Below are 115343 nucleotides of genomic sequence, written 5' to 3'. Positions count from 1 at the left end.
AATCTCGCTGTCCTGGCAGTAGCCGTTATTATTGCCCTGCTGCGAACGACCAAACTCATCGCCGGCCAGCAGCATCGGCGTACCGTGGGAGAAAAATAACGTTGCCAGAAAATTACGCTTCTGGCGTTCACGGACGGCAATAATATCCTGATTTTCCGTTGGGCCTTCTTCGCCATAGTTGCAGGAACGATTATCGTTGTGCCCGTCGTTATTGTCCTCACCGTTGGCTTCATTATGCTTCTCGTTATATGAAACCAGATCGTTCAACGTAAAGCCGTCATGGGCGGTAATAAAATTGACGCTGGACCACGGACGACGACCGCGTAAATCGTACAGATCGCCCGAGCCCAGTAAGCGGGCGGCAAAGTCGTTGGAGACGTTATCTCCCTTCCAGTATTCCCGCACCGTATCACGATATTTGTCGTTCCACTCGCCCCAGCCAGGCGGGAAACCGCCGACCTGATAGCCGCCGGGGCCAATATCCCACGGCTCACCAATCAGTTTAAGCTTCGATAAAACCGGATCCTGGGTTACCGCATCGAAAAAACCGCCTCGCGGATCGAAGCCTTCTGGCTCGCGTCCAAGAATAGTCCCGAGGTCGAAACGAAAGCCGTCAACGTGCATCGATTGCGCCCAGTACCGTAGCGAATCCATAACCATCTGCAGCACCCGGGGATGCGATGTATTCACCGTATTTCCGGTCCCGGTATCATTAATGTAATAACGATGCTGATCCGGCATCGTCCGGTAATAAGAGAAGTTATCGATACCTTTAAATGAGAGCGTCGGGCCCAGCTCATTGCCTTCCGCGGTGTGGTTATACACCACGTCAAGGATCACTTCGATACCGGCATCATGAAAAGCGCGCACCATGTTGCGAAAGCCCGCTATACCTTCAGGGCCATAATAGCGGGAAGCGGGAGCAAAGAAGCCTAGCGTATTGTAACCCCAGAAGTTTTTCAGTCCCCGTTCGAGCAGATGCTGGTCATCGGGAAACCAGTGTACGGGGAGCAGTTCGACGGAAGTAATGCCCAGACTTTTAATATAATCGACGGAAGCCTGATGCCCAAGCCCCTCAAATGTGCCGCGCAGCTCCTGAGGAAGCGCCGGATTAAGCCGGGTAAAACCTTTGACATGGGTTTCGTAGATAACCGTCTTCGGCCAGGGTACATTGGGACGGTTTTCCCCCTGCCAGTCGAAGGCATCCGGGTCGATAACCTTACATTTTGGCGTATAGGGCGCGCTATCGCGACTATCAAAGCTCAGGTCGCTCTCCTCATGGCCCAACTCGTAGCCGAAATGCGCATCGTTCCACTCAACATCGCCTTCCAGCTCCCGCGCGTAGGGATCGATAAGCAATTTATTGGGATTAAAGCGATGACCGTTTTCCGGATCGTAAGGTCCGTAAACCCGATAACCGTACAATGCGCCGGGCTGCAGATCGGGTACATAGCCGTGCCAGATCTCATCTGTATATTCAGGCAGTTCAAGCCGGGCTATTTCGGTTTTACCGGAAGGATCGAATAAGCACAGCTCAACGCGTTCAGCATGCGCTGAAAACAGTGCGAAGTTCACCCCCTTCCCGTCGAAATTAGCCCCCAACTGCTGGCCGTGGCCTGGCCGTATGATAAAAGCATTTTCCTTTGACATTGTTATTCCCCACGTTCCTTTTCACTAATAAGTGTCAATAACCACCCGGTTGCTGACGCCAGATCGAGCGTCTCTTCTACCAGACGGCTTTCACCGGTTAATGCATCGCAATAACGCCTTCCGGCCAGATCTTCCGGGAGCGATACTGCCGTCTCGCCCCACAGTTGCGCCGATGACTCGACCAACCCGTGCGCCGCCACGTCAAACACCAGCCGAGGAACCACCACGATGAGGGCTTCCTCGTCTTTGATACGCGCGTAGGCGATAAAATTATCTGCTCTTTCACCCGCGACTTTTAATGGTACCCAGTCACCATAATGAAAGAGCGCGGAATGCTGCTGCCTTAATCTGAGAAACGAAGCGGTGACGTATTGCTTCAACCGTCCGTCTCGCCATGCGCTTTCATGATGAAACAGTTCCGCGCTTCCGCTATCAAGATGTTGTGCCAGGGCGGCGAAGTCAGGTTCACGGCGGTTATCCGGATCGACGAGGCTAAAGTTCAGCGCCTCGCTCCCCTGATAAATATCCGGTACCCCGGGCGCAGTCAGTTTGATGACCGTCTGGCTAAGGCTGTTCACCAGACCGGCACGGACAAAAGGCTGCAGGGAGGTGTGAAAATCATTGAGAAACAGCGCGTTATCAGCAGAAAACAGCTGTTGAACGTAGTTCAGTACGACGCTTTCATAGCTTTCATTGCTGTCGATCCAGTCGGTTCTTTGCTTAGCCTCGCGCAGCGCTTTTTCCATAAAAGCGAGAAAACGTTCTTCGAGGGCTTTCAGCCCTGCGCTATCGTCAGGCAGCAACGTTGCAGGCCACACGCCGGCGAGCGCCTGATAGATCATCCACGTATCTGCCGCGTTCGGCGCCGTACCGTCGTTCAAAAAACGCACCAGGGTTTGATTCATCTGACGCCAGCGCGCAAGATTGGTCGCCCACAGCTGCGGAGCTTCCGTTAAGGTATACAGACGGGCGCGCGCATCCTCCCCGCGTTTAGTGTCGTGCGTCGACGTTCCCAGCAGCGCGTCGGGCTGGCGAGCAAGGCGAATACGCATCTCCTGATGGAAACGAGAAAGCGAGAAAGCGCGCGGCGTGGGATCCGCGCCGACTTCATTCAGCGCCAGATCGAGGTTATGGCGGAAGAACAGCGTATCCTCGACCGATTTAGCCATTAACGGCCCAGTCAGCTGTTGAAAACGGGTCCTGAAAAGCGAGGCGGCATCGAGGCTACTTGTTTGTAAATTGCCGGTCAGGATAGCGATAATGACCTCAAGGGCCCTGGGTTCGGGGCGGTTTTCCCGAGCGTTAACCCGATCGACGACCCGGTTTAATAGCGTAATATCCTCGGCGCTCATTCCCTCAGCGGTACCGTAGGTGCGATATACCGGAAAGGCCAGCAACAGTTCACGTAATGCGTGGCGCAGCGCTTCGCTTTCAACCTCCATGCTATTACGCTGCGCCAGTTCGATGGCCAGCCTCAACAAAGTGGTAAATTCGCCCTCAAAGTTGCGATCCGCCATCAGCCCTTTCGCCTCACGCAGCGCCTGGTGACGATCTACCGCGCCGCCGAGCGCTTCGTCATGCACCTGCTGCAGCTGGTCGAGATTATTGTCATCCACCAGCACTTCAGCCAGCGAAGCGATAAACTCATATCCGGTGGTGCCGGAGACGGGCCAATCAGCGGGAAGCTGCTCGCCTTTCGCAAGAATTTTTTCCACCGTAATGTAGCATTCTGGCCCGGCGGCCTGGCGCAGACGCTGCAAATACCCTAATGGGTCGGCAAGCCCATCGATATGATCGATGCGCAGACCATCGACGATACCGGCATGTACCAGTTCAAGAATAAGACGGTGGGTATCGTCGAATACCGCCTGTTCTTCGACCCTGACGCCAATCAGGCCCGTAATTTCGAAAAAGCGCCGCCAGGAGAGCTGTCTGGGCGCTTCCCGCCACGACATCAGCCGCCAGCTTTGCGCCTCGTGCAGCGCCACAATCGCGTCGCGATCCGGCGAAGTTAGTAGTTGCTCACATGTTGCCAGACTTTCAGGATTCAGCGGCCAGGCCTGGTCGTAATAGACGAACGCCGGTTTCCCCGTTTCAGGATCGCGCTTAAGCTCAAGCGCCCCGCTCTCCAGCTCTGCCTCAAAGGTATCCCCCAGAAACGGCAGCGTAACGGGACGCGTCCAGTCAATATCGAAATAATTGGCCCAGGCGCTGTGCTTACCCTGTTCAATGACGTCCCGCCACCAGCGATTCTCCAGAGAGGTCGCCATATGGTTGGGGACAATATCCAGAATCAGGCCAATTTGTGCGCTCCGCAGCGCCTTTACCAGCCGGTCAAACCCTTCGCGCCCGCCAATAGCCGGGTCGATTTCGTTTGGATCGGTAATATCATAGCCATGGGTGGAGCCGGTGGTCGCCGTAAATATCGGCGACGCGTAAAGATGGCTAATACCCAGCGCTTTCAGATACGGGGCCAGCGCCGCCGCGCGATCGAAGGTCATACCATTACGGAATTGAATACGGTAGGTTGCGGAAGGGATCATGATGAAGCTTCTCCATGTGCAAAACGGACAACAATGCTGTTTGGCGTTAACGCTTCCTGCCGCTCCGGCCAGCTAAAAATGACCTCTCCCGGTATCTCCGGCATCGTCACGGGGTCCGCGCCGATATTCAGCGCCACGGAGAGCGTCCCGTCGGGGAAGCGCCAGCTCACCGCCAGCGCATGCGCCGCCGCGTGCAGGATCCTGCCTTCCACGGTGCCCCCTGCCGCGAGCAGCGGGACGATATAGCGATGGCGCAGTAAGATAAGGTTGCGGGTAAAGCGCAGCCAGGATTTCCCCTCCTCGCTTGCCGCCTTCTGCCAGTCGAGCTTAGAGCGGATAAAGGTTTGAGCATCGTTCGGATCCGGAACGGAGGCATCATGCCCTGCGTGTCCGGCAAACTCTTTTGCCCGCCCTTCTCTTACCGCTTTGGCGAGAGCACCCTGAAAATCGGTAAAAAATAGAAAAGGATGGGTTTCACCATACTCTTCGCCCATAAACAGTAAGGGAATGTGGGGAGAGAGAAGCAATGCGGCAAGCAGCACGCGCGTTTTCTCAGCGCCGGCCAGGGAAATAAGCCTTTCGCCATGGGCTCGGTTCCCGGTCTGATCGTGATTCTGAATAAAGTCGACAAAGAACTGCGGTGGCTGAACGGCGCAGGAGACGCCGCGAGGTTGCCCGGTTTGTGGAGAGACCTCCCCCTGATAGACAAATCCTTCCGCCAGCGCCCGAGCGACATTCTTTGCCGGCTGATGCGCAAAATCCTGATAATACGCATGGGTTTCACCGGTCGCGAAAACGTGCGCGGCATTATGGAAGTCATCATTCCATTCAGCGGTAAACAGCGGTGTGTGCCCGTTTTCATCGCGCGGGTGAAGGAAAATCACGTTACGGCTATCTTCCGTCGTCAGGTGAATATGGCGGTCGGGTATAGCCGCGCGGATATTCTCGGCTATTTCTATCAGCACGTGCCGGGCGGAGCGATCTTCAATCTGGTCAATAGCATCAAAGCGCAGCCCATCAAGTTGATACTCGGTAAGCCAGAACAGCGGCGCATCGGTAATATACTGACGCACGGCCTCGTTTTCATAGGCAATGGCATTACCCCAGGGGGTCATTCGGTCCTGATGAAAAAAGCCCGGCGACAGCAAAGAGAGATAGTTGCCTTCCGGACCAAAATGGTTCAGCACGATATCGAGAACCACCGAAAGCCCTAACCCGTGAGCGGCATCGATGAAGGCGTGAAAATCCGCCGGGGTACCATAAGCTGAGTGCGGGGCATAAAGTAGTACCCCGTCGTAGCCCCAGCCGCGCGAACCACCAAACTGAGACACCGGCATAACCTCTATCTGGGTGATCCCCAACTCTGCCAGCCAGGGAAGCTTTTCGATAGCGGCGACAAAGGTGCCTTCTGGCGTAAAGGTGCCCGGATGAAGTTCATATATCACGGTTTCTTCCCAGGGACGCCCTTTCCAGTCACGGTTAACCGGTTGATAGCGTCGGGGATCGATCACTACTGAGGGGCCATTGACATCATCGCGCTGCGCGCGGGTGGCCGGGTCGGGAATGAGGCGGCCGTCGGCTAAACGAAGCTGATATTCATCCCCGTGCTTAACGCCAGGGACATCGATCTGGAACCAGCCATTTCCCACGGCTTCCATCGCAATATCCCGGTCTTTCAGGCTAAGCGTCATCGACTTTTGACCTTCGGCCCAGACGCGAAAGCGGACAATATCCGCGGAAATGAATTCCGCCCCCCAATGCTTTTTAAACGATATGGATTCCATTCAATGTCCTCAAACGACCTGCAGGAAATGCAGCATGAAATATAAGATTAGCCCAGGTTTGGACGAATGCGCTGTTGATGACCTGACTGTTATTTTTAACGACGTTGTCTATCATTAATAAATCGCTAAAAAATAAGGAATGCTATGCAGATTCGTAAAGGATTAAATTCTGACCTTGCTCGCCTTGAATATTGTGATTTTTCCTTCACGGTCAGCCAGGTTGCCAGAGGCCCTTTCATCAATAATGATCTGAAAATTGAGACACTTCCCTGCGCTTATAATAAAACCTATGAGCTGGATATCCAGACGCTGGAAAACCACTGTATTAATCCGGATGCAATATTCCTGATTGCCGAAACCGAAGCGGGACAGGTGGCCGGTTTTATCACCGCATCCCTGAGCTGGAACAGGTTTATTTCCGTCGATTATATTGCCATTGAAAGCTCACATCGCAGAGCCGGCGCGGCCAACAAGCTCATGGCCGCCGCCCATATCTGGGCGCGCAGTATGAACGCTGCTGGATTAAATCTTGAGACGCAGAACGTTAACGTGCCCGCCTGCCTCTTCTATCGAAATTATGGTTTTACTCTTGGAGGATACGATCGATATCTCTACAACGCTTTAGCGGAAAAAGATGAAATTGCGCTGTTCTGGTATTACATGTTGAACTAATTGTCAGGTAAATAATTCCTGGTTTTACAAAGTTAATTATTCCTGGTTTACGCTTTTTGCTCGCTCAATCACAACGATTGGCTAATCTTAAATTTCATTTATCAGGAGGCCGGTATGACAACAGGAAATAATTCATCGCTACATTATCCTCTTCCGCCGTTTGTTGAGCAGCCGCAGCAGGCTCCGGGGCTGGCATCTGAAATGAAGCCCCTTCCCGACCACGGTGAGACCAGCTATATCGGCTCCGGGAAGCTCGCGGGAAAAAAAGCGCTTATTACCGGCGGTGATTCAGGTATTGGCCGCGCTGTCGCTATCGCCTATGCGCGTGAAGGCGCGGATGTCGCCATCGGCTACCTGCCGGAAGAAGAGTCGGACGCGGCTGCCGTTATCGCGCTGATTCAGGCCGAGGGACGAAAAGCCGTCGCCATTCCCGGCGATATTCGGGTTGAATCTTTTTGCGACACCCTGGTTGAAAAAGCGGTAGCCGAGCTGGGCGGGCTGGATATTCTGGTGAACAATGCCGGCAGACAGCAGTATTGCGAATCCATTGAACAGCTGAGCACCGCTGCGTTTGATGCCACCTTTAAAACCAACGTCTATGCGCCGTTCTGGATAACCAAAGCCGCCCTCCGTCACCTGTCTGCGGGGGCGGTTATCATCAATACCTCTTCCGTCCAGGCATTTAAACCCAGCGAGATTCTGCTGGATTACGCCCAGACCAAAGCCTGCAACGTGGCGTTTACTAAATCCCTGGCGCAGCAGCTTGGCCCGCGCGGTATTCGCGTTAACGCCGTTGCCCCTGGCCCTTACTGGACACCGTTGCAGTCGAGCGGCGGCCAGCCGCAGGAGAAGGTGCAAAAATTTGGTGAGGATACGCCGCTTGGCCGACCGGGACAGCCGGTTGAGATTGCGCCGCTTTACGTCCTTCTGGCTTCCGACGCCTGCTCCTACGCTTCGGGTCAGGTCTGGTGCTCAGATGGCGGTACCGGCGTAGCCTAAAAGAGCTGGCGCGCAACTCCTCCGGATACGTGCCTGGTCAGCAAAAGAGCCGCGGTAGCGGCTCTCTTTTCACCTGCCAGCGCTAGCCTAAAAGAAAGGTGACCATCATTATCAGCAAATACCCGCCACAGGCGAATTGCAAGAGTCGCCATCCCCAACGCAAGTAGCGCCATTGATAGCGCTCCGCAGCGTTTGCCTGCGCAATAAGGGGATCGGGGTTCTGCTTTTTCTTTTTTCTTTTCAGAATATCCCAACCCCACCAAACCATCAGAAAGATGGCGATGACCTTTTGAAGAACGATGTTGTCCATGTAACCCCGCCGTCAATATCTTATCCCCTGGACGGGCAGTCTAGCGCAATTTACCCCACCCGGCAGGCTATCATTGCGCGTAATTCCCCCTCTTCCGTACAAATTTTCCACTGAGCTTTGAAGAACATAATTTAAGCAATAACCTGGAATAATCCCATATAGATATCTGGCATAAATTAGCGCTTTGAAATTTATTAAATATGTAGTATTTGAAACTCAGAAAAGTTAGCAGGCTTATGATTTAAAAAGCTAAAATTTGCAAAAATACCGTCAGCCACTAAAATAGTATTAAGTTAGCTAACAACACAGGGAGATATTATGGGTTTCTGGCGAATTGTCTTAACGATTATTCTACCCCCGCTGGGAGTATTGCTGGGAAAAGGGTTTGGCTGGGCGTTTATTCTCAATATTATTTTGACGATCCTCGGCTACATTCCAGGGCTCATTCACGCTTTTTGGGTACAGACCAAAAACAGCTAAGCATCTGAAAGCGCCTTTTGAGATTTTTCTCATCACTCAGTAATATGTCGGGAGCCCACGCTCCCGACCGTCATATCAGAAAGTCACGCCAGCGCCTAAGTAAGCGCCATCAATGATGGTATGTCCCGGGCGGCCATCTTTTCCATCAACGCTCGCGTGACGATAGCCAGCCTTGATAGTCAGCGGCGTCAGCGGCGTCCAGCTAATTCCGCCATTCGCTTCGACGTAATTTTTAACGCTGTTAGTTAACCCTTCCGGCGCGGAATATCCTTCGCCGTACAGATGGATACTGTCAGTCAGCGCCAGATCGATGCCGCCGCCAATCGGGAAGGCGACGCCGTTGTCCCCTTTCTTCGGCCCGAGATATACGGCTTTTGTGCCAATATTCGCCGTGAGCGGACCCAGCGCAAGATTGTAGCCAACGCCGACGCCGCCAAGCTGACTTCCGTCCTGAGTATTTTTAATCCAGTTACTTTCCGCATACAGGCCGGAAGAACTCTTACCGATTTCCATATTAAGATTGGTAAAGTTTTTCCCCTGCTCAGCGGTAAAACCCATTGCCAGGGCAGAGCCTGAAGCCATAATTAAAGAACACGCGATAATGAATTGAGTCTTTTTCATCATACCCTCCTGAAAAGTGGCGCGAACTTTAACAAGCGCGATGCCGGCGATCAAATTTTCTTTTGTGAAATGACACCGTCAATAATTTACCGAAAAATAACAGCAGAATAGTCTGGATTCTATTATACGTTAGCGGTCAAGCGAATAAGCACAGTGATTGAGCCATTATTGACGCGTTATCTTAATGGTGATTCAACCAACGGCACGAAAATGTTGAATAAAAGCTCGCGATAGTAATAATCACTGCCGGTTTTATATGCTTTATAAGTAATTCGCATTCTATAGTGACATTCTTTTTTACAAAACCATAAGAAATGAAATCACCACTTTCCGACCATTTGCGGAATATAGAGAAGCCAGCTGAGCAAATTTGCATTCACCGCCAACCAGAGCCATGATTAACAGGCGTTAAACGGAATCGGAAAGATCACAGGAGTATTATTATGCTTAAAATGTTAACCGCGCTGGCTATTCTGGCGACGTCAGCAAACGCTATGGCACAGGACGATATTACGCTGAACAGCCTCGCCAAAAAGGAGCCCGCCGCGTTTAATCAGATGCTCAAAGGACATCACCTGCCCGGTTGGGTCAGTTCAGGCGGCACGACCACGCCCGCGCGTACGGTAAAGCTTGGCGAGGATGTTTATCAGGTGCTCAGCGTCTGCAAACCTCACGATTGCGCTGCGGAGCGTCTCGCGGTGCTGTGGTCGGAAAAATCCAGACAGATGTCCGGAGTTTTTTCCACCGTTGACGACAAGACATCCCAGGAAAAGCTGACCTGGCTTAACGTTAGCGATCCATTATCCATCGATGGGAAAACGGTACTCTTTGCAGCCCTGAGCGGCAGCCTGGAAAACCATCCAGAGGCTTTCAACTACCCCTGAAATCCGCCAGCAAGCCCGGTGCGATGAACCCGCGACGCGCGTTCATCGCCCGCCAGCGCCCTCTTCTGCCGTGCGCGCCCAAAGGTGTACGGCAGAATTTCGGTAAAACGTCGTCAGGCCAGACGCACTCTCTCATGGTTCCCGACTTCTGTTTACAGGGAAATACCGGCGAACGACATAAAGCCCAGCGACATGAGTCCGGCGGTAATGAACACGCTGCCTAATCCGCGTAACCCTTTCGGCATATTGGCATATTTCAGCTTTTCGCGAATGCCAGCCAGCGCCACAATCGCCAGCGTCCAGCCAATACCGCATCCGGTGCCATAAGTCAGCGACTCAAGGAAGCTGTATTCACGCTGCACCATAAATATGGTCGCGCCAAAAATGGCGCAGTGGATGGTCAACAGCGGCAGAAACGGCCCTAAAGCATGGTTTAACGCATGGAAATATTTGTCGATCACCATCTCCAGGATCTGCACCAGCGCCGCAAGGACGCCGATAAACGTGATGAAATCGAGAAAACTGAGATCCACGCCTTCAATCAGAGCATTTTCTTTCAGTAGGTGATGATAAATCAGGTTGTTAATCGGCGTCGCAATGGCTAGCAGCGCCGTCACGGTGATCCCGAGCCGAAATGCGACATCGATCTTTTTGGAAATAGCGAGAAAAGTACACATGCCAAGGAAAAAATTGAGCGCCATATTTTCAACGAAAACCGCGCGGATAAAAATATTCAGGTGAGATTCGAACAAGACAACCTCCGTGTTGTTGAGTTGTTCCTCAATGATGACAAATTTTCAGGTGAAACAGGAAATTACGATTCGGTTTTGCCGAGTCGATCACCTTTTAATTTCCTGTTTGTGATCGAACAAACCAGCCCTTTCATGACTAGCGAAATGAACGTGGCAGCATTTTGATAAACTCGCCAACCGGCACCGGTTGTGAGAAGTAGTAGCCCTGGTAAATAGCGATGCCCATATTCCTGAGCATTGTAAGCTGCTCCTTATCCTCCACGCCTTCGGCGATAATCTGACAGTTAAACTTCTTCGCCAGATTCACCATATTCTTGACCACCAGCGCGGAAGCATTATTGGTGACGATATTGAAGGTAAACACCTTATCGATTTTTATAATCTCAGGATTAAATTGCTGGATGTAGCTGTAGTTTGCGTAACCGGTACCGAAATCATCCAGCGAAAACTGAATCCCGATGCGCCGCAGCTTATCCGTCACCTCCGAGGTTTGCAGCGTATTTTCAATCGACTCCCGCTCGGTTATCTCAAGGACGAGCCGAACTTCCGCCTCTTTCAGCTCCTGGATAAACGTCTGGCAGAGTTGGACTATCTCGTCATCCTGAAAGTTAACCGAGCTGGTGTTAAAGCAAATAAAGAGTCCTTTAGGGAGCAGGGACTGCTGGCGACGGAGCTGTCGGCTTACTTCCGCAAAGCAAATCGCCGTCACGTCTTTAATCAAACCGGTCTGTTCCGCAACGGAGATAAATTTATCCGGCGCAATAAATCCCTGTTTGGGATGTTCCCAGCGTACCAGCACCTCGCCGCCGATAATGGCGCCGTCCTCATCGTTAATTATCGGCTGAATATACGGTTTGAGCTGCTTCAGCTCGATCGCCTTCCTCAGCTGGTACTCAATCGTCTGCCGATAGCGGAGATAGTTTCTGAACAAAAAGGCGAGCAGCAAGGAGGCGAGAAGAATGGCGATGAGGGTATGCTGTTCATAGCGGATAAATGCGACTGCGCCGGAGGCAAAGCCGCGATCGGCAATGACCGAATAATTAAATTGCTCAGAGGTCAGACGCACGGGAATTTTGATCTTCGGCGTCGTGGTGACTTCCCCTTTGCGGTTCATTACCCGATTACCAACCTGAAGATACAGATGAGCATCGCCATCCAGAACGGATAAAATATTGTATAAATAATAGCCATCAATACCTATCAGCGTGGTATTCCCCCGGTCGTCCTGTTCGCTATACACCATTAACGGATGAGACGGCGTAATATCGTTCCCCTGGAATAACTGCAACGACCCTTGGGTATATTGAGTCCTATCAAACTGAAATTTGCGTCCGCCAAAAACCGAAGTGCAGTAGATCTCGTTATCCCGCCCTAAATTTACCGAGCGCACGTCGGGAATGGTCGCCACCAGCGTGCGCAGCTCCGTCAGGACGTTCTCATTGCAATTTTTTCCCATAAATGGTTCCGCCAGGTCGGCGGCCTGTTCGGCGTGGGAAACGGTCACATCAAGGCTGGCTATCGCCTGCTGCAGCCGCGACTGGATATCCTTATCCACCTTTTTTTGCATCTGCCAGTAGCAAAGACCGGTGCCAAGGCTGATTAATGCCATGAGAAATAGGATTATCCACAGACGATGGCGTGACGATGAGTAGTTCATTATGCTAATCCAGTTAGACTCGCCATCGGGGGCTGGCGGTCAATTGTTTGGCCAGATTTTAACAAATCCTTTTTAAACTCGCCCTGAACCGATCAAGTTTTAATGCATATCAATGATATATCATGGCCAGCCGTTGCGTGGTGGCGCAGACGACTGGCCGCGAAATTTGCTGAGGCAAAAGCGGCGCTGTCTATGGCTAAATTATTGACTTAAAGTAGAATAATACGAAAATGACTTCTTTGTGCGCTGACCAGAAATGCTGGCAAATATGACGATTCACTCCCGTAATAGCATCCTGAAAAAAGTAAAAGCATCCGCCGTAGCTATCGCTGCAGCGCTGCTGCTGTCGCACTGCGGCAGTAAACCGCCCGTTTCTCTTGTCACGCCGCTGCCGCCCGCGACAAAGCAGCCGACGTTACCCAAAAGCCACGAGCCGGTGCGCGGCGTCTGGCTGACTACCGTCTCGCGCCTCGACTGGCCGCCGCTGGAATCCGTGAACGGCGGCATTACCGCCGATCGCCGCATCGCCCTGCAGCAGCAGGCGCTGATTGCCAAGCTGGATAATTTAAAAAGCCTCGGTATCAATACCGTTTTTTTCCAGGTGAAACCTGATGGCACCGCGCTCTGGCCGTCGAAGATCCTGCCGTGGTCCGATATGCTGACCGGTAAAATCGGCGAGGACCCGGGCTACGATCCGTTAAAGTTTATGCTGGATGAAGCCCATAAGCGCGGCATGCGCGTTCATGCATGGTTCAACCCCTATCGCGTCTCGGTCAATACTCGCCCCAAAACCGTCACCGAGCTTAACGGTACCCTTTCGCAGTTTCCCGCCAGCGTCTATGTCCTGCATCCGGAGTGGATCCGTACCTCCGGAGACCGTTTCGTTCTCGACCCGGGGATCCCGGAAGTGCGCGACTGGATCACCAGCATCGTAGCAGAGGTCGTAGAGCGCTATCCGGTAGACGGCGTCCAGTTCGATGATTACTTCTATACCGAAACGCCGGGGTCGAAGCTGAACGACAATCGGACGTTCCAGCAGTATGGCCAGGGCTTTGCTGCCAAAGCGGACTGGCGGCGGCACAATACCCAGCTGCTGATTGAGCAGGTTTCCCGCACTATCAAGCAGCTGAACCCCGCCGTAGAATTCGGCGTCAGCCCGGCGGGCGTCTGGCGCAATCGCTCTCACGATCCGTCCGGGTCCGATACCCGCGGCGCGGCGGCCTACGATGAGTCTTACGCGGATACCCGCCTGTGGGTTCAGCAGGGATGGCTGGACTATATCGCGCCGCAAATTTACTGGCCCTTCGCCCGCGACGCCGCGCGCTACGATGTGCTGGCAAAGTGGTGGGCTGAGGTGGTGAAGCCTACCCACACCCGGCTTTATATCGGCGTGGCGCTGTACAAAGTTGGCGAACCGTCAAAGAGCGAGCCTGACTGGATGATTAGCGGCGGCGTGCCGGAGCTGAAAAAGCAGCTTGATCTGAATGAATCCATGCCGCAAATTCAGGGCACTATTCTGTTCAGAGAGAATTACCTTAATCAGCCGCAGACCCAGCAGGCCGTTAACTACCTCAAAGGCCGCTGGGGAGGTTGATTCCCCCTGACAGGCCAGATGCCCGTTACTACAATCACCGCCGGAGGATGTATGTTGAAAAAATCGCTCATCGCCTTTTCCCTGTTTTGCGCCCTGTCGCCCGCTGTTTTTGCGGGCAACAGTGAAAGCGAACAGCTGAATAAGAAGAACGTCATTGATTTTTATAACAAAGCGTTAAATGACAAGGACTTTGCCGCCGCCAGGCCCTATCTCGGAGACCGCTACATACAGCATAACCCGATGGCGAAAGACGGCGTTGAAGGCTTTCAGCAGTTTATCGCCTTCCTGAAGAGTCAATATCCCGACTCGCGCAGCGTTATCAAGCAGGCCTTTGTCGACGGCGATCATGTGATCCTCCATGTGGAGGTAACCGGTCGCGAGCCGGGAGTGACGCGGGCGATTATCGATATCTTCCGCGTTGATGAACAGCATAAAATCGTTGAGCACTGGGACGTGACCCAGAACGTTCCGCAGAAAACCGCCAGCGGCAACGGCATGTTCTGAGCCTGAGCAGAGCTCCTCTGCTCATCATTCCCTCCGCTTTACCCATTTTCGCTTCGTACAGATGGGCACTTGTTTAAACAGTTTATTTACTTTACTGTAAAGTAAACAAACTGACGGGGTAAGGCGGATGTTCAACGAAGGAAAATGGGCAAAGCTGTTTTGTTTCATTGGATTATCATTTCTTCCCTGCGTAGCGAAGGCCTCACTGCTGAGTCTGGCTACGCAGGATCAGCAGATTCAGGCGGCATGTTCACGTGTAGATGAACCGGCTCAGGCCAGGCTATGTCACGCCCTGCTCGTTAGCCAGCAGGCGGAGCAGCGCCAACGCTATCTGCATTTTTTACTGCAGCAGAATATTTTCAGCATTCAGACCTATGACTTTCTATGGGGTGAATACCAGCGTACGACTGCATGTTCTGAAATCAGCCGCTTTTTTCTGTCGAGGGCGCTGGATGCGGCGCTACCGGCTCCACCCACGCCGGTATTTCCCCCATCTTCCGGGCTAAGCGAACCGCCGGCCGTGTTTGCGCTACAAGAATCCCTCAACTGACCGTAGGTGCATAACGATGCTGGCTCGCTTTTTTGTGTTTCGCCCGGTTTTTGCCGCCGTCATCGCCATCTGTATTATGGCGACCGGCGCTTTCGCCCTGCTGACCCTGCCCGTTGAACAATATCCGGATATTGCTCCTCCCGGCGTCAACGTCACCGCCAACTACCCCGGCGCCTCGGCTGAAACCGTTGAAGACAGCGTGACCCAGGTGCTGGAGCAGCAGATTAAAGGCATCGACGGCCTGCTCTATTTTTCCTCCAGCAGCAGTTCAGCAGGCCAGGCGCGTATTAGTCTCAGTTTCGATCAACGCATTGATCCTGATATGGCGCAGGTGCAGGTACAAAATGCCGTTAATCAGGCCATTACGCGTTTGCCTCAAGAGGTGCAGCAGCAAGGCCTTACGGTAACCAAGTCACAGGGTGACAGCCTGATGGTGGTGGCCCTGTACGATCAAACTCGAACGCTAACCAGCCTTGATATCAGCGACTTTCTCGTTAGCTCCCTGCAGGAGCCGCTGAGCCGGGTGGAAGGCGTGGGGGAAACGACCGTTTTCGGCGCCCAGTACGCGATGCGCATCTGGCTCAATCCGCTGCAGCTGAACGGCTACGGTTTGATGCCCTCCGACGTGCAGGCCGCCGTCGAGGCGCAAAATTCTCAGGTCACCAGCGGCGAAATTGGTTCACTGCCTACGCTGGAGGGGCAGTATCTGAACGCGACGGTCACCGCGCAGTCCCGCCTTGAGCATCCCGAACAGTTTGAAAACATTATTCTGCGCACCAACAGCGACGGCTCGGTGGTCTATCTGCGCGATGTCGCCCGGGTGGAGATCGGCGCGGAAAACTATCAAAACCAAACCACGCTCAACGGTTTCCCCTCAGCCGGAATCTCAATTCAGCTGGCCTCCGGGGCCAACGCGCTGGAGACGGCGGAGAAGATCCGGACAGAAGTCGAACGCCTGACGCCCCGCTTTCCGCAGGGCGTTGTCGCCGCTTATCCGCGCGACAGCACGCCGTTCGTGACGGTCTCTATCGAAAGCGTAGTGCGCACGCTGATTGAGGCGATTCTTTTTGTGGTGGCGGTCATGTATCTCTTTCTCCAGAGCTGGCGGGCAACGCTGATCCCGACCCTCACGGTGCCGGTCGTCCTGCTCGGTACCTTCGGCATCCTTAGCCTGCTGGGCTACAGCATCAATACGCTCACCCTCTTCGCGATGGTTCTGGCAATCGGTCTGCTGGTTGATGACGCTATCGTGGTGGTGGAGAACGTTGAACGCCTGATGGTGGAAGAGGATCTTACCCCGCTTGAAGCCACGCTGCGCTCAATGAATGAGATAACCGGCGCGCTGATTGGCATCGCGCTGGTACTCTCGGCGGTTTTTATCCCGATGGCGTTTTTCGGCGGCTCGGTGGGGATTATCTACCGGCAGTTCAGCGTGACCATCGTTTCGGCGATGGTGCTTTCCGCGCTGGTCGCACTGACCCTGACGCCGACGCTGTGCGCCCATCTGCTCAAACCCGGCCATCTTAAAAAAGGGCCGTTCTTCTCCGGTTTCAACCGCGGCGTCGCCGCCACTCAGAATCGTTACCTGGCGATTCTCCGGCGGATAGCGGTCCGCCCCTTCCGCTTTGTATTGCTGGCTCTGGCGCTGACGTTTTTGATGCTCTGGCAGTATCAGAAACTGGCTGGCGGCTTTCTGCCGGAAGAGGATCAGGGCGCGGTGATGGTTCAGTTTACGCTTCCCTCCGGCTCGCCGATGTCGATGACCGAAGAGGTCGGCGCGGAAATTAGCCGCTATTTCATGAGCGAGGAAGAGAATAACCTCAACGTCATCTTTATGGTTACCGGCAGAAATAACGCCGGCAGCGGGCAGAACGTCGGCATGGCCTTCGCCGAACTCAAGCACTGGGATGCGCGTCCCGGAGAACAGAACAGCGCTCAGGCGATCATTGCCCGGGCGAACCAGTACTTTGTTAAAACCTCCCGGCTGGCCAGCATCAGCGTGATGTCGCCACCCACCGTGCGCGGGCTCGGGCAGTCGAGCGGCTTTGAACTCTGGCTACAGGATAGCGCGCAAAACGGCAGCCCGTCGCTCATCGAGGCGCAAAACACCCTGCTCGCTGCCGCCAGACAACAGCCAGAACTGGATGCGGTGCGCATTAACAGCCTGGAGGAGAAGGCGCAGCTGCAGGTCGATGTTGACAGACAGAAAGCGCAGGCCCAGGGGTTGGATCAGGCCGCGATAAACAGCACTCTCTCTGCGGCCTGGGGCGGCGTGTACATTAACGACTTTATCGATCGCGGGCGCGTCAAGCGCGTGTACATGCAGGGAGACGCAGCCTGGCGTTCGACGCCGGAAAACTTATCCGCCTGGTTTGTCCGCGGCGACAGCAACAACATGGCCTCCTTCGACAGCTTCTCATCCTGGCGCTGGACCACCGGGCCGCAGATGCTTCAGCGTTTTAACGGACTGTCAGCCGTGCAGTTCCAGGGCAATGCGGCATCGGGCGTCAGCTCCGGTTCGGCGATGGCGGAAATGGCCGAACTGGTGGGCACGCTGAGCGGGTTTGATCTGCAATGGAGCGGTTTGTCCTGGCAGGAGCAGGCCTCTTCAGTGCAAACGCTATGGGTATATCTGGCGTCGCTGGCCTTTATGTTTTTGTGTCTGGCCGCCTTGTATGAAAGCTGGTCGATTCCGGTCGCCGTACTGCTGATCGTGCCGTTGGGGATTCTGGGGGCCGTGAGCGCGTCGCTGCTCGCCGGATATGAAAACGATATCTACTTCCAGGTCGGTATGCTGACGACCATGGGGCTTTCCGCCAAAAATGCGATTCTGATCGTTGAATTCGCGCTGGCGCAGTTTCAGCAAGGAAAAACCTTATCCGACGCGGCGCTGGAGGGCGCTCGTCTGCGCTTACGCCCCATCATTATGACCTCACTTGCATTTGTTGTCGGCGTTATCCCTCTGGTACTCTCTACCGGTGCCGGCGCTTCCAGCCAACGGGAGATTGGCACCGCGGTGATCGGCGGTATGCTCACCGGGACGCTGCTGACCTTGCTCTTCGTTCCACTCTTTTTCCTGCTGGTACAGCAAGGAATGATGCGCCTTAAAGGGCGCAAACGGTAAGGACTCAATTGATGGGAAATCAACGCGGGCGGCCAATGAAAGCCCGCCCACGCATTTTACAAACCGCCCGCGAGCTGTTTCTCAGGCACGGGCTTGATGTGTCGCTGGATACGATTGCCGCCGAAGCGGGAACCTCGCGGCCGACGCTCTACAGTCATTTCCCCGGCGGTAAAGACGCGCTGCTGCTGGAGACATTTGCGTTTCTCAATGACACTATGCAGCCGCCTCTGCGCCAGCTTTTGCAGGAGCGTCAGCAGGATTTTCCCGCGCTGCTGCGCGGGTTTGCGAAAGTGGTGCAAGCGCACTTTTATGCGCCGGAGAATATTCACTTTCAACGCCTGCTGATCCAGGTGCTGGTGCAAAAGCCCGAACTCTACGTCACGCTCGAACAGCGCCCCTCAGGGCGCGTTTTGCAGGCACTGAGCGAGATACTGGCGCAGAAAAAAAACGAAGGTTTGCTGACCATCAGCGATCCGGAGCTCGAAGCAACGGCGTTTCTCGGCGCGATTATGGGCTATCCGCTGCCGGGGGCCTTAATTGCGCAAAAAGCGGTTGAGCCGGAGAAGCTGGAACAGCTCGCGGAATGCGCGATTACCGTCTTTCTCAAGGCCTGGGGCTACGGGCCATAATCCAGGTTTACGCAGCCACTTTCAGGCCTGTCGCCGCCCTTATTCTGCTAAGCGGATAAAGACCAGGTCTTCGGCCCCGCGCCAGAGGCCGAAGAAAGACTAATCGGCGAGCAGATCGTCATACAGCGCGCGCAAGCGGGTTCGCAGGTAAAGTACCGCTTTATGCTTACGCGACAGCAGCGCCTGCTCGCTTGCGCCGGTCTCTTCGGCCAGCTCCCGATAGCTGTAGCCCTGCAGTTCGGTTTTCTCGAATGCTTCGCGCTGGGCGGGCGGCAGTTCCGCGAGCGCCTGGTTTACTGCCTCCCAGAGCAGCGTTTTCAGATACGCCTCCTCCGGCGTTTGCGCAACGCCAAACAGCGTCTCGGCCAGCTCATCCTCGGGAAAGCCACCCTCTTCTTCCTCGCTGAAATCGCCAGCCAGCGGCAGCTCACGCTTTTTTCTCGCCCTGTCGGTCATCTCGTTTCGCGCGGCCCGGAACAGCCAGGCGGCAATATTCTCCACCGGTTGCTCGACGCGGATCAGCTGATAAGTCACTTCCTGCAGGATATCGTCCGCCTCATCCCTTTGCGGGATCCGGGCGCGAATAAACGCCTTCAGCTTCGTCCGGCAGGCGTCGAGAGCGGAAATCAGCCGCGATGGCGTCGCGATGCCGTTTTTCATTGCGCTCACTCGGGATCCGTATTTTTCACCGCAGGCTCCTGCTGCGGCGCATTTTCACTACGACGATCGCGCCAGCCGCAGTGGCCACGATGCCCGCGATGACCAAAGCGCTGTACAAACTCATCGCGCTGCTCGGGACTCATCTTCATCCAGCGTTCATGCATTCGACGCCGCGCCTGTCCCATACCGAACATTCCCGGGCGAAAACCGAGACCGCCAAACAGGATCCGCGACAGCGCCAGAAGACCTATCGCCTGCCAGAAGCCGATGCTCTTTACCCCAAGGATAGCGGGCAGTAGCGCATTCCATAGCGACATGACCAGCAGCCCGAGAACGATGATTAACGCCGCGCCGATGAGAAGCGGTTTTGCCATTCTGTGGTCACCAAAACGGTGCTGATGGCGCTGCTCGCGCCTGTCGAAATCTCTCATGCTTTGTATACCTCATAACGCTTGTGAATAGTAACCTGTGCAGAGGTAGACGAATGAGCGGACAAAATATTGCTAACAATATTTAAAAATCGACACACTTTATTTGTACGACAAATGTTATTGTGTGATCTTCATCACCTTTCGGTGCGGGCGGCGGCGGTAACGTTACCCGGTGATTCATCGAAAAAAGAGGAACTTATGAAGGCAGTAAAATCATTAAAAGCAGACTGGGCAATTATTACGCTGCTGATTGTTGTCGCGGTCGTTATGTATGGCTATCTGATCCCCAAATACTGGTAATCGACGTCATACCTGCGCTGAACCGCCCCATCGCTCAGGGCGGCTCATCGACCCTCGCCATTACCGCTTATCGTTGAGCGTCTTAATCAAAAACGGCACCGAGTCGCGCAATGACGGGTTAACCGTTCCGCTATGATCCAGCCCCTCATAAATATGCACGTCCGCCCGGGTTCCCGCGCTTTTGACCGCATCCGCAAAGCGTTTTTGCATCGCCGTCGGTACGTTGATATCGACGCTGCCTATACCGATAAATACCGGATGATCGATTTTTAGCGTCGGGTAGAGCATGGTTTTTACGCTGGCGTTTAACAGCGAATCCACTCCCGGCTTGAGGGCATTCGCCGCATTGAGACCGGCCTTCATCACCTCATCGTTAAGCGGCGTAATGCATAAATGGTTCGCCTCTTTCAGCAGCGGTAGCGCTTTGTCCTGGAAATAGTCGGCGGGATTGAGCTGCGGGTTGCTGTCGGCAGCTGAAAGATAAATATAGAAAATATAAGGAATTTTCGGATCGCCGCCGCTCGGCGCTTTGCCGCCTGCCGGCGGAAGAATGTCGGCTGCGGTGGTCCCTTTTTCAAAATAAGGCGTACCGGTCAGCACCGTTGCGCGAATATTAAGCTCGGGTGCATATTGCGGCTGATAGCCGGCGCTGGCGAAGGCGGCATGCGCCCCCTGCGACTGTCCTACCAGAATAAGTTCATTTTTGAGCGGAAACTGTTTCAGGGCGGCGCGAACGCTGTCAAGTACGCTCCACGCTTCGCCGCGGGCGTTCAGATAGTGGTGCAGCCCGGACGAGCCCAGACCGGCATAATCCGGCGCGACCACCGCATAGCCCAGCGACAGCCAGGTGTTCAGATACTGCTTATCGCGATCGCTGCGCGGGTTTAACGACGGCGCGCAGTGATTCACCACGCCAACGGTACCGTGAGCCCAGACCACCACTGGCCATCCCCCTTCCGGCGTGGCGCCAAAGGGAATAAAGACCGCCGCGGTATCTTCGCGCGCGGTTTTACCGTTCACGCCGCTGTGGGAAGGATAACGCAGAAAATATTGCTTAGCCGCTTCGCTTAACCCGTTCTCCGCGCTGAGCGGAGAGACGGCATCGGTGCTGTCGGTAGCGGCGCTAGCCGGAACAGCGCTCATGGAAAGCAATAGCAGCGCAGAGGTGGCGGTAAGGAATTTTTTTGAGAGGGAATAAGTCATGACATCCTGTTCCATAATGGGGATGCACTTAGTGTAGACCCTGGCGCCTGAATACCAGCTCAATGAAGCGGGTCATTTTGCTGATTTGCATAAACCCTGAGTGGCTTCGCTTTTTATCCGCCACAAAAATGATAGATTTTTATCAATAACCTCACAGGAAGAGAACAATGTCAGCGAAAAAAGTCACCATGAAGGATATAGCCAGAGACGCCAGAGTCGGTATCGCGACGGTGGACAGAGTGTTGAATAAACGAACTCCCGTGAAAGAGAGCACCGAACGTAAAGTGCTTGAGTCCGCCAGGCGCTTAGGCTTTGCGCTCGAACAATCGCAGTATCGGCTGGCAGCCGGTCAGTCGGCGATCCCGCTGAGAATGGGGTTCATCCTGCTGCAGGAGTCGCACTCGTTTTACCATCAGCTGGCGCAGGCGCTTGAGCAGGCGGCATTGCCCTGGCATAGTCCGGCACAGGCGCCGGTGTTTCTGCATTATGACATTAACGCCATTGACGATATGGTTGCCGCAATCGCCCGCCTCAGCGAAGAGGTTGACGCAATCGGTATTGTGGCGCTGGATAATCCGCTTATCCGCCATGCCGTTGCTCAGGCCGTTGATAAAGGCGTGCGCGTCTTTACCCTGCTCTCCGATATGAGCATCCCGCAACGCACCGGCTACATTGGGCTGGATAATCAGAAAGCGGGCCGCACCGCCGGTTGGGCGGTGGACAGACTGTGTCATGGAAGCGGCGAAATCGGCATTATCGTCGGCGATAACCGATTTATTTGTCAGGAAAGCTGCGAGATAAGTTTCCGTTCCTACCTGCGCGAACATGGCAAAGGCGACCGGGTGCTGGAGCCTGTACGCAGCCACGAACGCGCCGATATCGCCCGCCGGGTGACGGAGGAGATGCTGCAGCGTTATCCCGATCTGGAGGCCATCTACGCGCCCTGCGGCGGCGTGGAAGGGATTATCCCCGCGCTGCATGCGCATCAGCGTCAGCATCAGGTCACGCTGATTTGTCATGGCCCGGTAGACCACGGCGAGCTGGCGCTAATCGACGGGACAATCGATCTGATGCTGGCTCATCGGCTTGCCGAATTCGCCTCAGCGACCGTCGATGCCTTTGTCCAGTCCGCTCACCAGCCGCAGGCGACGTTTATTAACGCCCTGCAGCCTTTTGATTTACTCACCAAAGAAAACCTCTGATCGGCGAAAGCGCGGGTATATTCTCCGCGCTCCGCTTCAGCGCTACATTTGATAAAAAACTATCAATTAAGACATCAAAATAAACCTTGAATTCCATCAAAGAATTTAAATTTCATGATTGTTGAAGATGAAATTTTCATTCAATACTGGTCATGTTTTCTCCTCATCTGAAAAGGAAGCCATCATGACCATACATATTGCCAACGCGCCGTGCAGCTGGGGCGTCGATGATCCCAAAAATCCTTACCTGCCGCCGTGGACCAAGGTGCTGGAAGAGGCGGCGACGGCCGGTTATAAAAGTATTGAACTGGGGCCGTGGAGCTATCTGCCGACCCGAGCCGATGAACTCAGCGCCGCGCTGAATAAGCAGGGGCTGTCGCTGGTGGCCGGAACGATCTTTGACGATCTGGTCAGCGAAGAGAACTTTGCGAATATTGTCGCACTGACGCATAACATTTGCCGCAACCTGTCGCAGGTTCCGTCGGCGGAGAAGACGCCGGGCAACCCCTTCCAGCCGCCTTATCTGGTGATTATTGATTTCGGCAATCCGCTGCGGGCGAAATACGCCGGACACAGCGAACTGGCCCCCCGCCTCTCTCCCGCCGACTGGCAGCGGATGATCGGCCATATTATTACCATCAGCCAACTGGCGTGGCAGGAGTACGGCGTTCGCCCGGTTATCCATCCTCACGCCGGCGGCTGCATCGAGTTTGCCGACGAAATCGACCTGCTCGCGGCGCAAATCCCCCATGATGTTGCCGGATTGTGTCTCGACACCGGCCATCTCTTCTATTCGGGTATGGACCCCATCAGCTGGCTGGATCGCCATTTTGATCGCCTTGACTACCTGCACTTTAAAGATGTCGATCCGCAGGTATTCAGGAGCGTAATTTCCCGCGGCATCGACTTCTTCTCTGCCTGCGCGGAGGGCGTGATGTGTCCGCTCGGCAGCGGCGCCATCGATTATCCGGCGGTGCGCGCCTTTCTCGACAAACGCGGCTATCAAGGCTGGATCACCATTGAGCAAGAGCGCGACCCGCGCAACGTCGAGGGCAGCCTTAAGGCGGTCACGGAAAGCCTGCGCTACCTGCATTCGGTTGGTTTTTAATCGGGAGATGAAACATGATTAACGGTATTAAACCTGTTGGCCGGTCGTTACGCTGGGGTATGGTGGGCGGCGGCGGAAGCAGCCAGATTGGCTATATTCACCGCTCCGCGGCGCTGCGCGACGGCACGTTTACCCTGCTGGCAGGGGCCTTCGATATTGACGCTCAGCGCGGGCGTGAGTTTGGCCAGCAGCTGGGCGTGGAGGCCGGGCGCTGTTACCCCGACTACGAAACGCTGTTTCGCGAAGAGGCCGCGCGGGAGGACGGTATTGAAGCCGTTTCCATCGCTACGCCGAACAATACCCACTACGCCATTTGCCGCGCGGCGCTGGAGGCCGGATTGCATGTGGTCTGCGAAAAACCGCTCTGTTTTACCGGCGAAGAGGCCGATGCGCTGGTGGCCCTGAGCGAAAAACAGCGCAAAATCATCGGCGTGACTTACGGCTACGCCGGTCATCAGCTGATTCTGCAGGCGCGGCAGATGATTGAGCAGGGGCTGCTGGGCGAGATACGCATTATCAATATGCAGTTCGCCCACGGTTTTCATAACCAGCCAGTGGAGCAGGAAAACCCCAGTACCCGCTGGCGAGTGGACCCGAAGTTTGTTGGCCCCAGCTACGTTCTGGGCGATCTCGCCACTCACCCGCTGTTTCTGGCGGAGACCATGGCGCCGAAGCTCAATATCACTCGCCTGATGTGCTCCCGCCAGAGCTTTGTCAAAAGCCGCGCGCCGCTGGAGGATAACGCGCATGTGCTGATGGAGTACGACAACGGCGCCGTGGGTTCGATGTGGTGCTCGGCGGTCAACAGCGGCTCAATGCACGGGCAGAAAGTCCGTATCGTCGGAGAAAAAGCCAGCCTTGAGTGGTGGGATGAACAGCCGAATCAGCTGCGCTATGAGATTCAGGGCGAGCCGGTGCGCATTCTCGAACGCGGTATGCCCTATCTGGACCCGCTGGCTCTGCAGGATGACCGGATCGGCGGCGGCCATCCCGAAGGGCTGTTTGAGGCCTGGTCGAATTTGTACCGCCGCTTCGCCATCGCCATGGATGCTACCGATCGTCGCGACGCTGCTTTGCTCGAAAACTTCTGGTACCCGGATGCCAAAGCCGGTGCGCTCGGCGTGCATTGGGTTGAGAACTGCGTACGTTCAGCAGACAGTGGCGCCCGCTGGGTCGATTTCCATTAATCCATAAATAATATTTGCCGGGGGGGGCGGCTGACGCCTTGCCCGGCCAAAGAGAATCGGGCCGTTCTGCGCCCGGCAAGACGCCAGCCGCCACCGGGCCAAAATGATGCACAACGGCCATTTATCGCAGTGTCTTAACGTGACAGTGTCACCAATTTTCGGCAAGTTCACAGCATTGTAATCAAAAAGCGAATGTCGTATAACAGGTGCCAAACCGAGGGGTGTCCCGTGAGGGCTGAGATGGCGTAAGCCGAACCCTTTGAACCTGATCTGGGTCATGCCAGCGAAGGGACGGGTCGGCATTTCCGCCAGTTTTGCGCCATTGCCTGTTCACACTTCATTCAGCACGCCCGGATCTCCCTATTATCAGGAGGTCCTGTGATTCTTCCCGCATTTACTCAGGGTATTTATGGTCGTCTGCGCCTGCAGGCCGGTGCTGACTGGCAGCGCTACGTCGCCCATCCCTTCCTGCGCCAGCTTGCCGACGGCACCCTTCCCGAACCCGCTTTTCGTCGCTATCTGACGCAGGACTACCTGTTCCTGATCCACTTTGCACGCAGCTACGCGCTGCTGGTGAGCAAGCTGCGTACCCTCGCGGAAATGCGCGTTGCCGCCGCGTCCATGCACGCCATTCTCGACGAACTGCCGCTGCACGTCGGCTACTGTACGGAATGGGGGCTGGATGAAGCGACGATGGCGGCTGAAGAGGAAGCCGCTGAAACGGTAAATTATACCCGCTACGTACTGGACATCGGCCACGCCGGCGACGCGCTGGATCTACTGGCGGCGCTGATGCCCTGCGTGGCCGGCTATGCGGAAATCGGCCTCGGTCTGCTGCACGACCCGGCGACCCGGCTGACTGCCAACCCATATGCCTCGTGGATCCGCAACTACGGTGATGAGGGCTACCTTAACGGCGTCAATGCAGCCTTAAACCTGCTGGAAACCCTCTGGCAGCAGCGCGGCGGCGAAGCGCGTTTTGCCGAACTCAGCGCCATTTTTACGACCGCTACGCGCCTGGAGGCTAACTTCTGGCAAATGGGTCTTAACGCCCTCGCGGAGCGCCAGGCGTGATGGCTCCCGACATCGAAGTACGCGGACTGAGCCTGCGCTTTGGTTTGCGACCGATCTTCGACAATTTGACGTTCTCTATTCCCGGCGGCCAGTGGAGCTCGCTGCTGGGGGCCAGCGGCGCCGGTAAAACCAGCCTCCTGCGCATCATCGCCGGGCTGGCGAAAGCCTCTGGGGGCGAAGTTCGCGCCAGCGATGGCCTGGCGATTGCCGGACGCCTGGCGTGGATGGGGCAAAAAGATCTGCTTTACCCGTGGCTAAGCGTGCGCGACAACGTCTCGCTGGGGGCGCGCCTGCGCGGGGAGCGCATCGATCACCTGCGCGTGACTACGCTGCTACAGCAGGTTGGGCTTGAACACTGCGCCGATGACCGCCCGGCCGCTCTCTCCGGCGGCATGCGTCAGCGTGCGGCGCTGGCGCGTACGCTCTACGAAGACCGGCCCATCGTGCTGATGGACGAGCCCTTTTCCGCGCTCGACACGATCACCCGCACGCGTATTCAGTCCCTGGCCGCCCGGCTGTTGGTGAACCGGACCGTTGTACTGATCACCCACGATCCGATGGAAGCCTGCCGTCTGAGCCACCGTCTGCTCGTCCTTTCCCCGGCCACCGGCGGGATTGACGACACGCATCGCTTGTCCGGCATACCGCCGCGCGCGCCGGACGATCCGGCGCTATTAGCCGGTCAGGCGGAGTTGCTGCAACAGCTGATAAGGGCTAATGAATGAGCGCAAAACTGTTTCGCGCCGCCGTGGTGTTCTGCGGCCTGCTCCTGATTTGGTGGCTGGTGACCCGCAGCGGCATTCCCGCCTTTCTGCTGCCTTCGCCTTCGGCGGTGGCAAGCGCCCTGTGGGTTAACCGCGCCTACCTCGGTGGGCACACGCTGATCACATTAAGCGAGATCCTCAGCGGTCTCGCGCTCGGCGTTCTGCTCGGCGTGATACTGGCGCTGTGCATGATTGTTTCGCCGCGCCTTCAGCGTTGGCTGATGCCGTTGGTGCTGACCAGCCAGGCGATCCCGGTCTTTGCCCTTGCCCCGCTGCTGGTACTGTGGTTCGGCTTCGGGATGAGCGCCAAGGTTATGATGGCGGTGCTGGTGATCTTCTTTCCCGTCACCTCGGCGTTTTTTGACGGGCTGCGCCGGGTTAACCAGGACTATCTTGACCTCGCGCGCACCATGGGCGCCTCTTTTGGCGCGCAGCTGCGCCACATCCGCATGATGGCTGCCCTTCCGGCCCTCGGTTCCGGTCTGCGGATGGCCGCCGCCGTCGCGCCTATCGGGGCGATTATCGGCGAATGGGTCGGTTCAGCCGAAGGACTGGGCTACGTCATGCTTAACGCCAATGCCCGTCTGCAAACCGATATCTGCTTTGCAGCCCTGTTTATTCTGGTGCTACTGACCGTCCTGCTGTGGCTGGCGGTGGATGCTTTTTTACACCGGCTGATTAACTGGACGCCGGAATGACGCTCTTAAATAAAAGGACTAACCATGCGTAAACGTATTTATGCCGGTATCACGCTTGCCGCGCTGTTCAGCGGTCAGGCGCTGGCCAATGAAAAACTCACCCTGGTGCTGGACTGGTATATCAATCCCGACCACGCGCCGATCGTGGTGGCTGAACAGATTGGCGCCTTTAAAGAGGCGGGTCTGGACGTTAAAATTGTGCCACCGTCCGACCCGGCGCTGCCGCCGCGATTAGTCGCCGCCCGCCAGGCGGACCTGGCGATTACCTACCAGCCGCAGGTGCATTTTTTTGCCGATGAAGGTCTGCCGCTGGTCCGCGTCGGCACGCTGATTAATTCGCCGCTGAACACGGTGATCGCGCTGGATAAAAGCATCAAATCTCCCGCCGATCTGCAGGGCAAAAAAGTGGGGTATTCGGTAAGCGGAATCGAACAGGCGACGCTGGCCACTATGGCACAGCACGCGAAAATCGATCCCAAAAGCATCAAGCTCATCAATGTTAACTTTCAGCTGACCAGCGCCCTGCTGGCCGGACAGGTCGATGCGGTGATTGGCGGCTATCGTAATATCGAAGCGCTGGAACTGCAGCTTCAGGGGAAAGATCCGCAGGTGATGAACGTCGAGGATTACGGCGTCCCGGCCTACGATGAGCTGGTGATTGTCGCCAACCGGGACGACGTCAACGCACCGAAAATCAGGACGTTCCTGCAAGCGCTGCAAAAAGGCGTTGCTTACCTTCGCGCTCATCCGCAGGAAACCTGGCAGGCGTTTGCCGACGCGCATCCTGAACTTAACACGGAGCTGAACAAGCAGGCCTGGCTGAAAACTCTTCCTCTGTTTGCCAGCGATCCGGCAGCGCTGGATAAACCTCGTTATGAAGCTTATGAACAGTTTTTATATAACAACAAGTTGGTGAAAAAAGTCACACCTTTAACGAATTATGCGGTTGAACTGCACTAAGTCATACCATTGCTGGCGGAAATCTTTCGCCAGCAATAGCCAGGCGGCAGTAATAAAAATTGCGAGAATCCCTCACTAATAATTACAATTTTAAAGGTCTTTCATCCTTTAAAACACTTCTTTTTTATCAATGCTTTATGCGTTAATTTTGCAGTGTAAAAATAACGTAAATATAGCTTAATCAATAAAACGTTGAACGCGGTTCTAAAAAGCCATATATTGTGCCCGCTTTAATGCATGGCGATTCATTTTCTTACACCATTTTATTCAACCAGCGCTCAACCGTAACGCTGGTTGTGGGAGTGATATGATGACGGATAAAGTCCGTATTGATACTTTAGGCGCAGATTTATTAGATGCAAACAACGATACCTTTTTGGCCCGTCAGGCTGAATTCGAATCGAATGTCAGGAGCTACCCGCGCAAGCTGCCCCTTGCGATTACTAAAGCGGAAGGCGTCTGGCTGACCGATGCGGATAACAAACAGTATCTCGACTGCCTTGCCGGCGCAGGTACTCTGGCTCTCGGTCACAACCACCCTGATGTGCTGCAGAGCATCCAAAGTGTCATTACCAGCGGCTTGCCGTTACATACTCTCGATCTCACCACTCCGTTAAAAGATCGCTTCTCTGAATACCTGCTTTCCCTGCTGCCGGGCGAAGGTAAAGAATACTGCCTGCAGTTCACCGGTCCCTCCGGCGCTGACGCCGTAGAAGCGGCGCTGAAGCTGGCGAAAAAATACACCGGCCGTACTTCCGTGATCAGCTTCTCCGGCGGTTACCACGGGATGACCCACGGCGCGCTGTCCGTCACCGGTAACCTGTCGCCCAAAGCGGCGGTTAACGGCATGATGCCGGAAGTGCAGTTTATGCCTTACCCGCACCAGTACCGCTGCCCGCTGGGTATCGGCGGTGAAGCCGGCGTAAAAGCGCTGACCTACTACTTCGAAAACCTGATCAACGACGTCGAAAGCGGCGTGCGTAAACCGGCGGCGGTGATCCTTGAAGCCGTTCAGGGTGAAGGTGGCGTGAACCCGGCTCCGGTCGAGTGGCTGCAGCGCATCCGTAAAGTGACTCAGGAACACGGCATTCTGCTGATCGTCGATGAAGTTCAGGCTGGCTTTGCGCGTACCGGTAAATTCTTCGCCTTCGAACACGCGGGCATCGAGCCGGACATTATCGTGATGTCGAAAGCCGTCGGCGGCGGTCTGCCGCTGGCCGTTCTCGGTATCAAAAAGCAGTTCGACGCCTGGGAACCGGGTCACCACACCGGCACCTTCCGCGGCAACCAGCTGGCGATGGCGACCGGCCTGACCACCCTGCGCCACCTGAAAGACAATAACATTGCGGATAAAACCGCCGCTCAGGGCGAATGGCTGAAGGGCAAGCTGGCCGAGATGCAGAAACGCTATCCGGTGATTGGCCACGTTCGCGGTCTGGGCCTGATGATCGGTATTGAAATCGTTAAACCGAACGAAGCGCCGGATCACATGGGCTGCTACCCGGCGGACGGCGAACTCTCCGCCCTGCTGCAGAAGAAATGCTTCGAAGCGGGCGTGATCCTCGAGCGCGGCGGTCGCCACGGCTGCGTGCTGCGTCTGCTGCCGTCCCTGCTGATCAGCAACGCTGAGCTGGAAATTTTCTTCGACAAATTTGAACAGGCCCTGCTGGCCGCCGGCGTAAAACCGGTCTGAGTGGAGTAAGTGACCGCAATGTCCAAGTTGAATCCGATTCTTGCTGGTTCCGCACAGAGTATTGATGCCTATCAGCAAGCGATCGCCCAGACCAGCCAGGCTGTCGCGCAGTGGTTGCAGCAGCCTGAAATGTATCAGGGGAAAAGCGTTGACGAACTGCGTGAGCGCATCACCCTTGATTTCAACGAACAGGGTCTGGGCAACCAGGCGGCGATTGAACGTGCGATCGAGTACTTCCTGAAAGACAGCCTGTCGGTACATCACCCGCAGTGCGTGGCGCATCTACACTGCCCGAGCCTGGTGATTAGCCAGGCGGCGGAAGTGCTGATTAACGCCACCAACCAGAGCATGGACTCCTGGGATCAAAGCCCGTCAGCCACCATCATTGAGATCAAGCTTATTGAATGGCTGCGTGCGCAGGTCGGCTACGGCGCTGGCGATGCGGGCGTGTTCACCAGCGGCGGTACCCAGAGCAACATGATGGGCCTGATGCTGGCGCGCGATGCCTTCTTTGCCCGCCAGGGCCACTCCATCCAGCAGGATGGTCTACCGGGCGATGTTCGTCGCTACAAAGTACTGTGTTCTGAAAATGCCCACTTCTCGGTGCAGAAGAACATGGCGCTGATGGGCCTCGGCTACCGTTCCGTGACGCTGGTGAAAACCGACCAATTCGCGCGGATGGACGTGGCGGACCTGAAAGCGAAAATCGCCGAGGCTCAGGCTAACGGCGAGCAGATTATGGCGATTGTCGCTACCGCTGGCACTACCGACGCGGGGGCCATTGACCCGCTGCGAGAAATCGCGGCTGTCGCGGCAGAGCATCAGATCTGGCTGCAAGTTGACGCAGCCTGGGGCGGCGCGCTGCTGATGTCTGAGAAGTATCGCGATCGTCTGGACGGCATTGACTTAGTGGATTCCATCACTCTGGATTTCCATAAGCAGTTCTTCCAGACCATCAGCTGCGGCGCGTTTCTGTTAAAAGAAGCCCGTCACTACGAGCTGATGCGCTATCAGGCGGCCTATCTGAACTCTGAGTTCGATGAAGAGCATGGTGTACCGAACCTGGTGTCCAAATCGCTGCAGACCACCCGCCGCTTCGACGCGCTGAAGCTGTGGATGGGTCTTGAGGCGCTGGGCCAGAAGCAGTACGCGGAAATCATCGATCACGGCGTGACGATGGCGCTGAACGTAGCGGATTATGTCGAAACGCAGCCGACGCTGGAACTGGTGATGCAGCCGCAGCTGGCGAGCGTGCTGTTCCGTTCCCGTCCGCAGCAGATGGCGGGCAGCGACGACGCCGCCATCGCCCTGCTCAATCAGCGGGTTGGCGATGCGCTGCTAGCCTCCGGCCGCGCTAACGTCGGGGTGACCGAGCACAACGGCGTTACCTGCCTGAAGCTGACCTTGCTGAACCCGATCGTTACGTTAGATGACGTGAAGGTGCTGCTGAGCCTGGTCGATCGCACCGCCCAGGAGCTGCTGGCGCAGTAAGCTTTTCGCATTGACCACGAAAGCCGATAACTTACCTTATCGGCTTTTTTATTGGGTTTCGCCCTGAGCTTGTGACGTTGTCACGCCATTTCCCGGGGGCGGCGCAAGGCGCCTGCCCGGGCTACAGTCCTGCAGACTGCTGAGGACGCGTAGCCCGGGCAGATGCGCAGCATCGCCTCCGGGAAATTCTGCCACTTCGGGCGCTTTCCCCGGAGGCGTTATATCTGCGCCGGACGTGCGATGGCGCGATGTTGTCGCACCGGGTATCGACTCTCCTTTCCGATACACGGTGAGACAAACAAACGATCAGGCGAGATAACGTGCCGCTGGCTCAGATTGCACGAAAGCGGGCAGCATAGCCTGACGCGTCGCGTTCAGCGTCTGCCACTGCGTTTCGTCCTGCAGCGGCGGTATGGTGACCAATTCGCGGCGGTCAAAACCGACCAGGGCGGCATCCACCAGTTTCTCCACCTCCATAACGCCGGGAATGGCGTTGACATCTTTACCGCTATGCTGCCAGATTTCGGTACGGGTGGCCGCAGGCAGGACCGCCTGCACGTATACGCCCTTCGCGCTTAGCTCAACGTCGAGCCCCTGCGAAAGAAACAGCACAAACGCTTTTGTCGCGCCGTATACGGTCAGGCCCATTTCCGGGCCCAGCCCAACCACCGATGCAATATTGACGATGGACCCTGTTCCAGCCCGAGCCAAACGCGGTGCGATAGCGTTTGCCAGGCGGGTCACGGCAGTAACGTTGAGGGTAATCAGCCGAGTGATATCGGCGCTGCTCTGGTTAAGAAAATCGCCGGGTATCGACGTGCCGGCATTGTTAATCAGTATCCCAATTTGTGCCTCTTCCCGCAGTCGCTGCTCGACTGCGGTAATGTCGCTATCCTGAGTTAAGTCGGCCTGCAGGATGTCGACCTGAACGCCGGTTTCACCGCGCAGCCGCTCGGCCAGCGCCGTCAGCCGCTCGAGATGACGCGCAACGAGCACCAGGTCATAACCGCGGCGAGCAAAACGTTCGGCATAGACTGCGCCAATACCTGTCGATGCCCCGGTCACCAGTACTGCTGATTGACTACTCATAACGACACTCCTGAATTATACATGATGATCGTCATGTATAATGGCACGAGCTGGGTAAGCTGTAAATATTGTTATATGATGGTCATCATAAATAATTTATCGCAGGAAAACGCCATGAGAGTGAGCAGAAAACAGGTTGAAGAGAATAAGCAGACAATACTGACCGCCGCCGGCCGGTTGTTTCGTGAGCGCGGTTTTGACGCGGTCACGGTCACCGATATTATGAAATCAGCCGGTCTGACCCACGGCGGATTTTACGGCTACTTTAAATCGAAGGATGACCTGATCGCACAAACCCTTGCTGAACTGAAGATAGAGAGCGAAGCGGCGGATAACGACGTCGAATCGCTTATCGCACGTTATCTCTCACCTGAGCACCGGGATAATTTTGCCAGCGGTTGCCCGCTGGCAGCGCTGGCGGCGGAGACCATCCGCCAGTCTGAATCCGCACGCGATGAAATGACCGCGCGACTGCAGCAGCAGATAGCTTATCTCAGCGAAGCGATTAATGAGAAAAACCCGGAAAAGAGCCGTCGTGCGGCGATTGGCAACTGGTCTGCCATGGTCGGGGCATTGATTCTGGCGCGAATGACCGCTGATTCGGCGTTTTCAGATGAAATCCTGCGTGAAACGGCGGCCTGGCTTGAGGAAAACCAGCGCTAACGTTACGCCGTTTCCCGATCCGGCGGCAGATAGCCGGCAACAAAGCGGGTCAAAATCGCCGAGGCCACCGGGCTTTCCTCAACCTCAAGGCTCAGCTTATCCGGGTCAATACCCTCGTTGCGCAGTGCCGCCTGACGGTACGCGATCAGCGAGCGAGCAATCGCCGGCGTGATTTCCGGGTGGAACTGGGTGGAGACGGCATGGGCGCCGTAGCGCACAATCTGGTGCGGATCGTGCTGCGACGAGGCCAGCACCGTCGCCCCCGGCGGTAATCGGGTGACCGTTTGCATATGAGTCAGATGCGCGCTGAACGGCGCCGGATGATCGGCCAGAAGACGATCCGCCCGCCCGCTTTCTGACAGCGAAATAGTTTTGCTTCCGGCCTCGCGCCCGGCAGGATGGTAATCCACCTCGCCGCCCAGCGCATGCGCCATCAGCTGATGCCCGTAGCAGACGCCAAACAGCGGCATCTCTATTGCCATTGCCTCGCGGATCCAGGCCGCGGTCATTTCGCTCCACGGCAGGCGTTCGGTCACCATATCCCATGAGCCGGTAATCACCGCGACGGTCGCGTTATCCGGGGCGGGAAGCGTCTCCCCGGCAAACACTCGCGCCACGCTGATTTTATTGCGCCACGGCGCCAGTAAATGACCAAACCAGGAGGGCAGATCGCCGTGGTCGGAGGCGATTTCATCCGGCGGGGTGCCGGTCTGCACAATGAGAAGCGTATTTCGGCTTAACGACATCGGAGGGCCTTTTTTCACAACAACACAGAGCCCTACTATGAGCAAAAGCGCCAGCGGCGGCAAATAACCAATCCGCTAACGCTTATGCTCCGGGCGAATAACGTCTACTGCGCGTCCGCGCTCTCCACCTGCGGCACCGCAGCCGCAGCACCCTGTTCAGCCGGCGCGTTGGCCGGGTCAAAGATATGGTCGAGGATGGCGCGTGCCGTCGGTCCTGCCACTACGCCATCGCCGCCGCCGTTCTCCAGAATCAGCGCCATCGCCACCTTCGGATGCTGATACGGCGCAAACAGGGTGTAGAAGATATGGTCGCGCAGGCGAACCGGGATCATCTTCGCGTTGTAGGTCTGATTCTCCTTCAGGCTGAAGACCTGGGACGTCCCCGATTTTGCCGCGATCTGGTACGGCGCGGTATGGAACAGCTTATACCCGGTGCCGTTTGGCAGGTTCGCCATGCCGTACATACCGTTGCGTACCACGTCCCAGTATGGCGAATGCGGATCGCCAATCTGCGGCAGATTCTGCGGTGGCTGATAGCGCTCGACCCTATTCCCCTGCTTCATGGAGTAAAGCAGATGCGGATTTTGCACTTTGCCGTTATTTATCAGGGTCGTCAGCGCTTTAACCATCTGGATCGGCGTGGCAATCCAGTAGCCCTGGCCGATGCCGACGGAAATGGTATCCCCCTGATACCACGGTTTTTTATGCACCCGCTGTTTCCACTCCCGGCTCGGTAGCACCCCGGCATACTCTTCGTTAAGATCGATACCGGTAGACTGACCGTAACCGAACTTGCTCAGCCACTCGTGAATACGGTCGATCCCCATCTCAAACGCCACCTGATAGAAAAACGTATCCGCCGACTCTTCGATCGCTTTGGTGACGTTAAGCATGCCGTGGCCGCTCTTCAGCCAGTCGCGGTAGCGGCGCTGGGTTCCCGGCAGCGTCCACGTCGGCGCGCCGAAGAAGGAGGTGGTTGGCGTGATTACGCCCGCCGATAGCGCCGACAGCGCCATGTAGGGCTTCACCGTCGACGCGGGCGGATAGAGCCCTTGGGTGACACGGTTAATCAGCGGACGGTCGGGGTTTTCGAGCAGCGAACGATAGGCCTGGTAGCCAATGCCTCTGACAAAGGGATTCGGGTCATAGCTGGGGCTGGAAACCATCGCCAGCACGCCGCCGTCGCGCGGATCGACGGCGACCACCGCCGCGCGCTGCCCCTTCAGCACCGACTCGATATACTGCTGCAGATGCAAATCCAGCGTCAGGTAGATGTTCTTCCCGGCCACCGGCGGCACCTCTTTTAGCAGACGCACCACCCGCCCGTGGTTATCCACCTCAACTTCCTGATAACCGGTGGTGCCGTGCAGCGCTTTCTCATAGTAGCCTTCGATGCCCTGCTTACCGATATTATGGTCGGCGGCGTAGTTCTCTTCTTCGCCGGCTTTGGCCAGCTTTTGCAAATCGCTGTCGTTGATCTTCGAGACATAGCCAACCACGTGCGCCAGCTCGGCGCCGTAGGGATAAGCGCGCTGCTGGTAGCTCTCTACGGTAACGCCGGGAAAATGGAACTCATTGACGGCAAAACGCGCCACCTCAACATCGCTCAGGTCCGATTTTAAGGTCACCTCTTTGTAGCGGCTGGTGTGGTGCATATCGTCGCGGAAGTCGGCGATATCCTGCGGGGTTAAATCAACAATCGGCGTCAGCTGCTGCAGCAGCGCCGTCATATCGGCGATTTTGCTCGGGATCACCTGCAAACGGTAGAGGGTAATATTTTGTACCAGCGGGATGCCGTTGCGGTCGAAAATCAGCCCGCGGCTCGGCGCGATGGGCAGCATTTTAATGTCGTTCTGGTTTGAACGGGTCTGATAAAAGTCGTGCTGCTCTACCTGCAGGCGGTAGAGGTTAACAATCAGGACAGCAAAGCAGACCACCACCAGTAGAAACGCAATGACGGCACGGCGGATAAATAGCATCTCTTCCGCTGAATGGTCGCGAATTTCATCTCTCATAAGGGACATTAGCGGGCATTTACCTGGGTTACAAAGGGCCTGAAAAAGGAAAAGCGGGGAAGAATAGCGTTATCGCAGCGGGAGCCCTACCGAAAGGTTGCTAATGATTTGGCAGAAATGTATCAGCATGTTAGAGATTTAAAGTGACACTGTCACTGAAATAACCTCCATCGTAAGATCGACGGAGGCGAATGGCTAGCGCGCTTTTTCACTGACCGTCATGGTGAATCGCGTCACCGTTTCGCCGGCGTTAGCGTAGCTATGCGGAGCGTCGGTACGTGCGACGGCTGAATCACCGGCGGGAATCAAATAGAGGCTGTCGTTCACCGTTAATGTCAGGGCGCCCTCGGTCACAAAAAGCAGCTCCGTGGTCCCTTCTCCGTGGCCCGGAGAAGTAAAAATTTCGCCCGGATAAAGACTCCACTGCCAGAGTTCCACCATATCTGGACCGCTGGTTCCGGCCAGCAGTCGCGCGTGGCCGCCCTGTTCACCCTGCCACAGCGTGGGGATATCGCCTGCGGCGATCGCCTTTACCGGCGGCGCGGAGGCAACATTGACGAAATCGGCCACCGCAACGCCCATGGCTGACGCCAGACGGCATAACAGCGCAATGCTCGGGTTAGCCCGGCAGGCTTCAATGTCTACCAGCATCCCTTTGCTGACGCCCGCGCGCCTTGATAGCTCGTCGAGGGAGATCTTCTTTTCCGCCCGATAGCGCTTAATGCGCGCCGCAACGGCTTCATTGATGCTGGCGGCATCAGCACCCGCCCCGGTCGTTATATTGACTTTTTTGGTCATCGGTCGATATCATGCTTTAAAATAGTCGTTAAAGGATTATCCAATGAATAACGTATTACCGTCAATCAGCCCACAGGTGTCGGCGCTGGCTCCCGGCTTTCGCGCCCTGAGCATTGATGTTATCTCTGCTCCCGTACGCGCGCCGCAGGTTGGCGCTGAAGCGCTCCGTTCCGCCTGCCGTGCGGTTATCGCCGGTGAGCCGCAGTGGGCGGAAGTACATTTGCAGGCCTGGAACGAGGTATTCCGCGCCTTTGGCGCAAAGCCTAAGCGCACGCCCTGCTCGGCGGAAGCCTTGCGCAGGCGGGTGCTGCGCGATGGCGAAATGGCAGCGCTCGATCCGATCGTCGATCTGTATAATGCGGTGAGCCTGCGCTACGCCGTGCCGGTCGGTGGGGAAAACCTGGCGGCTTACGTTGGCGTCCCGCAACTGAGGATCGCCGACGGCAGCGAGCCGTTCGATACCGTCAAAGAGGGAAAGATCGTCTTCGAAAACCCCGACGCGGGTGAAGTGGTCTGGTGCGATGACGCAGGGGTGACCTGCCGACGCTGGAACTGGCGACAGGGAGTACGCACTCGCCTGAGCGTAGAGAGTCCGCGGATGTGGTTTATTCTTGAAAGTCTGCCGGAAATGCCGCTTAGCGCGCTTCATGAGGCAGGAGAAATGCTGATGGCCGGTCTACTGTCGATGATGCCCGAAGCGAAAATGTATTCGCAGCTGATAACGGCCGACGTCTGGCTGACAGGGGGCGCCCGGTAGCGTATCGCTACCGGGCAAAACAGATGTCTCTCTACTGCTTATCTTCCGCTGCGGCCACTGAACTGGAGCGATAAATAAAGAACAACGCCAGCCCCAGACAGACGATCGCCCCCAGCCTGCCCGGGGAGAAAGCGATGGCGTCATTTCCCAGCCAGCCGAAATTATCAATCAGCAGGCTCATGGCCAGTTGGCCAAAAATCACCGCTACCGTGGCCGTCGCGGTGCCGATACGCTGAACCGCCAGCACCATAATCACGATATAGGGTACACCGCAAAACGCCCCCAGCAGCTGCCATTTCGGCACATCGAGCAGCGTCATCGTCTGGGGAGGCTCGAAATACAAAATCAGCAGCGCGGTGATCAATCCTCCCACGGCGAAGGTGAGAAATGCGCTACGAAACACACCAACCTGACTGCCTAAACGGCCGTTGATCGCCGCCTGCATACTCAGCATCGCGCCGCCGACCAGCGCCAACAAAATCATTATGCTACTCATTTTTTACAACCTCAGCTTGTGGCAATCAGAACCAGGGCGACAACGATTAACAGCAGAGCAATAAGCCGCCGCCCATCGATTTTACGTTTTGGCGAACCGAACAGGCCGTAATGGTCGATCAGCAGGCTTTTACAGACCTGGCCGGCAAGAATGCCGATCATGGTCATAGCGATACCGATCACCGGTACGGCAACGGTTAAAATGACGACGTAAATGGGGCCCAGCACGCCTCCGGTGAGCTGCCAGCCGGGTAAAGAGAAAAATGAGGGGCTCTGGCGCGGGCCAAACAGCAGCATCAGCAAAAACGTGAGGGCGCTCCCGACGCCAAATATACTGAACGTCGCCCATAAATCCCCTACCTGACCGGCCAGCGGTCCCAGTAGCCCGGCTTCGACGGACAGACCCATGCCGCCGGCAATCACCAGAAAAATCAGTAATAACTGCATCATTAAATTCCGCTTATTAATCAGGCGGTAGAGCATAAAACAGCGAAGTAGTGTGAAAAACGGTACAATCAGGGAAACACTTTTGCGGATATTGCATAAATGAGCGATGCGGGTAATGTGAATTTTCGGGCGCTACAGCTGTTCATCGCCGTGTACGACAGCCAGAGCTTTTCCGTGGTGGCGCGACGGGAAGGCGTTTCCCCGTCCATGGTGTCGCGCGTCATTCATCAGCTTGAAGACTCCCTCGGCCAACAGCTGTTTTATCGTAATACCCGCGCAGTGGTGCCCACCGAAGCCGGACGTCTTTTTGCCGAACATGCCAGAGGCATCAGCGAACAGTTCAGCGCCGCCAGACGCGACCTGCAGGATCGGAGCCTTGAGCCTGGGGGGCTGGTGCGAATCAACGCCCCGGTCTACTTTGGCCAGCGCCATATTGCGCCATGGCTACCGGGTCTGAGCGAACGTTATCCACAAATGCAAATTGAGCTGGCGCTGACCGATGATTTTATCGATCCGCACCGGGAGGCGACCGATGTTATTTTCCGCATCGGTAGCCTGCCCGATTCCAGCGTTCATGCCAGAGTGCTGGGGATGCAGCATAACTATCTGGTTGCCGCCCCGCGCTATCTGCAGCGTCGCGGTGTTCCGCAGCGGCCGGAAGATCTTCGCCAGCACAGTACGCTGGTGTACAGCGGTTCAAACGGGCCTAACCGCTGGTTATTTCGCCTCGCGGAAGGCGAATGGGTTCACTATCCGCAAACCCCGCAGCTGGCATCCAATAACGCCGATGCGTTGCTGACCGCCGCGCTGGGCGGCATGGGGGTAGTACTTTTTCCCGACTGGATGGTCAACGAAGCCATTGGCGCGGGAAGACTGATTCATTTGATGCCTCATTACACCGCCGCGATTAGCAGCACGCCTTCGCCAGTGTCGGCGATTTATCCTCACGCTCGCCACCCTTCGCTAAACGTACGGACGGTAATTGACTATTTTGTCGACGTTTTTGGTACGCCTTTATACTGGCAGCGCTAAGCTTTTTTACGCATGAAAATTGTCGTAACGCAAACAATGCGTCTTCCCCGGCGCTGAAGCGGTTTTAACGATTCCTTTACCCTGAGGTTCCTATTATTGTGTTCGCGTTAATACCGAAAACTAATCATTCAACAATGACATATGTTCGGTTTTTACAAGAGCAATTGAACGGAATTATCTATTAAATCCGTAGTTTTATTCACATATCGTTTACTCGAAGCAGTGTATATCGTAATGGCATTCACAAAAGCAAACGGAGCCTGATATGAGCACGTCAAACGATCCATCGAACACCCCATCCGCAGGGAAATGCCCTTTTCACGCCGAAACGCCAACGCCAACGCAGAGCGCGGGCGGTGGTACCGGCAACCGCGACTGGTGGCCCAATCAGCTACGCGTCGATTTGCTGAACCAGCACTCCAATCGCTCTAACCCGCTGGGGGAGAACTTTAACTATCGGGAAGAGTTTAAAAAGCTCGACTATTCAGCGCTGAAAGCCGACCTGCATGCCCTGCTCAATGACTCGCAGGAGTGGTGGCCAGCGGACTGGGGCAGCTATATCGGGCTGTTTATTCGTATGGCATGGCACGGCGCCGGTACCTATCGCACCGTTGACGGTCGCGGCGGCGCCGGACGCGGTCAGCAGCGTTTCGCTCCGCTCAACTCCTGGCCGGATAACGTCAGCCTCGATAAGGCCCGTCGCCTGCTGTGGCCGATAAAACAGAAATACGGTCAGAAAATCTCCTGGGCCGACCTCTATATGCTGGCGGGCAACGTGGCGCTGGAAAATTCCGGCTTCCGTACTTTTGGCTTCGGGGCCGGCCGCGAAGACGTTTGGGAACCGGATCTGGATGTTGACTGGGGTAATGAAACCGAATGGCTGGCTCACCGCCATCCGGAAAGCCTGAATCAGCAGGCCATTGGCGCCACTGAAATGGGTCTGATTTACGTTAACCCGGAAGGCCCCAACGCCAGCGGCGACCCGCTCTCCGCAGCCGCAGCGATTCGCGCTACCTTCGGTAATATGGCGATGAATGATGAAGAGATCGTCGCGCTGATCGCCGGTGGCCATACGCTGGGTAAAACGCACGGTGCTGCGGTGACCACCCACGTAGGCGCAGAGCCGGAAGCGGCGCCGATTGAAGCGCAGGGTCTCGGTTGGGCGAACAGCTACAACAGCGGCGCAGGCGCGGATGCCATCACCTCTGGTCTTGAGGTTGTCTGGACGCAAACGCCGACTCAGTGGAGCAACTACTTCTTAGAAAACCTGTACAAATATGAATGGGTACAAACCCGTAGCCCGGCAGGCGCGATTCAGTTCGAAGCGAAAGACGGCCCTGAAATTATCCCTGATCCTTTTAATCCAGAGATAAAACGTAAGCCGACCATGCTGGTGACTGACCTGACGCTGCGCTTTGACCCGGAATTCGATAAAATTTGCCGTCGCTTCCTTAACGATCCGCAGGCCTTTAACGAGGCTTTCGCCCGCGCGTGGTTTAAACTGATCCATCGCGATATGGGGCCGAAATCCCGCTATATGGGTCCGGAAGTACCGAAAGAAGATTTGATCTGGCAAGACCCGTTACCGGCAGCGATCCACAACCCGGGCGCAGAAGACATCGCCGCGCTGAAAACCGCTATTGCCGATGCTGGTCTGTCGGTCAGCGAGCTGGTTTCCGTGGCCTGGGCGTCGGCTTCCACCTTCCGCGGTGGCGATAAACGCGGCGGCGCCAACGGCGCACGTCTGGCGCTGGAACCGCAGAATGCCTGGCCGGTGAACGCTATCGCAACCCGCGTGCTGCCGACCCTGCAGGCGATTCAGCAGGCGTCCGGTAAAGCTTCGCTGGCCGATATCATCGTTCTGGCTGGCGTAGTGGGCATTGAGCAGGCTGCCGCTGCGGCGGGCGTTCAGGTTAGCGTCCCCTTCGCTCCAGGCCGCGTCGATGCGCGCCAGGATCAGACCGATGTCGAAGCGATGGATCTGCTGCAGCCGCTGGCCGATGGTTTCCGCAACTATCGCCGCATTGGCGGCGGCATTTCCACCGAAACGCTGCTGATTGATAAGGCGCAGCAGTTAACGCTGACGGCGCCGGAAATGACGGTACTGGTGGGCGGCCTGCGCGTGCTGGGCGCTAACTTCGACGGCAGCCGTCACGGCGTGTTTACCGACCGCGTGGGCGTATTGAGCAATGATTTCTTCGTCAATCTGCTCGATATGGGCACCGTCTGGAAAGCCGCTGATGAGCACGCTGAGCTGTTTATCGGTCGCGACCGTAAGAGCGGCGAAGAGAAATACACCGCGACCCGCGTTGACCTGGTCTTTGGATCTAACTCCGTCCTGCGTGCGCTGGCAGAAGTGTATGCCTGCAGCGATGCGCGGCAAAAGTTCGTTAGTGACTTTGTCGCCGCATGGACCAAAGTGATGAACCTCGACCGCTTCGATCTGTAACATCTTTACCGGCAGAAATGCACATCCCGGGCCACTGGCCCGGGATCCTCTTATCTAATCCAGATTGTCAGCAGAATAATGATGGCCGCAATAATCGCCACCTGAATAAAGACTTTATCCAGCGATCCTCTGCGCATCGCGCCCCCTTTCAGAACAGGATTTGCCAGATTGCTAACAGCAGCACCAGCAAACCCATCAGGAAAAATATCAGCGCGATGATGGTATCCGGAGAACGATTCATCTCTGCGCCTCCTTATCGTCAGAACCACTGACCGAAACGTTTGATATAGAAACGCTTCATGCCCTGCGCTACCAGGCAATAGCTAAGCAGCGTCGCGACCAGCCATGGGAAGTAGCTCAGCGGTAGCGGCTCCAGTCCGACCATCGCTCCCAGCGGCGAGAACGGAATGTAGATCCCGATAGCCATAATCACCGCGGTGGTGAGCAGCACCGGCAAGGTCGCCCGGCTCTGGATAAACGGAATTTTCTGCGTTCTCAGCATATGCACCACCAGCGTTTGCGACAGCAGTCCTTCAATAAACCACCCGGACTGGAACAGCGCCTGGGCTTCGACGTGATTTGCTGCAAACACGTACCACATCAGCGCGAAGGTGGTGATATCAAAAATGGACGAGGTTGGGCCAATCCACAGCATAAAACGGCCGATATTCTTCGCATCCCACTTGCGCGGCTTGCGCAGAAACTCTTTGTCCATTTTGTCCCACGGCAGCGAGAGCTGGGAGAGATCGTACATCAGGTTCTGAATCAGCAGATGAATCGCCAGCATCGGCAGGAACGGAATAAACGCGCTGGCCACCAGTACCGAGAAGACGTTGCCGAAGTTAGAACTGGCAGTCATATTCAGGTACTTAATGATATTGCCGAACGTCTCACGTCCTTTGATCACCCCTTCTTCCAGCACCATCAGATCCTTTTCCAGCAGGATGATATCCGATGCCTCTTTGGCGATATCCGCCGCGCTGTCAACCGAAATACCGACGTCCGCATCGCGCAGGGCTGGCGCATCGTTGATGCCGTCGCCGAGAAAGCCGACGGTGTGGCCGTTTTTCTGCAGTGTTTTCAGGATGCGCGACTTCTGCAGCGGCGTCAGCTTCGCGAATACCGAGCGCGTTTCCACTTCTCGCTCCAGGTCGCGATCCGTCATCGCTTCAATCTGGGCGCCGGTCAGAATACCGTGGGCATCGATGCCCACTTCCAGGCAAATACGCGCCGTAACCACCGGGTTATCGCCGGTCAGCACTTTCACCGCCACGCCGTTATCGCGCAGCGCGGTAATGGCTTTTCCCGCGCTCTCTTTCGGCGGATCGAGGAAAGTCAGCATCCCTTCAACCGTCAATCCCTGCTCATCGGCGGTGCATAGCGGCGTGGTCAGCGCGGAGTCATCCAGCTTGCGGGTTGCGACCAGCAGCACGCGGAAGCCCTGGGCGTTATAGTCCTTCGTTTTGGCTAACAGCAGATCGCGTCGGGTTTCATCCAGCGCCACAACGTTATCGCCTTCACGAAGATGCGTGGCGACCATCAGCATCTCTTCGACCGCGCCTTTGCAGATCAGGCTTTTGTCACCGTGGCGGACATCTTCCACCGACACCGAGACCCGACGGCGGACAAAATCAAACGGCAGTTCATCAAGTTTGACAAAACGCTCTTTGGTCGCTGGCGCAATCCGCCCCTCGCCAAAGCGCAGCACCGCCCGGTCCATCAGGTTGCGCGCCCCGCTCTGGCTGCTGCTGTTAAGCCAGGCCAGCGTCAGCACCCGGTCGCTCTCATGACCGCTGACATCAAGGTGATGCTCAAGGATGATATTGTCCTGAGTTAACGTACCGGTTTTATCGGTACACAGCACGTCCATAGCGCCAAAGTTCTGGATGGCGTTCAGCCGCTTGACGATCACTTTGCGCCGCGACATGGCGATAGCGCCTTTCGCCAGGTTGGAGCTGACGATCATCGGCAGCATTTCCGGCGTCAGGCCAACCGCTACCGCCAGGGCGAACAGCGAGGCTTCAACCCAATCACCTTTGCTGAAGCCGTTAATCAGCAGCACAATCGGTACCATCACCAGCATAAAGCGGATCAGCAGCCAGCTAACGCTGTTTACCCCGCGGTCGAACGCCGTCTGAGTACGCGTGCCGACGATGGATTTCGCCAGCGAACCAAACCAGGTACGGTTTCCGGTGGCCACCACCACCGCCTGTGCCCTGCCGCTGGTCACGTTAGTGCCCATCAGACAGATATTGCCCATCTCCAGCAGGCTTTTATCTTTATTCGGCTCGGGAAGCCTGTCGCATCCTTTACCGGAAACGCTGGCCAGAACGTCATACTTTTCAACCGGCAGCGACTCGCCGCTGAGTATCGACTGGCTGACAAACAGGTCCCGGGATTCCAGCAGGCGGACGTCTGCCGGAACCAGATCCCCCGCCGCCAGGAAGATGATATCCCCGGGCACCAGCTCCTCAATGGCAATTTCTTCCTGCACCGGCCCCATATTCCCGGGACCGCGACGCAGCACCGTCGCCGTGGTGCGGACCATGGATTTCAGCGCCTGCGCCGCTTTGTTGGTGCGAAACTCCTGCCAGAAACGCAATAACCCGCTCAGGCTAACCATCGTGACGATAATGATGATCCCGGTCAGATCGGTCTCTTCGCCGTTACGCAGCGGTAGCCAGTAATCGGTCACGAAGCTGACGGCGGCCAGCGCCATCAGGACATAGATAAACGGGTTATTGAATGCCTGCAAAAGCTGGATCAACGCCGGCGGCGCCTGCTCATGCGCCACTTCATTGCGGCCGTATTCATCCAGTCGTTCAAGGGCATCTTCGGTGGTGAGCCCGTGGCGACTGCTGTTTAACCGCGCCAGCGTATGATCCGGACTGTTAAATGCCTCGGTTTCAATGGCGAAGCTTTTTTTATGCTGCTTATCATTTTCTGACGCAGACCGGTTTATTTTCCGGTTTTCTATTTTCATGTCAGTCATGATTAATCCTCAAATTTAAGACGTCGTTATCCCTGCATAAATGACTTATGCATAATTCATTTTTACGTTATTAAAGGCTTATTACTTTAATCGCCTGGGAATATCCATCATTCCCTCCTTAGACAAATGATTGTCAGAGTGAAATAGTCACGAGGTTAACTCCCCTCGACGCACCAGCGGACTGACGTAATGTTTTCGTCCCCGCCAATTCTTGTCATAATGAGATCTCGCGCTTTTCGACAGTCGGTATTTCCCACCAGTTCGATGCGGATTTCTTTATGCCCTTGTTCTTTTGCTGCTGTCGACACCAGTCCCTGAAGGCTGAGCGTCATCTCTTTACTGATATTAAGCAATAGCTGACGAATCGCATTTTCATATTCGCTTTGACAGACAATATTCAGAACGTAGCATTTCTCTTCTTCTGTCGCGCCGGGGATCTGATTAATTCTCTGCGCCGCTTCGCGCAGTAGAATATTGGCGCAGAGGATTATCAGCGTTGCCGCCGCTGCTTGCCAGAACTGGCCTAAACCGCAGAGTACACCAATCGCCGCAGAGCACCACAGGGTTGCGGCGGTATTCAGGCCGCGCACGTTCATGCCTTCACGCATGATGACGCCGGCGCCGAGAAAACCAATTCCGGATACCACCTGCGCGGCAATACGTCCGGGGCTGTCCGGCGATGTTGAAATGGAGCTCAGAATAAAAACCGCCGCGCCGGTGGCGACCAGCGAGTTGGTGCGCAGGCCGGCCATACGCTGACGCCACTGTCTTTCAGCGCCAATCAGCGCGCCCAACAGCATCGCGGCAAGTAAATTTGCGATATAAGGAAACATCAACATAGTTTCCTCCATTTTTGCTGGAAGAATTAACTATGTGCTTTATTAAGCACACGACAAATTGTCGCCCGGAAGGCGATTAACGTCGTGTTGACGGTGGAGGGAATAATGTATTTTTAAACATGAACATGACGATTATCCTCGCAGCCATGCTGCGTTATTTTTATGGGATGCAATCGTCTGGATGAGGAGATTGCTGCCCGCCGGTTGGCAAGCAGCGCAGAAAAAATAGCGTCAGCTTGCCTTGATGTTTAAGTAAGGGTGACTGTCCAACATATTTCTCCTGCGTGAATTTGTGCTCATTATAGTCATTCAATTATTCGAGTAAAGTTAAAATCTCGCTTTAGTGACGATTTGTTTAGAATGACCTTAATGCGCAACTCCCGCCACGATAACCTTAACCCCGGCGCGAACCGGGGTTAATTGACTAATCAAAGACGCCATTAATTATCGACGTCACGATCGCCGTACTTAGCGCGATTAGCACCAAATCCTGGCCCACCACGCGCCATTCATAGCCAGGATAGTACGGCAGTTCGTTAAGCATCGATGCCGGAACCGCTTTTTTGGCAATCCCCGGCGGCAGAGGTTTTCCGCGAGCCAGGTTTTTTGCTATCCCCGGCGGCAGCGACTGATAGCCGGTTAAACCGTAGTTTACCGCCAGCGAACGCGCTCTGGAGAAGCTGATATCGGCAGAGACATGATCGGGTTTGACGTAATTTTTTCTCTGCCCCGGGTTTCCTTCTTTATGACCCTTGTTGCCCTTATCAACGTTGTTTTTACCGCTATTGCCGTTGTTACCGTTATTCCCATGGTTACCGCTATTACCATGATTACCGCCGCCGTTGCCGTTACCGGGGTTGGCGAAAACAGGCGTCGCCATCATGGTCAGCGAAAGCGCCGCCGCCAGCGCCGCTTGCAAAACTTGCTTTCTGGACATGATTTTTTTCCTGAGAGGGAGTACTCGCTATGAATGTAGATGAATAACCTCAGCGCAACAATCTCTCGTTTTCCTAAATGAAATTCTGGTCAAAACTTAGCGGCATGATGGTGAATTCCTTCAACCTTTGGGCGGGTCAAACGCAGAAACCAGCATACAACGCCAACCAAACCTTATTCACATTATTTTATTCTGCAAATGCCTTTTCACCGATGCGATTAAAAATTTAAAACCATTAACAATCAAATAACATTAGCAGGCAAACATTTCATCTAAGGAAAATAATAATATGTCTACCACCCAGGTCCTGGGCGACGCCGCGTTCGCCTCTCCGGGACGCTCCCACTCCAGCCTGACCGCTCGCATTGATGCGCTGCCCGCCTCCGTTGGCCTGTGGTCTTTTATCACCCTTCTGGCGCTGGGCGGTTTCTTCGAGCTCTACGATCTTTTTCAGACCGGTTATATCAGTACCGGGCTGCTGGCAGAGAATATTTTCCATACCGGCGAACAGGGTATTTTCGGGATTTCAGACCAGGCCGCCTTCGCCTCGTCTACCTTTATGGGGCTGTTTATCGGCGCCAGCCTGCTTGCGCCGCTGGCGGACAAACTGGGCCGCCGCCTGACGTTTATGTTCGCCCTCGCCTGGTACGGCGTGTTTTCCCTGATGATGGCCCTGCAAAGCAGCGCTGAAGGGGTTATCTTCTGCCGCTTTCTGGTGGGCATCGGTCTCGGTATTGAGCTGGTGACCATCGACACTTACTTAAGCGAATGGGTGCCGACGCATCTGCGCAATAAAGCCTTCGCTTTCGCCTTCTTTATTCAGTTTTTATCGGTTCCCGCCGTGGCGCTGATGTCGTGGATGCTGGTGCCGATTACCCTTTTCGGCCTGACCGGCTGGCGCTGGGTGATTATCTTCGGCGCGCTCTGCTCATTGAGTATCTGGGTCATCCGCAAGAAGCTGCCGGAATCGGCGCGCTGGCTGGAGGAAAAGGGCCGCCATGATGAGGCCCATAAGGTCATGTGCGAAATGGAACAGCGCTGCGGCGTTTCTCCCTCGCCGCGCCATCAGGTGCAGACGCAGGAGCATCCGCGCAGGCTGGGAAGTTTTAAAGCGATCTGGGCGCCGCAGTACCGCAAACGCACGATTATGCTGATGGTGATGAACTTCTTCCAGGCCATCGGCTTCTTTGGCTTCGGCAACTGGCTACCGGCCCTGCTTTCCGGCCAGGGAGCGAGCATCACCCACAGCCTGCTGTATGCATTTTTTATTACCCTCGCCTATCCGATTGGCTGCCTGTTTTGTACCCGCTTCGTCCATCGTTTTGAAAACAAATGGCAAATTGTGCTTTCCGCGCTGATGACGGTGGTATTTGGTACCCTGTTTGCGCTTCAGAACAGTCCGATGCTGCTGGTGATCTGCGGGTTTATGATCACCTGGTCAAACGCCTGGCTAACCATTAGCTATCACGCCTACCAGGCCGAAGTTTTCCCGACCCATATTCGCGCGCGGGCGGTCGGCTTTTGCTACTCGTTTAGCCGCCTGTCCACGGCGATCACCAGCATTTTGATCGGCATTATTCTGCAATACGCCGGTACACCCGGGGTAATTAGCTTTATCGTCGCCAGCATGCTGATGGTGATGCTCTCAGTAGGCATCTTTGGACCAAAAACCCGAGGGATTAGCCTGGAGAATATTTGATGACTGCCGCCGCCGGTTTAACCGGCGGCGCGCGCGGCTAATTTTTTCTCCTGAACCCGTAGTAGCCACGGCAGCGGCAATGCGCTCAGGGCGCAGAACAGCAATATCCCATTCATCGCCCGCTCGCCATTCCCGGCAACCGATAACAACCATGATGAAAGCAGAAAAGCCGCCGCCGTACTTAATGACATCAGGGTATTCTGTAAAAGGGTAAACCCCGCCCTGGCGCCATCCTCTGGAAAACGCATCGCCACTGCCGATGAGGCCACCAGGCGACAGTAGGCGGCCGCCAGAAACAACACCATAAACAGCCCGCCGCCGTGGTTGAAGGTAAAAGCGATGCTCAGGCTCAGTATAAACAGCAGGCTGGCCAGCAGGCTGATGCGGTAGCCGCTGTAATGCTGGCATAGCTTGCCGGTGAGTTTAGTGGCGCACAGCCCCGCCAGTCCGCCAGCGAAAAAGAACCACGGTAATTGATCGCCGCTGGCCCCCATTTTCGCCGTCAGTAACGGAACCAGCAGCGGAATGATTAACATCGCACTGAACTGCGCGAGGGCGTTGCCGGAGGCGTAAAACAGCACCGATGAAGACCAGCGCAAATCTGCCTGACGGTTCGCCGCAATGGTCTGTTCCGGCAGCGCGAGTTTTATCAGTGGCAACGCAATCAGGCAGAGTCCGCCGATCGTCGCGGGGGCTATCTGCCAGCCGATTTTTTCACTGAGAAATAACATCGTCGGCATGCCGACGATGCTGACCAGCGAGAATGCGGCAATCGTTGAGGCCAACGCCCGAGGACGCAGGTGTGCTGGCATAATGTTGACCAGCAAACTGCTGCCCACCCCCATCGTTGTTCCGCCGACCAGACCGGCGAGAAAACGCCAAAATAACAATCCGCTAAAACTGGTGGTGGTCAGCGTCATTATCGTTAATCCCCCCAGCAGGGCCATGTTGCAGAGCAAAAAGCGCTGCGGTTTAACGTTACCGACCCATCGCCAGACGCTGACCCCCGCAATGACGGAAGCCAGAGTATAAATGCCGGTGACGTAACCCGCCTGGCTTACCGGCACCTGAAACGTCGGCGCCATCCAGGCAAATAAGGGATTAAAAATCATATATTCGAGCGCGTTGATAAATTGAACAAAAGCCATGATCAACGTTATTCGTACCAGATATCCGGGCATGTACACTCCTGACTGTGTAATACGGGGAGTCTAGCGTCTGGTAAAACCGGACATAAGACGGTAAAAATGGGGTTGTTAGTTATCAAAATTGGGATAATCGAGAGTGAAAAGATTGGATCTCAACGCGCTGCGGGTCTTCGTCACCGTGGCGGAAAATGGCTCGTTTAGCGCCGGCGCAAAAGCGCTGCAGATGCCCTCATCGAACGTGAGCCGACAGATATCCCAGCTTGAGCAGAGCCATCAGCTGCGCTTGATACAGCGCAGTACCCGACATATGAAGCTGACCTCTGCCGGTCAGACGCTGCTCGCCAGTATGCGACCCGTGCTGGAGCAGCTAGCCGCTACGGAAGCTGAGCTAACGCAACAGCAGGCAGAACCCGAAGGGCTCCTACGCCTGTGTCTCCCTAACGAAATTGGCCCCTCGCTGTTTGCGCCGCTAATGGCGCAATTTGCCCTGCGCTACCCAAAAATAACCGTGAGCTGTACGACTAATCTGGCGGGAACGGAGGTGTTAAAAGAGGATGTGGATATTGCGGTGATCATCACTCGCGGCAAAATGGAAGACATCAGCGTTATTGCGCGCCCGCTCTTTTCTTTTCCCTGCTGCGTGGTCGCTTCCCCGCAGCTGATCGCCAGAACGGGTATGCCGACAGACAGCGAGCAATTAACCTCGCTACCCTGTATCACCACCGTCAGCGCCCTCGCGGGGCAAGCCTGGCAGTTTGTCGCGGCGGACGGGAGCTTTAAAAAGGTTAACGTCAGCGGACACTATCGCGTCAACAGCGGCGAAATGGCGCTGCATGCCGCTCTTGCCGGCGTCGGATTCGCTATTCTGGGGGAACAACCCTGCCGCCCGTTTATCAATCGCGGGGAGCTACAGGAAGTCACGCTTGAGTTACCGCCGGCGCCGTTACAGCTTTCAGCCCTCTATCGGGAGCGCCATTTTATGCCCGCCAGAATGCGCGCCTGGCTTGAATTTATCCAGAGGCAGATGGCAGGCTAAGCGCCTTCATCCTGCTGGCGTTCGCTAAAAATCGCCTGGGCATCGGCAAAGCATTTTTCCGCCAGCGACGACACCGGCTCTTTGTTGCGCATGATCAGCGCCAGCATCGAGTCGACCTCCGTTTCGGCGATCGGCCTGATTTCCAGGTTATCGCTTAACGCTTCCAGTCCGTTATTCAGCGGCATAATCGCGCAGCAGATCCCGGCCTGCACCGCCTGGATGATCTGAAACGTGGAGTCGCTTTCAAAAACGTATTTTGGCGCCAGCCCCTTGGCCTTAAAGCTCATTTCAATCGATTCTCGGTAGTACATGCCTTTGGTCAGAAAGCCCAGCGGCAGCGCGGCCAGCGTCTCCCACTCCGGCGTCGCATCGGTAAATTGATAATGACGTTTATCATGCAGCAGCCCCATACGCGTATGCGGCAGCCAGAGCACGTTGAACAGTTGGCTATCGACGTGGTGCAGGTAGCAGATCCCTAAATCCAGCTGGTTGCGGCTGACGCCGTCGATAATCTGTTCCGACGTCATGGACAGCAGGCTGAACTGCAGCTCCGGATAGTTCTCCGCCAGCGGTTTTATCAACTGCATCGGATTAAGGCTGGCTAAAGGCACCATCCCCACCCTTAGCTGGCCGACCATCTGCCCCCGACAGATAGCCGCCTCGGCTTCTAATCCGTCATGCGCCGCCAGCAGCGCTCGCGCCCAGGCCAGAATACGCTCGCCCTCCGGGGTAAATCCTTCAAAGCGCTGTCCGCGCTGGATAAGGGTTAAATTGAGCTCTTCTTCGAGATTGCGAATACGCATTGATAACGTAGGCTGAGTAATGTGGCACGCCGCTGCGGCCTGGCCAAAATGTCGTGTTCTGTCGAGCGCAATCAGGTACTTAAGCTGTTTAATATCCATTATCATCCACTGTTTGCGCAATCCGCTGCCGGTGCAGCAGGCAAAATGTTAGTTAAATGTTATGTTCAGAGTTGATGAAATTCAAGCGCCGGTCGACCGTTGCTCGTCCTGCGTGCCTGAGGCTACACTCATGGGATGCACCGGCAGGAGAAACCGTTGAAAACCCGCCTTCATCACGTTCAGCAGCACCGGCTGGCCATGCCAGGCCTGGAAGCCATATCGTTAGCCACGGATCAGCGCTTTCCGCGCCATTCCCACGACCAGTTCGGTATCGGGATTTTCACTCAAGGCGCGCAGCATTCGTGGAGCCATCTGGGCAAAATTGAGGCCGTCGCCGGAAATATCATTATGGTTAATCCGGGCGAGATGCACGATGGTATTCCGCTGGATGGCCCGCGCAGCTGGCAGATGGTCTATCTCGATCCTGAGCGTGTCGTTGACGAGTTGCAGGGAGAGATGAAGGCTGAAGAGATCTTCCTGCGCCCGGTAGTCGAAGACCCGATGCTGCGCGGGCAAATGCAGCGGCTGTTTCGCGAGATCGTTGCCAGCGCGCCGGATGACGCCGCCGTGGAAGAAGCGCTGCTGCTCTGCCTGATGCAGGTTTGCCAATTTCATCTCTGCGCCAGGCGGCCGGGCAAAATCGGCTCCCCCGCCATCGTGCTGGCCAGACAATATCTCGATGATGCCCCCGAAGAGAAAATCTCTCTTGAGGCGCTTGCCAGGCTTTGCGGTCTCAGCCGCTTTCAGCTGATCCGCGGCTTCGCGCGCGCGACCGGCATCACGCCGCACGCCTATCTGATACAGTCCCGCGTTCGTCTGGCGCGTCGTCTGCTGATGGAGGGTCACTCCCTCGCCGATACCGCCTTCATGGCCGGTTTTGCCGACCAAAGCCACCTGACCCGCGCATTTCAAAAACAGTTTGCCGTCACGCCGGGCAGCTACCAGGCTATCGTTCAGGCGAGCCGCTAGCTGAAACTGTGCAATTTTGTTCAATACCCGCGCGGCGCTTTGCGAAATACTCAGGGCCTCGATTCTCTCCCACAGGAAGACATCATGGCATTTATCAGCCCTGAGTTTCTCTTAACGTCGCTTATTGTGGTCATCGCTCCCGGTACCGGGACGCTTTACACCATTGCCACCGGCCTGACGGCGGGCAGACGCATGAGTTTTGCCGCGGCCGTCGGCTGCACGCTGGGCATTATTCCACATATGCTGGCGGCGATAACCGGGCTGGCGGCCATCCTCCACAGTACGCCAGGCGCATTCGAGCTGGTGAAGTTCGCCGGCGTTGCCTGGCTGCTGTATCTGGCGTGGGCCACCCTGATCCAGCGCGGGAGCCTGAGCGTGACAGGCATCGAGCAACGCAACTCGCGTCAGGTCATCAGCCACGCGATCCTGATCAATTTGCTCAACCCCAAACTGCCGCTCTTCTTTCTCGCCTTTCTGCCGCAGTTTATCCAGCGCAACTCGAGGTCGCCGATCGGCGAAATGCTGATCCTGAGCACTGTGTTTATGCTGATGACGCTGCTGATTTTTCTGCTCTACGGCGCCTTTTCTGCAGCGATGCGCGGATACGTGCTGACGCGTCCGGGGGTTTTACAGGGGCTGAGAGCCTGCTTTGCCGCCGGTTTCGTCGGGCTGGGGGTTAAGCTCATTCTGGCGCAGAGGTAGCGATTTTGCCCACGACGCGACGATCGCCGTGGGCAAAAGGGGTTAGCGAAGCGCTGTCAGCGCGCGAATCTCTTTCGAGCGCAAGGTTAAGCGCACGGGCGCCGATTTATACGATGGCGTTCCACTCTCTTTATCAAGGTAATCCAGAGGAACCAGAACGTTAGCTTCAGGGTAGTAGGCCGCAACGGTGCCCGGGGCGATGTTGTAGGCAACCAGCGTGATATCTTCCAGCCGCTGATGGTGTCCCGGCAGCGCGGAGCGGATATCCACCCGGTCGCCGTGTTCAAATCCCAGCTCAGCCATATCCTGTTCGTTCATAAAGAGCACGTCGCGACGGCCAAACACGCCGCGATAGCGATCGTCCATGGCATAGATGGTGGTGTTGTATTGATCGTGGCTGCGCAGCGTCACCAGGCGCATCACCTCATGCCCTTCTACCTGCTGGTTTTCGTGCACCCCGTCGAAAACGGAGAACATCGCTTTGCCGGTCGGCGTGGGCCAGATACGCTCCGTCGGCGGCAGCGGCATGCGAAAACCGCCGGGATGGCGAATGCGCTGATTGTAGTGGTTAAAGCCGGGGATGGTCTGCTCAATCAGATCGCGGATCCGATCGTAGTCGGCGACCAGCGCCAGCCAGTCAATTTTGCTCTCCGTCAGCGTCGCCATGGCCATCCCGGCAACAATCGCCGGTTCCGAGCGCAGTTCAGGCGAACCGGGTTTCAGTTTGCCCGACGATGCATGCACCATCGACATCGAATCTTCGACGGTGATCGACTGCCGTCCCGTCTCCTGCAGATCGAGTTCGGTTCGCCCAAGACACGGCAGGATGATGGTCTCTTTCGCCACCAGAAGATGCGAACGATTGAGCTTGGTGCCAATATGCACGCTCAAATCCAGCCCCCGCATCGCCGGAAAAGCCCGTTCGCTATCCGGCATAGCCACCGCGAAGTTACCACCAAGGCAGAGAAGCGCTTTCGATTCACCCTCGATCATCGCCTGCAGCGCTTTTACCGCATCATGACCATGCTCCTGCGGTGGCGTAAAACCAAACACCCGCTGCAGGTTGGCCAGAAACTGGGGGCTCGGCTTTTCCGTGATGCCGACGGTGCGGTTACCCTGCACGTTGGAGTGTCCGCGCAGCGGGCAGATTCCGGCACCCGGCTTACCGATATTGCCGCGCATCAACAGCAGGTCGGCTATCAGTCGGACGTTAGCGGTGCCCTTATTATGCTGGGTAATGCCCATGCCGTAGGTGATAATGGTGGCGTGAGATTTGGCATAGGCCGCCGCTACCCGTTCAAGATCGCCCCGCGTTAAACCCGACTCGCGCTCAATATCCTGCCACTGCGTCGCCTGTAGATCCTGCGCAAAGTCGGTAAAGCCCAGCGTATGCTCATCGATAAACGCCCGATCCAGCACTTTGCCCTGCTCTGCTTCCAGCTGCAGCAACGCCTTCGCGATGCCCTTAAGCGCCGCCGCGTCGCCTCCCGCTTTGACCTGGAAGTAAGTCGATGCAATGTTGGTTGAGCTGTAGGTCGCCATCTCAATGACGTTCTGCGGATCGGCGAAACGTTCCAGCGCCCGCTCTTTTAGCGGATTGAAGACGATAATCGGCACGCCCCGGCGCGCCAGTTCGTGCAGCGTGCCCATCATGCGCGGATGGTTGGTTCCGGGATTGTGGCCGATAGAAATCACCAGCTCGGTCTTATCAAAATCATCAAGTGAGACCGTCCCTTTACCGATACCGATGGACTGCGGCAGGCCGACGCTGGTCGACTCATGGCACATATTGGAGCAGTCCGGAAAGTTGTTGGTGCCATATTCGCGGGCGAACAGCTGGAACAGGAAGGCCGCTTCGTTAGAGGCGCGTCCGGAGGTATAGAACTCGACTTCATGAGGCTGCAGCGTCCGGAGAATGGCGCCGATACGGGCAAACGCCGCTTCCCATGAGACAGGACGCAGGGTATCGCTGGCCCTATCATAGGCCAGAGGCTGAGTTAAGCGCCCGTAGCCTTCCAGCTCGAAATCACTCCTCGCCAGCAGCGAGGTCACGGTATTGGCTGCCAGAAACTCTGCCGTCACGCGTTTACTGGTGGCTTCCCAGGTCACCGCTTTGGCGCCGTTTTCGCAGAACTGAAACGTCGATTTATGCTCTTTGTCGGGCCAGGCGCAGCCAGGGCAATCAAAACCATCCGGCTGATTGGTCCGCAGCAGCGTGGCGGGAGCATCGAGCGCGTCCATTTGCGTACGCACGGCGATCGCGGTGGCTTTTAAGGCACCCCAGCCGCCCGCCGGACCATCATAGGGATGGACGCCGGGAACGACGCGTCTTCTATTACTCATGTTGACTCCTGATGCGCTTTCGGCGGCGGATTGCAGGTGAAATGCCGCCTGATGTCTTATCACCCGCTATCCGTCAAAATAGCGGGCGTTTTGTTAACGAAAGCATAACAATCAGGGCCATGACTGTATAATCAATGTTATCTATCACGCGTTAGATTTAACTTATTTAACGAATAATAAACACACAAAATCAGGTCAGATTGTAGTGGCGGTCCGGCACCAGTTTCTCCGGTAAGGGATACTGTCCGGTCATATCCAGCAGGTTGCGCTCAATGGTGTTACACATCGCGTTCAGCGGCAAATCGTTAGCGGCGGTACCGAACGGATCTTCCAGTTCCTCCGCCAGCGAATCCCACGACAGGAAGGTGTAGGAGATAAACACCGACACAAACGGCGTCATATAGTGAAGATCGCCGACCAGCGCAAACGGCAGCAGCGCGCAGAACAGATACACCGTGCGCTGCAAAATAAGCGTATAGGCAAAGGGCACCGGGGTGCTGGCCAGCCGCTCGCAGCCCCCCAGCGCGTGGCCCAGCTCATCAAGCTTATTGTCCATCAGGCTGAAGGTGATATCGCCAATTTTCCCTTCTGCGCGCAGACGCCCCAGCTCATCACCTGCCAGCAGCAGAATACGGTTGGTCGGCATCGAGCTGGCGAGAATTTCCTTTACGCTGTGCGGCGGCAGCAGACGTGCTAAATCGGCGCTCGGATCCGTCTTACGCAGCTGATGCTTCAGACTCCAGCTAAACGCCACCAGATAGCTCACCAGGCGTTGATGGGCTGCGCTTTCCGTCGGCAGAATATTTTTCAGCTGGCGCACCAGCGTTCTCTGGGCAATCAGCACCGTCCCCCATAAATTGCGCGCTTCAACAAAGCGGTTATATCCGGCGCTATTGCGAAATCCGAGGAAAATAGCGATGGCGATCCCCAGCAGGCTAAACGGCGCGACGGTAAGATGGATCCCCAGCCGCTCATACCATTGATAGCTAATGATGGCGATAATCGACATCATTACGTTAAGCAGCAGGCGAAAAACAATTTTGGACAGCACGGAGCCGTGCCAGTCAAACAAGCGAAGGAATCAGTGTTGTTCTGGCCGGATAATCATTGTATTACTTCCTGAAATTTCGCACGGTTAATATCTCTGTCAAACGGCAAGTTACCTGGACATTGGCTTTCCTCGCACCCCGTACGCTGACAGAAGTCAGATTCTGGGGACTCCCTGCGCCGCCGTCTTCCTGTAACTTGAATTATTCAGGCTATAGAGCGTTTCTATTAACCGATTGGTTTCTTATATTGTTTAAAAACACGACATTTTGTCAGCCGGCTATTTATCAGCGATGAAAGAATAGCCGCTGAATTATGGTCCTTTTTTATTTCGCAGGCAATATTATCCGCAATCCGACATAACCCTCGAAAATCCAGGGGAATAATTTACGCGACAATCGCGGCGCTCTCTGCGCGACACGGGTCAATATGAATCATCATATGCAGAACGTTATGGTGGCTTAGCACCCGGGTCCGCACCAGCAGCGCAATATCGTGCCCCTCCGCTACCGATAAATGCCCGGGTACTTCGACATGCACATCGACCAGGATCAAATCCCCGGCACGACGGGTTTTCAGGTCGTTCAGCGCCACGACGCCGGGCGTTGCCAGGATAGTGGCGATTATTTGCCGCTCGCTATCGCTATCCACTGACCGATCCATCAGGTCATGGAGGGCGTCAGACGAAAAGGTATAGCCCATGCGGGTGACCAGCGCGCCGACAACCAGTGCGGCCACTGGGTCAAACCAGGCGTAACCGGCCAGATTACCGATGATGCCGACCGCAACGACTACCGAAGACGCGGCGTCTGAGCGGGCGTGCCAGGCGTTGGCAATTAGCATAGAGGACTGGATTTGCTTAGCCGCCCTTAGCATATAGCGGAATAAAATCTCTTTGGCGGTCAGCGCGGCGAGCGCCACCCACAGCGCGGTAATATGCACACTCTGAATAGATTCCGGTTGCAGTAGTTTGCCGCAAGCAGACCACAGCATACCCGCGCCAACCAGTAACAGCAGCGCGCCAATCACCAGTGAAGCGCCGTTTTCATAGCGCCGGTGCCCGTAGTGATGGTCGCTATCCGAAGGTTTGCCGCTTTTTTTATTGGCCAACAGCACAACGAAATCGGCCACCAAATCGGAAAGAGAATGAATACCATCGGCGATTAAGCCCTGCGAGCCGGAGAATATCCCGGCCAGTATCTGAAAACTGGATAAAAAGAGATTGACCATCACGCTGACCAGCGTCGTTTTACGCGCAACCTGGGAACGCTGATTATCGTTACTTATTTTCATTACCGACACTTCCCCGAAGAAAAAGAGCCAGACTACGCGTTCAGGCTTAATTTTTCCTGAATAATTCGCCGCCATTAAGAGAGTGTTTAATTATTTCTTCCGACCTTAAATATATAAATGAGAATAGTTTGTTTTTAAACAACAAAGCCATATCAATAATAGCCATGGCTATATTTCCGCGTATTCAACAAAGGGGCAAAATTAAAACTGATTCATCCGGCGCATTGCGCAATGATACGCGCCGTTGCGCACCGAGGCGCGCAGTATGCGAGCGACGCCGTGAACCGCAAACCGCGCGCTGTGCCGCTGTAGCGTGCTCATCGGCAAATTAAGCATCTCCTGCGCCCACGGCGGCAGCAGGTCAATTCCGGCGCGCATCATTATTCGCCCCACCGGCCGGCTCATACGGCCCGGCAGACGGGTCGACAGCAGAACGTGGGCAACTTCCTGGGTTCGCTCATCGCAGCGCAGCACCGGCCGCATATCCTGCAGGTAATCAGCAATCTGCCGCGGCGTCTGCGGGATATCCCGCGCCCCGAGGCGACGGGCAACTTCGGCCGCTTCCTCATAGTATTGCTCCTGACGGGCGGCGCTGACCACGGTCCGCTTGTAGCGCAGATGCGAGGCCATAAAGCTGCTGCATTCGGCGACGTGTACCCAGGTCAGCAAGTGCGGATCGCTGGCCTGATAGGGCGTGCCGTCTTTGTCCTGGCCGCCTACCCGCAGATGGATCCCCTGTACTTTTGCAATCAACCGTTCGGCATCGGCGGTGGTGCCAAAGGTGGTGGCGGAAATAAACTGGCTGGTGCGGCGCAGGCGGCCAAAGATATCTTCACGGAAATTTGAGTGTTCCCAGACGCCCGCCAGGGCCAGCGGATGCAGCATCTGTAACAACAGCGCGCTGACCCCGCCGCAGAGCATGGACGTGAAATCGCCGTGAACCTGCCAGATAGCCGACTGCGGCCCAAAAAGCCCCGGTTCGCCTTTGGGATGTTCAAAATCGATCTCTTTTAGCGCCATGCCGGTTAAGCCCAGAACCTGAGCTTCAATCGTTCCGCGTATGCTGATCATGACCCACCTGCTCTCATTCGTGAGCAAGAAAGATAACATTAATCAACGGCGGGGGCATTGTCCTGAAACGGCTTTAAAGGAGAGCGCCCGCTGAACGCGGGCACCCGAGAGGTCAGGAATTGAGCTGATAATCGAGGGTTATCTCAGCATTCAACACCTGAGAAACCGGACAACCGGCTTTTGCTTTCTGAATAATGCTGTCAAACGCGTCGGCCTCAATGCCTGGCAGCACGATTTTGCTCTGTAGCGCGATCTGGGTAATGGCGAAACCGCCGCCGGATTTATCCAGCGTTACCACTGCCACGGTATCAATGGAGGTCGCGGTGTAGCCCTCTTCGCTCAGCATCAGCGATAGCGCCATGGAAAAACAGGCGGCATGTGCGGCGCCGATTAGCTCTTCCGGGTTAGTCCCCTTCACACCCTCAAACCGGGTGTTAAAACCATAAGGCTGCTGGTTCAGCGCGCCGCTCTCGGTAGAGACGGTTCCTTTACCGCTTTTTAGATCCCCTTCCCAATGCGCCTGACCTTTCTTATGGATTGCCATGATATCGCTCCTTTTGTGACATGAAAGGGTTAAGTATAGAACTCCCTTACGCATTTGGGCGGCACGCGGCGATTTTAGGATCAATCCGCAGCGATATTTTTACTCATATTGATGCCGGTAACGCGAAATCCGGTGACTTCATAGAGTCGGCGAGCGCGCGGATTATCGCCGGCGACGCGCAGTTTTATTTGGCGGATACCCAGGTTTTTTAATTCATGCTCAAAAGCCGCCATCGCTTGTTTACCCAATCCCTGCCCCTGCAAGGACGGAAAAATATAAAAATCACAGATAAAGGCGGAGCGTATTTCTGCGTCAGGCTTATACCAGAGATAGCCAACCCGCTTTTCTATACCGTCAATTTCATCGAATAAGCAGCGTAAAGCCTGACCGTGAGTATTGACGCCATCGGGCAGATCCTCGGCAATTTCGCGCTGCGCCTGGGCCAATGCCGCCTCCGGAGAAAGCGCGTAATTGGTCGCGATCTCCGCCGCATAATCGGCAATAAAATAGTTCAGGTACGCGGCGTACTCTTCATCGCGCATTGGGCGAATAACAATCATCACAAGGGTCCTTTTATATCGTTAGGTTGTGCCAGTTTTTGCTGAATCTCTTCAAGAAACAGCGGCAGCGCGCTCGGCTGGTAGTCCCGCGAGAGATAAATCCCATACACGTTTAAGGCTTTTGGCCGCCAGGTCGGTAAAACCTGTTTCAGCGCCCCGCTGTTGAGCGCCCGCTGCGCCTCCAGCTCCGGCAGCATTGCAATGCCGCAGCCGGCTACCGCCGCCTCCATCAACAGCGAGGAGATCCCGGCGCTGAGGTTGCCGGAAACCGCCACCGTCACGCTTTCGCCGCTGGGGTCGCTAAACTGCCAGGTCTGACTGGCAAAATGGCTGTAATGCAGGCAGTTGTGGCGAGTGAGATCGTCCGGCGTATGCAGCGGCCCATTCTGCTGTAGCCAGCGCGGCGAAGCGCACAGCACCGAACGGCAAACGCCGAGACGGCGGGCGATAGCTCCCGGCTCCGGATTGTCGGTGATCCGAATCGCCACGTCGATCCTTTCGCCTATCAGACTTACCGGATGATTGTTGATATCCAGTTCAAGACGCAGCTGCGGATAGCGGGCGAGAAAATCGGGCAAAAGCGGAGAAATCAGCTGCATCGCGGTAAAATGAGCGCAGGCTACGCGCAGCGTTCCGCTGGGGATCGCTCGTTCACTCTGCCCGGCGATCTCATCCGACAGCTGCGTCAGGGTGCGCGTTTTTTGCAGTACCTTTTCCCCCGCAGCCGTGAGCGTCAGCTTACGGGTAGAGCGATGAACCAGTCGGGTGCCAGCCCACTGCTCCATCTGTTCCAGATAGCGGCTCACCATCGGCCGCGACATCCCCAGCGCCCGCGCGGCGGCGCTTAAGCTTCCCAGCTCACAAATACGCATATAGACCTGCGCGGCAATGACTCGATCCATAACTTGATTCCATCTGCACGTTTTATGAAACTCAGCATCTCTTTTTTCAGGAATTTTCGCAAATCAGGAAATCCGTAAAATAGCGCTTATTCACCTGACGAAGAGAAACGAACATGAAATTATCTGCCCTTGCCATCGCCACTACGCTGTTCAGCGCTTCAGTTCTGGCAGCCCCATTAACGTTGCAAACCTATAACCCGCAGGAGAACGGTATTTTCGCGGTTAACTCCACCCTCGCCTCCGGCCCGCATGAAGCGGTGTTGTTTGACGCTCAGTTCAGCGTGAAGGATGGCGAGAAGCTGGTTGAAATGATTCAGAAAAGCGGTAAAAAACTGACCCGCATCGTGATTACTTCCGGCGATCCGGATTTCTATTTTGGCCTGCAGCCGCTGGTCAAAGCGTTCCCGGAAGCCAAAGTGGTGGCAACCGCAGAAGTGGTTAAACACATTAACGCCACCAAACAGGCCAAACTGGCGTACTGGGGCCCGCAGATGAAGGACGGCGCGCCGACCCAGGTTTATGTCCCGCAGGAGCTGACGGCTAATACCTTCACTATCGACGGCGAAAAGGTTGAGATCCGCCAGCCGCAAAATTATGCCGCCTATGTGTGGATCCCGGCGAATAAAGCCATTCTTGGCGGTACCGGCGTGGCGTGGGGTATGCACGTCTGGACGGCGGACACTCAGAGCGTCGAAAGCCGTCAGCAGTGGATAAATACGCTCGACGAGATGGCCGCGTTGCATCCGCAGCAGGTGATCCCCGGCCATTATCTCGGCACGCCGCCAGCCGGTGACCGGGCGATTACTTTTACTCGCGATTATTTGACCCAGTTTGAGCAGGCGCTCAAAGAGCATAAAGATTCCGCTGGCGTCATTAAGGCGATGAAAGAGCGCTGGCCGGGGCTCGCGGAAGAGAGTTCGCTGGAGCTGAGCGCCAAAGTGAATACCGGCGAAATGAAGTGGTAAGTCTGGGTATTACGCGGGGATTTCTGCCTGGTGAAGGTTAATGCTATATCCAGGGGGTAAACCCGCCACCCGCCCGTCGGCCCGGAAAGGCGAACGCCTTACCGGGCACTATCCGCAGAAGCAGAGTGACCCCGGACCACTCTGAAAATGAGGCTGATTGTGCCGTCTCAATGTTGCTAATCCCGGCAAAATGGGCCACGCTAATGATCGCCGCGTGAAAAATAAGCGGCGTATTGAGGGTTAAATTTCGTCCGACAGTCGTCGGGCTTGTCCTTGAAACCGACACAGGATAAAGGAGTAAGAATGAAATCGAACCAACAGGCACGTCATCTTCTTGGTCTGAACTACAAACTTTCTCAGCAGAAAAAGGTCCTGCTGGAAGGCGATGCGGAAACCACGGTTAACCATGTTCGCGCCACCGGCCGCAAGCGCCGCGGTGGCTAATCTTTCAGCTAAGTGATGATAAAAACACCGTCCTTTCTCCAGGATGGTGTTTTTTTAAGACTATCCCCCTCATGTTTACCCTCCTTTGATGTCTTCTGCTTTATACTCTGCCCGCTGCCATTCCCTGCCAGCCCCCCGCCTGTCGCCGCGCCCGGGCTGAAGCGATTATCAAGGAGTTAGTGCGATGCAATTCACTCATAAGAAAAACCGCTCTCTTTACATCCCTTACGCCGGCCCCGTGCTGCTTGAATTTCCGCTGCTCAATAAGGGCAGCGCCTTCAGCATGGAAGAGCGCAGCAGCTTTAATCTGCTGGGCCTGCTGCCGGAAGTGGTCGAAACCATCGAAGAGCAGGCCGAACGCGCGTGGATCCAATACCAGGGATTTAAAACCGAGATCGACAAGCACATTTACCTGCGCAACATTCAGGATACCAACGAAACCCTGTTCTACCGTCTGGTCGGCAACCACCTCGATGAAATGATGCCGGTCATCTATACCCCGACCGTCGGCGCCGCCTGTGAGCGCTTCTCTGAGATCTATCGTCGCGCCCGCGGCGTGTTTATCTCTTACCAGAACCGCAATAATCTCGACGATATTCTGCAAAACGTACCGAACCATAACGTCAAGGTTATCGTGATGACCGATGGCGAACGTATTCTCGGCCTCGGCGACCAGGGCATCGGCGGAATGGGCATTCCTATCGGCAAACTGTCGCTGTATACCACCTGCGGGGGGATCAGCCCGGCCTACACCCTGCCGGTCGTTCTTGACGTGGGCACCAATAACCAGCAACTGCTCGACGATCCGTTATACATGGGCTGGCGCCACCCGCGCATTACCGACGATGAGTATTACCAGTTTGTTGACGATGTTATTCAGGCGATTAAAGCCCGCTGGCCGGATGTGCTGCTGCAGTTCGAAGACTTCGCGCAGAAAAACGCTATGCCGCTGCTTAACCGCTATCGCCACGAAATCTGCTCCTTCAACGATGATATCCAGGGCACCGCCTCGGTCACCGTCGGTACGCTGATTGCCGCCAGCCGCGGCGCGGGCAGTCAGCTGAGCGAGCAGAAAATTGTCTTCCTCGGCGCCGGTTCCGCAGGCTGCGGTATCGCGGAGCAGATCGTCGCCCAGATCCAGCGCGAAGGGTTAAGCGAAGAAGAAGCCCGCAAACGCGTATTTATGGTTGACCGTTTCGGTCTGCTCACGGATGCGATGCCAAATCTTCTGCCGTTCCAGAGCAAACTGGTGCAGAAACGCGAACACCTGCAAGAGTGGGACACCACCAGTGACGTGCTGTCGCTGCTTGACGTGGTGCGAAATGTAAAACCGGATATCCTGATCGGCGTCTCCGGGCAGCCTGGGCTGTTCACCGAAGAGATTATCCGCGAGATGCATAAGCATTGCCCACGACCAATCGTGATGCCGCTGTCAAACCCGACCTCAAGGGTGGAAGCCACGCCGCAAAATATCCTCAGTTGGACCGACGGAGAAGCGCTGGTCGCTACCGGCAGTCCGTTCGCTCCGGTAACGCTCAAAGGCAAGCAGTACGTCATCGCCCAGTGTAACAACTCCTATATCTTCCCGGGGATCGGCCTTGGGGTTATCGCTTCAGGCGCATCGCGCGTGACCGATGAGATGCTGATGGCCGCCAGCGAAACGCTGGCGAAACATTCGCCGCTGGTGAATAACGGTGAAGGTCCGGTTCTGCCGGAACTGAAAGATATCCAGAGCGTTTCGCGCGCTATCGCTTTTGCGGTGGGTAAAATTGCCCAGGAGCAAGGCGTGGCGGTGAAAACCTCCGCCGAAGCGCTGCTGCAGGCGATCGCCGATAACTTCTGGCAGCCGGAATATCGCAACTATCGCCGGACGTCAATATAACCACTAGCGTAACCGGGAGCGTTAATGCTCCTGGTTACCTGGGAAATAATTCTCTGGTTCGCTATTTTTTGATATCAAATCTATAGCCCTGCCGGCGAATCGTCACGATGGACTCAGATGAATAACACGCCCGAATCTTTTTACGTATCCGCCCAATAAGGACCATTAGTGAACTGCTGCAATATAGCTCACCTTCTGCATACAGCTGGCGCATAAGATCATCCTTGCTGGTAACTTTACCGCAGTTGCGGATTAATGTTTCCATAATAATATATTCAAAAGCGGTCAGATTTAACGTAACACCATTTACCGACAATTCCCGACGCGAAAGATTTAGCAGAAATGGCGGTATTGAGATTAATTCTGATGACAATCCATAGTTGCGGCGAAAAAGCGCATTGATACGCGCAACCATAATATCAATATGAAATGGCTTACGGATGTGGTTGTCCGCACCGGCGTTGAGGGCGTTAACGCAATCCTGCCAGCACTCGCCTGCGCTCATAACCAATATCGGTACAGAAACCCCCTGGCCGCGCCAATCGCGGATCAGAGCCAGACCCGCTTCACTTGTCGCGTCCAGATCAATAATGGCGATGTCAGGCGGATACTCTACGATATAGTAATTCGCTTCCTTGACGTTTTGTGCATCATCGACGATATGCCCTTGCTGCGTTAGCTGTACTTTCAAATGATGACGCAGCAGAGCCTTATCCGCAAAGACAAGTATGCGCATCTCCCCCCCTATTTCGATAGTAATTAACAGGCGTGACCTTTTTATTTTTTAATAACTATATTGTGCGGCTGTTGCTGTACGTTAAGTAGCATGCGGCATTAAAAACGCTAATAAATAGTTTTTAGCGGTGATAATTAAATTTTTCATAAACCCGGCTCACGGCGAATAAAAATCCAAAGCGCTTTATAAGGATATAAAGCACCAGACAATTGATATAGTTATCTCAGGAAACGGCCTGGCTAACGTTTATTGAGGATAATCAGTCCTGCTGTCAGATTATCTCGCCAGGCTTATACAGACGAAACAAATATTAAACCACATGCCGTGGCTTATTCAACGTTAGCTATTGATGATCAAAATCTAAGCAAACAGATTTATTTAGCAGCATGAAAACAGTGAGCCCGGTTTTTAAAGTATATAAAACCGATAATCATTGTATCTGAAGCATAAATAGCTATAAGTATGACAAATAATTGATTTTGAACCATTACAGTTTGCAGAAAAATAATGATATATATCAATTGGTAGCGGAAATATTCTTCTTTTCTGTCGAATCGATTATGAAATGAGCGAGATTACGTAAGTTATATTGATTTCATGAATAATTCTTCTGCGTTATCGCTTTTGCGTTGCGCCAAAGCAGCGCTGCTAAGCCTGATAGGGTTCAAGCGCCCAGGATGTTAGTGGCAAAAGCGTGCCCGGCGTAAACGGATCGCTAGCCAAAACGGATTTCACCCATTACACTGCCTGCACCTATCAACTTACTGAATAAAAAAAGGAGGATCCCATGTCGTACCGTGAAATGTTTTTTTCACGTGCATTTGGCGATCGCACCTGCTCAAGCGTTATCGGTATCGTGCTGCGATAACTTCAGCTTGAGCGAAGAAACCAAAGACTGAATCCCTTCCCTCGGGCTTACCGGGTTATCGTCAGCGATGTTTGACGAGGCATAAACATGCCTGTAACTCTTGAGTAAGTTCACCATGAGTACATTACTAACTGCACAATCTCTCCATGTTGATACGGCGTTTGGCCCGCTGTTCACAAACCTCTCCTTTACCCTCAAAAAAGGCGACCGCATTGGCCTGATTGGCTATAACGGCTGCGGAAAAAGTACCCTGCTTAGAGTGCTGGACGGCACGATGATTCCGAATGGGGGCAGCGTGGCGCTGGCCAGCCACTGCCTGATGGCGCGGGTGGAACAGCATCTACCCGATACGCTGTTAGCGCAACCTCTGCTACAGGTGGTCCTGGAAAAACTTCCCGCCCTTGAGCGAGAGAACCAGCGCTGGCAAGCGGAGCGGCTGCTGGCGGAGATGGGCTTTACGTCCGATGAGGCCCGGCAGCGGGTATCAACCCTGAGCGGCGGTCAGCATACCCGGCTGCTGCTCGCCAGGGCGCTGATTCAGCAACCGGATCTCCTGCTGTTGGACGAACCGGGAAACCACCTCGACCTGCCGACTCTCCTGTGGCTGGAAAGCTTCTTGCAAACCTGGCAGGGGAGTTTCGTTCTGGTGTCTCATGACAACATCTTACTGGATGCTGTAACTAATGCGAGTTGGATCCTGCGCGACAAAACCCTGCATGCCTTCTCCCTGCCCTGCAGCGCTGCCCGTCAGGCGCTGGATGAGCGAGATGCCAGCGATGCGCTGCGCCATAAAGCCGAGCAAAAAGAGATTGACCGGGTCGCCGCCAGCGCCAAACGACTGGCTATCTGGGGGCGCACCTATGACAACGAAGATCTCTCGCGTAAAGCTAAGCAAATGGAAAAGCAGGTTCAGCGCCTGAAGGAGAGCCAAACCGGTCTCACCGCCGGAACACCCTGGCGGCTAACGCTGCGCGGCGACATGCTGCGGGCAGACAGGCTGCTGGAGATGGATCAGCTTCCCGTCCCGCCCGCGCCGGGTCTGCCGGTCCTGTTTACTGCGGGTCTGGCTCGTCTGAAAAGCGGCGATCGGGTCGCGGTAATGGGCCGTAACGGCGGCGGGAAATCCTCCCTGCTGCGTCTACTGTGGCGACATATGCAGCAGGAATCAGCGGAGGACGGCTTACGCCTGCACCCGCGGCTGAAACCGGGTTATTACGATCAGACCCTGCATCAGCTTGCGGATGACGACACGCTTCTCAACGCGCTGGAGCCTTTTGAGCCGGCGGCGGACGCGCGCAAGCGGGCGCTGATCTCAGCCGGATTTAGCTGGGCTCGTCACGGGCAAAAGGTCGCCACCTTAAGCGGCGGCGAGCGTTCGCGTCTGCTATTTGTCGGCCTGTCTCTGGCCTGCTATAGCCTGCTGCTTCTGGATGAGCCAACCAACCATCTGGATATGGACGGCAAAACAGCGCTGGCAAGAACGTTGTGCGACTACCCAGGCGGACTGCTGCTGGTGAGCCACGACCGCGAACTCATTAACCATAGCTGCAATCGCTTCTGGCTTATTGACGAGCGCGGGCTGAGCGAATGGCACAGCGCCGAAGAGGTGTATGAGGTTTTACGCACCGCCGTTCGTTGTCCGGCCCCGGAGGTCGTGGCGGAGAACCGCCGCGAAGCGGAGGAAGACCATGATACGCTGCTGGAACGGTTAGTGTCGCTTGAGCAACTGCTGGCCGACGATCTGGCCCGTAAACCAAAACATCAAAAACCGCAGCTGCAGGCGCAGTGGCGTAAGGAGATAGCCACCCTCAACGCTTTGCTAAGCTAAATGTTGTTCCCCGGCGCAGCCCGCTGCGCCGGGGTTTTACTTAGCATGAGTCGCCGGTCGCGGTTTGATTCGACTAAACTGCTGCTCGGTCATCGTCCTGCCCCACTGTTCGCCCTGCCACTCTTTATCCAGCGTGAAACTAAAGGATTCATACAGCCTGCGGGCGGCGTGCAGGCCGCTGAAGGTCCATAGCTGTACTGATGCAAAGTCCCGGCTATCGCAAAAAGCCATGGCTTCGCTCAGCAGGCGCCGACCAATGCCGCTACCCCGGCAGCTATCGTCGAGAATAAACCAGCGCAGATGCGCCTGGTTATTCCCCAGATCCTCGCCGTCAATCGCTACCGATCCGACAATTTGCTCGCCCTGAACGGCCAGCCAAACACGGTTGCACGGTTTATCGAGACGAGCTGAAAATTCCGCCAGCCCGCTGGCGACTTTACTCTCGAAAAAAGCACCAAACTGATAATGTTTTGCATAATACTCGCCGTGCATTTGCGCTATGCGGCCAATCATTCCAGGCCGATAGCCGGTAGCGATATCAATCGTCTTTTTCGAGCCTGTAGCCTCGACGTCGCGGCATTTTTCCAACGCCCAGGCCCAGGTTGTGAGGCCCTGAGCGACGCACTGTCTTTGCGCATCGCTCAGGTGTTCCAGCGCATCCACTACCCGCATAGCGCCGTAGGCGTTAATTTTTTTGACCGTCGCCGCACCTTGCGCCGTTAACGCAAGCTGCTTAATCCGCCCGTCGCGGGAGGACGTTTTTTCCCGGAGTTCCCCGGCGGCAAGCAGACGGGAAAGCATCCTGCTGACGCTAGACTTTTCCAGCCCCAGGATCTGCACCAGCTGAGCGGCCGTCATCGCGCCGCGTAGTGAAATTTCCACAAGCGTATGTACCGCCGAAGGTGAGTACGCCGTAGCGGCCAGCGTGGTGCTCATAAAGCCCAGTTCACGCACCATCAGGCGGGAAGCGGTACGAATTTCATCAACAAGCGCGGGTGAGTTCATCTGAGGTCAGCTCTGTCAGAAATAGTTGCATGATACAACCATTTTCTGCTGCGTGCTGTCAAGCCGCCGTGTTGCCTCCTCCCTGAACTGGCCTCAACTGAACGGGGTGAATGCTCGCACTTTACTCGCGCGTGACACCATGCCGATACCCACCTTGCGGGGAAAAAGACGCCTGCCGGCTTTACCCGCTTTTGTACTTATTGCGGATTTTTCTCTTTCCACGCTTCCCATGCCGCTTTGATTTCCTGTTTCGCGGCGGCGGCATCGTTAAAGCCGTCCAGCTCGACTTTTTTGCGTCCGTCCGGCAGCTGTTTGTAAACCCGGAAGAAAGCCTGCAGACGCTCCTGCTCAATTTTCGGCAGATCGCTGATGTTAATCACGTCATCGTAGGTTGGGTCGATTTTACTTGCCGGAACGGCAATGATTTTGTCGTCCTTCTCGCCGCCATCAATCATCTTCAGCACGCCAATCGCGCGCAGCTTAATCAGCGTTCCCGGGGCCATCGGCGCGCGGGTATAAAACACCACGTCCAGCGGATCGCCATCCCCTGCCAGCGATTGAGTGAGCGAGCCGTAGTTAGCCGGATAGGCCACCGGCATCGACTGGAAACGATCGGCGATCAGAAAGCCGGTTTTGGCGTCCGTTTCGTATTTGATAATGCCGCCTGCCGGGATTTCGGTTACGGCGTAAAACTCTTCAGGGTTGTTGTTCGGCTGCGGGAAATCCAGCACGTTTTGCGCCTCAACAGCGGTAGAAAGCAGAAGGCCTGCGGCCAGGAGGGTTTTCGCCAGATGCATTGTCATGTCGCTCCAGGTTAATAAGAAATTGAAAAACAGAACGATAGAGATCGCGGATGAAAATTTCATGACATGCAAGTGACATAAATATGACGCGCAGTAACATAAGAAAAACTGTTCGAAAAACAAACAAAAGAAATCTTTAACCAGCATAAAAATCTATTATTACCTTGATTTATTGGCAATTTAAGCTATTTGTTAACATGCGTAAAAACAAATATTGTGTTAATACGCTTATGTTTAATAAGGAGAACAGAATGAAAGCTGCCGTCGTCACGCAAGATCATCAGGTCAATGTTACGGAAAAAACACTTCGCCCATTACAGCACGGCGAAGCCCTTTTAAAAATGGACTGCTGCGGCGTCTGCCATACCGACCTGCACGTTAAGAACGGCGATTTTGGCGATAAAACCGGCGTCATTCTGGGCCATGAAGGCGTGGGCGTGGTGCAGCAGGTCGGCCCTGGCGTGCACTCGCTCAAGCCGGGCGATCGCGCCAGCGTCGCATGGTTCTTCGAAGGCTGCGGTCACTGTGAATATTGTAACAGCGGTAACGAAACGCTGTGCCGTTCGGTAAAAAATGCGGGCTACACCGTTGATGGCGGGATGGCCGAAGAGTGTATCGTCATTGCCGATTACGCGGTCAAAGTGCCGGATGGTCTTGATTCTGCGGCAGCCAGCAGCATCACCTGCGCAGGGGTCACCACCTATAAAGCGGTAAAAGTTTCCCATATCAAACCCGGCCAGTGGATCGCCATTTATGGCCTCGGCGGGTTGGGTAACCTGGCCCTGCAATATGCGAAAAACGTTTTTAACGCCAAGGTCATCGCCCTTGACGTTAATGATGAACAGCTGAAACTGGCCGCAGAAATGGGCGCAGATTTGACCATCAATTCCCGCAGCGAAGACGCGGCCAAAATTATCCACGAGAAAACCGGCGGCGCCCATGCCGCAGTCGTGACGGCGGTCGCCAAAGCGGCGTTTAACTCTGCGGTGGATGCGGTTCGCGCCGGCGGACGCGTGGTGGCCGTCGGCCTGCCTCCGGAAGCCATGAGCCTGGATATTCCGCGCCTGGTACTGGACGGTATCGAGGTGGTTGGTTCTCTGGTGGGTACGCGCCAGGATCTGGCCGAAGCCTTCCAGTTTGCCGCCGAGGGTAAGGTGGTACCGAAGGTCACCCTGCGCCCGCTAGGTGATATCAACGCCATCTTTAAGGAGATGGAACAGGGACAAATTCGCGGTCGTATGGTGATTGATTTCCGCCGTTAATTTTCTCGCCTCTCTCGCTACGGGAGAGGTTCCATTTATCCCCTTATGCACGTAGCTCTGCTGCGCATATTTACATGATGCCCGGCAGAAATCCTTTCTTACGCTCATCATCGTTCAGCCGATAAATATCGAACCGGCTACCACCTTCATTAACAACGCTCTCCCCGCTATGCGCAGCCTGTGGTATGCAGGATATAAATGCTTTTTACGCAAATGCTTAGCGCAAATCCTTACTTCCTTTGTTAAAACGCGCGCCCGATGATGACTAAACAAGAGATAACAAAGGAATTCACCATGCACATCCGTTTTCGCCTGCCCGCGCTGGCGGCGCTATTTTTAACCGGCGCGTTTTCCGCCTGGGCCGCCGACACCCCGGTTAAAGGCGGTACGTTAATCTATCTGGAGCAGCAGCCGCATACTAATCTTTACCCACCGGCCGGTGGCTTCTACCCCAACGGCGGCATTCTTAATCAAATAACCGATAAGCTCACCTGGCAGGACCCGAAAACCCTGCAGGTGGAGCCGTGGATCGCCGAAAGCTGGAGCGCCAACGCGGATAAAACCGAATATACCTTTAAGCTTCGCCCCGGGGTGACCTTCTCAGATGGCACCCCGCTTGACGCCAGGGCGGTCGCCAAAAACTTTGATACCTACGGCCTCGGTGATAAAGCGCACCGCCTGCCGGTGTCTGAGGTCATTAATAACTACGATCGCAGCGAAGTCATCGATCCGCTGACGGTAAAGTTCTACTTTAAAAAGCCCTCGCCGGGATTTCTGCAGGGCACCGCCACCATCGGCTCCGGGCTGGTATCCCTCAGTACCCTGGCGCGTAATTTTGAAGAGCTGGGCGATGCCCGCCATATTATTGGCTCCGGACCTTTTACGGTAAAAGATGAAAAGCCGGGGCGCGAACTCACTCTGGTCGCGCGCAAAGATTATCAATGGGGACCGAAAAATCTCAGCCAGCAGGGGCCAGCTAATCTCGATGGCATCACTTACATCGTTACCCCTGAAGATGGCGTGCGCATTGGCGCTCTGCTGGCGGGCCAGGCTGACTTTATCCGTCAGGTACAGGCCTACGATGAAAAGCAGGCCACCGGGCAGGGCTTTAAAATTTATGCTGCCCCCACGCGCGGCGTTAACGATAGCCTGAGCTTCCGGCCGGATAATCCGCTGGTTGCCGACCTGCGCGTTCGTCAGGCGCTGCTGCACGCCACCGACGCCAGGCAGATAGTCGAAACGCTGTTCTCCGCCAACTATCCGCAGGCGACCTCCGTCGTCGCCAGTACCGCCGCCGGGTACGTTAACCTCAGCGACAAGCTGGCTTTCGATCCGGCCAAAGCGAAACAACTGCTTGATGATGCGGGCTGGAAACCGGCTGCCGATGGTATTAGGGTCAAAGATGGCCAGCGGCTGGCCTTAACCGTCTATGAATCTCTGCCGCAACCGCAAAATAAAGAAGTTTTGCAGCTTGTCGCTCAGCAGTGGCGTCAGGTCGGCGTCGCGCTGGCGGTCAAAGCCGGCGATGCCGGCAGCCGTACGCTGGATAACCTCGATCCGCTGAAAACGCCGCTCACCGTGTCGGAAGTGGGCCGCGCCGACCCCGACGTGGTGAAAAGCATGTTTTTCCCCACTAACCGCGACGCGCTGCTGCAAAAAGGCGGCTCCAGCGACAAAGTACAGGGGTTCCGCGACGATAAGCTCAACGCATTGCTGAGCGCGATTTCAGCCGAAGTTGAACCGCAAAAACGGCTCCAGCTCACCGGCGATGCCCAACGCTATCTGCTGGATAATGCCTACGTGATCCCGATATTTGAAGAACCGCAGGTCTTCGCCGGCGCCCCGTGGGTGAAAGGCGTCAGTTTTGAAGCAGTAGGCCGCCCGTCGTTCTATGGCGCGTGGCTGGAAAAGCACTGAGGAGCCTGCGATGAGCCATTATCTTCTGCGGCGAACCGGCCAGGGTTTACTGGTGCTATGGGCGGCATTTACCCTCTCCTTCATCCTGTTACAGGTGCTGCCCGGCGATGCGGTACTGATCAAGTTTCAGAATCCGGATCTGGGGCTCAGCCCTGAGCAGATCGCCGAAATGCGCCTCGCCTGGGGGGCCGATAGCCCGGTGTGGAAGCAGTATCTCCACACCCTCTTCGCCATGCTGCGCGGGGATTTTGGTTATTCGCTGCAGGCCGGACTGCCGGTGAGCGCGCTGATCGCCAGCAATCTGCCGCAGACACTAAGCCTCGCGCTCCCCGCCTTTGCGCTGGCGGTGGCGCTGGCTTTTACCCTCGCCTTCGCCTCACGGCTGCCGGGTCTGCGCTGGCTAAGCAATACGCTGCAATCGCTGCCGGTGCTGTTTATCTCCCTGCCGACGTTCTGGCTCGCTATCGCCCTGATACAGCTTTTCTCCTTTCAGCTGCGCTGGATACCGGTGATCAATCCGGGACCGATTGAGGGACTCATTCTGCCCGTCGTCGCCGTCGCGGTACCGATTTCCGCTCCGCTGGCGCAGATTCTGATGCGCAGTCTGGATCAGGTCGCCGCGCTGCCGTTTGTGGCCGTTGCTCGTGCTAAAGGCATGAGCGAGACCGGCGTGCTGTGGCGGCACGTTACCGGCAATGCCCTGCTACCGGTGCTCAATATGGCCGGGCTGCTGCTCGGGGAACTGATCGCCGGAGCCCTGATTACCGAAACCGTGTTTGGCCGCGGCGGGCTGGGTCTGCTGACGCAGCAGGCGGTCAATAATCAGGATATCGCGGTACTGCAGGCGGTGGTGATGATCTCAGCCCTTGGTTTTGTCCTGATTAATCTGCTGGTCGACCTGCTGATGCCGCTGCTCGACCCGCGCCTGAAAACCGCTGAGGGAGGTACGCTATGAGTCTGGTTGATTACGCAATCGCCGCCCGCCGCCGCTCGCCAGACTGGCGCACGCTACGCTTCCAGCCCGGCCTGCTGCTGGCCTGGGCGATTATGATCGTTGCTGCGCTGATGGCCGTTGTCCCGCAGCTGTTTACCGCTTATAACCCGTTGGAAGGTTTCCCCGGCGCCCAGCGCCTGGCCCCCCAGGCGGGTCACTGGCTGGGCACCGACCAGCTTGGTCGCGATCTGTGGAGTCGAATCGTCTACGGCGCTGCCCATTCGCTCTGCGCTGCGCTGGCGGCAGTGGCGATTGGCCTGATCATCGGAACCGCGCTGGGTACGCTGGCCGGCGCGCTGGCGGGACGCGTGGAGTCGATCGTCATGCGGCTGGTCGACGTACTGCTGGCGATTCCATCCCTGTTGCTGTCCCTGACGGTCATTATTCTGCTCGGCTTCGGCACCCTCAACGCCGCCGTCGCGGTCGGGGTGGCGGCAATAGCCAGCTTTGCCCGCCTGGCGCGCGCGGAAGTCGTACGCGTACGGCGCAGCGATTACGTCGAAGCGGCCTACGGCAGCGGCGGCACCTTTTTTGCCGTCTTCTGGCGGCATATTTTACCCAACTCGCTCACCGCGGTGCTGGCCTTCGCCACGCTCCAGTTCGGCCAGGCCGTTCTGGCGCTCTCAACCCTGAGTTTTCTCGGCTACGGCACGCCGCCGCCGGTACCAGAGTGGGGATTACTGATCGCCGAAGGCCGTAACTACCTCTCCACTGCCTGGTGGCTAACGACCCTTCCCGGTATGGCGGTGATTGCGGTCGTGCTTGCCGCCAACCGTATTAGCCGTCAATTTAGCGGAGAACGCCGATGAATGTTTTAACCGTAGAAAACCTACGCATCAGCTATCGTTCGCAGAGTGAATGGCGTGAAGTCGTGCATAACGTCAGTTTTCAGGTAAAACGCGGCGAAATGCTGGCGTTCGTCGGCGAATCCGGCTCGGGCAAAACTACTACCGCCCAGGCGATAATGGGTCTGCTGGCGGAGAATGCCCGGCGCGACAGCGGGCGCATCAGTATTAACGGCGAAGATATTAGCGGCTGGTCAGGTAAACGCCTCGACGGCCTGCGCGGCGCGCGAATTAGCCTGGTACCCCAGGATCCAGGCAACTCCCTCAATCCGGTGAAAACCATCGGCGCGCAGGTAGGTGAAATTCTGCGCCTCCATCAGAAACGCAGCGCCGCGGAACGTAAAACGCAGGTACTGGCGCTGCTGGCTAAGGTTGGACTGAGCCACCCGGAGCAGCGCTTCGATCAATATCCGCACCAGCTTTCAGGCGGCATGAAGCAGCGAGTGCTGATTGCCATCGCCATCGCTCTGAAACCGGATTTAATCATTGCTGATGAGCCAACCAGCGCCCTTGACGTGACGGTACAGAAGCGGATCCTCGATCTGCTGGATACCCTGCGCCGGGAGTCCGGCACCGCGGTGCTGTTCGTCACTCACGATCTGGCGCTGGCAGCCGAGCGTGCCGACCACCTGCTGGTCTTTCGTCATGGCGAAATTCAGGAGCAAGGCGCGACCCGCGATGTGGTACGGACGCCGCAGCATGCCTATACTCGCCAGCTGCTCAGCGATCTTCACGGCCCGACGCTGACCATGGCTCCCTCCGGCGGTCGCGTGCTGGCTACGCCGGCGATTCGCGTCGACGACATCAGTAAGCGCTTCTCATTAGGCCGGGCGCATTTGCAGGCGCTGGACGCCGTGAGTTTTGAGGTTAAGCGCGGCTGCACGCACGCGCTGGTTGGTGAGTCCGGTTCCGGTAAAACGACGCTTGCGCGGATCCTGCTGGGATTCGAAAAGGCGGATAGCGGCCAGATTGCCATCGATGGTATTGATGCCGGGCATCTCAGTCGGAAGGCGCTCCGCCAGCTACGGCGTAAAATTCAGTTTGTCTATCAGAACCCCTTTGCCTCTCTTGACCCACGGCAAACGCTGTTTGAAATCATTGAAGAGCCGTTAAAGAACTTCGACCGCTTCAGCGCCGGAATACGACGCCAGCGCGTCGAAACGGTCGCCGCTCGCGTAGCGCTCGTTCCGGAGCTGCTGTCGCGAACCGCCCGTGAGCTATCCGGCGGGCAGCGGCAGCGGGTGGCTATCGCCCGCGCCCTAATCCTTGAACCGACGATTCTTGTCCTCGATGAAGCGACTTCGGCGCTGGACGTTACCGTCCAGGCGCAAATTCTCGCCTTGCTGCAGCAGCTGCAGCAACAGCTGGGATTGACCTATCTGTTTATCACCCACGATTTGGCGACGGTTCGCCGTATCGCCCACAGCGTGACGGTACTGCGGGCGGGCCAGGTTATTGAACATGGCGATGTGGGCCGACTGTTCAGCGCTCCGCAGCATGAGTATACCCGCGAGCTTATTGCCGCTATTCCCCACTTTTCCCCCTCGAACAAGGAGGTCGCATGACGCGTAAACGACTGGGTTTTTTCACTCGCCTGCTGGACCACGTCGCGCCAGGTGAGCGCTATCGGCTGGCTACCGAACAAATTCGCCACGCCGAACGACTGGGTTTCGACAGCGCCTGGGTCGCTCAGCACCATTTTCATGAGCACGAAGGCGGCCTGCCGTCGCCGCTGGTCTTTCTCGCCCACGCGGCAGCGCATACGGAGCGCATTCGCCTGGGAACCGCCATTATCACCCTGCCGATGGAAAACCCGCTGCGGGTTGCCGAGGATGCGGCGGTGCTGGATCTGCTCGCCGATGGACGACTGGAGGTGGGCTTCGGGTCTGGCGGCACGCCGACCTCGTTTTTACCCTTTGGATTGACCATCGACCAGCGCAGCGCAGTCTTTGCCGAACACCTGCATCTGATTCAAAGCGCCTGGCGCGGAGATTCACTTTCGCATCCGGATAATCATCTTTATCCCCGGGCACCGCAGTTGGCGGAGCGTATCTGGATTGCCACCTTTTCCGTTGAGGGCGCGGTGCGCGCGGCTCAGGCCGGACACGGCCTGATGCTTTCGCGTACCCAGCCGCGTCCTTCAGGGCAGCCCACGCTGCCGCTGGACGCTATCCAGAATCCGATTATTGATGCCTATCTCGCCGCGCTGCCGCCGGGCGTCGAGCCACGGATCCTCGCCTCGCGGACGGCCTTTGTCGCCGATAGCCAGCAGTATGCGCTACAGGTCGCTGAACCCGGTCTGCGCCAGCAGGCGGCCCAGCATCGCGCCGCAGGTCATCATATTATTGGTGACGCTGTCACTGATTTTTTGCCGCAGCTTGACGCGCACGTTGGCGACCCGCAGCACGTCGCCGCTTCGCTGGGGCGCGATAGCGTCCTGCGGCGGGTAACCGATATTTCGTTCCAGGTGCACTCCGTTGAACCCTCGCACCGCGACACGCTTCGTTCCATTGAGCTGATCGCTCAGCATATTGCCCCGCAGATACGATAAGGAGTCACCATGACGCTCAGTCAGGATATATTGGCCGAACTGGCAGAAATTGCCCCCGATTCCGCCTTAGCGGCGGCGAGAGCCGTGCGCAAGGCGGCCACCCATCATGCTCAGGGAAGCTATGAAGCGCTGTTCGGTCAGCAGGATAACGACTTTCCGCTCGACGAACGTTTTGCCGTTGCCGCCAGGGTAGCGAAGCTGCATGAGAGCGATGCGCTGGCCGCCCACTATGCCGGGTTTGGGATTGCCGATCCAACCTCGCCGCGGCTGGTTCCGGCGCAGGCCTTTGCCCGGCTGTTGACCTTCGCGCCGGTAGAAGCCACGCCTTCGGCTCTGGAGGCATTAACCCGCGCCGGATGGAGCCCGCGCGCTATCGTGACGCTGGCCCAGCTGATTGCGTTTGTCAGCTTCCAGAGTCGTCTGTTGAACGGTCTACGCCTGCTCAACGGTAAAAGCGCCCCGGTTGCCGGGACCCCGGTCGTAGCCGGATTCTGGCATACCTCACCGCAAACCCTCAGCGGTAAACGCGCGCCGGTGCGCTTCACCCGCGATGAACTGCACTGGGAACCCTGGCTGGCGGCTAAACCGCTGGCGGAATTTACCCCGGATGAGCAGGCGCTGCTGGCGAAATTCGGCCACAGCGACTCGCCCTACTTCCGCCTGCTGGCGCGCAACCAGCCGGTGCTGGAGCAGCGTACGTTAACCGATAAAGGGATTTTTTATACTCCCGGCGGCCTGCCGCGCGCCGAACGCGAGCTGGCGGCGACGGTAGCGAGTAAAATCAACGGTTGTATTTATTGCGCCTCGGTGCATGCTCGCAAGGCCGCGCAGTTAGCGAAAGATGAAACGGCGGTAGAGACCCTGCTGGCGGTGACCCCGGGAGAGAAGCTGAGCGATGGGCAGACGCCGCGCTGGCAGGCGCTCATTGATTTTGCCGCAGCGATTTCCGTTACCCCTCCCGCCCTGGACGCGAGCCACCTTGCGGCCGTCGAGCAGCAACAGCTGGATACCCTTGCCCAACTGGATCTGCTGCAATCGGCAGCCTTCTTCGCCTGGGCCAACCGGTTAATGCTGACCCTCGGGGAGCCGTGGCAGGATTAGCCGCCTGCGGATTTCGTCAGACAGAACGCTGCTGATAGCGGGCATAAATCAGCAGTGAACTGAGCGCAAGAAACGAAAGCAGCGCGGCCGGTAAGGCAACAGAACGCCAGCCAAGGCCGGCCGTAATCATCATCCCGCCGAACAGCGCCCCGATGGCGCTACCAAGATTAAAGGCGATCTGGCCGCCCGCCGCGCCCAGCATCTCGCCGCCTTTGGCATTTTGCAGCAGCATGATTTGCAGCGGCGCCGACAGGGCAAACAGCGCCGCGCAGCAGATAAACGCCAGGGTTAGTGAGGCGGTTTTATTCTCACCCAGCAGGAACAGGAGTAATAAGGTCAAAACGATAACGCCATCCGTCACGGCGGCAATACGTAACGGACTGTAGCGTGCGGAAACTTTACCGCTAAATAAATTCCCCAGAACCATCCCCAGGCCCACCAGCATCATAATCATTATAATGGCGCTTTCACCGAAGCCGGAGACGTTGATCATAAACGGCTTAATATAGCTAAACCACGCGAAGACGCCGGCATTGCCGAACAGGGTGGCGGCAAAAATTAACCACGGCGCAGGTGAGGTTAAAAAATGAAATTGCGAGCGCAAGCGCGTGGTTGATTTATCAAATAACGTCGGCACCCACCAGGCGATGGACACCAGCACCGCGACGTCAAAGACCGCAATCGCCAGGAAGGTATAGCGCCAGCTGAACTGATGGCCAAGCCAGGTTCCTCCCGGTACCCCCAGCAGATTGGCGACGGTCATCCCGGCGATCATCCCCGCCACCGCTGCGGTAACCTTGCCTGGCGGCGCAATTTTCGACAGAATGATCGCGCCCACGCCAAAGAATGCGCCGTGCGGAAACCCGGAGATGAGGCGCCCCAGCGCCAGCATCGAGTAGCTGGAAGAGAACGTGAAGATGGCGTTGCCGATAATGCATAGCGCTACGAGAAACAGCATCACTGATTTTAGTGAAAAGCGGCTGGAGAATATCGCCATCACCGGCGCGCCGATCACGACGCCGGACGCATAATATGAAATCATGTTGCCTGCGGCAGGAATGGATATGCCGACATCACGGGCAATTTCAGGTAATACCCCCATGATGCCAAATTCCGCCATTCCGAGACCAAAAGTGCCAAGCGCTAACGAAAAAATAGTCTTTTTCATACATCTAATCACTTGTTATGGATTTTACCGATCGCATTATTATGCATTCTCTGGCGGTAAACCAGTTTAAAACCTTCCGTAACCTGTTTATCCATAAAACAGCGTGATTACTTCATATCGAACGTTCATAAAAACAGCAATCATTAAATCCTGAATTGGCTTAATACCCAATGGGCAACCAATATAACAATGACAACGACAGGCGTGAACCAAACGTCAAAATCGAAAGCCCGGTAAATAAGCCCTGTAAGTACTATTGCGCAGATTAATATTACGTGAGTGCGAATGCCGTCATAAATATCCTTTAAAAAATAGCGAAGCATGGCTTTCATGATTTTATTGCCTCGGGCAGCCAGTCGCCGTTAACGCTTCATCCGCGAGTGAATTAGTGAACCTGCTGTTGCTTGATCTTTTTCATCACCTTTGCTGCTTTGTATACCTCACTTAGCGGAGCGAAGTGATGCGATACCCCACAGGCGACGACCAGCGGTAGCGCGAAAATAATGAGTTGCGCAGGATGCCAGGTCCCTTCATGTACCGCTTTCAGGATGCCGATCCCGATAATTAAAAGAACGAATACATGGACAAATATTGCCCTGGGCAAGCGCGATGCCGCTTCGTCAACGGCACAGTATAAAAGCGTCTTATATCTCGCCGTTAACTTGTCGATCTGCTTATCTGTAAAGCCACTTTCATGCATGATTTTTATTAATTTAGTATCTTCCATTTTTTACTCAAATATAACCCGGACTTCCTTGAACCGTATACAGCTTACTCTTTATCACTGCGTAAAGACAACCCACAACATTAATTTCAGTAATTTTCTTTTCTGTGGAAGCCGCCGCGCAAAATACGCAAGGATCCGCCTAAATGATAGCGTTTTTTATAGAGACAACGGATAATGACGTTAATAGCGCTACGTTGAAATAGCGACCCAACTGGCTTAATGGGAAAAAGGGAAATATCTGTCATCAGAAAAAGAGAGCCCGTCAGAGTGCGCGCCCGGGCATAAATAAATGAGACAATGTTTTCAACGCTGTCAGAGGTGAGCTAATTGATGCCCCTGAGGATATTAACCCCCGTTCCGGCATTAACCGGAACGGGTAATACGTTAAGGCTTACTTCAGCCCTTCGCGATTTTCCCTTTTCGCTTCCAGGCGCTCCACGTCGCGATACCAGCGCGGATGATGCTTCTTCGCCCAGCGTCGGCTCACCTTCCCTTCAATCATGCCTTTAATCGATCCTTTAACCCAGAATGCCATATACATATGGATCAGAATCGCATGGATAAGAATAATGGCCGACGTTGCGTGAATCAGCAGACTATAGCGAATAACCTGAATCGGGAAATAGTGGGCAAAATAAGGCCGCCAGATAATCACCCCGGTGACCAGCAGCACAAATATCATGCTCATGATCGTCCAGAACATCATTTTCTGGCCAGCGTTGTATTTCCCTACCCGCGCCACTTTATGCTCATTGCCCTTAAGCACCTCGATAATCCCTTTCAGCCAGGGAATATCCTGTTTGTCGGGAATATTATGGTGGACAAAGCGCACGAACATAAACATCAGGGCCACGAAAATCAGAACCCCGAAGAACGGATGCAGAATACGCCCCATCTGCGGGGTACCGAAGGTTTCGGTCAGCCACTGCAGCGTCGGGAAGAAAAACGAGATCCCCGACAGCGCCACCAGGAAAAAGCAGATGACCACCGTCCAGTGACAGGCGCGGTCAATAAACTTCGTGCGCACAATCATTTTCGATTTACTCATCATGCTCCTCCTCATCGTCATCCGCTTCCGTGTTCGGCCCAATCCCGATGTAGTGATAGATCAGCCCGGCAAAGGTGGCGATAAAGCCAACGGCGGAGAGCGGCTTCAGCGCGCCTTTCCACAGATTTATCGAGGTATCTATCTGCGGCTCCTTCGGCAGGTTATGGTACAGCTCCGGCTGGTCCGCATGATGCAGCACGTACATCACGTGGGTGCCGCCGACGCCAGGCGGGTTATACACCCCGGCATGGGAATAGCCGCGTTTCTTCAGTTTTTCCACACGCTCGTTGGCCACTTCCAGCATCTCTTGCTTGCTGCCGAAGTGAATCGCGCCGGTTGGGCAGGTTTTCACGCAGGCCGGTTCCTGGCCAACGCTGACCCGATCGACGCACAGCGTGCACTTATAGACCCGGTTATCCTCTTTATTGAGGCGCGGGACGTTAAAAGGGCATCCGGCAATACAGTAGCCGCAGCCGATGCAGTTTTCCTGCTGAAAGTCGACGATGCCGTTTGCGTACTGAATAATCGCTCCGGCGGACGGGCACGCCTTCAGGCAGCCCGGATCCTCACAGTGCATACAGCCGTCTTTGCGAATCAGCCACTCCAGCTTGCCGTTCTGCTCGGTTTCGCTAAAGCGCATTACCGTCCAGGATTTGGCGCTCAGATCGGCGGGATTGTCGTAAACCCCGACGCAGTGCCCGACTTCATCGCGGATATCGTTCCACTCGGAACAGGCCACCTGGCAGGCTTTGCAGCCTACGCAGGAGGAGACATCAATCAGCTTTGCCACTTCCGCCTTAAAATCCCGCGCGCGCGGCGCGGGGGTGATCGGATTGGTGGCGGAGCGTTTAATGATGTCCTGGGTTTCCATCGCCATTGCTTCGCTCCTTACGCTTTCTCGATGTTGACCAGAAACGCCTTATACTCCGGCGTCTGCGAGTTGGAATCCCCGACGTTCGGCGTCAGGGTATTGGCGATGTAACCTTTGCGGGCCACTCCTTCAAAACCCCAGTGCAGCGGAATACCGACGGTTTCCACCTGCTGACCGTTGACGTTGAGCGTTTGCAGACGACGCGTCACCACCGCCACCGCGCGAATAAAGCCGCGCATGCTGCTGACCGTCACCCGATCGCCATTGGCGATCCCTTTCGCTTTCGCCAGGCCTTCGCTGATTTCGACAAACTGCTCCGGCTGCGCAATCGCATTGAGCCGCGCATGCTTGGTCCAGGTATGAAAATGCTCGGTCAGACGATAGGTGGTGCCGACGTACGGGAATTTGTCCTTCTTACCTAAACGCAGGGCATCTTCTTCATACAGACGTACCACCGGGCTGGAGACCACGCTCGGGTGCAGCGGATTGGTACCAAGCGGCGTTTCCATCGGTTCGTAGTGTTCCGGGAACGGACCTTCCGCCAGCTTATTCAGGGCAAACAGACGCCCCAGACCTTCCGGCTGCATAATAAACGGCCCGGTTTTGCTGCCCGGAGGCGCGGTATTGAAGTCCGGAATATCGTTGCCAACCCACTTGCTGCCGTTCCACTGGATCAGCATTCGCTTCGCATCCCACGGCTTGCCGTTCATATCCGCCGACGCGCGGTTGTACAGCACGCGCCGGTTGAGCGGCCACGCCCATGCCCAGCCGAGCGTATTGCCAAGACCTGACGGGTCGGCGTTATCGCGGTTAGCCATCTGATTGCCCTGCTCAGTCCAGCTGCCGGTATAGATCCAACAAGACGACGCGGTGGTACCGTCATCGCGCAGCAGCGCGAAGCTGTTCAACAGCTGGCCTTTCTTCGCCAGCGGCGCGCCGTTAGCGTCGTAGAGATCCGCCAGCGCGTAGCCGTTGTTCTCTTTCGCGACCTCTTCTGATTCCGGACGATCCGGCTGCTTGTAGTGCCACCCCATCTTCAGCAGCGGCTCGACGCCTCTGCCGCCCTCGGTGCGATACATCTCGCGCAGGCGGTGGTAAATCCCGGCCAGAATTTCGCCGTCGTTGCGCGCTTCGCCCGGCGCGTCCTGGCCCTTCCAGTGCCACTGTAGCCAGCGCCCGGAGTTGGCGATGGAACCATCCTCTTCGGCAAAGCAGGTGGACGGCAGGCGGAAGACCTCGGTCTGAATCGCTGCCGGGTCAACATCGTTCGACTCGCCGTGGTTTTGCCAGAAGGTCGAGGTTTCGGTCACCAGCGGGTCGATAACCACCATGTACTTCAGCTTGCTCAGGCTGCGGACCACCTTGTTTTTGTCCGGGAAGGACGCCACCGGATTGAATCCCTGGCAGATATAGCCCGTGACGTTGCCGTTATCCATCATATTGAAATACTTGATAACGTCATAAGCCTGGTCCCATTTCGGCAGCCAGTGGAAGCCCCAGTCGTTCTCTTTTTGCGCCGCGTCGCCGTAGAAAGATTTCATCAGGCTGACGAAGAACTTCGGGTAGTTGCTCCAGTAGTTCACCTGTTCGGGCAGCGTCGCCTTCGGCGTATTGGCAGCGAGATAGCTTTGCAGATCAACCTGCTGTTCCGACGGCAGCGTCAGGTAGCCCGGCAGGCTGGTCGAAAGCAGGCCTAAATCGGTTAACCCCTGGATATTGGAATGGCCGCGCAGCGCGTTGACCCCGCCTCCCGCCATCCCCATATTGCCGAGCAGCAGCTGAATCATCGCCATGGTGCGGATGTTCTGCGCGCCGACGGTATGCTGCGTCCAGCCCAGCGCATAGAGGAAAGTGGTGGTCCGGTCCGCCGCGCTGGTTGAGGCCAGCACTTCGCACACTTTCAGGAAGTCCGCTTTTGGCGTACCGCAGATGTTCTCCACCACCTCCGGCGTATAGCGCGAAACGTGCTGCTTCAGCAGGTTCCATACGCAGCGCGGATGCTGCAGCGTTTCATCGCGCATCGCGAAGCCATTTTCGTCGAACTGATAGTTCCACGAAGACTTATCGTACTGACGCTTTTCGGCATCGTAGCCGCTGAACAGGCCATCTTCGAAGGCAAAATCGTCGCGCACCAGCAGGTTGGCGTTGGTATAGTGTTTAACGTACTCGGCATTGATTTTGTTATTTTCGATCAGGTACAGCAGCACGCCCGACAGGAAGGTAATGTCGGTACCGGAACGGATCGGCGCATAAATATCGGCCACCGACGCCGTACGCGTAAAGCGCGGGTCAACGACAATCAGTGTCGCATCATTGTTGTTTTTTGCCTCCATCGCCCAGCGGAATCCCACCGGATGGGCTTCGGCGGCGTTACCGCCCATCACCACCACGACATTGGCGTTTTTAATATCAACCCAGTGGTTGGTCATCGCACCGCGACCAAATGTTGGAGCAAGACTTGCTACCGTTGGTCCGTGTCAGACGCGCGCCTGGTTATCTACCGCCAGCATGCCGAGCGAGCGCACAAATTTTTGCGTTAGCATGCCGGTCTCATTGCTGGCCGCCGACGCGCACAGCATCCCGGTGGACAGCCAGCGGTTAACCGTCACGCCCTGCTCGTTTTTCTCAATAAAGTTGGCATCACGGTCGGCTTTCATCAATTTAGCGATACGGGTAAATGCTTCATCCCAGGAGATGCGCTGCCATTTATCCGAACCCGGCGCGCGGTGTTGCGGATAGCGCAGACGGTTGTCGCTATGGACATAGTCCAGCAGCCCTGCGCCTTTCGGGCACAGCGCGCCGCGGCTCACCGGATGGTCCGGATCCCCTTCAATGTGATAAATCGCTTCTTTCGCGTTTTTCGCGCCGTCGCCCAGGCTATACATTAATAGCCCGCAGCCCACGGAGCAGTATGTGCAGGTGTTGCGGATCTCTTTGGCGCGCAGCAATTTGTAATTACGCGCCTGAGCCAGGGCCATTTTGGGCGCAAAACCCAATGCAGCGGCTGTTGTTCCGGCCATACCGCCTGCGCAGATTTTAAAAAACTTTCTGCGGCTGACGTCCATTGTTCCCCTCCATGCGGGATGTCTATTCATTGCGGGAGTGGAAATTAACAGCAATAACCCTGTTTTATTTGCGTCAAATCAATGTCCTGAACCCATGCCCCCTTAATAGTCAGCCGCGCCGAATTTCATTACTCCATTAGGATTAAGCGCTGTGGAAAATATCCCCCGAGGGCGAAAAAAAAGTGTTATAAAAGCCGACTGCGTTTGAACCAACATCAGGTTAAATATGGAGAAGAAAAAAGCCACGCTAATTGGATTCGCCGCCATCGTCCTCTGGAGCACCATGGTCGGGCTGATTCGTGGCGTAAGCGAAGGGCTTGGTCCGGTAGGCGGCGCGGCGATGATCTACAGCCTGAGCGGCCTTTTGCTCATCTTTACCGTCGGTTTTCCGCAAATACGTCAGATCCCCCGCCCTTATTTGCTGGCAGGCAGCGTGCTGTTTGTCAGTTATGAAATATGCCTCGCGCTGTCGGTCGGGCTAGCCGGAACCCGCCAGCAGGCGATTGAAGTGGGCATGGTCAATTATCTGTGGCCCAGCCTGACGATTTTATTTGCCATTGTCTTTAACAATCAAAAAAGCAGCTGGCTGGTTATCCCGGGGTTATTGCTGGCTTTATTCGGCGTCACCTGGGTATTAGGCGGTGAGCATGGCCTGAACATTGACGAAATTATCAGCAACGTGGTTTCCAGCCCGCTGAGCTATATTCTGGCGTTCGTCGGCGCATTTATCTGGGCGGCCTACTGCACGGTCACCGCTAAATATGCACAAGGCAAAAACGGCATCACTCTGTTTGTTCTGCTTACCGCCCTGACCCTGTGGCTAAAGTTTCTGTTCAGCGAACAGCCGCCCATGGTCTTTAGCTGGCCGGTAATAGTCAAACTGATCGCGCTGTCCATTGCCCTGGGCCTGGGCTATGCGGCGTGGAACGTCGGCATCCTGCACGGCAACGTCAGCCTGTTAGCCGCCGCCTCCTACTTTACGCCGGTGCTCTCCTCCGCGCTGGCGGCGGTACTGCTCAGCGCCGCGCTCTCGTGGTCGTTCTGGCAGGGCGCCGGCATGGTGTGCGCCGGCTCCCTGCTCTGCTGGCAGGCGACCCGGCGCTAACCGAGGTCGCCGCCGGCGACCGGCAGCGTCACGCCGGTGATGTAGCTGGCCTCATCGCTGGCGAGAAACAGGATGGCATTGGCCTGTTCCGCCAGCGTACCGTAGCGATGCATCAGGCTGCTCGCCACCGTCTGATCGACCACCTGCTGATACCACGTCTGCTCCTGCGCCGACGGCAGCTCCTCATTCCGCGGCGTCCGGCGCGCAGGCGCCTCGGTGCCCCCCGGCGCCACGGCGTTAATGCGGATCCCGTTTGCGCTATATTCCAGGGCTAGCGAACGGGTCAACGCATTAACGCCGCCTTTCGCTGCGGAATAAGGCACCCGGTTCACGCCCGCCGTTGCCACCGACGAAATATTAACGATACTGCCCTTGCCCTGCTTCAGCATCCACGGTAGCGCAGCCCGACAGCCCCACAGGGTCGGAAACAGCGAGCGGCGAATCTCCTTCTCTATCTGATCCGGCTGATATTCCGCAAACGGCCGCGCCCAGATGGTGCCGCCGACATTGTTAATCAATACATCCAGGTGGCCAAAATGGGCCACGCCGTTGGCGAATGCCCGCTCGGTACTTTCCCATTGTTCAAGATCGGCTTCCAGCGCCAGCGCCTGGCAACCGGCGGCGTTCAGCGCCGCCGCCAGTTCGTGAACATAGCGAGATCGGTCAATCAATAGCAGCCGCGCACCCTCACGCGCCGCTTGCTCTGCGGTCTGTCGGCCAATCCCCTGCGCGGCGCCGGTAATGGCCACGACTTTATGGTTAAATCGCATCGTTGCTCCTTATGCCGCCGCACTCTGGCTGGCGATGAATTTTTCATACCAGAACCCCGCCGGCGAAATGCCTCTCTCGCGCAGCGCCGTGGATACCGCATTGACCATCGGCGGTGGCCCGCACAGATAGATATCCACATCGCCATCGTTGAGTATTGCGTCATTAAGATGGTCGGTCACAAAACCGCGCTGCGGGCATTGGCTTTGCGCATCGGCAACCACCGGCAGCCAGCGATAAGCGGGAAGCTGGCCGGTAAATGCTTCAAGCGCATCAGTTTTCACCAGGTCTCTGTCGCGGGTCACACCATAGAGCAAGGTGACGGGCCGGGCGCTGCGTTGCATAGCCAGCGTTTGCAGTATCGAGAGCAGCGGCGCTAAGCCGGTGCCCCCCGCCAACAGCAACAGCGGACGCTCGCCGCTGCGCAGATAAAAGCTGCCCATCGGGCCGCTTAGCGTCAGACGATCGCCGGGACTGGCCCGCTGCGTCAGCCACTGACTCATCAAGCCGCCGGGCACGTTACGGATCAGAAAGCTCCCCTCACGCGAGCCCGGTAGAGAGCTAAACGAATAGGCGCGCACCTGCGGCGTGCCGGGAACCTGAATATTGATGTACTGACCCGCCAGGAAGTCCAGCGGCTCATCCAGCACGATCGCCAGCTCAATGGCGGTGTCAGACAGGAGATTGACCGCTTTCACCGTCGCCCCCAGGCTTGCCAGCGCGGTCTTGCACTGGGCTGCCGCCGCCGGTACATCAATGACGCAATCGCTGGATGGCACCATCTGACAGGTCAGCACCTGGCGCTCTGCGGCTTCGTCTTCGCTGAGCGCCTCTTCAAGATACTCATCGCCCAAACCATATTCGCCGCTGACGCAGCGGCACTTGCAGGTGCCGCAAACGCCGTCTGAACAATCCATCGGCAGATTAACCTGCTGACGATAGGCGGCATCGAGAACTTTCTCTCCGGCGTGACATTGAATAAAGCGGGTGATGCCGTCTTCAAAATTGAGAGCAATATTAAAGGTCATAAACGCCTCTTAAATGTGGTAAACGTCAATTACCTGACGGATGTAATCGTTATTCAGGCGCACGGTTTTACGGATAATCTGCGGTTTGCCGGCGTTCTCAATCAGCGTGCAGCAGGTAGAGCCAAACCAGGTATCCGTCTGCTGATAGCGATGGCAGTAGGTGACCCAGTTGTAGCGCACCTCCATCCCCTGTTCGGTTTCGCCAAGCAGCTCAACGTTGCCGATCATATGAGTGGTGCGCGGTTCCGGCGTGCTGGCCCCTGAGCGTTCCGTTTTGATGCGGTATACCCGGTCTTCGAGGCCATCGCGGCTCGGGTAGTAAATCAGCGAAATTTCGCGCTGAGGGTCGCGGGTAAGCTTGTCGTCATCCCCCCAGGCGGGCATCCAGTACACCACCTGTGGACTGTAGCAGTTCAGCCAATCATCCCACTGGCGATCGTCAAGCAGGCGGGCTTCGTAATAGAGAAACTGGCGAACCTGTTCGAGAGTCAGCATCAGACCACCTCCACGCGTTGCGTGATCGATTGCTCGTAGCGCTGCTGCTCTTTTTCCAGCGCCGCCAGCATCACGTTTTGCCAGTGATGATGGTGGGCGATATACAAAGCTTCATCTTCCGATTTCACCCCGCTTAGCTGCGGCCTGAAGCCCGCCTGAAGAGCGTGTTCGTCAGGGCCGTCGACCCAGTGCAGCGCCCCGCGGCTGAGGTCGCTCCATGCCAGATTCTCACCGAGATAGCCGCGCTGGCAGGCGCTGAACTCTTCCAGATCGTCAGGCGTTCCCATGCCGCTAACGTTGAAGAAATCCTCATACTGGCGAATACGCAGCGCCCGCGCCTGGTCAGATTCGCCCTTCGGCGCGAAGCACCAGATGGTGACTTCGGTTTTATCCACCGCGATGGGGCGTATCACGCGGATCTGCGTCGAAAACTGATCCATCAGATAGACGTTTGGATAGAGGCACAGGTTGCGCGTTTCGTTGACCATCTGCTCGGCGCGGGACTGGCCGAATTCCGCCTGCAGCCGTTCACGATGTTCGTAGACCGGCCGCACTTCCGGGTTCAGCACCCGGGTCCACAACAGCATATGTCCATTGTCAAAGCCGTAACCGCCGCCGACGCTTTTCGACCAGCCGTTTGCGTCTACCGCGTGCGTCCCTTCCGCTTCGTAGTTGCGGCGCGACATGGTGGAAGCGTAGTTCCAGTGGACCACGCTAACGTGATAGCCGTCAGCACCGTTTTCCGCCCCCAGCTTCCAGTTGCCTTCATAAACGTAGCTCGATGATCCGTTAAGCACCTCCAGCCCTTCCGGCGCCTGGTCAACGATCAGGTCGATAATTTTGCAGGTTTCGCCCAGGTACGCCTCCAGCGGCTGTACATCGGCATTCAGGCTGCCGAAAAGGAAGCCGCGATACGATTGAAACCTCGGCAGTTTCTTTAAATCGTGGGAGCCTTCATGCTTGAAAGTCTCCGGGTAACCGCCGGTACTTTCATCTTTGGCTTTTAAAAGCTTGCCGTTATTACTGAATGTCCAGCCGTGAAATGGACAGGTAAAGGAACTTTTATTACCGGTTTTACGGCGACACAGCATCGCCCCGCGGTGGGCGCAGCTGTTAATTAGCGCATGCAGTTCATTCTTTTTGTCGCGAGTTATTATTACCGGCTGGCGCCCAAGAGTCAGGGTGTAATAATCCCCAGGCTGCGCAATCTGGCTTTCATGAGCAAGGAACAACCAATTTCCTTCAAAAACATGCTTCATTTCAAAATCAAATAGCTGCGGATCGGTAAATATTGAGCGATGGCAGCGATAAATATGCTTTTCACGATCGACAATTAATGCATTGGTGATTTTATCTTTTAATGTGGTGAACATTTTTTGCATGAGTCGGCCCTCCTGCATAATTCAGGAATAGAAAACTGTGAGGTTGGGATTTCGCTTTATTCTCCGGCCACGACCTGGCCGGAGAAGAGAATTAACGCCGCGCGCTACTCCTGCGCGCGCAGGCGCGTACCGCGGTGTTCTTCATCGGCGTTAAGTGCTTTGCACAGGGTAAAATCAAAGCGCACTTCAGTATGTTCGCCTTCCAGCTCACGCTGCTGAATAAGCTCGCGGTCGCTGACTTTTACCGGATCGGCAATCAGGCCGTCGCGGGTGGCGAACGCGAAATCATCCCACAGGTATTTGTCGCCGTTGAGATTGATTTGGCTGGTCAAATGTTTATGACCCGGCGCGGAAACGAAGAAATGGATATGCGCCGGACGGTTACCGTGACGCCCCAACAGGTCAAGGAGTTTTTGCGTTGGCCCATCCGGCGGGCAACCGTAGCCGGATGGCATAATGCTGCGCACGCTATAGCAGCCATCGGCGCCGGTGCGAATGCGGCGGCGAAGATTATATTCACTCTGGCTTTGATCGAAGAAAGAGTAGTTCCCGAGGGTATTGGCATGCCAGATATCAACGATAGCGTTGGCTATCGGGTGGCCCTGGGTGTCGCGAACCTGGCCATAAAGCCACATCACCTCCCCCGCATCTTTACCATCATCCATGCGGGTATGCCCGTCTGCCAGCGGCGCATTCGCCACGTACAGCGGGCCTTCAATAGTACGAGGAGTGCCGGTTTCCCGCTGCGCTGCGGCATCAATAGCGTCCTGGCGCAGGTCGAGGAAGTGTTCAAGGCCGAGGCCCGCCGCCAGCAGTGCCGCTTCCTGGCGGCCGCCTAATTCATGCAGATAATTCACCGCATGCCAGAACTCTTCTTCAGTGACATTATAGTCATCAATCAGCGTGCAGATGTTTTCCAGCAGACGATGAACAATCGTTTTAAAACGTTCGTCGCCGCCGGTTGCATTTAAACCTGCACTTTCACGCAATAAATGTTGCACAGCATCTTGTTGTACGAATGCATTACTCATAATATTTCTCACTTATCGTTGTAGGATATTCGCCGAATAGTTTCGGCGCGAGGTTAGTTATTATTTTTATTAACGGTCGTCTTCGCGAATCGAGGAGGGATGACGACAGAGCGCCTCCACGCGAATTTGCATAAAGGGATATAACGGTAGAGCCATTAAAATTTGATGCAGCTCTTCAGCATCTTTTACATCGAAAATACTGACATTGGCGTAAAGTCCGGCGACGCGCCAGATATGTCGCCATTTACCTTCACGCTGAAGTTGTTGTGAATACTTTTTTTCTCGCTGCTTAATTTCCTCAATTTCGTCGGCAGGAAACCCCAGCGGAATATTCACGGTCATATCGACTTTAAATAGCATAAAAATCCTCCATTATCCTTTGCGGCTATAGAAGCGCAGTTTGTCTTCATCCAGTTCAGCGCCAAGACCCGGCGTTTGCGGTAGCGTCACTTCGCCTTCGGCGAACGTGAGCGGCACGCTGACAATATCGTCCTTCAGCAATAACGGGCCAAACATCTCGCTGCCCCACTGTAGGGGGAGCGTCGACCAGGCGTGCAGCGAGGCCAGGGTGCCAACGGTCCCCTCAAGCATCGTGCCGCCGTAAAGCCCAATTCCCGCCGCTTGCGCCACCTTCGCCAGCGCCAGCACGCTGTTTGGCCCGCCCGCTTTGGCAATCTTCAGCGCATAGGCCCCGCTGAATCCCTGCTGCGCCAGGCGATAGCCTTCGTAATGGGTCGCTACCGCTTCATCGGCCAGAATAGCCGTGCCGATGTGATGGCTGAGGCGCACCAGCGTAGTGTTATCCTGAGCGCTAACTGGCTGTTCAATCAAATCGACCCCCATCGTCGCCAGCTCGCGGCAGCCCTTTGCCGCGACGGTGGCTTCCCACGCCTGATTCACGTCGACGCGGATGCTGGCCCGATCGCCCAGGGCTTCAACAATCGCGCGGGTATGGCGCAGGTCAGTCGCCAGCTCGCGCGCGCCGATTTTTAGCTTAAAGGCCCGATGGCGACGCTCCGCGAGTAGCCTTTCCCCCTCGGCAATATCTTTCTCGGTGTCGCCGCTCGCCAGCGTCCAGAGAACCGGCAGCGAGGTCGTCAGCGCGCCGCCAAGCAGCGCGGAAACCGGCAGGCCAAGCGCCTTTCCCTGCGCGTCCAGCAGCGCGGTTTCGATCGCCGATTTGGCAAAGGTGTTGCCTTTAACCGCGCCGTTCATTCGCGCGGTCAGGGAATTGAGATTATCGGCAGGCTGGCCCTTCAGCAGCGGCATCAGGTAATGGTTAATTGCCGAAACGATAGCTTCCGGGCTCTCCACGCCGTAGCTCAATCCACCGATGGTGGTGGCTTCGCCAATACCGCAAATCCCGTCCGAACGGGTGATGCGGACGATCGCCAGCGTCTGACAGCCCATCGTGGTCATGGAGAGTTTGTGCGGTCGAATGGTCGGGATATCTACCAGCCAGCTTTCAATACGTTCAATGGTCGCGGTCATCTTTTTTTCCTGGTGATGAAATACATAACTTTTCATCCCCCTGTTCATAACGTGGGGTAACGATTCTGTTGACAATAGGTCTGTACGGTCGGGACGGTCAACGGCGATAATCGAAATGTTGTGCGATTATCGACGCGGTTGTTAAATTGGGGTTAATAATGTGATCGACATGGTAAAAACAGCACAAGGAATCGCCGCGTTTTTCACCCGCGATATAGTGATGCCCCATGAACCTTTATCTTCAGTAAAAGAGGGGTGTATGAGCGAAAAAAAACCAGATACTCTCAGCGTCCGCCAGTCTGAACACGACCCTAACTTTATGCTGTCCCTGGCGCGCGGGCTGGAAGTCCTTAACGCGTTTACCCCACAGCGGCAGCGCCTGACCATTTCCCAGCTTAGCCAAAAAACGCAGATCTCCCGCGCGGCTGTGCGCCGCTGCCTCTATACCCTCGCCGCGCTGGGTATGGTGCATAGCCCGGATGGCCGCAGCTATGAGCTACTCCCCCGCGTGCTGGCGGTGGGTCACGCTTACCTGGCCGGAACGCCGCTGGCGAAAGTCGCGCAGAGCGCCCTGGATAATCTGGGTAAAAACCTCGGAGAATCCTGCTCCGCCGCCACGCTGGACGGCGATAACGTCCTGTATATTGCCAGAGCAGCGGTGAATAACCTGCTCAGCGTAGATATCGGCCGCGGTAGCCGTCTGCCTGCGTGGGCCACGTCGATGGGACGCGTGCTGCTTAGCGCGTTGCCGGAAGAACAGCTTGAAGTGACATTGTCACGGGCCAGCTTGATCCGCTATACCCCGTATACGCTATGCGATCTGCCGGGTTTACGGCAGGAAATCGCCAGAGTGCGTATGCAGGGCTACGCGCTCGCTGACCGGCAAATTGAGGTGGGATTATGTTCGCTGGCGGTACCACTGCTTTCCCGCAGCGGTCAGGTGGTGGCGGCGCTTAACGTTGGCGTTCCGGCAGGCTATACCAACGCCGCCACGCTGAAGGAGAAAGCCCTCGCCCCGCTACGGCGGGCGGCGATGGCGCTTTCTCTTCAGCTGTAAGGGTTAATTCAGCTCCGGCGCCCTGGCCAGACTGCGCCAGATACCAGCCGCCAGCAGCAGAAGCAGGACACCGGCCGTCGCCAGCACGATACTGTGCGAATGAATAAACGCTGCCTTCGCCGCTTCGAGCAGGTTTTGCGCTGGAATAGCCGGCATCGACTGCGCCAGCTTAATCGCCTCGCTGATGGAGGAGGACGCCTGCTCCGCCGCTGCGCCGTCAACGCCCGACGGCAAAACAATCGATGAGGTGTAGCTGCGGGTCAATATCAGACCGAACAGGGCGATGCCCAGACCAGCCCCCAGCTCGTAGGCCATAGTTTCGATGGCTCCCGCCGCCGCCGCTTTCTCCTTCGGCGCTGCGGCCATAATGGCAGAGCTGGAAGCCAGCAGTGCGCTGGCGACGCTAAAGCCCAGCAGCGTCATCAGTCCCCAGGCCAACCACTGCTGGGTGCTGAAATCGGTCATCGACAGGCCGAGGAAGCTCAGCGCGCTGAGCAGCATTCCCCCGGTTGCCACCTCGCGCAGCCCCAGGCGCGAAACCAACATGCCGGCAATCGGCCCGCTAAAACCGCTGGCCACCATCACCGGCAGCATAAACAGCCCGGCCTCAAATGGCGTTTTGCTATGCACGAACTGCAGCTCCTGCGCCATCAGAAGTTCAAAGCCCACCAGCGTGATCAGCGCCGTCATCGCCATCATCACACCGCTTAAAATAATGCGATGGGTAAACAGTCGCATATCGACCATGGGCCGCGTCGCCATAAGCTGCTTGCGCACGAACCAGAACAACATACCGGCGCCAGCAACCGCCACCAGCCCGGTTAACCACAGCGCCATTTGCCCTTTAAGCGCCGTTTTAGCGCTGAATACCAGCATCAATATGGCGGCGATCAGGATTAGCGCCTGAAATAGATTCAGCGGCTGTTCCCGTCGTGAGGGCTGACGCGGCACCACTTTGGCGTTAATCGCTATCACCAGCAGCACGATCGGCACGTTGATCAGGAAAACCGAACCCCAGTAAAAATGTTCCAGCAGCATGCCGCCGATCAGTGGGCCAAAGGCCGCCCCGCCGGAACCCACCGCCGCCCACAGGCCAAGGGCCATATTACGCTGTTGCGCCAGCGCAAAAGTGCTGCGAATACCGGCGAGCGTCGCCGGGACGATCATCGCTGCCCCTACCGCCAGTAGCGCGCGGGACGCAATCAGCGTTTCGGCCGTCGGCGAAAACGCCGCCGCCAGCGAGGCGGCGCCAAAAATAGCGCTGCCGAGCAGTAGCAGGCGTTTAAAGCCTATTTTATCGCCCAGCGCGCCCATCGGCAGCACCATGCCGGCCATCACCAACGAGTAAATATCAATAATCCACAATAGCTCATTGCCGCTGGTCCCCAGCGCTACGCTAAGCGTTGGCGCGGCCACGTGCAGAACGGTGGCATCAATCGCCACCGGAATATAAACCAGCAAAATCGCCATCAGCGTCAACCATTGCCGAGACATACTACCTTTCCTCAAAGTTGAAAATTGGACAAGTGTCCAGGATGGCGATCCTGCCCCAATGTTGAACGAGTGTCCAACTTTTTGTTACTATCGGCCAAAAACGGGGGTCACCAGGCGTTATGAGCTACTTAAATCGCGATGCGCGACGGGAAGTTATTGTACTGGCAGCCATGCGCGTCGCGCTTAGAGGCGGATTCAGCGCCATGACCGTGCGCCAGATTGCCGCCGAAGCCGGCGTCTCCGCCGGTCAACTGCACCACCATTTCACTTCAGCAGGCGAGCTGAAAGCCCATACCTTTGTACGCCTTATCCGTGAAATGCTGGACATGCCGCTGGTCGCTGACGACGCCACGTGGCGGGAACGCCTGTTTTCCATGGTGGGCAGCGACGACGGCAAGCTTGAGCCCTATATTCGTTTATGGCGCGAAGCGCAGCTGCTGGCCGACAGCGATAGCGATATCAAAGGCGCATATCTGCTGACGATGAGTATGTGGCATGAAGAGACGCTGAAAATTATTCAGCGCGGAACCGAAGCGGGCGAGTTTACGCCAAAAGACCATGCGGAAAGTATTGCCTGGCGGCTCATTGCGCTGGTATGTGGCCTGGATGGTATTTACGCGCTGGGTATGGAGGAAATAGATGACGCCACCTTTAACCGGCATATCAATTATTTTATTTCGATGGAACTGTTCTGACTCAGGTTACACTTTGTAACAAATAATCCCCCTCTATTCTCCGCGCGTCGACTGCCGACGCGCTTTTCTTATCTATTCTTCATTCATTACAACTAACACATCGTTCGGCCCCTTCTTTCATTCTTTTATATTAATTGACTGTTTTACATCTTTATTCTTTTTGACTGGTAAATGTTCATTCGAGGGCAATATGCTGAGCAAAAATGAGAAAAAGAATCATTATCTTTTAATCGAGTGGAAAGCTGAAAACGCGGCATTCTGGGAAAATAAGGGAAAGAAAATAGCCCGCAGAAATCTTTGCATTTCCGTAGCTTGTCTGCTACTCGCCTTTTGCGTCTGGATGTTATTTAGCGCCGTCGCGGTCAACCTCAATAAAATCGGTTTTAATTTCACTACCGATCAACTCTTTTTATTAACCGCTCTGCCTTCGCTTTCCGGCGCGATATTACGCGTACCCTACTCCTTTATGGTACCCATATTTGGCGGGCGCTACTGGACGGTATTAAGTACGATTATTCTGGTGGTTCCCTGCATCTGGCTGGGAATTGCCGTGCAAAATACCGCTACCCCGTTTTGGGTATTTATCATTATTGCCTTACTGTGCGGTTTTGCCGGAGCGAACTTTGCTTCGAGCATGGGAAATATCAGTTTTTTCTTCCCCAAAGCCAAACAGGGTAGCGCACTGGGGATTAACGGTGGGCTCGGCAACCTCGGCGTCAGCGTGATGCAGATGATCGCGCCGGCGGTGATTTTTCTGCCCATCTTTGCTTTTCTCGGTGTTCATGGGGTGCCTCAGGAGGATGGATCTCTTCTCGCGCTTAGCAACGCCGCGCTCGTCTGGGTACCGCTGCTGGCGATCGCCACCTTCGCAGCCTGGGTGGGAATGAACGATATCGCCAGCTCGAAGGCCTCCATTCGCGAGCAGCTGCCGGTACTGAAGCGCCCGCATATGTGGCTGTTAAGCCTGCTCTACCTTGCCACCTTTGGCTCGTTTATCGGCTTCTCCGCTGGTTTTGCCATGCTGGCGAAAACGCAGTTCCCCGACGTGAATATTCTGAAGCTGGCTTTCTTCGGGCCGTTTATCGGCGCGCTGGCGCGGTCATTTGGCGGCATTATTTCCGACCGTCTCGGCGGCGTGCGGGTCACGTTGATCAATTTTATCTTAATGGCGCTGTTCACCGGCCTGCTGTTCCTCACCCTGCCCGGCACCGGCTCCGGCAGCTTTCTCGCCTTTTACGTGGTGTTTATGGGACTGTTCCTTACCGCCGGTCTCGGCAGCGGTTCCACCTTCCAGATGATCGCCGTGATCTTCCGCCAGATAACTATCGACAGCGTGAAGAAGCGCGGCGGCAGCGATGAACAGGCTCAGCACGAAGCGGTGACCGACACCGCGGCGGCGCTCGGTTTTATCTCCGCAATCGGCGCCATTGGCGGCTTCTTTATCCCTAAAGCCTTCGGCACCTCGCTGGCGCTGACCGGCTCACCTGTCGGGGCAATGAAGGTCTTCTTTGTTTTCTACGTGGTTTGTGTGCTGGTGACCTGGCTGGTCTACGGCCGTCATAAACCGGTAAAAAAATAACGACATCTTTGCCGGATGGCGGCTGAAGCCTTATCTGGCCTACAGGATAGTGCGGTCTTGTAAGGCCGGACATTATTGGAGCAGGAGAAATGTCATGAGTAAACTACTGGATCGCTTTCGCTACTTTAAACAAAAAGGCGAGAGCTTTGCCAACGGTCACGGCCAGGTATACAACACCAACCGCGACTGGGAAGACAGCTATCGGCAGCGCTGGCAGTTCGACAAAATCGTCCGCTCAACCCACGGCGTGAACTGTACGGGCTCATGCAGCTGGAAGATTTACGTCAAAAACGGTCTGGTCACCTGGGAAACCCAGCAAACAGACTACCCGCGAACCCGCCCGGATCTGCCCAACCACGAACCCCGCGGCTGCCCGCGCGGCGCGAGCTACTCCTGGTACCTTTACAGCGCCAACCGTCTGAAGTATCCGCTGGTGCGCAAGCGGCTGATTGCGCTGTGGCGCGAAGCGCTGGCTCAGCACGCCGATCCGGTGCAGGCGTGGGATAGCATTATGCAGGACCCGGTTAAAACCCTCAGCTACAAACAGGTACGCGGCAAAGGCGGGTTTATCCGCTCAAGCTGGAAAGAGCTGAATCAGCTGATTGCCGCCGCCAACGTCTGGACCATCAAAAACTACGGGCCGGACCGGGTGGCGGGCTTTTCGCCGATCCCGGCGATGTCGATGGTCTCTTACGCCGCGGGTACCCGCTATCTGTCGCTGCTTGGCGGCACCTGTCTGAGTTTTTACGACTGGTACTGCGACCTTCCCCCCGCCTCGCCGATGACCTGGGGTGAGCAAACCGATGTCCCTGAATCCGCCGACTGGTATAACTCAAGCTATATCATCGCCTGGGGCTCAAACGTCCCACAGACCCGAACGCCGGACGCCCACTTTTTTACCGAAGTGCGCTATAAGGGCACCAAAACCATCGCGATTACTCCGGATTTTTCGGAAGTTGCCAAACTCAGCGATCAGTGGCTGGCGCCGAAACAGGGCACCGACAGCGCGCTGGCGATGGCAATGGGCCATGTGATCCTCAAAACGTTTCACCTTGATAATCCCAGCGACTATTTCCTCAACTACTGTCGCACCTATACCGATATGCCGATGCTGGTGATGCTTGAGCGCCGCGAGGAGGGTTTCTACGTTCCCGGCAGGATGGTCCGCGCCGCCGATCTGGTCGACGATTTGGGCGAAAGCAACAACCCGGAGTGGAAAACCGTCGCGTACAACAGCGCAGGTGAACTGGTGGCGCCCAACGGTTCGATTGGCTTCCGCTGGGGAGAGAAAGGCAAGTGGAACCTCGAACAGCAGGCCGCCGGGCAAACCATTGAACTCAAACTATCGCTGCTGGATAGCCGTGACGACGTGGTGACGGTGGGCTTTCCCTACTTCGGCGGCAACGAAAACCCGCACTTTCGCAGCGTTAAGCAGGATCCGGTCACCCTGCACCAGCTACCGGTTAAACACCTCCCGCTGGCCAATGGCGAAACGGGACTGGTGGTCAGTGTTTATGATCTCATCCTCGCTAACTACGGGCTCGATCGCGGTTTAGACGACCCCAGCGCCGCCAGGGACTTTGGCGAAATGAAAGCCTATACCCCGGCGTGGGCCGAACAGATCACCGGCGTCCCGCGCCAGCACATCGAGCAGATCGCCCGCGAGTTCGCCGATACCGCGCATAAAACCCACGGACGATCGATGATTATTCTCGGCGCCGGCGTCAACCACTGGTACCACATGGATATGAACTACCGTGGGATGATCAATATGCTGGTGTTCTGCGGCTGCGTCGGCCAGAGCGGCGGCGGCTGGTCGCACTATGTCGGCCAGGAGAAACTGCGTCCGCAAACCGGCTGGCTGCCGCTGGCGTTCGCGCTGGACTGGAATCGCCCGCCGCGCCAGATGAACAGCACCTCCTTTTTTTACAATCACGCCAGCCAGTGGCGCTATGAAAAGCTGACCGCCCGGGAGCTGCTGTCGCCGCTGGCCGACGCCAGCCAATTCAGCGGCCATCTGATCGATTTTAACGTTCGCGCCGAGCGCATGGGCTGGCTGCCTTCCGCGCCGCAGCTGGGGGTTAACCCACTGACCATCAAGGCGCAGGCCGCCGCAGCCGGACTGACCCCCGCCGACTACACCGCCCGGGCGCTGAAGTCCGGCGAGATCCGCTTCGCCTGCGAACAGCCGGATAACGGCAAAAACCATCCGCGTAATCTGTTTATCTGGCGCTCAAACCTGCTGGGCTCTTCCGGCAAGGGCCATGAGTATATGCTCAAATACCTGCTGGGGACCGACAGCGGTATTCAGGGCGAAGAGCTGGGGGCTACCGATGAGGTGAAGCCGGAAGAGGTGGAGTGGCAAACCGCGGCCATTGAGGGCAAACTCGACCTGCTGGTGACGCTCGACTTTCGCATGTCCAGCACCTGTCTGTTCTCCGATATCGTTCTGCCAACCGCCACCTGGTACGAAAAAGACGATATGAACACCTCGGATATGCATCCCTTTATTCACCCGCTCTCCGCCGCCGTTGACCCGGCGTGGGAGGCGAAAAGCGACTGGGAAATTTACAAAGATATCGCCAGAACCTTCTCTGAAGTCTGCGTCGGCCACCTCGATAAAGAGACCGACGTGGTGCTGGTGCCGCTGCAGCATGACTCCCCGGCGGAACTCTCTCAGCCCTTTGACGTGCTGGACTGGCGGAAAGGCGAATGCGAGCTGACGCCGGGTAAAACCGCGCCGTCGATTGCCGTGGTTGAGCGCGATTATCCGGCGACCTATGAGCGCTTTACCTCCCTCGGCCCGCTGCTCGACAAACTCGGCAACGGCGGTAAAGGCATCACCTGGAACACCCAGAACGAGGTCGATTTCCTCGGCAAGCTCAACTACGTCAAGCTGGATGGCCCGGCTAAAGGCCGCCCGCGCATCGACACCGCCATCGACGCCTCGGAAGTGATCCTCGCCCTCGCCCCGGAAACCAATGGCCAAGTGGCGGTCAAAGCCTGGCAAGCGCTCGGCGAATTTACCGGCCGCGAGCACACACACCTGGCGCTGAATAAAGAGGATGAAAAAATCCGCTTCCGCGACATTCAGGCCCAGCCGCGCAAAATTATCTCCAGCCCGACCTGGTCCGGCCTCGAGAGCGAGCATGTGTCGTACAACGCCGGCTATACCAACGTCCACGAGCTGATCCCTTGGCGCACCCTTTCCGGCCGCCAGCAGCTCTATCAGGATCACCCCTGGATGCGCGCCTTTGGCGAAAGCCTGGTGGTCTATCGTCCGCCCATTGACACCCGCAGCGTCAGCCAGATGAAAGCGATTCCGCCTAACGGCTTTCCTGAAAAAGCGCTCAACTTTCTGACGCCGCACCAGAAATGGGGCATTCACTCCACCTACAGCGAAAACCTGCTGATGCTAACCCTGTCGCGCGGCGGGCCGATCGTGTGGATCAGCGAAACCGATGCTCGCGAACTGGGGATTGAAGATAACGACTGGATCGAGGCCTTTAACGCCAACGGCGCGCTCACCGCTCGCGCGGTGGTCAGCCAGCGCGTACCGCCGGGGATGACCATGATGTACCACGCGCAGGAGCGTCTGATGAATATTCCGGGCTCGGAAGTCACCGGACGGCGCGGCGGGATCCATAACTCGGTGACCCGCGTATGCCCGAAACCGACCCATATGATTGGCGGCTACGCCCAGCTGGCTTACGGTTTCAACTATTACGGAACCGTCGGCTCCAATCGCGATGAGTTCATCATGATCCGCAAAATGAAAAATATTGACTGGCTGGATGACGAAGGTCGCGACGGGATACAGGAGGCGAAAAAATGAAAATACGCTCACAGGTCGGCATGGTTCTCAATCTTGATAAATGCATCGGCTGCCACACCTGTTCCGTCACCTGTAAAAACGTCTGGACCGGACGTGAAGGAATGGAATACGCCTGGTTTAACAACGTCGAAACCAAACCGGGCATCGGTTATCCAAAAAACTGGGAAGACCAGGAGGTGTGGGAAGGCGGCTGGGTGCGCGACGTTAATGGTAAAATACGCCCACGTCTGGGCGGCAAAATGGGCGTCATCACCAAAATCTTCGCCAATCCGGTGATACCGCAAATCGACGATTATTATGAGCCTTTTACCTTTGATTATCAGCACCTGCACAACGCGCCGGAGGGGAAACATTTGCCCACCGCCCGTCCGCGCTCGCTTATCGACGGTAAGCGGATGGATAAAATCATCTGGGGGCCCAACTGGGAAGAGCTGCTCGGCGGCGAGTTTGAAAAGCGCGCCCGCGACCGTAACTTCGACAAGATTCAGAAGGAGATGTACGGCCAGTTTGAAAACACCTTCATGATGTATCTGCCGCGCCTGTGCGAGCACTGCCTGAATCCGAGCTGCGTCGCCACCTGCCCGAGCGGCGCCATCTACAAGCGTGAAGAAGACGGCATCGTGCTGATCGACCAGGATAAATGCCGCGGCTGGCGTCTGTGCATCAGCGGCTGCCCGTACAAAAAAATCTACTTCAACTGGAAAAGCGGTAAATCGGAAAAATGCATCTTCTGCTACCCGCGTATCGAATCCGGCCAGCCCACCGTCTGTTCGGAAACCTGCGTGGGGCGTATCCGCTATCTCGGCGTGTTGTTGTACGACGCCGATCGCATTGAAGAGGCCGCCAGCACCGAGCGCGAAACCGATCTCTATGAGCGGCAGTGTGAGGTGTTCCTCAATCCCCACGACCCGGCGGTGATTGAAGAAGCGCTGAAACAGGGAATTCCACAAAACGTGATTGATGCCGCCCAGCGCTCGCCGGTGTACAAAATGGCGATGGACTGGAAGCTGGCGCTGCCGCTGCATCCGGAATACCGCACCCTGCCAATGGTCTGGTACGTGCCGCCGCTGTCGCCGATTCAGTCCTACGCCGACGCCGGCGGCCTGCCGAAAAGCGACGGCGTGCTTCCGGCCATCGAAAGCCTGCGTATTCCGGTACAGTATCTCGCCAATATGCTCAGCGCGGGCGATACCGGCCCGGTGCTGCGCGCGCTGAAGCGCATGATGGCGATGCGTCATTACATGCGCTCGCAAACGGTGGAAGGCGTCACGGATACCCGCGCCATCGAGGAAGTGGGCTTAAGCGTTGAACAGGTCGAGGAGATGTACCGCTATCTGGCGATCGCCAACTATGAAGACCGTTTCGTGATCCCGACCAGCCACCGCGAAATGGCGCGCGACGCTTTCCCCGAGCGCAACGGCTGCGGCTTTACCTTTGGCGACGGCTGCCACGGCTCCGACACCAAATTCAACCTGTTCAACAGTAGCCGTATCGATGCCATCAACATTACCGAAGTACGCGATAAAGCGGAGGGGGAATAATGCAAATCCTCAAAGCGATCGGCCTGCTGATGGAGTACCCGGATGAGTTTCTTTGGCAGTGCAAGGAGGAGATGCTGGCCATGGTGCGGCACGACGCCCCCATGCTCAACGACTTCGCCGCTGAGATGCTGAATGCCCCGCTGCTGGACAAGCAGGCCGAATGGTGCGAAGTGTTCGACCGGGGCCGCGCCACGTCGCTGCTGCTGTTTGAACACGTTCACGCCGAGTCCCGCGATCGCGGCCAGGCAATGGTCGATCTGCTCGCTCAGTATGAAAAAGCGGGTCTACAGCTCGACTGTCGCGAACTTCCAGATCATCTGCCGCTGTATCTGGAATACCTCAGCATCCTGCCGGAAAACGAAGCGCGTGAGGGGCTGCAAAACGTCGCGCCGATTCTGGCGCTGCTGGGCGGGCGGCTCAAGCAGCGCGAGGTAGCGTGGTACCCGCTGTTTGACGCCCTGCTGAGCCTCGCCGGGAGCCCCCTCTCAAGTGACAGTGTCACGCAGCAGGTCAACAACGAGTCCCGTGATGATACCCGGCAGGCGCTGGATGCGGTCTGGGAAGAAGAACAGGTGAAATTTATCGAAGATAACGCCACAACCTGTGACAGCTCACCGTTACAGCAATATCAACGACGCTTTAGCCAGGACGTGGCGCCGCAGTACGTCGACGTCAGCGCGGGAGGCCCGAAATGATACAGTACCTGAACGTCTTTTTTTACGACATCTACCCCTACATCTGCGCGACGGTCTTTTTTCTCGGCAGCTGGCTGCGCTATGACTACGGTCAGTACACCTGGCGCGCCTCCTCCAGCCAGATGCTCGATAAACGCGGGATGGTGATCTGGTCGAATCTTTTTCATATCGGCATACTCGGCATTTTCTTTGGCCATCTGTTCGGCATGTTAACGCCGCACTGGGTGTATGCCTGGTTTTTACCGATTGCGGTCAAGCAGCAGATGGCGATGGTGCTCGGCGGCGTCTGCGGCGTCCTGACGCTGATCGGCGGCGCCGGTTTGCTCTGGCGTCGTTTGACCAACCAGCGCGTTCGCGCGACCTCGACCACCCCGGATATCATCATCATGAGCATTCTGTTGATTCAGTGCCTGCTCGGGCTGAGCACGATTCCTTTTTCGGCGCAGTATCCTGACGGCAGTGAAATGATGAAGCTGGTCGGCTGGGCGCAAGGCATCGTGACCTTCCGCGGCGGCTCGTCTGAAATGCTCAGCGGTGTCGCCTTTGTTTTCCGCGTACATCTGGTACTGGGAATGACGATTTTCCTGCTGTTCCCGTTCACCCGTCTGGTTCACGTCTGGAGCGCGCCGTTTGAATATTTCACCCGCCGCTACCAGGTGGTACGTTCAAGACGCTGAGCAAAATCTGCAATCATCCCGGGTCGCGGCGTAAACGCCTCACCCGGGATACATCAACGCAGATGGCTGTGAACCCATAGCCCGGCTAAGCGTAGCGCAAGCCGGGTAACATCCACGTTTGACAGCCACCCCTTATCCAGCCAACGGTTCCTGTACGGTATTTACTTACCCGCCTCGGGATGGGTATCAAACGCCGCCATCACTGCCGCCAGTTCCGCTTCGCTGAAGCCATATTTGGCATCATCCACGCCGAGGCCAAAACGCGTTTGCAGCGCTTCATACAGCGCCGGAACATCCGCTAAATCCCGCTTTTCGACCACATGGTTTTTATCCCAATGGGTAAAGTGGAAATTGGTCAGCGTCATCTTGCCGCCATCCGGTAAGTGGCGGCACATCAGCAGATGATGGCGGAAGTGCGACTGCGGCCAGTGCGCTGACCAGAAGTTGCCCATCACATAGTCGGAAGCGTACTGGCGACCTAAGTCAAAATGGTACATCGACTGCCAGTGGCCGTGATGGCTGAACTGCAGGGTCCACTCTTCCCCTTCGTAGATCAGGCGATACTCACCGTGCGGGGTCGCTTGTTCCACATCGGCCAGCAGCTTGATCGGCGCGGTCAGGGTCTGGCCGCCGAAACCAACGTCAGCAATCCAGCGTTCGCCCTCCACGTCCACCAGCAGCAGCCGATGGGTACGCGGCGGCATATGCGGCGGATTGGCCAGCACCACGCGGCCCAGAAGGCTGCGCACATTGAAACCAATTTCGCGCAGCGCTCTCTCCAGCAGGCCGTTTTGCTCGAAGCAGTAACCGCCGCGACGACCGTGAATCAGCTTATCTTCCAGGGTGCAATCGTCGAGATGTATCTCTCTTGGCAGCAGCACATCCAGATTTTCAAAGGGGATCGCGCCGTTATGGTGAATATGCAATTCGCGCAGGGTATTAAGTGAAACACCCGGGGTGCCCGTCCAGCCCAGACGAGAAAAATAGGCGCTTAAAAAGGGACTCATCAATGCCTCCAGCAATCGGTGTCCGACATTTATAGCCTGTTTTTCCCGCCTGACCAGCTATTTTGTGCGATCGCATTTATCCGCGCGTGCCTCGCTGCATCAGCGCCAGTGCGCTGAGCATCAGCCCGAGACCGGTAAGCAGCGTCAGCGACGCCATTGCCATTCCCTGCCCCGCCGAGCCCTGCTCAAACTGGCGCCAGATAAACACCGCGACGGTTTGCGTTCCTACTGGCGCGAGCAGCAGCGAAGTTACCAGCTCGCGGGAGGCGACGGCGAACACCATCAGCATCGCCGCCAGCAGCGCCGGGAAGACCAGCGGCAGAACGATCAGACGCAGCGCCTGCAGGGCCGTCGCCCCATGTACCCTTGCCGCAGGCTCAAGATTATTGCCAAGCTGGCGCAGCGCGCTGCCGACGTAGCGTACCGGCCAGGGTAGCAGGAGACAACTGTAGGAGAGCAGCAGCATAAACCAGCTGTTGTAGGGGGAAAGCGGCCAGAACGGCTGATTCCACAACAGAATCAACCCGACGCCCACCACCACGCCCGGCAGCGCCGCCGGCAGCAGCGATAGCGCATCAACAAAGGCGCTCCCCTTCATTTTTTGCACCACAACCAGCCAGGCGGCGAGAAGCCCCACCAGGCCGACAACCCCAGCCGAAGCCAGCGCCAGCGAAAGGCTGGTTGCCAGCGCCGACAGCGCATCGCCCTGCTGGGTAAACAGCGCAGCAAAATGGCGAAAGGTAACGTTGTCAGCATGAATACCGCCCGACAGCGTGCTCATCAGGCTGGTCAGCACCATCGATGCGCCCGGCAGCACCACCGCCAGCCCACCGACGCCCGCCATCACTAGCATCGCCGGAAGCGCCAGCCAGCCCAGTTCCGCCCCGCTATTCTCTCCCGGCTTGCCGGTGACGCTGGTGACCTCTTTATCGCCAGTCAGCCGTTTTTGCAGCCACCAGGCCAGCAGCGCCACCGCGATCAGCAGCAGCGAAAGCAGCGACGCGCCGGGCAGATCGACAGGCCAGTCGGCAAGCTTTTTCTCAATGCCTACGGTCAGCATGACCAGCCCCGCCCGCGACCCGAGGGCCGCCGGAACGCCGTATTCCTCAATCGCCAGGGTAAACGCCAACAGCATCCCCGCCGCCAGCGCCGGCGAGAGCATCGGCAGCGTGATGTGCCAGAACGCCCGCCAGGCGCTGGCGCCGTGCACCCGGGCGACAATCGCCAACCGCTGACCGCTCGCCAGCAGGCTGCGCGAAACGGCAAAATAGACCACCGGGAAAATATTGAGCGTCATCACCAGCACAATCCCGGAACGGCTAAAAAGCAGATCGTTGAGATCCCAGCCGGTCAGCTGCTGCAGATAGCCGTTGCTTTGCAGCATCAGCATCCACGACAGCGCCGCGATGTAGGGCGGCGTCAGAAAGGGGATCAGAAAGAGCAGATCCCACAGCCGCGGCAGCGGGATAGTAAACAATCCGCGTACGACGCCCAGCGGTAGACCGATGACCACGCTCATCAGCGCCACGCCGCAGGCCACCCACAGGGTACCGCCGAGCATCGCGGGTAGCTGCGGGTCGGCAATCAGCGTTGACACGCCGCTAAACGCGCCGCCCAGCGAGCCGGCGCTAAACCGGGGAAAAATCGCCTGGAGGACGATAAAGAGTAGCGGCAACGCCACCAGCACCAGCAGTGCCACCAGCGTGCCCGCTGAAATAAGTCTCTGTTTCACGATATATTCCTGGATACGATCTTACCCGGCTCGCGCTGCGCTTAGCCGGGCTACAGGGTCACAGCCGTCTGCGGTCCGGTAGCCCCGACAGGCGCGCCAGCGCCGCCTCCGGGGAATGTGCCCGAACCAACTTTCGCAGCTTGGGGAAAAATCGGTTTACTGGGCGAAAAGCGTATTAAAGCGGGAAAGCACCGCACTACGTTCGCTAGTGCCTTCGCCGGCGGTCGGCAGAATTTTCAGCTCGTTGAGCAGCGGGCGCTTCGCCGGAACATCGCTGCGGGCGGGCATAAGCCAGGCGTCGGCGACCAGCGCCTGGCCTTCCGGCGACAGCACATAATCAATAAAGGCCTTTGCATCGTCAGCATGCGGGCTGGTTTTGAGGATCATCATCGGCCGCGGCGCAATCACCGTGCCGCTGGCCGGAAAAATCACCTTTAGCGATTCGCCCTGATGGATATTGCCGTAAGAGACATAATCAACCGCGCCGAATACCGCCGCTTTCGCGCCCTGCATCACCGGCGTCACCGCCTGGGCATTCGGCCCGCTGACCGCCATGCCATTCTTCTTCAAGTCATTAAACAGCGCCCAGGCCTGGTCGCCCATGCCATTCTGTAACCCGATCAGCAAATCCAGCGATGCGCCGGAAAGCGCCGGGTCCGGCGTCGTCACTTTGTCTTTGAACGCCGCTTCGGTCAGGTCGCGCCACTCTTTCGGCTCCGTAGTGCCGCTTTTGGTATTCCAGACGATCCCCAGCGCCGAAATCCCCTGGGCAACGTAATCGGTGGATTTCAGGTTCGCCGGGACTTTATCGGCATTGGCGCTCTGATACGGCAGCAGCCAGCCGCGGTGATGCAAATCTTCCGCGGTATCCCACGAAGCGGAAATCAGCACATCTGCCTGCGGGTTAGCCTGCTCGGCCTCAAGACGCGCCATCACCTTACCGGTGGTGGCCTGAAATATATTCACCTTAACGCCGGTTTTCTTCTCATAGCCGCTGGCAAGGCTTTTCGCCAGCGAGCCCGGCCCGGCGGTGTAGACGGTGAGCGCCTGGGCGCTGGAGATCATGGTGGCGGACAGCATCATCGCGAGCGCGGCTCCTTTGGTAACGGTGATAACGGTTTTCATACGGATTCCCCTGAGGTTGAAGTCACGGCGCGGACGGCGGCAATGCAGCCCGCAGATAAATGAACAATCTTGTCGGCCAGCAGCTCGGCTTCGCGACGGTCGTGGGTGACGTAGACGGCAGTGATGCCCAGCTGGCGCAGCAGGCGGCTCATTTCGAGGCACAGCGACTCGCGCAGCTCGCTGTCGAGATTGGAGAGCGGCTCATCGAACAGCAGCACACGCGGTTCTGCGACGATGGCGCGGGCCAGGGCAACGCGCTGCTGCTGACCGCCGGAAAGGCCCGACGGTTTGCGCTCGGCGAAGCCGCTGAGACCGACCATCGCCAGCGCCTCCTCGACCCGTTGCTGTCGTTCCTTGTGCCCGATGCCGCGCATGCGCAGCGGGAAAGCCACGTTCTGCACCGCCGTCATATGCGGCCACAGGGCGTAATCCTGGAAGACCATGCCGAGATCGCGCTGCTCCGGTGGCATACCCCAGCCGGCTTTCGCCACCAGCCGTTCGCCGAAGTGAATGCTGCCGCTGGCGGGTACGGTTAATCCGGCGAGCAGGCGCAGCAGCGTGCTTTTGCCGCAGCCAGAAGGCCCCAGCAGCGCCACGATGCTGCCCGCATCGATATGCAGATCGATCTGATTAAGGACGGTGTTGGCGCCGAAGGCGAAAGAAACGCCGTCAATCTTAATGCTGGTAAGCGCGCGCATTTTCGCCCTCCCGTTGGGAAAGCGTGGCTCTGCCGGCGGTCAACATCCGCCGGCCCGCGCTCACCTGTGTCAAAGACAGGGGAGCTAACATATTGTTATCCTCTTTGGGACTTAGTGACGCCGACTATAGGGAGCCTTGATGACGTATTGATTACATTTTCATTGCGGATTAACGTGTTGTCTGGCATCAGACCCATTTACCAAGGAACGCATATGAGCCGTTTTCGCCACGTGGAACTCCAGTACGCCAGTCGCCTGCTCAACCATGGCCCAACGATTTTAATAACCAGCTACGACGCTCATACTCAGCGCCGCAACGTTATGGCCGCCGCATGGTCGATGCCGGTGGAGTTCGCCCCGCCGCGGCTGGCTATCGTGGTGGATAAAAGCGCCTGGACGCGGGAAATTATTGAGCGCAACGGCACGTTCGGCATCGTCGTCCCGGGCGTCGAGGCCGCCAGTTGGACCTACGCGGTCGGTAGCATCAGCGGACGCGATGAGGATAAATTTAACGCTTACGGTATTCCGGTGGTGCAAGGCCCGGAGCTGGGATTGCCGCTGATTGAAGAAAAGTGTCTGGCGTGGATGGAGTGCCGACTGCTGCCGGCAACGGCGGCTCAGGAGCAGTACGATACGCTGTTTGGCGAAGTGGTTTCCGCCGCCGCCGACGAACGCGCGTTTGTCACCGGACGCTGGCAGTTCGACGATGATAAGATCAATACCCTCCATCATCTCGGCACCGGCAACTTTGTCGCCAGCGGCCGCCACGTCCGCGCCAATACGCCAGAAGAGTAGCCCGGACAGATGCGCAGCATCGCCTCCGGGGCAATTCTTCACCACCCTGCTCGTCTCTCCCGGGGGTGGCGCGCAGCGCCTGCCCGGGCTACCGGGCCGCAGACCGCTGAGAACGCGTAGCCCGAACAGATGCGCAGCATCGCCTCCGGGGAGAGAACTAGCGCTGCAAACGCCGCCGGTCTTCGCTGGGCGTCAGGCCAAAAACCTTTTTATATAAAGTGGTAAAGTGATTACTGTTGGCAAAGCCGCATAGATAAGCCACTTCGGTAATCGTCATATCGGTCTCGCGTAATTTTACGCGCGCCGAAACTAAGCGTAGACGCTTTAAATAATTATCCGGCGTCAATCCCGTTGCCTCTTTAATATGGCGAAAAGCGGTACGCGTGGTCAGATGGAATTTCTCCGCCAGCTGCTGCCAGTTATGATCTTCAAAACAGTGCTCCTGTAGCCATGTCAGCAATTTATGCAGCTTATATTTAGTGGTGCTATATTCGGCTTCGGTTTCAGCATGCAGAATCGTCGTCACCAGCTGGAAAAACGCGGCTTCGCGCAGGGCAATATTTTGCCCCTGCCGCAGCTCGGCAGAAAATATCTTATCCACCAGTTCCTTGCAGATATGGCGGGTGTCCGGCGCCAGCCAACCGTAGCAGGACGCATTCTGCGCAGAGAAAGTCTGTAATAAAGTATCGAGAGGCTGTAAATAATGAAACCCTACCAACGGGTTAATCAGCACATTAATTAACTTAAGCGTCCCTAGCTCATCATAATAATGAACGTCACCCGGCTGAACGTAAAAAACGTCGCCCTGTTGAATATATAGTGGTCTGCCATTAATAACGTGTAAACCGTGTCCTTCCTCAACGATCACCAGCTCAGCAAATTCATGACTATGTTCATGGCTATTATCTTCCGGATCGCTGGCGTACATGCCCAGCTTATCCTGCGGATGGGTGAAATAATACTCAACGGTTAACATCATCATCTATAAAGTCCAAAACGGCATACGGCGCAGAGGCAAGATAATGCATTTTCCCGACCGCCACGAGCAAGATTTTTGGAATTGTGATCGGCGACCCGCCCATCTCATTATCAGTGCCAATCTGGCAAATGCATTGGCATTGCCAGAGTGGTTGCCCCCGGGGCCGGCATCTTATGCTGCGGACAAATAAATACAGAGGACGCAGTATGTCACAGGCAATTCAGCATAATTCTCAGGTCTCGATGACCCGCCACCCGGATTTTCTACGCACCGCCGAGACGCTCCGGCCCGCGCTACGCCGCCAGGCGTACCCGCCGATCGCCGTGGTGGAAGCCCACGCCGACGCCACGGCACTGTTTGGCTGGCGCGCCGAACCGGTAAGTTCCCTGGCCGCGTTTTACCAGCGCGAGCTGAGCAGCGGCGATAGCGTCATTATTGATTTTGGCAGCCACTTTGTTGGCTACCTGCATTTTCTCTGTCAGAGCGTCGGGAGCCCACCGGACGCTCCGGCCCATCTGCAGTTCACCTTCGGCGAAACGCTGAGCGAAGTGTGTGAACCGTTCAGCGATTACCAGGGCTGGCTAAGCAGCAGCTGGCTGCAGCAGCAGGATCTGTGGCTTGATGTCCTGCCGGCCGAAGTTGATCTGCCGCGCCGCTACTGCTTCCGCTATCTGAAGGTGGAGGTCAAAGCCGTGTCGCGCAAGTTTCGTCTGCAGTTCAACCAGATTCAGGTGAATGCCGTTACCTCCGCCAGCGGCGCATGCCCGGCAGCGACAACCGCCGACCCGCAGCTCAAGGCCATCGACAGCGTTGCCGTTCTGACCCTGCAAAACTGCATGCAGGAGGTGTTTGAGGATGGCCCCAAACGCGACCGCCGCCTGTGGCTCGGCGATTTACGTTTGCAGGCGCTGGTGAACGATGTGACCTTCGCCCGTCACGATTTAGTACGCCGCTGCCTGTACCTTTTCGCCGGGCATACTCGTGAGGACGGTATGGTATCGGCCAACGTGTTCGTGCAGCCGGATGTCATTGCTGACGATACTTTTCTTTTTGATTATTCTCTGTTTTTTGTTGACGTTCTCTACAACTATCTGCAAAGCGCGGAGGATATTGCTACGGCCCGCGAGCTGTGGCCCACGGCCCGTCGTCAGATTGAACTGGCGCTGAAACGCTGCGACGCCTCCGGGGTTGTGCGCGATAGCGACGACTGGTGGGTGTTTATCGACTGGCAGGCATCGCTGAATAAACAGGCTGCAGCGCAGGGCGTGCTGATTTACTGCCTGCAGCGCGCCGTCTGGCTGGCGGAGCGTTTCGAACCTGAGCTGGCCGTCAGCTATCGCCAGCGTTTACAGCAGATTAAAGCTGCGGCCCTCGATGTCTTATGGGACGAGCAGCAAGGCTTCTACATCAGCGGCGAGCAGCGGCAGGTCTCATGGGCATCGCAAATCTGGCTGGTACTGGCGGAAGTCGGTACTCCTCAGCAGCGCCGGGAGATCATGCATAATCTGGAGCAAAATCCCCCCGCGATCGCCATGAACACGCCATACCTGCGTCACCACTATATTGCCGCCCTTTTGCAGTGCGGGCTGCGCGATGACGCTATTGCGCAGATCAAAGCCTACTGGGGAGCAATGGTCGACTACGGTGCCGATACCTTCTGGGAAATCTTCGACCCGGCGCATCCTGATTTTTCCCCTTATGGCAGCAAGCTGATAAACAGTTATTGCCATGCGTGGAGCTGCACCCCGGCCTGGTTTATTCGCCAGTACGGACTTTAACAACAACGATAAGCGAGTTTACTTTTATGGCAGAAACAACCTTTACCCTTTGGCGGCAGCGCCTTGGCTATGGCATCGCCGACCTCTCCTGCAACCTTGTGTGGCAGATGATCTCTCTTTATCTGATGTTCTTTTACACCGACGTGATGGGCCTGCCCGCTTATTACGTTGGCCTGATGTTCCTCGTGACGCGCCTGGTGGACGGCGTTGCCGACGTGCTAATGGGGCTGGTTATCGACAATACCGCCACCCGCTGGGGACGCTGCCGTCCGTATCTGCTGATTGGCGCGATCCCCTTCGGACTGCTGTGTATTCTGGCCTTCTACGTGCCGGATTTTGGCACCACCGGTAAGCTGATCTACGCTTTTGTCACCTATCTGTGTCTGTCGTTTCTCTATACCCTCGTTAATATTCCATTCTGCGCCATGCTGCCGTTTCTGACGAACGACTCGCGGGAGCGCACGACGCTGTCGGCGGTGCGCATTCTGCTCGGCTCGCTCGGCGCGACTATTGTCGCGGTCGCCACTCTGCCGCTGGTTGGCGCGCTGGGGAAAGGCAATCAGGAGCACGGCTTCTTCTATACGGCGGTGATTTTCGGCGTTATTGCCACCTTTTTTCTGCTGGTGAGCTTCCGGAACGTTAAGGAAAATATCAGTATTACTCAGGAGCGCATGACCTTAAAACGCGCCTGGGTCAGCCTGCGCGCCAACCGACCGTGGTTCGTCTTCGCCATCAATATTTTCCTGATGTGGGGCGCGTTTTTCTTCCAGACCGGGGCGCTGGTCTACTTCTTCCATTATTACGTCGGTAATAACGATCTCACGGCGATCGTCGCCGGGATCTCCACCTTCGTTCCTCTGCTGGGTACCCTCACCGTTCCGCTGCTCGCCAGCAGGATGAAAAAACGCCACGTCTATCTGGTAGCCAGCGCGATCAACCTGGTCGGCATGGGCATGATGATGGCGGCAGGCGTTAACAGCTGGGGTCTGGTTGCCGGAGCGGTCGTACTCTCGCTTGGCGCCGGACAGCGCACGGCAATTTACTTCTCTATGCAAGCCGATCCGGTGGATTACGGAGTATGGAAAACCGGCATCAATACCGCCGGCATTTTAACCTCCATCAACGGCTTTCTTGGCAAGGTGGCGATGGCGGGCGCGGGAGCCATTACCGGGGTCCTGCTCTCATCCGGCGGTTATATCGCTAACCAGACGCAAAGCGACGGCGCGATGCTGGCGATAAAAGCCTGCTACCTCTATATCCCGGCGCTGCTGATTGTGGCTTCAATGCTGTGGATTGGTCGCTTCTACCGACTCGACGACCAGTACGAGCAGATCCGCGCCGACCTTGACGCTGGACGCCGTGCGCCGTCGAACCCATCGTCCGTTGCTGGAGAAAACCACGCCCTGTAAGGCGCAGCACCCCCTTCATACCTCTGAAAAAAATAAGGATTGATATGCGTATCTCTTTGATTAGCGCAGCGGTTTGCTGCGCCCTTTTTTCGGCTTACGGCGCGAGTGCGGCCCCGCTCACGGTCGAACAACGGCTAGCGCAGCTGGAGGCCCGGCTTAATCATGCGGAGCAGGAGGCCGGAGAGGCCAAACGTCGGGCGCAGCAGGCGGAGCTGCGCACCAGCGCCGCGGAACAACGCGCGGCGGCAGCGGAAAAGCAGGTGCAGACCCTCAGTCAGCGCACCGCAGCGACCGAGCAAAAGCAGCAGGCTGCTGACAAACAGCTGGCGAAAAGCAGCCTCAGCGATGGCTTCGAGTTCAACGCCTACGCGCGCTCCGGGATGCTGGTTGACAGCCATGGTAAAGGCGCGCGCGGCGGCCCGGGTGTCTCCCCGGCCAGTTCGCTCAACGGCGATGCCCACGTTGGCCGTCTCGGCAACGAGAAAGATAACTACGTGGAGCTCAGCTTCGGCAAAAAAATGACCTTCAGCGACGGGTCATGGGCGCACTTTAAAACCATGCTTGCCGACGGGGCAACCAACCCGGATCCATGGGTACAGGATAACGACAGCCACCACCTGAACGTGCGTCAGCTGTACGTCGAGATGGGCAATTTCGCCGATTTTTCCGGGCCGTTCAGGAGCGCGTCCATCTGGGCGGGCAAGCGTTTCGACCGCGATAATTTCGATATCCACTTTACCGATAGCGATATTATGTTCCTCGGCGGTACCGGCGGCGGGATCAATGACGTGAAGTGGGGTGATACGCTGCGCGGCGATTACTCGGTCTATGCGCGTAACTTCGGCGATCTGGGTAGCGATAACTACCAGGATAACGATATACAGAACCTGATGTTCACCGCCAACCACTTCTGGAACAACTGGCAGCTGATGACCACGGCGATGACCGCCCAGGGCAATGATGACCTGAAAGATAATACCTCGACCACCGGCAGTTACGCTCTGCGCAGCGATAATACGGCGAAAAACGGCTACTACGCGATGCTGGCGTATCACGACAAACAGCAATTCTATGGCCTCGCGCCGGGCGTATCGGAGAGCGCCCTGCAGTACGGCGGCGGGCTGGGCGCCGAGGCGCGCCAGCCCGGCAGCGATGGCGATCTTACCGAGAACGCAAAGTCCCTGCGTTTTGCGTCCTACGGCATTTTGCCGCTGGGGAAAAACTGGCAGCTTGCACCATCGGTTATCGCCCAGCATAGCGAAGATCGCTACCGCGATGGCGACCGCTACGATTGGGCAACCTTTAACCTGCGGGTTTCCCAGGGTATCACCCGCAACTTCGCCCTGCTATACGAGGCGTCCTGGCAATATATGAACCTGAATCCCAACGGCCGAACCTATCGTTACGACAGCGGCGTGCATCAATACCAGGCGGTGAGCGGCGATTTTTACAAGCTGACCTTCGCCCCGACGTTCAAAGTGGGCGATGTGTTTGATATCAAAGCGAGGCCGGAGATACGTTTCTTTGTCACGTGGATGAATTGGGATAAAGACCTGGATCGTTATGCGATCAACGATGATTTCGGCAGTAAAGGCTTTACCGCCGGAGGAAACTGGAACTTTGGCGTGCAGACGGAGATTTGGTTTTAATACATCAGCCCTGGCACCTCTTCCCGGGGGCGGCGCACAGCGCCTGCCCGGGCTACCGGACCACAGACCGCTGAGGACGCGTAGCCCGGACAGATGCGCAGCATCGCCTCCGGGATATTCTGCCACTCCACACTCTCTCCCGGGAGCGGCGCACAGCGCCTGCTCGTATATGGACACCTCCCGTTATGCAAGCCATCTCTGCATTTTGTGTAACGGGGT

General features: G+C 56.4%; 102 protein-coding genes and 1 riboswitch (1 of these 103 running past the window's edge). Of the genes, 50 read left to right on the top strand and 52 right to left on the bottom strand.

The features are described from left to right. The 3 genes in view from glgX to treZ are tightly spaced (at most 2 nt apart) and all read right to left on the bottom strand, a layout consistent with a single transcriptional unit that may run on beyond the window. Positions 1-1650, bottom strand: the 5' portion of a protein-coding gene (gene glgX / locus ABLV12_RS25105) for a glycogen debranching protein GlgX (protein WP_348867440.1). Its footprint begins 426 nt before the window's first position; 1650 of the gene's 2076 nt are visible here — the first part of the coding sequence; it begins with the start codon at positions 1648-1650; the stop codon falls past the left edge of the window. A gap of 2 nt (positions 1651-1652) precedes the next feature. Beyond that, positions 1653-4193: a malto-oligosyltrehalose synthase gene (gene treY, locus ABLV12_RS25100; RefSeq protein WP_348867439.1), complete on the bottom strand. Its 2541-nt coding sequence runs from the start codon at positions 4191-4193 to the stop codon at positions 1653-1655. Then, positions 4190-5977, bottom strand: coding sequence for a malto-oligosyltrehalose trehalohydrolase (treZ, locus tag ABLV12_RS25095; RefSeq protein WP_160886473.1), 1788 nt, complete (start codon positions 5975-5977; stop codon positions 4190-4192). The genes treY and treZ overlap by 4 nt, the downstream gene beginning before the upstream one ends. Positions 5978-6121: 144 nt before the next feature. Between treZ and ABLV12_RS25090 the strand changes: the two genes are divergently transcribed. Both ABLV12_RS25090 and ABLV12_RS25085 read left to right on the top strand, forming a co-directional pair. Further along, positions 6122-6649, top strand: coding sequence for a GNAT family N-acetyltransferase (locus ABLV12_RS25090; protein WP_348867438.1), 528 nt, complete (start codon positions 6122-6124; stop codon positions 6647-6649). Between the two features lie 114 nt (positions 6650-6763). Then, positions 6764-7648, top strand: coding sequence for an SDR family oxidoreductase (locus ABLV12_RS25085; protein WP_004102064.1), 885 nt, complete (start codon positions 6764-6766; stop codon positions 7646-7648). 82 nt (positions 7649-7730) lie between these two features. Here ABLV12_RS25085 and ABLV12_RS25080 read toward each other — a convergent pair whose 3' ends face one another. After that, the gene (locus ABLV12_RS25080; RefSeq protein ID WP_064395991.1) at positions 7731-7958 is read right to left on the bottom strand and encodes a hypothetical protein; all 228 of its coding nucleotides are present in this window, start codon (positions 7956-7958) and stop codon (positions 7731-7733) included. Positions 7959-8276: 318 nt separating this feature from the next. Here ABLV12_RS25080 and ABLV12_RS25075 point away from each other — a divergent pair, with 318 nt between their 5' ends. Continuing rightward, the gene (locus tag ABLV12_RS25075) at positions 8277-8438 is read left to right on the top strand and encodes a YqaE/Pmp3 family membrane protein (protein ID WP_004102047.1); all 162 of its coding nucleotides are present in this window, start codon (positions 8277-8279) and stop codon (positions 8436-8438) included. 75 nt (positions 8439-8513) lie between these two features. Here ABLV12_RS25075 and ABLV12_RS25070 read toward each other — a convergent pair whose 3' ends face one another. Next, complete coding sequence (locus ABLV12_RS25070) at positions 8514-9059, bottom strand: YfaZ family outer membrane protein (RefSeq protein ID WP_348867463.1); 546 nt, start codon at positions 9057-9059, stop codon at positions 8514-8516. 443 nt (positions 9060-9502) lie between these two features. On the opposite strand from ABLV12_RS25070, the gene ivy reads away from it, so the two are divergent. Beyond that, positions 9503-9943, top strand: a complete 441-nt coding sequence (ivy, locus tag ABLV12_RS25065) for an Ivy family C-type lysozyme inhibitor (RefSeq protein ID WP_064395993.1) — start codon at positions 9503-9505, stop codon at positions 9941-9943. Between the two features lie 152 nt (positions 9944-10095). Here ivy and nqrE read toward each other — a convergent pair whose 3' ends face one another. Further along, complete coding sequence (nqrE, locus tag ABLV12_RS25060) at positions 10096-10695, bottom strand: NADH:ubiquinone reductase (Na(+)-transporting) subunit E (protein WP_004102040.1); 600 nt, start codon at positions 10693-10695, stop codon at positions 10096-10098. A 136-nt stretch (positions 10696-10831) separates the two neighbouring features. Beyond that, on the bottom strand, positions 10832-12352 hold the full coding sequence (locus ABLV12_RS25055) for a cyclic diguanylate phosphodiesterase (RefSeq protein WP_047719838.1): 1521 nt from the start codon (positions 12350-12352) through the stop codon (positions 10832-10834). 268 nt (positions 12353-12620) lie between these two features. On the opposite strand from ABLV12_RS25055, the gene ABLV12_RS25050 reads away from it, so the two are divergent. The 5 genes from ABLV12_RS25050 to ABLV12_RS25030 all read left to right on the top strand — a co-directional run bounded on the left by ABLV12_RS25050 (position 12621) and on the right by ABLV12_RS25030 (position 18753). Then, entirely contained in the window at positions 12621-13946 is a 1326-nt protein-coding gene (locus ABLV12_RS25050; protein ID WP_049129498.1) for a glycoside hydrolase family 10 protein, read from the top strand. A 51-nt stretch (positions 13947-13997) separates the two neighbouring features. Further along, complete coding sequence (locus ABLV12_RS25045; protein ID WP_032728256.1) at positions 13998-14450, top strand: nuclear transport factor 2 family protein; 453 nt, start codon at positions 13998-14000, stop codon at positions 14448-14450. Between the two features lie 127 nt (positions 14451-14577). After that, positions 14578-15000 carry a hypothetical protein gene (locus ABLV12_RS25040; RefSeq protein ID WP_142478502.1) on the top strand — a complete coding sequence of 141 codons (423 nt, stop codon included), beginning with the start codon at positions 14578-14580 and terminating at the stop codon, positions 14998-15000. Between the two features lie 16 nt (positions 15001-15016). Further along, the gene (locus ABLV12_RS25035) at positions 15017-18124 is read left to right on the top strand and encodes a multidrug efflux RND transporter permease subunit (protein WP_016809024.1); all 3108 of its coding nucleotides are present in this window, start codon (positions 15017-15019) and stop codon (positions 18122-18124) included. Positions 18125-18135: 11 nt separating this feature from the next. Continuing rightward, complete coding sequence (locus tag ABLV12_RS25030; RefSeq protein ID WP_004112966.1) at positions 18136-18753, top strand: TetR/AcrR family transcriptional regulator; 618 nt, start codon at positions 18136-18138, stop codon at positions 18751-18753. A gap of 99 nt (positions 18754-18852) precedes the next feature. On the opposite strand, the gene ABLV12_RS25025 is transcribed toward ABLV12_RS25030, so the two are convergent. Both ABLV12_RS25025 and ABLV12_RS25020 read right to left on the bottom strand, forming a co-directional pair. Next, complete coding sequence (locus ABLV12_RS25025; protein ID WP_004102026.1) at positions 18853-19413, bottom strand: RNA polymerase sigma factor; 561 nt, start codon at positions 19411-19413, stop codon at positions 18853-18855. A 5-nt stretch (positions 19414-19418) separates the two neighbouring features. Next, positions 19419-19844: a hypothetical protein gene (locus ABLV12_RS25020; protein WP_004102024.1), complete on the bottom strand. Its 426-nt coding sequence runs from the start codon at positions 19842-19844 to the stop codon at positions 19419-19421. A gap of 198 nt (positions 19845-20042) precedes the next feature. Here ABLV12_RS25020 and ykgR point away from each other — a divergent pair, with 198 nt between their 5' ends. Next, complete coding sequence (gene ykgR, locus ABLV12_RS25015; protein WP_348867437.1) at positions 20043-20144, top strand: small membrane protein YkgR; 102 nt, start codon at positions 20043-20045, stop codon at positions 20142-20144. Between the two features lie 60 nt (positions 20145-20204). On the opposite strand, the gene ABLV12_RS25010 is transcribed toward ykgR, so the two are convergent. Beyond that, positions 20205-21347, bottom strand: coding sequence for an alpha/beta hydrolase (locus tag ABLV12_RS25010; RefSeq protein WP_348867436.1), 1143 nt, complete (start codon positions 21345-21347; stop codon positions 20205-20207). Between the two features lie 167 nt (positions 21348-21514). Here ABLV12_RS25010 and ABLV12_RS25005 point away from each other — a divergent pair, with 167 nt between their 5' ends. The 9 genes from ABLV12_RS25005 to ABLV12_RS24965 all read left to right on the top strand — a co-directional run bounded on the left by ABLV12_RS25005 (position 21515) and on the right by ABLV12_RS24965 (position 31524). Beyond that, positions 21515-22549, top strand: a complete 1035-nt coding sequence (locus ABLV12_RS25005) for a LacI family DNA-binding transcriptional regulator (RefSeq protein ID WP_348867435.1) — start codon at positions 21515-21517, stop codon at positions 22547-22549. Between the two features lie 184 nt (positions 22550-22733). Further along, positions 22734-23657 (top strand): TIM barrel protein, encoded by a 924-nt coding sequence (locus ABLV12_RS25000; protein WP_004102015.1) that lies wholly within the window; start codon positions 22734-22736, stop codon positions 23655-23657. A gap of 14 nt (positions 23658-23671) precedes the next feature. Continuing rightward, positions 23672-24844 (top strand): Gfo/Idh/MocA family oxidoreductase, encoded by a 1173-nt coding sequence (locus ABLV12_RS24995; RefSeq protein WP_064396002.1) that lies wholly within the window; start codon positions 23672-23674, stop codon positions 24842-24844. A 207-nt stretch (positions 24845-25051) separates the two neighbouring features. Continuing rightward, a riboswitch (TPP riboswitch) is annotated at positions 25052-25153 on the top strand. Positions 25154-25222: 69 nt separating this feature from the next. Further along, the gene (locus ABLV12_RS24990) at positions 25223-25918 is read left to right on the top strand and encodes a TenA family protein (RefSeq protein WP_064396004.1); all 696 of its coding nucleotides are present in this window, start codon (positions 25223-25225) and stop codon (positions 25916-25918) included. Continuing rightward, on the top strand, positions 25915-26643 hold the full coding sequence (locus ABLV12_RS24985; RefSeq protein ID WP_348867434.1) for an ABC transporter ATP-binding protein: 729 nt from the start codon (positions 25915-25917) through the stop codon (positions 26641-26643). The genes ABLV12_RS24990 and ABLV12_RS24985 overlap by 4 nt, the downstream gene beginning before the upstream one ends. After that, a complete protein-coding gene (locus tag ABLV12_RS24980; protein WP_032728247.1) occupies positions 26640-27380 on the top strand; it encodes an ABC transporter permease in 741 nt (246 codons plus the stop codon). The genes ABLV12_RS24985 and ABLV12_RS24980 overlap by 4 nt, the downstream gene beginning before the upstream one ends. A 24-nt stretch (positions 27381-27404) precedes the next feature. Next, complete coding sequence (locus tag ABLV12_RS24975; protein ID WP_017145897.1) at positions 27405-28340, top strand: ABC transporter substrate-binding protein; 936 nt, start codon at positions 27405-27407, stop codon at positions 28338-28340. A 307-nt stretch (positions 28341-28647) separates the two neighbouring features. Further along, positions 28648-30033 carry a diaminobutyrate--2-oxoglutarate transaminase gene (locus ABLV12_RS24970; protein ID WP_017145898.1) on the top strand — a complete coding sequence of 462 codons (1386 nt, stop codon included), beginning with the start codon at positions 28648-28650 and terminating at the stop codon, positions 30031-30033. 9 nt (positions 30034-30042) lie between these two features. After that, a complete protein-coding gene (locus tag ABLV12_RS24965) occupies positions 30043-31524 on the top strand; it encodes an aspartate aminotransferase family protein (RefSeq protein WP_348867433.1) in 1482 nt (493 codons plus the stop codon). Between the two features lie 306 nt (positions 31525-31830). Here the strand turns inward: ABLV12_RS24965 and ABLV12_RS24960 are convergent, their stop codons facing one another. Beyond that, positions 31831-32613, bottom strand: coding sequence for an SDR family oxidoreductase (locus ABLV12_RS24960; RefSeq protein WP_064396008.1), 783 nt, complete (start codon positions 32611-32613; stop codon positions 31831-31833). Positions 32614-32727: 114 nt separating this feature from the next. Between ABLV12_RS24960 and ABLV12_RS24955 the strand changes: the two genes are divergently transcribed. Continuing rightward, positions 32728-33276: a TetR/AcrR family transcriptional regulator gene (locus ABLV12_RS24955; protein WP_016809038.1), complete on the top strand. Its 549-nt coding sequence runs from the start codon at positions 32728-32730 to the stop codon at positions 33274-33276. A gap of 2 nt (positions 33277-33278) precedes the next feature. Here ABLV12_RS24955 and ABLV12_RS24950 read toward each other — a convergent pair whose 3' ends face one another. The 3 genes from ABLV12_RS24950 to ABLV12_RS24940 all read right to left on the bottom strand — a co-directional run bounded on the left by ABLV12_RS24950 (position 33279) and on the right by ABLV12_RS24940 (position 36835). Then, positions 33279-34022 carry a glutamine amidotransferase gene (locus ABLV12_RS24950; protein WP_016809039.1) on the bottom strand — a complete coding sequence of 248 codons (744 nt, stop codon included), beginning with the start codon at positions 34020-34022 and terminating at the stop codon, positions 33279-33281. Between the two features lie 104 nt (positions 34023-34126). After that, positions 34127-36046, bottom strand: coding sequence for a penicillin-binding protein 2 (gene mrdA / locus ABLV12_RS24945; RefSeq protein ID WP_004102000.1), 1920 nt, complete (start codon positions 36044-36046; stop codon positions 34127-34129). Between the two features lie 186 nt (positions 36047-36232). Continuing rightward, the gene (locus ABLV12_RS24940; protein ID WP_004101997.1) at positions 36233-36835 is read right to left on the bottom strand and encodes an XRE family transcriptional regulator; all 603 of its coding nucleotides are present in this window, start codon (positions 36833-36835) and stop codon (positions 36233-36235) included. 43 nt (positions 36836-36878) lie between these two features. Between ABLV12_RS24940 and ABLV12_RS24935 the strand changes: the two genes are divergently transcribed. Further along, positions 36879-37592: a B3/4 domain-containing protein gene (locus tag ABLV12_RS24935; RefSeq protein ID WP_160886835.1), complete on the top strand. Its 714-nt coding sequence runs from the start codon at positions 36879-36881 to the stop codon at positions 37590-37592. Between the two features lie 31 nt (positions 37593-37623). Here ABLV12_RS24935 and ABLV12_RS24930 read toward each other — a convergent pair whose 3' ends face one another. Further along, positions 37624-38088 carry a DMT family transporter gene (locus tag ABLV12_RS24930; RefSeq protein ID WP_064396016.1) on the bottom strand — a complete coding sequence of 155 codons (465 nt, stop codon included), beginning with the start codon at positions 38086-38088 and terminating at the stop codon, positions 37624-37626. An 11-nt stretch (positions 38089-38099) separates the two neighbouring features. Next, positions 38100-38534 (bottom strand): DMT family transporter, encoded by a 435-nt coding sequence (locus tag ABLV12_RS24925; RefSeq protein WP_016809042.1) that lies wholly within the window; start codon positions 38532-38534, stop codon positions 38100-38102. 99 nt (positions 38535-38633) lie between these two features. On the opposite strand from ABLV12_RS24925, the gene ABLV12_RS24920 reads away from it, so the two are divergent. Together ABLV12_RS24920 and katG are read left to right on the top strand one after the other, a co-directional pair. Continuing rightward, positions 38634-39566, top strand: coding sequence for a LysR family transcriptional regulator (locus tag ABLV12_RS24920; RefSeq protein WP_348867432.1), 933 nt, complete (start codon positions 38634-38636; stop codon positions 39564-39566). A 265-nt stretch (positions 39567-39831) separates the two neighbouring features. Beyond that, the gene (katG, locus tag ABLV12_RS24915) at positions 39832-42015 is read left to right on the top strand and encodes a catalase/peroxidase HPI (RefSeq protein ID WP_032746086.1); all 2184 of its coding nucleotides are present in this window, start codon (positions 39832-39834) and stop codon (positions 42013-42015) included. Between the two features lie 50 nt (positions 42016-42065). Here katG and mgtU read toward each other — a convergent pair whose 3' ends face one another. The 5 genes from mgtU to ABLV12_RS24890 all read right to left on the bottom strand — a co-directional run bounded on the left by mgtU (position 42066) and on the right by ABLV12_RS24890 (position 46783). Further along, positions 42066-42152, bottom strand: a complete 87-nt coding sequence (gene mgtU, locus ABLV12_RS24910; RefSeq protein WP_251009858.1) for a magnesium transporter protection protein MgtU — start codon at positions 42150-42152, stop codon at positions 42066-42068. Positions 42153-42163: 11 nt separating this feature from the next. Further along, positions 42164-42256: a protein MgtR gene (gene mgtR, locus ABLV12_RS24905; RefSeq protein ID WP_004101989.1), complete on the bottom strand. Its 93-nt coding sequence runs from the start codon at positions 42254-42256 to the stop codon at positions 42164-42166. An 18-nt stretch (positions 42257-42274) separates the two neighbouring features. Next, the gene (gene mgtA, locus ABLV12_RS24900; protein WP_004101988.1) at positions 42275-45007 is read right to left on the bottom strand and encodes a magnesium-translocating P-type ATPase; all 2733 of its coding nucleotides are present in this window, start codon (positions 45005-45007) and stop codon (positions 42275-42277) included. A gap of 155 nt (positions 45008-45162) precedes the next feature. Continuing rightward, entirely contained in the window at positions 45163-45858 is a 696-nt protein-coding gene (locus tag ABLV12_RS24895; RefSeq protein WP_026055962.1) for an MgtC family protein, read from the bottom strand. 412 nt (positions 45859-46270) lie between these two features. Beyond that, positions 46271-46783 (bottom strand): anti-virulence regulator CigR family protein, encoded by a 513-nt coding sequence (locus ABLV12_RS24890; protein WP_348867431.1) that lies wholly within the window; start codon positions 46781-46783, stop codon positions 46271-46273. Positions 46784-47072: 289 nt separating this feature from the next. On the opposite strand from ABLV12_RS24890, the gene ABLV12_RS24885 reads away from it, so the two are divergent. Further along, positions 47073-48482: an MFS transporter gene (locus tag ABLV12_RS24885; protein WP_064396021.1), complete on the top strand. Its 1410-nt coding sequence runs from the start codon at positions 47073-47075 to the stop codon at positions 48480-48482. A gap of 17 nt (positions 48483-48499) precedes the next feature. On the opposite strand, the gene ABLV12_RS24880 is transcribed toward ABLV12_RS24885, so the two are convergent. Next, a complete protein-coding gene (locus ABLV12_RS24880; protein WP_004112935.1) occupies positions 48500-49663 on the bottom strand; it encodes an MFS transporter in 1164 nt (387 codons plus the stop codon). A gap of 103 nt (positions 49664-49766) precedes the next feature. Here ABLV12_RS24880 and ABLV12_RS24875 point away from each other — a divergent pair, with 103 nt between their 5' ends. Continuing rightward, a complete protein-coding gene (locus ABLV12_RS24875) occupies positions 49767-50666 on the top strand; it encodes a LysR family transcriptional regulator (protein WP_348867430.1) in 900 nt (299 codons plus the stop codon). On the opposite strand, the gene ABLV12_RS24870 is transcribed toward ABLV12_RS24875, so the two are convergent. Then, positions 50663-51568, bottom strand: coding sequence for a LysR family transcriptional regulator (locus tag ABLV12_RS24870; RefSeq protein WP_004101980.1), 906 nt, complete (start codon positions 51566-51568; stop codon positions 50663-50665). The two genes, ABLV12_RS24875 and ABLV12_RS24870, sit on opposite strands and share 4 nt — an antisense overlap. Before the next feature lie 156 nt (positions 51569-51724). Here ABLV12_RS24870 and ABLV12_RS24865 point away from each other — a divergent pair, with 156 nt between their 5' ends. After that, positions 51725-52537, top strand: a complete 813-nt coding sequence (locus ABLV12_RS24865) for an AraC family transcriptional regulator (protein ID WP_064396024.1) — start codon at positions 51725-51727, stop codon at positions 52535-52537. An 84-nt stretch (positions 52538-52621) separates the two neighbouring features. Next, complete coding sequence (locus tag ABLV12_RS24860; RefSeq protein WP_348867429.1) at positions 52622-53239, top strand: LysE family translocator; 618 nt, start codon at positions 52622-52624, stop codon at positions 53237-53239. 42 nt (positions 53240-53281) lie between these two features. Here ABLV12_RS24860 and ABLV12_RS24855 read toward each other — a convergent pair whose 3' ends face one another. From ABLV12_RS24855 to ABLV12_RS24825, 7 genes are all read right to left on the bottom strand, one after another. Beyond that, a complete protein-coding gene (locus tag ABLV12_RS24855; protein ID WP_348867428.1) occupies positions 53282-55582 on the bottom strand; it encodes an FdhF/YdeP family oxidoreductase in 2301 nt (766 codons plus the stop codon). 190 nt (positions 55583-55772) lie between these two features. Next, positions 55773-56654 (bottom strand): bestrophin family ion channel, encoded by an 882-nt coding sequence (locus tag ABLV12_RS24850; protein ID WP_348867427.1) that lies wholly within the window; start codon positions 56652-56654, stop codon positions 55773-55775. 362 nt (positions 56655-57016) lie between these two features. Further along, positions 57017-57922 (bottom strand): cation diffusion facilitator family transporter, encoded by a 906-nt coding sequence (locus ABLV12_RS24845; protein WP_348867426.1) that lies wholly within the window; start codon positions 57920-57922, stop codon positions 57017-57019. Between the two features lie 201 nt (positions 57923-58123). Further along, on the bottom strand, positions 58124-58993 hold the full coding sequence (locus ABLV12_RS24840; RefSeq protein ID WP_064396029.1) for an oxygenase MpaB family protein: 870 nt from the start codon (positions 58991-58993) through the stop codon (positions 58124-58126). 112 nt (positions 58994-59105) lie between these two features. After that, positions 59106-59537, bottom strand: a complete 432-nt coding sequence (locus ABLV12_RS24835) for an OsmC family protein (RefSeq protein ID WP_004101962.1) — start codon at positions 59535-59537, stop codon at positions 59106-59108. Between the two features lie 80 nt (positions 59538-59617). After that, positions 59618-60097: a GNAT family N-acetyltransferase gene (locus ABLV12_RS24830; protein ID WP_032728230.1), complete on the bottom strand. Its 480-nt coding sequence runs from the start codon at positions 60095-60097 to the stop codon at positions 59618-59620. Then, complete coding sequence (locus ABLV12_RS24825; protein ID WP_017145918.1) at positions 60097-60999, bottom strand: LysR family transcriptional regulator; 903 nt, start codon at positions 60997-60999, stop codon at positions 60097-60099. Before ABLV12_RS24825 ends, ABLV12_RS24830 begins: the two co-directional genes overlap by 1 nt. Before the next feature lie 113 nt (positions 61000-61112). Here ABLV12_RS24825 and ABLV12_RS24820 point away from each other — a divergent pair, with 113 nt between their 5' ends. From ABLV12_RS24820 to ABLV12_RS24810, 3 genes are all read left to right on the top strand, one after another. Next, positions 61113-61964: a Vmh family MBL fold metallo-hydrolase gene (locus ABLV12_RS24820; protein ID WP_348867425.1), complete on the top strand. Its 852-nt coding sequence runs from the start codon at positions 61113-61115 to the stop codon at positions 61962-61964. 303 nt (positions 61965-62267) lie between these two features. Then, complete coding sequence (gene sra, locus ABLV12_RS24815) at positions 62268-62408, top strand: stationary-phase-induced ribosome-associated protein (protein WP_004101955.1); 141 nt, start codon at positions 62268-62270, stop codon at positions 62406-62408. Between the two features lie 184 nt (positions 62409-62592). Further along, positions 62593-64290: an NAD-dependent malic enzyme gene (locus ABLV12_RS24810; protein WP_004112905.1), complete on the top strand. Its 1698-nt coding sequence runs from the start codon at positions 62593-62595 to the stop codon at positions 64288-64290. Positions 64291-64351: 61 nt separating this feature from the next. Here the strand turns inward: ABLV12_RS24810 and ABLV12_RS24805 are convergent, their stop codons facing one another. Beyond that, the gene (locus ABLV12_RS24805) at positions 64352-65026 is read right to left on the bottom strand and encodes a response regulator (RefSeq protein WP_016807809.1); all 675 of its coding nucleotides are present in this window, start codon (positions 65024-65026) and stop codon (positions 64352-64354) included. Between the two features lie 983 nt (positions 65027-66009). Between ABLV12_RS24805 and ABLV12_RS24800 the strand changes: the two genes are divergently transcribed. Beyond that, on the top strand, positions 66010-67722 hold the full coding sequence (locus ABLV12_RS24800; RefSeq protein ID WP_335269607.1) for an ABC-F family ATP-binding cassette domain-containing protein: 1713 nt from the start codon (positions 66010-66012) through the stop codon (positions 67720-67722). 36 nt (positions 67723-67758) lie between these two features. Here the strand turns inward: ABLV12_RS24800 and ABLV12_RS24795 are convergent, their stop codons facing one another. Together ABLV12_RS24795 and ABLV12_RS24790 are read right to left on the bottom strand one after the other, a co-directional pair. Next, a complete protein-coding gene (locus ABLV12_RS24795) occupies positions 67759-68727 on the bottom strand; it encodes a helix-turn-helix domain-containing GNAT family N-acetyltransferase (RefSeq protein WP_004112899.1) in 969 nt (322 codons plus the stop codon). Between the two features lie 197 nt (positions 68728-68924). After that, on the bottom strand, positions 68925-69524 hold the full coding sequence (locus tag ABLV12_RS24790) for an inorganic diphosphatase (RefSeq protein WP_004101946.1): 600 nt from the start codon (positions 69522-69524) through the stop codon (positions 68925-68927). 257 nt (positions 69525-69781) lie between these two features. Between ABLV12_RS24790 and adhP the strand changes: the two genes are divergently transcribed. The 7 genes from adhP to ABLV12_RS24755 all read left to right on the top strand — a co-directional run bounded on the left by adhP (position 69782) and on the right by ABLV12_RS24755 (position 78200). Further along, positions 69782-70792, top strand: coding sequence for an alcohol dehydrogenase AdhP (gene adhP / locus ABLV12_RS24785; protein ID WP_004101944.1), 1011 nt, complete (start codon positions 69782-69784; stop codon positions 70790-70792). A 294-nt stretch (positions 70793-71086) separates the two neighbouring features. Next, complete coding sequence (locus ABLV12_RS24780) at positions 71087-72709, top strand: TIGR04028 family ABC transporter substrate-binding protein (protein ID WP_064396032.1); 1623 nt, start codon at positions 71087-71089, stop codon at positions 72707-72709. Positions 72710-72719: 10 nt separating this feature from the next. Next, positions 72720-73664 (top strand): ABC transporter permease, encoded by a 945-nt coding sequence (locus ABLV12_RS24775; protein WP_023329667.1) that lies wholly within the window; start codon positions 72720-72722, stop codon positions 73662-73664. Further along, positions 73661-74512, top strand: coding sequence for an ABC transporter permease (locus ABLV12_RS24770; protein WP_348867424.1), 852 nt, complete (start codon positions 73661-73663; stop codon positions 74510-74512). The genes ABLV12_RS24775 and ABLV12_RS24770 overlap by 4 nt, the downstream gene beginning before the upstream one ends. Then, positions 74509-76113, top strand: coding sequence for an ABC transporter ATP-binding protein (locus ABLV12_RS24765; protein WP_348867423.1), 1605 nt, complete (start codon positions 74509-74511; stop codon positions 76111-76113). The genes ABLV12_RS24770 and ABLV12_RS24765 overlap by 4 nt, the downstream gene beginning before the upstream one ends. After that, entirely contained in the window at positions 76110-77099 is a 990-nt protein-coding gene (locus tag ABLV12_RS24760) for a putative FMN-dependent luciferase-like monooxygenase (RefSeq protein WP_348867422.1), read from the top strand. The genes ABLV12_RS24765 and ABLV12_RS24760 overlap by 4 nt, the downstream gene beginning before the upstream one ends. Before the next feature lie 9 nt (positions 77100-77108). Beyond that, on the top strand, positions 77109-78200 hold the full coding sequence (locus ABLV12_RS24755) for an alkylhydroperoxidase domain protein (protein WP_265815454.1): 1092 nt from the start codon (positions 77109-77111) through the stop codon (positions 78198-78200). A 16-nt stretch (positions 78201-78216) separates the two neighbouring features. On the opposite strand, the gene araJ is transcribed toward ABLV12_RS24755, so the two are convergent. The 5 genes from araJ to fdnG form a co-directional block, all read right to left on the bottom strand. Continuing rightward, a complete protein-coding gene (araJ, locus tag ABLV12_RS24750) occupies positions 78217-79368 on the bottom strand; it encodes an MFS transporter AraJ (protein WP_004112882.1) in 1152 nt (383 codons plus the stop codon). 385 nt (positions 79369-79753) lie between these two features. Continuing rightward, positions 79754-80095 carry a hypothetical protein gene (locus tag ABLV12_RS24745; protein WP_004101926.1) on the bottom strand — a complete coding sequence of 114 codons (342 nt, stop codon included), beginning with the start codon at positions 80093-80095 and terminating at the stop codon, positions 79754-79756. A gap of 391 nt (positions 80096-80486) precedes the next feature. Beyond that, positions 80487-81143 (bottom strand): formate dehydrogenase-N subunit gamma, encoded by a 657-nt coding sequence (gene fdnI, locus ABLV12_RS24740; RefSeq protein ID WP_004101923.1) that lies wholly within the window; start codon positions 81141-81143, stop codon positions 80487-80489. After that, entirely contained in the window at positions 81136-82020 is an 885-nt protein-coding gene (fdxH, locus tag ABLV12_RS24735; RefSeq protein WP_064396044.1) for a formate dehydrogenase subunit beta, read from the bottom strand. Before fdxH ends, fdnI begins: the two co-directional genes overlap by 8 nt. An 11-nt stretch (positions 82021-82031) precedes the next feature. Beyond that, positions 82032-85079, bottom strand: a complete 3048-nt coding sequence (gene fdnG / locus ABLV12_RS24730) for a formate dehydrogenase-N subunit alpha (protein WP_348867421.1) — start codon at positions 85077-85079, stop codon at positions 82032-82034. A gap of 226 nt (positions 85080-85305) precedes the next feature. Here fdnG and yddG point away from each other — a divergent pair, with 226 nt between their 5' ends. Then, positions 85306-86184 carry an aromatic amino acid DMT transporter YddG gene (yddG, locus tag ABLV12_RS24725; protein ID WP_004101917.1) on the top strand — a complete coding sequence of 293 codons (879 nt, stop codon included), beginning with the start codon at positions 85306-85308 and terminating at the stop codon, positions 86182-86184. Here yddG and benD read toward each other — a convergent pair. The 7 genes from benD to ABLV12_RS24690 form a co-directional block, all read right to left on the bottom strand. Further along, positions 86181-86954: a benzoate diol dehydrogenase BenD gene (gene benD / locus ABLV12_RS24720; protein WP_004101916.1), complete on the bottom strand. Its 774-nt coding sequence runs from the start codon at positions 86952-86954 to the stop codon at positions 86181-86183. The two genes, yddG and benD, sit on opposite strands and share 4 nt — an antisense overlap. 9 nt (positions 86955-86963) lie before the next feature. After that, positions 86964-87980, bottom strand: coding sequence for a benzoate 1,2-dioxygenase electron transfer component BenC (benC, locus tag ABLV12_RS24715; RefSeq protein WP_004112867.1), 1017 nt, complete (start codon positions 87978-87980; stop codon positions 86964-86966). A 9-nt stretch (positions 87981-87989) separates the two neighbouring features. Next, complete coding sequence (gene benB / locus ABLV12_RS24710) at positions 87990-88475, bottom strand: benzoate 1,2-dioxygenase small subunit (protein ID WP_004112864.1); 486 nt, start codon at positions 88473-88475, stop codon at positions 87990-87992. Beyond that, positions 88475-89857 carry a Rieske 2Fe-2S domain-containing protein gene (locus ABLV12_RS24705; RefSeq protein ID WP_004101913.1) on the bottom strand — a complete coding sequence of 461 codons (1383 nt, stop codon included), beginning with the start codon at positions 89855-89857 and terminating at the stop codon, positions 88475-88477. The genes benB and ABLV12_RS24705 overlap by 1 nt, the downstream gene beginning before the upstream one ends. Before the next feature lie 104 nt (positions 89858-89961). Further along, the gene (gene catA, locus ABLV12_RS24700; RefSeq protein ID WP_004101912.1) at positions 89962-90888 is read right to left on the bottom strand and encodes a catechol 1,2-dioxygenase; all 927 of its coding nucleotides are present in this window, start codon (positions 90886-90888) and stop codon (positions 89962-89964) included. 69 nt (positions 90889-90957) lie between these two features. Then, complete coding sequence (gene catC / locus ABLV12_RS24695) at positions 90958-91248, bottom strand: muconolactone Delta-isomerase (protein ID WP_004101911.1); 291 nt, start codon at positions 91246-91248, stop codon at positions 90958-90960. A gap of 12 nt (positions 91249-91260) precedes the next feature. Beyond that, complete coding sequence (locus ABLV12_RS24690; protein ID WP_160886867.1) at positions 91261-92427, bottom strand: muconate cycloisomerase family protein; 1167 nt, start codon at positions 92425-92427, stop codon at positions 91261-91263. A gap of 121 nt (positions 92428-92548) precedes the next feature. Between ABLV12_RS24690 and ABLV12_RS24685 the strand changes: the two genes are divergently transcribed. Beyond that, positions 92549-93436 carry an IclR family transcriptional regulator C-terminal domain-containing protein gene (locus tag ABLV12_RS24685; protein WP_160886868.1) on the top strand — a complete coding sequence of 296 codons (888 nt, stop codon included), beginning with the start codon at positions 92549-92551 and terminating at the stop codon, positions 93434-93436. A gap of 3 nt (positions 93437-93439) precedes the next feature. Here ABLV12_RS24685 and ABLV12_RS24680 read toward each other — a convergent pair whose 3' ends face one another. After that, positions 93440-94930, bottom strand: coding sequence for an MFS transporter (locus tag ABLV12_RS24680; protein WP_064396053.1), 1491 nt, complete (start codon positions 94928-94930; stop codon positions 93440-93442). 119 nt (positions 94931-95049) lie between these two features. Between ABLV12_RS24680 and ABLV12_RS24675 the strand changes: the two genes are divergently transcribed. The 6 genes from ABLV12_RS24675 (at position 95050) to narI (ending at position 103952) form a co-directional block, all read left to right on the top strand. Beyond that, on the top strand, positions 95050-95625 hold the full coding sequence (locus ABLV12_RS24675; protein WP_004101906.1) for a TetR family transcriptional regulator: 576 nt from the start codon (positions 95050-95052) through the stop codon (positions 95623-95625). 190 nt (positions 95626-95815) lie between these two features. Then, a complete protein-coding gene (locus tag ABLV12_RS24670) occupies positions 95816-97204 on the top strand; it encodes a NarK family nitrate/nitrite MFS transporter (protein ID WP_348867420.1) in 1389 nt (462 codons plus the stop codon). A gap of 94 nt (positions 97205-97298) precedes the next feature. Then, a complete protein-coding gene (locus tag ABLV12_RS24665) occupies positions 97299-101039 on the top strand; it encodes a nitrate reductase subunit alpha (RefSeq protein ID WP_233678551.1) in 3741 nt (1246 codons plus the stop codon). After that, on the top strand, positions 101036-102580 hold the full coding sequence (narH, locus tag ABLV12_RS24660; RefSeq protein ID WP_004101903.1) for a nitrate reductase subunit beta: 1545 nt from the start codon (positions 101036-101038) through the stop codon (positions 102578-102580). The genes ABLV12_RS24665 and narH overlap by 4 nt, the downstream gene beginning before the upstream one ends. Beyond that, complete coding sequence (narW, locus tag ABLV12_RS24655; RefSeq protein ID WP_348867419.1) at positions 102580-103275, top strand: nitrate reductase molybdenum cofactor assembly chaperone; 696 nt, start codon at positions 102580-102582, stop codon at positions 103273-103275. Before narH ends, narW begins: the two co-directional genes overlap by 1 nt. Continuing rightward, positions 103272-103952, top strand: a complete 681-nt coding sequence (narI, locus tag ABLV12_RS24650) for a respiratory nitrate reductase subunit gamma (protein WP_017145935.1) — start codon at positions 103272-103274, stop codon at positions 103950-103952. The genes narW and narI overlap by 4 nt, the downstream gene beginning before the upstream one ends. Before the next feature lie 161 nt (positions 103953-104113). On the opposite strand, the gene nhoA is transcribed toward narI, so the two are convergent. The 4 genes from nhoA to ABLV12_RS24630 all read right to left on the bottom strand — a co-directional run bounded on the left by nhoA (position 104114) and on the right by ABLV12_RS24630 (position 108514). Beyond that, the gene (gene nhoA / locus ABLV12_RS24645) at positions 104114-104959 is read right to left on the bottom strand and encodes an N-hydroxyarylamine O-acetyltransferase (protein ID WP_064396058.1); all 846 of its coding nucleotides are present in this window, start codon (positions 104957-104959) and stop codon (positions 104114-104116) included. Positions 104960-105035: 76 nt separating this feature from the next. Further along, positions 105036-106691: an iron ABC transporter permease gene (locus ABLV12_RS24640; RefSeq protein WP_348867418.1), complete on the bottom strand. Its 1656-nt coding sequence runs from the start codon at positions 106689-106691 to the stop codon at positions 105036-105038. 156 nt (positions 106692-106847) lie between these two features. Continuing rightward, a complete protein-coding gene (locus ABLV12_RS24635) occupies positions 106848-107816 on the bottom strand; it encodes an ABC transporter substrate-binding protein (protein ID WP_348867417.1) in 969 nt (322 codons plus the stop codon). After that, positions 107813-108514, bottom strand: a complete 702-nt coding sequence (locus ABLV12_RS24630) for an ABC transporter ATP-binding protein (protein WP_064396064.1) — start codon at positions 108512-108514, stop codon at positions 107813-107815. The genes ABLV12_RS24635 and ABLV12_RS24630 overlap by 4 nt, the downstream gene beginning before the upstream one ends. Positions 108515-108727: 213 nt before the next feature. Here ABLV12_RS24630 and ABLV12_RS24625 point away from each other — a divergent pair, with 213 nt between their 5' ends. Then, positions 108728-109309, top strand: a complete 582-nt coding sequence (locus tag ABLV12_RS24625; RefSeq protein WP_004112829.1) for a flavin reductase family protein — start codon at positions 108728-108730, stop codon at positions 109307-109309. Between the two features lie 157 nt (positions 109310-109466). Here ABLV12_RS24625 and ABLV12_RS24620 read toward each other — a convergent pair whose 3' ends face one another. Beyond that, positions 109467-110291 carry a helix-turn-helix domain-containing protein gene (locus ABLV12_RS24620; RefSeq protein ID WP_004112826.1) on the bottom strand — a complete coding sequence of 275 codons (825 nt, stop codon included), beginning with the start codon at positions 110289-110291 and terminating at the stop codon, positions 109467-109469. 203 nt (positions 110292-110494) lie between these two features. Here ABLV12_RS24620 and ABLV12_RS24615 point away from each other — a divergent pair, with 203 nt between their 5' ends. The 3 genes from ABLV12_RS24615 to ABLV12_RS24605 are packed head-to-tail and all read left to right on the top strand — an operon-like array spanning position 110495 to position 115124. Then, a complete protein-coding gene (locus ABLV12_RS24615) occupies positions 110495-112066 on the top strand; it encodes a family 78 glycoside hydrolase catalytic domain (RefSeq protein ID WP_108703779.1) in 1572 nt (523 codons plus the stop codon). A 26-nt stretch (positions 112067-112092) separates the two neighbouring features. Continuing rightward, entirely contained in the window at positions 112093-113475 is a 1383-nt protein-coding gene (locus ABLV12_RS24610) for a glycoside-pentoside-hexuronide (GPH):cation symporter (protein WP_004101888.1), read from the top strand. A gap of 44 nt (positions 113476-113519) precedes the next feature. Next, entirely contained in the window at positions 113520-115124 is a 1605-nt protein-coding gene (locus tag ABLV12_RS24605; RefSeq protein ID WP_064396070.1) for a carbohydrate porin, read from the top strand. On the opposite strand, the gene ABLV12_RS24600 is transcribed toward ABLV12_RS24605, so the two are convergent. Further along, on the bottom strand, positions 115121-115255 hold the full coding sequence (locus ABLV12_RS24600; protein ID WP_289177523.1) for a hypothetical protein: 135 nt from the start codon (positions 115253-115255) through the stop codon (positions 115121-115123). The two genes, ABLV12_RS24605 and ABLV12_RS24600, sit on opposite strands and share 4 nt — an antisense overlap. Positions 115256-115343: the final 88 nt, after the last annotated feature.

It is taken from the genome of Klebsiella sp. CN_Kp100 (assembly GCF_040065315.1).
GTDB lineage: Bacteria > Pseudomonadota > Gammaproteobacteria > Enterobacterales > Enterobacteriaceae > Klebsiella > Klebsiella oxytoca.
The sequence above is the reverse complement of the archived record's forward strand: the minus strand, read 5'-3'. Positions and strand labels throughout refer to the sequence as shown.

Bases quoted from the DNA above. Each gene is read 5' to 3' on its own strand.
- treY (WP_348867439.1), bottom strand. From the start codon at position 4,193: ATGATCCCTTCCGCAACCTACCGTATTCAATTCCGTAATGGTATGACC.
- treZ (WP_160886473.1), bottom strand. From the start codon at position 5,977: ATGGAATCCATATCGTTTAAAAAGCATTGGGGGGCGGAATTCATTTCC.
- ABLV12_RS25090 (WP_348867438.1), top strand. From the start codon at position 6,122: ATGCAGATTCGTAAAGGATTAAATTCTGACCTTGCTCGCCTTGAATAT.
- ABLV12_RS25085 (WP_004102064.1), top strand. From the start codon at position 6,764: ATGACAACAGGAAATAATTCATCGCTACATTATCCTCTTCCGCCGTTT.
- ABLV12_RS25080 (WP_064395991.1), bottom strand. From the start codon at position 7,958: ATGGACAACATCGTTCTTCAAAAGGTCATCGCCATCTTTCTGATGGTT.
- ABLV12_RS25075 (WP_004102047.1), top strand. From the start codon at position 8,277: ATGGGTTTCTGGCGAATTGTCTTAACGATTATTCTACCCCCGCTGGGA.
- ABLV12_RS25070 (WP_348867463.1), bottom strand. From the start codon at position 9,059: ATGAAAAAGACTCAATTCATTATCGCGTGTTCTTTAATTATGGCTTCA.
- ivy (WP_064395993.1), top strand. From the start codon at position 9,503: ATGCTTAAAATGTTAACCGCGCTGGCTATTCTGGCGACGTCAGCAAAC.
- ABLV12_RS25055 (WP_047719838.1), bottom strand. From the start codon at position 12,352: ATGAACTACTCATCGTCACGCCATCGTCTGTGGATAATCCTATTTCTC.
- ABLV12_RS25050 (WP_049129498.1), top strand. From the start codon at position 12,621: ATGACGATTCACTCCCGTAATAGCATCCTGAAAAAAGTAAAAGCATCC.
- ABLV12_RS25045 (WP_032728256.1), top strand. From the start codon at position 13,998: ATGTTGAAAAAATCGCTCATCGCCTTTTCCCTGTTTTGCGCCCTGTCG.
- ABLV12_RS25040 (WP_142478502.1), top strand. From the start codon at position 14,578: ATGTTCAACGAAGGAAAATGGGCAAAGCTGTTTTGTTTCATTGGATTA.
- ABLV12_RS25035 (WP_016809024.1), top strand. From the start codon at position 15,017: ATGCTGGCTCGCTTTTTTGTGTTTCGCCCGGTTTTTGCCGCCGTCATC.
- ABLV12_RS25030 (WP_004112966.1), top strand. From the start codon at position 18,136: ATGGGAAATCAACGCGGGCGGCCAATGAAAGCCCGCCCACGCATTTTA.
- ABLV12_RS25025 (WP_004102026.1), bottom strand. From the start codon at position 19,413: ATGAAAAACGGCATCGCGACGCCATCGCGGCTGATTTCCGCTCTCGAC.
- ABLV12_RS25020 (WP_004102024.1), bottom strand. From the start codon at position 19,844: ATGAGAGATTTCGACAGGCGCGAGCAGCGCCATCAGCACCGTTTTGGT.
- ykgR (WP_348867437.1), top strand. From the start codon at position 20,043: ATGAAGGCAGTAAAATCATTAAAAGCAGACTGGGCAATTATTACGCTG.
- ABLV12_RS25010 (WP_348867436.1), bottom strand. From the start codon at position 21,347: ATGACTTATTCCCTCTCAAAAAAATTCCTTACCGCCACCTCTGCGCTG.
- ABLV12_RS25005 (WP_348867435.1), top strand. From the start codon at position 21,515: ATGTCAGCGAAAAAAGTCACCATGAAGGATATAGCCAGAGACGCCAGA.
- ABLV12_RS25000 (WP_004102015.1), top strand. From the start codon at position 22,734: ATGACCATACATATTGCCAACGCGCCGTGCAGCTGGGGCGTCGATGAT.
- ABLV12_RS24995 (WP_064396002.1), top strand. From the start codon at position 23,672: ATGATTAACGGTATTAAACCTGTTGGCCGGTCGTTACGCTGGGGTATG.
- ABLV12_RS24980 (WP_032728247.1), top strand. From the start codon at position 26,640: ATGAGCGCAAAACTGTTTCGCGCCGCCGTGGTGTTCTGCGGCCTGCTC.
- ABLV12_RS24975 (WP_017145897.1), top strand. From the start codon at position 27,405: ATGCGTAAACGTATTTATGCCGGTATCACGCTTGCCGCGCTGTTCAGC.
- ABLV12_RS24970 (WP_017145898.1), top strand. From the start codon at position 28,648: ATGATGACGGATAAAGTCCGTATTGATACTTTAGGCGCAGATTTATTA.
- ABLV12_RS24960 (WP_064396008.1), bottom strand. From the start codon at position 32,613: ATGAGTAGTCAATCAGCAGTACTGGTGACCGGGGCATCGACAGGTATT.
- ABLV12_RS24955 (WP_016809038.1), top strand. From the start codon at position 32,728: ATGAGAGTGAGCAGAAAACAGGTTGAAGAGAATAAGCAGACAATACTG.
- ABLV12_RS24950 (WP_016809039.1), bottom strand. From the start codon at position 34,022: ATGTCGTTAAGCCGAAATACGCTTCTCATTGTGCAGACCGGCACCCCG.
- mrdA (WP_004102000.1), bottom strand. From the start codon at position 36,046: ATGTCCCTTATGAGAGATGAAATTCGCGACCATTCAGCGGAAGAGATG.
- ABLV12_RS24940 (WP_004101997.1), bottom strand. From the start codon at position 36,835: ATGACCAAAAAAGTCAATATAACGACCGGGGCGGGTGCTGATGCCGCC.
- ABLV12_RS24935 (WP_160886835.1), top strand. From the start codon at position 36,879: ATGAATAACGTATTACCGTCAATCAGCCCACAGGTGTCGGCGCTGGCT.
- ABLV12_RS24930 (WP_064396016.1), bottom strand. From the start codon at position 38,088: ATGAGTAGCATAATGATTTTGTTGGCGCTGGTCGGCGGCGCGATGCTG.
- ABLV12_RS24925 (WP_016809042.1), bottom strand. From the start codon at position 38,534: ATGCAGTTATTACTGATTTTTCTGGTGATTGCCGGCGGCATGGGTCTG.
- ABLV12_RS24920 (WP_348867432.1), top strand. From the start codon at position 38,634: ATGAGCGATGCGGGTAATGTGAATTTTCGGGCGCTACAGCTGTTCATC.
- katG (WP_032746086.1), top strand. From the start codon at position 39,832: ATGAGCACGTCAAACGATCCATCGAACACCCCATCCGCAGGGAAATGC.
- mgtU (WP_251009858.1), bottom strand. From the start codon at position 42,152: ATGCGCAGAGGATCGCTGGATAAAGTCTTTATTCAGGTGGCGATTATT.
- mgtR (WP_004101989.1), bottom strand. From the start codon at position 42,256: ATGAATCGTTCTCCGGATACCATCATCGCGCTGATATTTTTCCTGATG.
- mgtA (WP_004101988.1), bottom strand. From the start codon at position 45,007: ATGACTGACATGAAAATAGAAAACCGGAAAATAAACCGGTCTGCGTCA.
- ABLV12_RS24895 (WP_026055962.1), bottom strand. From the start codon at position 45,858: ATGGAGGAAACTATGTTGATGTTTCCTTATATCGCAAATTTACTTGCC.
- ABLV12_RS24890 (WP_348867431.1), bottom strand. From the start codon at position 46,783: ATGTCCAGAAAGCAAGTTTTGCAAGCGGCGCTGGCGGCGGCGCTTTCG.
- ABLV12_RS24885 (WP_064396021.1), top strand. From the start codon at position 47,073: ATGTCTACCACCCAGGTCCTGGGCGACGCCGCGTTCGCCTCTCCGGGA.
- ABLV12_RS24880 (WP_004112935.1), bottom strand. From the start codon at position 49,663: ATGCCCGGATATCTGGTACGAATAACGTTGATCATGGCTTTTGTTCAA.
- ABLV12_RS24870 (WP_004101980.1), bottom strand. From the start codon at position 51,568: ATGGATATTAAACAGCTTAAGTACCTGATTGCGCTCGACAGAACACGA.
- ABLV12_RS24860 (WP_348867429.1), top strand. From the start codon at position 52,622: ATGGCATTTATCAGCCCTGAGTTTCTCTTAACGTCGCTTATTGTGGTC.
- ABLV12_RS24855 (WP_348867428.1), bottom strand. From the start codon at position 55,582: ATGAGTAATAGAAGACGCGTCGTTCCCGGCGTCCATCCCTATGATGGT.
- ABLV12_RS24845 (WP_348867426.1), bottom strand. From the start codon at position 57,922: ATGAAAATAAGTAACGATAATCAGCGTTCCCAGGTTGCGCGTAAAACG.
- ABLV12_RS24840 (WP_064396029.1), bottom strand. From the start codon at position 58,993: ATGATCAGCATACGCGGAACGATTGAAGCTCAGGTTCTGGGCTTAACC.
- ABLV12_RS24835 (WP_004101962.1), bottom strand. From the start codon at position 59,537: ATGGCAATCCATAAGAAAGGTCAGGCGCATTGGGAAGGGGATCTAAAA.
- ABLV12_RS24830 (WP_032728230.1), bottom strand. From the start codon at position 60,097: ATGATTGTTATTCGCCCAATGCGCGATGAAGAGTACGCCGCGTACCTG.
- ABLV12_RS24825 (WP_017145918.1), bottom strand. From the start codon at position 60,999: ATGGATCGAGTCATTGCCGCGCAGGTCTATATGCGTATTTGTGAGCTG.
- ABLV12_RS24820 (WP_348867425.1), top strand. From the start codon at position 61,113: ATGAAATTATCTGCCCTTGCCATCGCCACTACGCTGTTCAGCGCTTCA.
- sra (WP_004101955.1), top strand. From the start codon at position 62,268: ATGAAATCGAACCAACAGGCACGTCATCTTCTTGGTCTGAACTACAAA.
- ABLV12_RS24810 (WP_004112905.1), top strand. From the start codon at position 62,593: ATGCAATTCACTCATAAGAAAAACCGCTCTCTTTACATCCCTTACGCC.
- ABLV12_RS24805 (WP_016807809.1), bottom strand. From the start codon at position 65,026: ATGCGCATACTTGTCTTTGCGGATAAGGCTCTGCTGCGTCATCATTTG.
- ABLV12_RS24800 (WP_335269607.1), top strand. From the start codon at position 66,010: ATGAGTACATTACTAACTGCACAATCTCTCCATGTTGATACGGCGTTT.
- ABLV12_RS24795 (WP_004112899.1), bottom strand. From the start codon at position 68,727: ATGAACTCACCCGCGCTTGTTGATGAAATTCGTACCGCTTCCCGCCTG.
- ABLV12_RS24790 (WP_004101946.1), bottom strand. From the start codon at position 69,524: ATGCATCTGGCGAAAACCCTCCTGGCCGCAGGCCTTCTGCTTTCTACC.
- adhP (WP_004101944.1), top strand. From the start codon at position 69,782: ATGAAAGCTGCCGTCGTCACGCAAGATCATCAGGTCAATGTTACGGAA.
- ABLV12_RS24780 (WP_064396032.1), top strand. From the start codon at position 71,087: ATGCACATCCGTTTTCGCCTGCCCGCGCTGGCGGCGCTATTTTTAACC.
- ABLV12_RS24775 (WP_023329667.1), top strand. From the start codon at position 72,720: ATGAGCCATTATCTTCTGCGGCGAACCGGCCAGGGTTTACTGGTGCTA.
- ABLV12_RS24770 (WP_348867424.1), top strand. From the start codon at position 73,661: ATGAGTCTGGTTGATTACGCAATCGCCGCCCGCCGCCGCTCGCCAGAC.
- ABLV12_RS24765 (WP_348867423.1), top strand. From the start codon at position 74,509: ATGAATGTTTTAACCGTAGAAAACCTACGCATCAGCTATCGTTCGCAG.
- ABLV12_RS24760 (WP_348867422.1), top strand. From the start codon at position 76,110: ATGACGCGTAAACGACTGGGTTTTTTCACTCGCCTGCTGGACCACGTC.
- ABLV12_RS24755 (WP_265815454.1), top strand. From the start codon at position 77,109: ATGACGCTCAGTCAGGATATATTGGCCGAACTGGCAGAAATTGCCCCC.
- araJ (WP_004112882.1), bottom strand. From the start codon at position 79,368: ATGAAAAAGACTATTTTTTCGTTAGCGCTTGGCACTTTTGGTCTCGGA.
- ABLV12_RS24745 (WP_004101926.1), bottom strand. From the start codon at position 80,095: ATGGAAGATACTAAATTAATAAAAATCATGCATGAAAGTGGCTTTACA.
- fdnI (WP_004101923.1), bottom strand. From the start codon at position 81,143: ATGAGTAAATCGAAAATGATTGTGCGCACGAAGTTTATTGACCGCGCC.
- fdxH (WP_064396044.1), bottom strand. From the start codon at position 82,020: ATGGCGATGGAAACCCAGGACATCATTAAACGCTCCGCCACCAATCCG.
- yddG (WP_004101917.1), top strand. From the start codon at position 85,306: ATGGAGAAGAAAAAAGCCACGCTAATTGGATTCGCCGCCATCGTCCTC.
- benD (WP_004101916.1), bottom strand. From the start codon at position 86,954: ATGCGATTTAACCATAAAGTCGTGGCCATTACCGGCGCCGCGCAGGGG.
- benC (WP_004112867.1), bottom strand. From the start codon at position 87,980: ATGACCTTTAATATTGCTCTCAATTTTGAAGACGGCATCACCCGCTTT.
- benB (WP_004112864.1), bottom strand. From the start codon at position 88,475: ATGCTGACTCTCGAACAGGTTCGCCAGTTTCTCTATTACGAAGCCCGC.
- ABLV12_RS24705 (WP_004101913.1), bottom strand. From the start codon at position 89,857: ATGCAAAAAATGTTCACCACATTAAAAGATAAAATCACCAATGCATTA.
- catA (WP_004101912.1), bottom strand. From the start codon at position 90,888: ATGAGTAATGCATTCGTACAACAAGATGCTGTGCAACATTTATTGCGT.
- catC (WP_004101911.1), bottom strand. From the start codon at position 91,248: ATGCTATTTAAAGTCGATATGACCGTGAATATTCCGCTGGGGTTTCCT.
- ABLV12_RS24690 (WP_160886867.1), bottom strand. From the start codon at position 92,427: ATGAACAGGGGGATGAAAAGTTATGTATTTCATCACCAGGAAAAAAAG.
- ABLV12_RS24685 (WP_160886868.1), top strand. From the start codon at position 92,549: ATGGTAAAAACAGCACAAGGAATCGCCGCGTTTTTCACCCGCGATATA.
- ABLV12_RS24680 (WP_064396053.1), bottom strand. From the start codon at position 94,930: ATGTCTCGGCAATGGTTGACGCTGATGGCGATTTTGCTGGTTTATATT.
- ABLV12_RS24675 (WP_004101906.1), top strand. From the start codon at position 95,050: ATGAGCTACTTAAATCGCGATGCGCGACGGGAAGTTATTGTACTGGCA.
- ABLV12_RS24670 (WP_348867420.1), top strand. From the start codon at position 95,816: ATGCTGAGCAAAAATGAGAAAAAGAATCATTATCTTTTAATCGAGTGG.
- ABLV12_RS24665 (WP_233678551.1), top strand. From the start codon at position 97,299: ATGAGTAAACTACTGGATCGCTTTCGCTACTTTAAACAAAAAGGCGAG.
- narH (WP_004101903.1), top strand. From the start codon at position 101,036: ATGAAAATACGCTCACAGGTCGGCATGGTTCTCAATCTTGATAAATGC.
- narW (WP_348867419.1), top strand. From the start codon at position 102,580: ATGCAAATCCTCAAAGCGATCGGCCTGCTGATGGAGTACCCGGATGAG.
- narI (WP_017145935.1), top strand. From the start codon at position 103,272: ATGATACAGTACCTGAACGTCTTTTTTTACGACATCTACCCCTACATC.
- nhoA (WP_064396058.1), bottom strand. From the start codon at position 104,959: ATGAGTCCCTTTTTAAGCGCCTATTTTTCTCGTCTGGGCTGGACGGGC.
- ABLV12_RS24635 (WP_348867417.1), bottom strand. From the start codon at position 107,816: ATGAAAACCGTTATCACCGTTACCAAAGGAGCCGCGCTCGCGATGATG.
- ABLV12_RS24630 (WP_064396064.1), bottom strand. From the start codon at position 108,514: ATGCGCGCGCTTACCAGCATTAAGATTGACGGCGTTTCTTTCGCCTTC.
- ABLV12_RS24625 (WP_004112829.1), top strand. From the start codon at position 108,728: ATGAGCCGTTTTCGCCACGTGGAACTCCAGTACGCCAGTCGCCTGCTC.
- ABLV12_RS24620 (WP_004112826.1), bottom strand. From the start codon at position 110,291: ATGATGATGTTAACCGTTGAGTATTATTTCACCCATCCGCAGGATAAG.
- ABLV12_RS24615 (WP_108703779.1), top strand. From the start codon at position 110,495: ATGTCACAGGCAATTCAGCATAATTCTCAGGTCTCGATGACCCGCCAC.
- ABLV12_RS24610 (WP_004101888.1), top strand. From the start codon at position 112,093: ATGGCAGAAACAACCTTTACCCTTTGGCGGCAGCGCCTTGGCTATGGC.
- ABLV12_RS24605 (WP_064396070.1), top strand. From the start codon at position 113,520: ATGCGTATCTCTTTGATTAGCGCAGCGGTTTGCTGCGCCCTTTTTTCG.